Origin of the sequence: Halomonas sp. 141 (genome assembly GCF_002810305.1) — a bacterium.
GTDB classification, from domain to species: Bacteria; Pseudomonadota; Gammaproteobacteria; order Pseudomonadales; family Halomonadaceae; genus Vreelandella; species Vreelandella stevensii.
This window is the reverse complement of the sequence record NZ_PINZ01000004.1, coordinates 57,672-145,187: the sequence shown is the minus strand read 5'-3', so window position 1 is coordinate 145,187 and position 87,516 is coordinate 57,672. Positions and strand designations below refer to the sequence as shown.

Below are 87,516 nucleotides of genomic sequence, written 5' to 3'. Positions count from 1 at the left end.
CAGGGTCGTCCTGACGGACGACGCGCTATCCCTCCCCGCACTAGAAGTGCGGGGTTTCTCGCGCAAAGACTGATGAAGCCATACATCAGGTAAGGCAGCATGACGTACTTGACCCGCTGGAGCAGAAAGCCCGGCGGGACCTGCTTGTCGTAACGCACGGCGAAAACGAATATCGAGATGAACAGGAACACGGGGGTCCCTAATACCAGGGGAATCCGCATGAGGTCGGTGGCCAGGTTATCTACCCGCTGGTTCAAATGGTCCAGCCAATGAAACAAAAAAACGGCAATGCAGCCGTAAGCACGCAGCCAGTAGATTTCCTCGATTTTCTGCATCCAGCCTCTCGGTTTTCCCCCAGCGCACCGCCTAGCCACTATCCTGTTAACAGCGGCCGGGAGTGAACACCCGCAAGCAGCCTGTTGTCCGACCTTGTAAATGCCCGTAAATTCCGGAGGCCCCGTGATCAAAAGAGCTGCCCTGCAACGCATTGCCCTGCTGGTTGGACGCTTGACCGGACTCTTTGGCTGGCTATTGCTGAGCAACGTAGCACTGGCAGGCGAGGTGGTGCGCGAGCAGTTCTACTCCCCCACGCTGGGCCATAATTCCCCTTACACGCTGTATTTACCCGATGGCTATGACAGCCAAGCGACAACGCCCTACCCCGTGATCTACCTGCTGCACGGTTCTTTCGGTAACGAGCTGGATTGGGCCACTCGGGGCAACCTGCCACAGGTGGCAGATCGGCTGATTCAGGCAGGACATATTCCCCCCGCCGTGTTCGTCATGCCAGGTAGCCGCAGCTGGTGGGTAGATGGCCATAACGAACCCGCCCGCAGCGCTTTTTTCAATGACCTGATGCCTCACATCGAAGCCCACTACCACGTGGGCACCACTCGTGAGCAGCGAGGAGTGGCCGGGCTTTCGGCAGGCGGCTACGGCGCGCTGAACTTCGCGCTGGAACGCCCCGAAATGTTTGCCGCCGCCGCCGCGCTGAGCCCCGCCAGCTACGTGCCCACGCCGCCCAGCAACTCCTCGGCGCACCGCCACCCCGCCTTTCTGGATGAGCGGGGCCAGTTCGACCAGGCACAATGGGAGCGTCTCAACTACACCGCTCATCTGGAGCACTATCGTCTGCAGGTCACGCCGCGCCCTACTGCCGAACAGAGTGACACCCCGCCGGTGCCGCTTTACATCAGCGCCGGACGCAGCGACGTGTACGACGCCGAATACCACGCGCGCCAGCTACGCCAGACCATGGAACGCATTCAGCCAGGACTGGTGCGGCTGGACCTGTACCCCGGTGGGCACACCTGGCGTGTATGGCGAGCCAGCCTACCCGCCGCGCTCAACTTCCTGTTCCAGTACGTGGGTCACGAAGCACCTGGCGAAACGGGCGCATAGAGCACCGCCTGGTTACGCCCCTGCGCCTTTGCCTGATACATCGCCTGGTCGGCGCAATGGATCAGTGTGGACTCTTCAGCAGCGTGCAGGGGCAGCAGGGCCTCTTCGGCACCCACGGGCCCGCCCAACATGGCCACGAACTCATCGCCCCCAATGCGCCCCACACGGTCGCCCCCGTGCAGCCGTTGCCGAAGACGCTGAGCCACGGCCTGCAGTAACTGGTCACCGACACCATGGCCAAAACGGTCATTGACCGGCTTGAAATCATCCAGAGCGATGAACAGCAGCACCAGCGGTGTATCGCATCATTTGGACTGGGCGATGGCGCCGCTCAAGTGGCTGAAGAACAGTGACCGATTGGGCAAGTCGGTCAAGGTGTCGTGCTGGACCAGATGCAGCCTTTTCTGCTCCATCTCCTGGCGTGGCGTCACATCATGGGAAATCCCCAGAAAGCTCATCACCGGCCCCTGCTCGACCAGCTGGGAAAACGTTGCTCGCTGGAGCGCAGCGCGGCCTCCAGCGCCTTACGCTGGGTAATGTCGGTGGCGTAGCCTGTCCATAGCAGGCTGCCATCGGGCTGGCGGCGAGGACAATCGTGGGTCTCGACCCACAGCATCTCGCCATCGCGAAGAAACATGCGAAACCCACTTCGCCAGGGCGTCAAGGAGCGCGTAGGATGAAAGCGCTCCAGGACGGCTTCTGACCCCATGGCTTGCCAACCGACCGTACGCCGAAAAGCAGCATTGCCCTGAACGCACGCCTGGCCATCGCACATCATCACAAACAGCGGGGTCGCCGACTGCTCGAACAGCGCATGGTATAAGTGCATGGGCGCTCCGCTCTCTGGTTCGTAAACGATTAAGTTAAGCGGCCCAGCCCACGGTGTCCACGAACATTGGTTGACTTCTACCAACGCAAACTACACTGAAAAGGAACCCTTTTTTAGACCCACGAAAGGAAGCCTTCCTATGCATAAACACATTGAGTGGGACGACCCCGGCAGCGCGAGCGTGGTGGAGTACTTCAAGAACGACCCTGACCACACCTCCCCCTACCCCGGCGCTATCCTTTCCGCCCGCTACCAGGGCCGCATCGTACGCGTCAAAGTAGAAGCCTACCGTGACGACGACGCCGTCAGCATCGGCAGCGTCGCCGCCATCCTCGACGAACACGGCCACCGCTTCAAATCACACCAGAAAATCGACATCGGCGACATCGTCCGCCTACCCGACGACAAACGCGCCATGGAGCACTGGGAAGAGGAAGAAGAGAACGAAAAAGAGTAACCACGGCCCCCGCTCGGGCGACATGTTGGGGTGGGGGGTTAAGCACACTAGGCTAGTGCATTTGATCTTTAGAAAAGGTGTCAGCTTACATCGGTCAGCCAGCCATGCACTTCGATGGAAAGCTGCACCTTTCCAAGAAGTAGGCGTAATGCGAGGTTGGCTCGCCATCCCCAAATGCCTCATCTGTTTTCACAGGGCACACCAGGCGAATATTGGTCTCTCGCATTACCTGAAGAAGTGTAAGCAAAATATCGGCTAGGCTCCATGTAATAACGACAGGTAAAAAAGCTGATTCTCACTGCAAAGCTTCGCACACATGAACTATATCCTAAGCGGAGATCGGTCATAGATGCCCACGCCCTCCATGCTGGTGCCCGGTTCATCCCCGCTCGTGCGGGGATCGGGATGAGGCGTGGTTCGCGGCGCCCATCGACAGCGGTTCATCCCCGCTCGTGCGGGGATCGGCACGCGCATGGCCACCTGGTCCTGATCGTACACGGTTCATCCCCGCTCGTGCGGGGATCGGGAGCTTGACCTGCTTGCGGATCTCTTTGCTGGCGGTTCATCCCCGCTCGTGCGGGGATCGGATGTGGGGACTGGTATCTGGTAGCGGCATGGCCGGTTCATCCCCGCTCGTGCGGGGATCGGCCTGGAATGCGATAAACCACTTGCCCTTCGCGCGGTTCATCCCCGCTCGTGCGGGGATCGGGCGGCAAGTGCAGGTAAACCCATTGACCCACCCGGTTCATCCCCGCTCGTGCGGGGATCGGATGCTACGGGTAGTGCGCTCGAGCTTCGCTAACGGTTCATCCCCGCTCGTGCGGGGATCGGGACCGGGCACCCGCCCACCACCGGCCAGCGCCGCGGTTCATCCCCGCTCGTGCGGGGATCGGACTCTCCAGCGTTACCCCGGCCTCAATGGCAACGGTTCATCCCCGCTCGTGCGGGGATCGGGTCCTGACTGCATGGTGGGAACAGCAAGGGCGGGGTTCATCCCCGCTCGTGCGGGGATCGGTGGTTATCCAGGCGCGCACGGTGGCCAAGGGCCGGTTCATCCCCGCTCGTGCGGGGATCGGTACTCGCAATGTGACAGCAGCGGTACTGCTGACGGTTCATCCCCGCTCGTGCGGGGATCGGAACTGCTGCAGTTGGCGGTTCAGCTCGATGGCCGGTTCATCCCCGCTCGTGCGGGGATCGGCCCGAAGGCGTAACCCAGGGCTTCCACGTCAGCGGTTCATCCCCGCTCATGCGGGGATCGGTGTACCAGGTCACGAAGGACGAGTGCCTGGACCGGTTCATCCCCGCTCGTGCGGGGATCGGTGTACCAGGTCACGAAGGACGAGTGCCTGGACCGGTTCATCCCCGCTCGTGCGGGGATCGGACTGAGTCAGTTGGCCGAAGCGCTCGATAATGCGGTTCATCCCCGCTCGTGCGGGGATCGGCGAAGCGTCAATGCACAGCACGACAGGCCTGGCGGTTCATCCCCGCTCGTGCGGGGATCGGATGCTGACACTGGCTCTCATCCTGTTTTGCTACGGTTCATCCCCGCTCGTGCGGGGATCGGTACCGGGAACGCCTCAGCCAATTTGACAGCCACGGTTCATCCCCGCTCGTGCGGGGATCGGCGCCTGGTCTTTCTTCGTCGCGGCCGCGTAGACGGTTCATCCCCGCTCGTGCGGGGATCGGTAAGTTATATTTCAAATCACTTAATTTTACATCGGTTCATCCCCGCTCGTGCGGGGATCGGTGCCCGCTGTACGCGTCGTTGATCTCTTTGATCGGTTCATCCCCGCTCGTGCGGGGATCGGCTTGGTCTAGCTCGCTTTCGCGGATGCTGTCGCGGTTCATCCCCGCTCGTGCGGGGATCGGCTTCGCGAGCCAGGACGCGGCGTTCTTTTGGGCGGTTCATCCCCGCTCGTGCGGGGATCGGAAAAACGAGATAACAGTTCAGGATCAGCTAAACGGTTCATCCCCGCTCGTGCGGGGATCGGCCACTCGGTGATCTGCTGAGGGGTGTTATGGGCGGTTCATCCCCGCTCGTGCGGGGATCGGCGTTTGAGCCAGTCCGCGTAGTCCTGCCGGAGCGGTTCATCCCCGCTCGTGCGGGGATCGGGTTTGCCGCGCTGTGCCAACCGAAGCCCGAAGACGGTTCATCCCCGCTCGTGCGGGGATCGGCTGGTGCTGGGCGGCGATGATTTCGCTAAAGCCGGTTCATCCCCGCTCGTGCGGGGATCGGACGCGCATCTCGTACTGAGGGTGCGGATCTGCCGGTTCATCCCCGCTCGTGCGGGGATCGGTCTCTTACACATGGCTGGTTGATGGAAAGGGCCGGTTCATCCCCGCTCGTGCGGGGATCGGGGTGTAGCTGCTGTCGGTGAGGCTGTGGGTTACGGTTCATCCCCGCTCGTGCGGGGATCGGATGGGCGCCTGACCGAGGAAGATCTAATGCTGCGGTTCATCCCCGCTCGTGCGGGGATCGGACCCACGACGACCATGATTGGATGCTGGCCAGCGGTTCATCCCCGCTCGTGCGGGGATCGGGAGAATTTCGGCCTCGATCTGCACCGCCTCATCGGTTCATCCCCGCTCGTGCGGGGATCGGGGCATTCACGTTTGGCGATCCCGAGCCTGTTACGGTTCATCCCCGCTCGTGCGGGGATCGGACATGCGGGCTTTTTTGAACCATCAAGTAATCCGGTTCATCCCCGCTCGTGCGGGGATCGGCGGCAATTTGCGATGCAAAGCTGTCAACCGCGCGGTTCATCCCCGCTCGTGCGGGGATCGGGCCGCCGAGTTCGCCAAGCTGGTGACGGACGGCGGTTCATCCCCGCTCGTGCGGGGATCGGTGGAATATTTAGCCTGTGGAGGCCCCGAATCACGGTTCATCCCCGCTCGTGCGGGGATCGGGCCGCTGGTTAAGCTCACCCAGGCACTGGTCGCGGTTCATCCCCGCTCGTGCGGGGATCGGATTGGCCCCGGGGTGGGGGAAGGGTTAGGCTGCGGTTCATCCCCGCTCGTGCGGGGATCGGGCTGGCATCGCGGGCGATGGCCTGTAGCTCGTCGGTTCATCCCCGCTCGTGCGGGGATCGGTCCTCGAATAGCACAGGCGTCAGCGGCGTGTACGGTTCATCCCCGCTCGTGCGGGGATCGGCGTCAAGTTGCTCTGAATATTGAAGTGTACAGCGGTTCATCCCCGCTCGTGCGGGGATCGGCGTTGTGTGACTGTGTTCGCTAGTACAAACGACGGTTCATCCCCGCTCGTGCGGGGATCGGGATAGTCATAGCCGAAGCGGGCAATCCAGTGACGGTTCATCCCCGCTCGTGCGGGGATCGGCTGCTTTCAAAGCGTGGTCGCGAGTTCCGGCGCGGTTCATCCCCGCTCGTGCGGGGATCGGGCGGATCAGCGTGGTATCGGCAACCGGGTTATCGGTTCATCCCCGCTCGTGCGGGGATCGGACCACCTATCACCGCCCAGCTAGCACCCGCCACGGTTCATCCCCGCTCGTGCGGGGATCGGGGAGAAATACTATGTGGTTCAAAAACATTCAGCGGTTCATCCCCGCTCGTGCGGGGATCGGATGCTTCGCAGCTATGACTAGGGTCGCCGTATCGGTTCATCCCCGCTCGTGCGGGGATCGGAGTCTGGAGCGTATCTGTGGCCTCAGCTAGCGCGGTTCATCCCCGCTCGTGCGGGGATCGGCGTGGATGCCCTTAAGGGCACTGTAGCGACCCCGGTTCATCCCCGCTCGTGCGGGGATCGGCCGTACTGCACTCAAGCCGACCTGGTCGAGCGCGGTTCATCCCCGCTCGTGCGGGGATCGGAAGAGGAACGGCCCGAATGAACAACCTCATCGCGGTTCATCCCCGCTCGTGCGGGGATCGGCTCAACGACACGCAAGTGTTCATGTCCGATAACGGTTCATCCCCGCTCGTGCGGGGATCGGATCCAGAAGCAAGCCGCCGACCAGCAGGGGCGCGGTTCATCCCCGCTCGTGCGGGGATCGGGTAGTAGATGGTGCCGCCTGCGTAGGCCACGTCGGTTCATCCCCGCTCGTGCGGGGATCGGGCGGCGCTGGCTAAATTACTCATCATCGTCGCCGGTTCATCCCCGCTCGTGCGGGGATCGGGCCACCCAGTGTGTCGAACATGCTGGCCGCGGCGGTTCATCCCCGCTCGTGCGGGGATCGGTCCCCACCTATCGGAAGGCGGTTACCCACAGCCGGTTCATCCCCGCTCGTGCGGGGATCGGATGCCAGAGCCGGCGGTGGCGCGTTCTACGCGCGGTTCATCCCCGCTCGTGCGGGGATCGGCTAGGCCTGATCGTGTTTGGGGGGCACCGTCGCGGTTCATCCCCGCTCGTGCGGGGATCGGGCCGTACTGGCCAGGTGGCTGGTCGGGTAGCACGGTTCATCCCCGCTCGTGCGGGGATCGGCGCTGATAGATCCCCCTGCAGGCTCTGGTAGCCGGTTCATCCCCGCTCGTGCGGGGATCGGGGCAACGTCATTGCGGGCGAAGTGCCCGCGCGCGGTTCATCCCCGCTCGTGCGGGGATCGGTGCCGCCCGCTTCATTGGCCGCCAGAATCGCCCGGTTCATCCCCGCTCGTGCGGGGATCGGGCTGAGTGACACGCGCCCAATATCGGCCAGCGCGGTTCATCCCCGCTCGTGCGGGGATCGGGTCGTGCCACTGGCGTGCCTGTTCGGGCATGTCGGTTCATCCCCGCTCGTGCGGGGATCGGTTCCACTTGGGAGGTTGACATGGAACCTTTTACGGTTCATCCCCGCTCGTGCGGGGATCGGGCGGCGTCGGCTGGGCGCTGGTAGCCGGTTATCGGTTCATCCCCGCTCGTGCGGGGATCGGTAGCCGCCCTGAATAAACGATTTGAACAACCCCGGTTCATCCCCGCTCGTGCGGGGATCGGTGCCCGCCGTCGCCGAACGCCATGTAGGCGATCGGTTCATCCCCGCTCGTGCGGGGATCGGATCCACCACGCGGGCCAGGCCAGCGTCGCGGGCGGTTCATCCCCGCTCGTGCGGGGATCGGGCGAAAATTGGCCGCTACGGAGGGCGGTTTTCCGGTTCATCCCCGCTCGTGCGGGGATCGGACTTGTTGTAGATATTTGATCTACAAGAAGAAAATAGCAGATAAAAATTCTACCAGCTATTTTGCTGACTTTTTAACCACTTTAAATTATTAAAGATCAAATAAAATCAACTAGTTAACTTGCGGCGGTAAAAAGCGCACCAAGCGTAATCCGTCATGATCAACCGGCTCTCGGCGGTTTTCACCGTAGGTTTGAAATTCAAACCCCGATTCATGGTTGCTTGCCCAGGCCATGGCGACGTTGCCATCTTCAGCTAGCGCTTCGACCTGCTCCCAGATCATTTCGCGAATGCGCCTGCTTACATCACCCACATAAACACCGGCTCTAATCTCTAAAAGCCACACTGCTAACCTGCCACGTAGGCGTGGCGGCACGGCTTCTGTAACCACTACGAGCATCGCCATTTATCCGCTCCTGTGCCCGGCATCACCGACCGACGGTGGTTCTGGAATTGCAGGTGGCACAGCATCAGGTGCTGGAGGTGGGGGCTGAATCTCGCCTGCGGCCAGCACATCTTCGATCATGGGAATCAAGCGCTGGAGAATGCGAGACTGCTTGAATGCATCGCGGCAAGCGATACGAACTTCTCTTTCCGGCAGAGGCGGATTACGCGAAGCGACTCTAAAAGCTGCGGGCACTACCGTTTCGAACTTCACAATGTCGGCAATATCGTACACAAAGCTCAGCGGCTTACCGGTGTGCAGATACCCAATCGCTGGGGCATAGCCTGCGGCCAAAATAGCGGCTTCGGTAATCCCATATAAACAGGCCGTTGCTGAGGATAGGCATTGGTTAGCGACATCCGATGCATCCCACTGTTTTGGATCGTAACGGCGTCCGTTCCATTTAACGCCGTACTGTTTGGCTAATAGTTGGTAGGTTTTGCGCACCCTTGCGCCCTCCATACCACGCAGTTGCTCGATGCTGCGACGAGAAGGTGGCTCTTCACCAAAACGCAGCTCAAACATCTTGCGTACCACTTTAAGACGCAGCTTTTCATCCAACGCCAGCTGCGCTTGGTAAAGCAATTTGTCTGACCGTGCGCCGCCGGGTTGCCCAGCACTATAGAGGCGTACGCCAGCATCGCCTACCCAAATCAGTAGCGTACCTACCGTAGCCGCAAGCTTAATGGCGGCATGCGAAACCCGGGTGCCCGGCTCCAGCAACAGACAAGCCACTGAGCCAACCGGGATATGCATTCGCTCGCCGTTCACCTCGTCAATGACGACGAAAGCACCGTCACGCACGTCTATCTGTCCCATCCCGATAAAGATCATCGACATACGGTCTTTTTCGGGAATGGGCTTTAGTGGAATAAAGCCCATGTTGCCTCCTAAGGTCGGCGCAGTAGTAGCAAACCTCCACCGAATGCCTTGGCCCGCCCAATGCCGTGAGCCATGGTTTCGATCAGCTTTCCTGGATGGGTCACTTCCAGCAGACCTTCGTAATCCACCGTGGAGAATTGAACTGGCTTGCCGCTGCCTTTGTTCAATACATGTTGACGGTAGGCACCTAACTCTGGCGTCACCGGTAGGCGAAAGCCCCACGTTTCAGCACGGCTTTCGAGCCACTCACGGGCCTTACTATTCATCGCCTCAACGCAAGCTTGGCTAGTACGCTGCCCCGGCGCGAATGGCTTTTTGGCGACCATTAACACATCGGCACGTTGGCCACGTTGCCCCGGCACATGCACTGCCATCGTGGGGTTAGCACGCAGGCGGAATGCCAACATATCTCCCGCTTTTAGCTCAGGTGCATAAGATTTACTCTCTGCAGTAAGCAAGCCTGCCACTGATACAGGTTCACGGTCTGAAAGAACATAAAAGAGCGGCAACCCTTTTATGGCTTTACCCTCTTCGGCTTCTTCTATTTCCTGCCGGAAAAGAAACGGGCGAGGGCCTTCATGCTCGGGAAATAGCTGCCACAAAAGCTGATGCGCGGTGTAGGCTTCTGCATTCATCACATCAAATAGCTTGTCACGAGACAGCCCGTTCAGGTCGACACGTACACGGGAGAGATACATTAGCGTGCCTCCTCTGCTGCTACTGAGCGGCGAAACTCTAACCGAGGGCCAAACTGCCAACGGCGGCGATTTAGCGGCAAATCCCATACATCGTTGTACTCTGCCACTTGGCTGCCATCTAAACCACTCGCCTCGCCTTCCCATGCGTATAATGCTTCATCGGGAAAACGCAGTGCCTTTCTGTCTTCTTGGCAGTTAACCGCCAGCTTAGGAAACACCACATCCAGGGCTTCTTTAAGCGTGGGGCACTGCCGTAATTGAGGAGCAAGGGGCGCAGAGGGCGGGCAGGATTTGCGCCCTAAATAAAGCGGGTAATGGGGCGTTTTTAGCGCTTGCTCCAGTTCAGAAAGCGTCAACGTTGCTTCTGGCGTTAGCCAGACGGCTACTGTCCATAGACCGTCGCAGCGATAATCCCGGCTAGAGAGGATTGTTTTCAACGCATCGCGCGGGCCGCTTAGTTCTTCTTTGCGAGTTTGGTAGCTCACTTTTGACTGTGCGGCAGGCATCTGAACCGTGTGGTAGTCGCGCATTAACATACCGGAGGTGTACTGTTTTACGCCCATGGCAATGCTGTCACGCAGCTCCATTTGGCCTGCATCGTCATCACGACGAATACCTAGAGCGGCCCCCAGCAGTCCCAAAACAGCCCCTTTGCCCGGATAAGTCGCCGTAGGGCGCGTTTCACCAACGGCGGCCTCGCCCCAACTGGCAAGCGGCGCATAGAGCCGAAAAATAAGATAGTCGGTCATGCCGCCTCCTTACTGGTCGGCTTTTAAGAAAGCGATCAGCTCTGTAAGGCTGCCTTTTTGAACATTGCCTTTTAGCTGCGGTTCTTCATAGCCGGTCTCGGCGCTGGTGACAAAGCGACTGTCAGCACCTGCGTCATAAGCGCCATCAAACGCGTTAGCCTGCTCTTCAATACGCTTAATAGCATCGAGTGCTTGATCTTGCCCCGCGACCGGACGCAGATAAGCAGTGGAGAGTGAACGCGGCTGCTGGTTGCCTTTTTCAGCCAGCACGTAGCTCGCATGGGCGCGGGAACCAAAGCTGTTTTGCTTGCCTTTGGGTGACGTTTTAGCCGCAGCTTCCACCAACGCAGCAATCGCCTGATCGGCTAGCTCACTGTTGCCCTGCAAGTTCTCAACCAACTGCTGCCGGTCAATGCAGATATAGAGATAGAACAGCCCGGCACCAAAACCCGATTCGCCAATATGCGCCGCACCCCGGTCTTGATCGCCGGTGTTTAAGTCATCAACAGCGGTAAAGTAATCATCTTCCACTTCGGCAGCATGCACAGTGATCGCATGGGCCACTTGGCAGGCGGCATCGACGTTATATTCAGGTACCGCTGCTAACATACGGCCAAACAGAGCGACATCGGCGGCGGCAGGTTTGTGGCGCAATAGCTTTAATTCATCATCGTGTGGCTCGCGCTTCTCTGCCGCCAGCGTTTCAACCAATGCGCTGATCGCTTGGCGCTCCTCCAAGCCAACGTGCACTAGCTGCTCAATCTCAAACTCTTTAGCTTCGCCTTTTTCTACTTTACGCAGCTTGCCAAACACACCGGCTATTTTTTCTGCGCTCGCTGCTGCAGTTTTTTCATCCAGCCCTTTTTCTTTCAGTTCTTTATAGGCTTCAGAGCCTAGACGCTTGGTGCGTGTACCCACATGCCCCGCCAGTGCTTCTTCAAAGAGAGCAGAGGTACGCCAGGTACGCTTGAGGCTTTGCGACGAAACACGTAGGCGCTTGGCACCACCCATCAAGGCAGTTTTGGGACGGCCTAAATCATCGCGGTTGAGGTTGGCGGGCGGATAAGAAGTCAGCAGGTGCAGTTGAATAAAGTGGCTCATGAATAACTCCATTCGTGATGTCTATGTGAAGCCAGGAGGGTTGATCGTCAGTCGTAAAAATCAGTCGCTGCCATGGCTATAGCGAGATGTTGCAGCGAAATAGTCATTTGCCAGTACAAACCCAAGACGGTGAGTGGGCTTGGCAGATAAACGCCCACGATGCTCACGCCACCAGAGCGCGATAACACTCGCCAGCAGCACGACACTGATATCTTTCTTGTCTGCAAGCGCCAGCGCCCGGCGTAAGCGCTGAATGAACTCTTCCGGCGTACGGCAGGAAAGAAGTTGCTGAAAACGCAGCTCACTCATCAGCGGTTTTTTGGTTTGCTCTTTTTGCTGGCCAAGGCGCAAGGCTAACGATGCGCCCTTCTTTTCTTCGCGCAACTCCGCAGCTATTAACGCAATGCATGCCCACACTTGTAGCTTTTCATCGCGATAATCCGTTTGTTTCGTCGCTTCTGGCAGCATCGCCCATAGCTCACGAAAACCTTGGGTTAACATGGCGGCCTCGGCAGTATCACAACGTCGCAGTACTGCTCTCACACCACGGGGCAGTGGTGGCTGAGGGGTGAATGCTTTCAAGGCCTGTGGGGTTAACGTCAACCGCTGCCACCAGCGGCGCAGGGCGACAGCTTCATCCAACTTCAAAGCGACGAGCGCTTTTTTCTCCGCCTCGGACAAAATATCTTCTTTTTCGATTGTTTCCGGCGTCTCCACATCACTCATCAGGCGTCTCCTGTCGTTGTTGCAGCAGAGGCCGCATTACGCTTGGCCTTCGCGGAGGGGTCAAAATCACCCTGTTGGATAAAGTCACTTACCACTTTGCTACCTTTGCTCTTGCCGCCAAGAAAGCTTTGCAGCTGCCGATGGGCAGCCGTAGCACGTTCAAGATCCATGCTTTCCTGGGAACCGCTTAGGGCTAGGTCTTCGAATACACGCATGGCTTCACGCTTGAGGGCGAAGTACCAACGCTCAGCAATGTCAGGAGGGATATGCGGTGGCGGCGCGTCTTGTTGCAGCACCTGCTGCAGGGCTAACAACGCTTTAAAAAATTCAGGCTCAGTGGCATCGTAAAACTGGTTATCAATGGCGCTCATATCGCCCTTGGCATCCGATGGCCGTGAGAACCAGGCGTTTTTAACCTGAGTACGCACCATCCAGGCGATATTGCGCGACAGCTCGGTCAGTTGGTGAACCCAGGCACGCAGCTTTTCCTGCTGGCCTTGTGGTATTTCCACCAAAGGCATTTCGACGCTATACCAGCCCCGCGGCTTCATGTTGTCCATGTCGTAGCCGAACACCCATAAACGTGCCTCTCTCAGCAGCGCCTGAATGTCTTCTCCACGACTTCGCTCTTGTGTCACTAGCTTTTGTTTGTTGAGGTAACTTTTCAGCACTGCAGCCGCGATTGCGCCGCTGCTTTCTTCATCGTTAAGCACAAAGCCTGACCAGTGCCGATAGCCAAGCCCACCCGGCTGGCCTTTGCTGGAAAGCGGCAGTTCATTAGGCTTTTTTGGATCACGTCGGTAGGGGGTTAGCGGGTGTAACCAAGGGCCGTCGTAGTTGGCTCCCTGTTTCTTGGCGCGTAATTCGCGCACCACACGATTGGTTTTTCGGCCACAAATATCACACAGGCATTCATCGGCTTCTTCAAATAGCAGCCGAAAGCGGCGCGGCATTGACCAGTAAGCGTGCAGGGGGTGGGTATCTTCAGGCAGCACCTCGGTGCCTTTTTTATCGCTTACCCGCGTATTGGTCATCCAGAAAAATAGCGAAGGTTCTTTTGGATGCGGCGCAGTCCACTGCTGGCCTTTTTGGGTGGCCTCTTTCTGTGTGATGACGTTTAGCCACAGACGCTCCCACAGGCTGGCATCTGATGACTCAGGCATCACTAACGTTGTCAGTGGGCCACCACCACGCAAGCCCACACGGATACCAGCACCGCCCGCAGGGGCGTTAATCTGCATGGTATACAGTGCTATGGCCGCGCAGGCGTCACACATCACCTCAACACGGCCGCGCTTGACGAAAAAGTCGGTATTATTTTTGATACCGTTGGCACCAGGAGCATCGATCAATAAACCACTGACGGTCGCGTTTTTAACATCGTCCAGCGGGTCAAGGTCCTGCATAAAGCGGGGGCCATCGCCGTCCAGCTCAAAAGCGCTACTGAAAGGCGCGAATGCTTTATCCAACGCTGCAACACTGGGTGGCTCCATTAACACATCAAGCCAGTCATCATGGGTTTTCGGCGGCAGCGCCGTTTGTAGCAGGCCGATCAGAAACTGGTAGGCCGCTCCCTGAAAGTCTGCTCGCGGCAAGGCGAGGTTGATTACATCAGGATCAGCTAGCGCAGAAGGGGGGAGATACTCTACCTTTCCATTTCTCAATAGAAAGGGTAGCCAGGAGTCTTCAAGTAAATTCATGTACACCTCGATAGTGTCGTCTGGTGTCGGCGCTTCGTTTACACTGAAAAATATTAGGATTATTCATAAGGCGGAGAGGATCAGGACAATGGCAATTCATTACGAGCAGGATGCCTATGCCTGGGCGCTTGAACAGGCCGGGCTCCTTCGCGCTGGAAAAGTGGACAAGCTGGATCTTGAGCATCTTGCCGAGGAGATTGAGAGCATGGGGAAAAGCGAGCGACGCGCCTTGATTAGCCAACTGGCCCGCTTGCTGATGCACCTGCTGAAATGGGAACACCAACCCGAGCGGCGTTCGCGTAGCTGGCGGTTGACGATTCAAGATGCTCAAACCAAGGTGAATCGCCTGCTGAAAGATAACCCTAGCCTCAAGGCATCGCTGCCTGAACTGATGAGCGAGGCTTACGACGATGCTCGCCGTGCCGCTGCGATTGAGACTGACCGAGAGCCGCAGGAATTTCCGGAGCAGTGTTTGTACAGCTTCGAAGAAGCCATGAGTTTTCAACCTAGCGAACATTGATTGCCTCATGGCGCTGGCTCCTTACTGCCTAGCCTAACTCCCCACTGGGTGTCGTAGTCACAATTAGGATCATCGCTAGGCAGCCAGGGCTGGACATACTTCAGCGCTTTATGGCGCTCTTGCAGGGTAAGCCATTGGCTTTCGTAGCGATACGGTAGGGATGCGAGCTTTGACGCCTGGCTTTGGCGTAACTTTACCTGGCTGAGCATATCGGCATGGCGGCGCTCTCCCGCCCACAGCGACAGCTCGTTATCGTCGGTGAGTAACAGCAACAAAACATTGATCGTAGGCTCATCCATCAGCCTTGTGCCTATCTCTTGCTCTTCCTGCCACTGATCGCTTTTTATATAGCCCTCTTCCAGGTTGAGCGCATTGAAATTCGCCATAGAGCCTGCCGTTCTCTGCATTCCTTTTTGCTCGTAACGCGCTCCCTGCAGAGCATCAGGAATATCGTCAGGTACTGAGCCATATACACCTTCAATAAGATCTCTTGCCTCTTCGGGCATACGTATCGCTTCCAGGCGACGTAATACTCCTTGGGTTAACCAGCTTAACGAGGTATCGCGGTAAACCGCCTGGGTACCTGGCAGCGTGCGCTTGAGCCAATGCTCATCGGGATCATCCGCCCAAGGAGGTGCTAGCACCAGCAGGCGCGGCTGGCAGCGCTCACCACGCTGGTGGCGTTGTAACCGCCCTGCCCGTTGGATCAATAGATCGATGGGGGCAATGTCGCTGATCATCACATCCACATCGCAGTCGAGAGACTCCTGAAATACCTGGGTACTGATCAACACTTGACCCTGACGTATTTCAGGCGTTGAGCCTTTGCCTAAGCGCTCGATGACCTGGGACTCAATGCGCTGCCTATCCACCATGGCAAAGCGGCTGTGGAACAGCAGACAGCGTTCAGGATCAGGGTGCAGGGCAGCGATGGCTTCGAATGCACGAATAGCGTCATCTACCGTATTGCGCACCCAGGCGATGCACTCACCGGCCTCTACTGCTGCCAGCACCGCCTCTATCGCCTGTTCTTCTTCGGTTAGCCAAGCGACTTCAACACTCCTGGACACCTCTTTGCGCGAGCCCAGCGGCAGCTCTAACGGTTGCCCTTCGCTCACATGGGTCAGTAACGGAAAGTCCTCTTTTTGTGGTTTCGTTGGTGACAGCCCAAGCCCTGTTTGCCAAGCAGCCATCAAGGTACTGCGCATGGCACGCGGAAGCGTGGCGGTCAGCAGAATCGCGCTACCGCCCTGTCGAGCGTGATAGCTCAGCAGTTGGCTCAGCAGGGTCTGCATGTAATTGTCGTAGGCGTGAACCTCATCAATGACGAGCACCTTTCGCGCTAGCCCGTATAAACGCAGCGATTGGTGGCGAAACGGCAAAATGGCCATCAATGCTTGGTCGATGGTGCCGACACCGACCTCTGCAAGCAGTGCTTTTTTACGCGAATCCGCTAGCCATTGATTGCAGCGACTAGTGGCCGACAGCTCGCTAGCGGTGTAATCCAAATCAGTAGGCTGAGGTGCGGAAACGGCGGCGATAAAATCGTCGTTTAACTCTCGCGCGCCGTGAGCAAGAACAAAAGAGGGGATAGATTCAGCGGTGTAAAAGCGGCGGTGCAAATTGCCCAGCCGCGAATACATGGCGTTCGAGGTGGCCATGGTGGGCAGTGCAAAATAGAGCCCATCGCCGTGGCCTGCCGCCAATAGACGTTGCGTCAGAATACAGGCGGCCTCGGTTTTGCCTGACCCGGTGACATCTTCCAGGATAAACAACTGCGGCACATCCGTTAGTGCCACTGTCTCGGCGGCATGCTGTAAAGGCGTTGGCGTGAAGGATTGTTTGCCAAACCAGTCGGTCATGCTCGCGTAAGGTAATGGTTCGGAAACCTTGTTAAACCCTGTTTCTTCCAATGCTTTCTCAGCATTGTGTAACGCAATTTGCCAATAATCGGCGAGAGGTAGCTGCTCTTGAAGGTAGGGGAAGTGATCCTGGTTCGAACCCAACCAGTCGCTTAAGGTTGCCCAGCCTGCGATTGACCAGCTTAGCGTCTGCAGGGCATAAACCCACTCTTCTGAAAACAGCTGCTCGATTGGCCACTCTGGCGGAACGACGTTGGCCCAATCGGCAATAAACTGCCGCGTTGCCTCTGCATCATCAGCGTGTTCATCACGACAAAAAAACCTTTCTATGCCGATATTGCCTGCGCTTACTGGCTGGCCGTGATGACCAAAAAAGGGGGGTGAGAGAACAGAAAAAGCTGCGCGAAGTGCTTTGCGCTCAGCGCGCGTCAAGCTTGTTGTCCACTTCAACGTGCCATCTTCCAACCAGTCCAGATATTTTGTCTCCCAAATCACGTCGCCTAACCGGTCATGGCGCTCGGTATAAACGTATTGCGCAACACGAGGGACTAGTTTCACGTTCGAGGTCGGTTGGAAAAGTCCTTGAAAAGCGCGTGAGAACTTACCGATATCGTGCAAACCTAACCAAAAAACCAATAGGTTGCGCAGCGACTCAGGTTCCAGACTTAGCTGTGATGCCAAGCGCCGTGTTAGCGGCCTATCCGGCGAAAGCAATAGCCAACCCACCGCAGCCACATCCAGGCTGTGATACGGCAATAAATGGCACTCGACACTTTTCCCCTTGGCGTGTGCCTTTCCCCAGTAGTGGTAGTAAGTCACTGCTGCCTCCTTGCCTGATTAGACACACCCTATCTAAGCACTCTTCGCCCTGAAACACCATTGATCCTCATCACGCTTTGCCTACCCACTTTCCACGCTCATGGCACCTTTCCGCCGTGCTACGCTTAGCACTATCGTTTCGGTGACTCAGGTGTTTGGCCATGCAATTACGGCAACGTGTACAGAAGATGTTGGCGGCGGGGGCGTTGCTGATGCTGACACTGCCCTCCCAGGCGCAAACTGGAAATGAGTGGGCCACGTACGACCGCGTGTTCGAGAACGGAGCGCGTCAGGCGCAGTGGTGGGAGGCGGGCTGGAGCGGCATTTACGCGGCCAGCCTGGTGGTCGATGCCTACCAGTCCAGCGAGGCCAGCAGCCGCGATGACCGTTTCGATGCGCGCATTGGCGTGGTGAAGTCGGCGCTGGCGCTGGCGGGGACGCTCACCGATCGCCAGCCACATCGGGCGGCGCTGGCAGAGTATGAGCGGCTGAAGGCCCAAGGCGAGCTGAGCGGGGTGCAGGCGTTGGGCCTGCAGTTGGCCCAGGCAGAACGCGAACGCCGCGGCTGGGAAGCGCGGGTCAGCTCCCTGGTGGTGAACAGCGTGGCCGGCGCGGTGATTGCAGCCGATGGCCGGGAGCGGGATGGCGCGGTCAATTTTGCCACCGGCATGCTGATCAATGAATTACAGATCTGGACCCAGCCCCATCAGGCGTCCCGCGCGATCAACCACTTTCAACCGGCCCGTGTGTCGCTGGGCCCGGTCACGCTGGAAGGCGAATATGCCCTGCTGGTTACCCCTCAACAGCTGAGCGCGACCTGGCGGTTCTGAAGGTGGGCCAGGCTGCTTTCCGTGCTCGGCTTTCCGGGCACTTTTTATAGGTACGCTTGTCGTTGTCAGGGCCGCATGAGCGCGTAAAATATGCGGCTCTTTTTTTGTTTCTCTATTCGTTATGTTATAACTTATTTATTCGTGAGTGAGGTTGCTCGATGAGTGAGCACATGCATCGCCATAACAAGGAAGGTCCTTGTCATTTTTCGCTGATGTCGTTGTCGGCCACCAAACGGCTGGGGTTGGTCGCCCTTCCCCTGCTGGCGTTGTGGGGGCTGGTGGTGTGGGCAGGCGGGTGGCCGCTATGAGTGAGCGTTCCTCTTCGCGCCTGCAACTGCACGACCTGCACCTGGCACAGGGTGGTCGCACCGTGCTGGAGCATGTGGACGGCGACATCAAGCGCGGCGCGATCACCGCGCTGATTGGTGCCAACGGCGCAGGTAAAAGCACCCTGATTCAGGCCATCATGGGCGAACTCAGGCCCATCAGCGGCAAAGTGGTGTGCACGGTAGACAAGGCGCGTCGTGCCTGGTTGCCGCAGCAGCTGGCTCTGGACCTGACCTTCCCCATGAGCGTGGAAGAGCTGGTGATGACCGGCAGCTGGCCAAGCCATGGGGCCATGAAAGGTTACTGCGCGGCGCACTACCGCAAGGGTCGCGAGATCATGGCGCGGCTGGGCATCTCCCATTTGGCACATCGGCCACTGGGCGAGCTGTCCGGCGGCCAGCGCCAGCGGGCGCTGATTGGCCGCACGCTGATGCAGGAAGCCGAGCTGCTGCTGCTGGATGAGCCGTTCGCCAACGTAGACAGCGACACAGTGGATATCTTGATCCGTATCCTGCGCCAGATGGCCGATGAAGGCGTGACGATCATCATCGTGCTGCACGACATGGACCACTTGCGCCGCCTGGCCGATGAGGTGCTAATGCTGAGCGGCGGCCATGGCCGCTGGGTGGCACCGAGTGCCTTGCACACGCATCACGCCCCCGCCCAGGTGGTGCCCTTCTCGTTGGGAGGTCGTCATGCTGGCACTGCTTGACGCGTGGTTTATCGCGCCGTTCGACTATGGCTTCATGCGCCGCGCCGTGGTGGGTGGGCTGGCACTTTCCTTGGCCGCGCCGCCGCTGGGCGTGTTTTTGGTGCTGCGCGGCATGAGCCTGATTGGCGATGCCATGGCCCATGCCATTTTGCCGGGGGTGGCGCTGGGCTTCTTGCTGGCGGGGTTTTCGCTGCCGGTGATGAGTGTGGGCGGCGTGCTGTTCGGGCTGATGGTGGCGCTACTGGCCGGGGCCGTTTCCAAAATGGGCGGCCAGCGGGAAGACGCAGCCATGGCGAGCTTTTTCATCATTTCGTTGGCGGCGGGCGTCATGTTGATTTCCATGGGCGGCAGCAGCGTGGATTTAACCCACGTGCTGTTTGGCTCCATTCTGGCCATCAACTCGACCGCCCTGCTGCTGATTGCCGGTATCAGCACGCTCATCGTGGTCACGCTGGCGGTCATTTTCCGCTCGCTGGTGGTGGAGTGCCTGGACCCGCTGTTCTTGCGCGGCCAAAGCCGCCGCAGTGGCTGGGTGCATAGCGTGTTTCTGGGGCTGCTGGTGCTGAACCTGACGGCGGGCTTCCAAACCCTGGGCACGCTGATGGCCGTGGGGCTAATGATGCTGCCCGCCACGGCAGCCCGGTTCTGGAGCAAGCGGCTGGAAGGTTTGATCGGCATCGCGGTGGTGCTGGCCATGGTGTCGAGCACTGGCGGGCTGCTGCTGTCGTTCCATTTTGATACCCCTTCGGGGCCAAGCATTATCCTGCTCGCAGGGGTGGCTTACTTGTTGTCAGCGCTGTTTGGCCGCTATCACAGCTTAGCGGCCAAGCTGCGACGCAAGACCACGCCACTCGCCCTGGAGCAGACATCCTGATCATTCACTAAAGGAGTTTGTCATGTCCCTTTCCCATACGTCCCGCTGGCTGGTAGGCGTTTCCGCCATGCTGGCCCTGCCTGCCGCCATCGCCAATGAGCGTGTGCAGGTGGTCACCAGCTTCTCGATTCTGGCCGATATGGTCGAGAACGTGGGCGGTGAGCATGTCGAGGTCACTTCCCTGGTCGGCCCTGACGGCGATGCACACGTCTACTCGCCGCGCCCAGGTGATGCCCGTGCGCTGGCCGAGGCCGACCTGGTGGTCTTCAACGGCCTGCTGTTCGAAGGCTGGATGGAGCGACTGATCGACTCCAGCGATTATCAAGGCCCGGTGGTCACCGCAACGGATGGCATCAACGCCCTGGCCTACGCGGGCCATGACGATCATGGGCATGACGATCACGACCATGGACACGATCACGGGCATGATCATGGACATAGCCACGATCATGGGCACGATGCTCATGAACATGGCCATGATGACCATGAGCACGGCGACGATGATCCCCATGCCTGGCAGGACATGACCCAGGCGCGGGTCTACGTCGAGAACATCCGCGACGGCTTGATGGAAGTCGATGCGGACAACGCCGAGCAGTATCAGGCCAATGCCGATCGCTACCTGGCTGAAATGGCGGAGCTGGATGCCGAAATTCGTGCGCTGATCAGTGAGATCCCGGCTTCCGCCAGCGTCATCACCGGCCACGACTCCTTCGGTTACTTCTCCCGTGCCTATGGGGTCAACTTCCTGTCGCCGGTGGGGCTCTCTACCGAAGCAGATCCCAGCGGCGCCAGCATGGCAGCGCTGGTGGACGTGATCGAGCAGGAGAATGTTCAGGCGCTGTTCCACGAGAACATGACCAACCAGTCCATTATCGTGCAACTGGCCGAAGAAACCGGCCTGCCCATTGCAGGCACGCTTTACGCGGATGCGCTGGCCAGTGAGGGCGATGCCAGCACTTACCTGGGCATGATGCGCCACAACGCCACGGTACTCCACGCCGCCCTGGCCGAACCGGGCCATGATGATCATGGTCATGGCGACCACGACCACGACCACGACCACGACCACGACCACGACCACGACCACGACCACGACCACGACCACGACCACGACCACGGTGATCATGGTCATCGTCACTGATCATTGAGGTCAACGGCTGCTTACCGCTCAGTCTCACGCAGGTTGATCGTGGTGAGCAGCCACTGCCTGAAAGACGCCATGGCATGGGTTTCTGCCCGCGCTTGCAGGCGTGTCAGCCAGTACCCCCCTAGACTGACAGTGGTGTCGAAAGGCTGCACCAGCGCACCACTGCTCAGCTGCCGAGAAAACATCAACGGTGGCGCCAATGCCACGCCCACCCCTTGAAGCGCGGCTTCCACCATGGCAATGGAAGAGTCGAAGACGATGCTCTGGGTCGTGGGAAGGCTACGAGGCAATCCGGCGGCCAACAACCACTCGGCCCACTCATCGGCACGATACGAACGCAGCCAGGTTTCATGCAACACATCGGCTGGCGTGTCGAGCCGTGCAGCAATATCCGGAGCACACAGCACCGAAAGCGATGCAGGCAGTAGTGGCTGAGCCGCCGTGCCATGCCAGGCGCCCGTGCCAAAGCGAATCGCAAAATCGAGACCTTCAGCGGCTAGATCGGCACGATTGTTGTGGGTGGAGAGCCGTAAATTGACGAACGGATACGCGTCATGAAAGTCTGCCAGCCGTGGCAGCAGCCAACCCACGGCAAACGTACCCACCACACCCACGTTCAAGACCTCACGATGACGGCTTTCGCCTAACCGCTCCAACGTATGCGACATCTGATCGAACGCATTCTTCAGCACAGGCAACAGCAGCTCGCCTTCCTGAGTCAGCATTAGCCCTCGGGGCAAACGTGTGAATAGCGGCACCTTCAATAGCCCTTCCAGGCGCTTGACCTGATGGCTCACGGCCGCCTGTGTCACGTGCAGCTCTTCTGCTGCACGCGTGAAGCTCAAATGTCTGGCCGATGCCTCAAAGGCCCGCAGAGCCTTCAACGGCAAATAGGAACGCACTGCGCCACCCCCAAATTTTTCTAATAGCTCATGCAAAATCTTGCCATTTGTGGAGACCCATCGCGCTCTTTATTTTAGTCACCCGTGGCTTCTGTATCGACCAGAGCTGCCTTCCACCGACATGACTCATCGCAACAGGAGTTTTGCATGCGCACGCCGTTTTCAGCACGCCGCTGTCTTCTCATGGCCTCCTCCTTACTTTTCAGCGGGGCAGCCTGGGCGCTCGAAGAGCCTCACGAGGCCGATCTTCAAGCGTTGCTGGACAGCACGATCACCCCGCTGATGGAACAGTATCGTATCCCCGGCATGGCCGTCGCGCTAAGCATTCAGGGGCAGCCGTATTACTTTAATTATGGGCTTGCAAACCTGGAGACGGAGGAGCCGGTCACGGATGAGACGCTTTTCGAGCTAGGCTCCATCAGCAAGGTTTTCACGGCGGCCTTGACAGGCTACGCGCAGTCTAGCGGTGCCCTTTCCCTCTCTGACCCCGCCAGCGGCTACTGGCCAGCCCTTGAAGGCAGTGCCTTCGATGAGATCACCTTGCTGGAACTGGGCACCTACACGGCAGGCGAGCTTCCGCTGCAGTTTCCGGACTCGGTGCCATCAGAAGAGCAAATGATCGATTACTACCGCCAATGGCAACCCGAATCTGCTCCAGGGGCACAACGTCTGTATTCCAATCCGAGCATCGGTTTGCTGGGCCATCTCACCGCGCAACGTTTGGGCAGACCTTTCGAGACGCTGATGGAAGAAACGCTGTTCATACCGCTCGGGCTCGAACACACTCATTTTCAAGTGCCCGACGCGCAACGGGCACATTATGCCTACGGCTACTCGAAGGAGGATGAGCCCATTCGGGTGAACCCAGGCGTGCTGGATGCCCAGGCCTACGGGCTGAAAGCCAATGCCGCCGACGTGCTGACCTTTCTGGAGGCGAACATGCGAGACCCGGCCAATGCCAGCGGCACGACGGAACGGCTGGATGACGCCTTGGCAACGACACGCACAGGCTACTTCGACGTTGGCCCCATGACCCAGGGCCTGGGCTGGGAGCACTATCACTACCCGGTGACCCTGGAGACACTGCTGGAAGGCAATTCGCTCGAGATGATTTTGGCGCCCAACCCGGCACATCGCCTCACGCCACCGCAAGCCCCTCGGCAAGCGGCCTACTACAACAAGACGGGCTCAACCAATGGCTTCGGCGGCTATGTGGTCTTCGTGCCCAGCGAGCAGATCGCCATGGTGCTGCTGGCAAACCGCAACTACCCCATTCAGGCGCGTATCGAGACGGCTCACCATATTCTCAGTGCGCTGACCGACACCCCGTAATGAAAAACCGCCGCTTTCGAGCGGCGGTTTGTTTGCAAATGACGAGGTCAAGCATGAGGGAAGATTGCGTTTTGCAGCGCTGATAAAGGAGACTAGCCCCTCTCCCTGCTCATCTCACTCATTGCAAAGAGCCAAGCCCATGCGCCTGAACGCCGATTTTAGCCACTTTGCCTGTATGACGCCGGAGCAGTATCACTGGGTCGCGTCGCCCAGTGCAGGCGTGGAACGTATGATGCTGGACCGGATTGGCGAGGAAGTCGCCCGCGCCACCAGCCTGGTACGTTACGCGCCGCACAGCCAGTTCAGCCACCATACCCATGGCGGCGGTGAAGAGATTCTGGTGCTGGAGGGCGTGTTTGCCGACGAACATGGCCGCTACCCTGCGGGCAGCTACCTGCGCAATCCCATTGGCACTGGCCATACGCCCCATATTGGCGAAGAAGGTGCGCTGATTCTGGTGAAACTGCATCAGTTCGATGACAACGACCTGCTGCAGCTGGCCATTCCTGCCCACCGCCTGCCCTGGCAGCCCGACCGGCGGCCAGGCATCGGCTACAAAATGCTGCACACCTACGCACAGGAGAAGGTCAGTCTGGAACGCTGGGAGCACGATGTGGCCATCGATTACCCTGCGCTACCGGGCGGGCTGGAACTGCTGGTACTGGAAGGCTCGCTCTACGAGGCGGGCAACGAATACCCGCAGGGCAGCTGGTGCCGCTTCCCACCTGGGGCTACTCCATCGCTGCGCGCCGGTGAACATGGCGTCATGATGTACATGAAGCGCGGGCACCTGACGGATGCGGTGTGCCAGGCTAACGCGCCAGCCCAATGAACGGCAGCAGGGTCAGCAGTGCGATCAGGATGACAGCGACCATCACCAGCGCGATCTGAATCGGCTGTTCCCGTAACCGCTTCCCCCAAGTCGGTGCTTCGTTGCGGGCCACCGCCTCCTGGTGGGCCTTTCGCGCGCTGGCCTGGCGTTCGACCTGGTACTGCGCCAGCAGCGCCTCGGCGTCATCTCGCTGGGCCGGGTTGCGCAGCCAGATGGCATCGACCCCCAGGCGGAAGAACCCCGCCTGGGTTTCATACACGTCGAAGCCGTGTTCATCCAGCAGTTGGCGCACTTCCATGGCCTCTTCATCGGTCACGTGGCGCAACCGGAACAGCAAATGTGCCATATTAGCCGCCCAATGCGGCCATGCGATCCGCCTGAATCACTTCGATCCAGTAGCCGTCCGCGTCCTTGACGAAAATGACGTCTTTCATCTTGCCCTGGTCGGCACGCTTCACGAAGGTGACATCCTGCTCGTCGAACCAGGCCTGGGCGGCCTCCAGGTCCGGCACGCTGAAGCAGATGTGGCCAAACCCCTGGGGCTCGGCATTGCCGTCGTGGTAGGCAAAGTCCTGCTCGGTTTCGGTGCCCCAGTTGTGGGTCAGTTCCAGCAGGCCCTTCTGGCTGAAAGTCCAGGCGGTGCGAGCGTTCTGCTCCTCCGGCACCTGGTCGTCGGCTTCCACGTTAGCCAGAAAATAGAGCGAGAACTGCATCTCTTCGAAATCCAGCCGCCGCAGCACCTGCATGCCAAATACGCGGGAATAGAACGCCAGCGCGCGCTCTGGGTCCTTGACCCTCAGCATGGTGTGATTCAACCGAAACCCTTGGGTCTGGGGAGCCGCAGGGGCAACACCGGGATACTGTTCACCTGAAAACGACATGACTTTCTCCTGTTGCTGTGTGATGTATCTGGCCATTGGTACCCAAGTAAGCACTTTGGTACGTAAATACTTTGACGAAGCCCATACCATGTACAAGGCTTTAGGCTGCTGTTAACGCGAACCCCATCGAATCCGCCGTTACCGCCCCTTGGACCATGTATGAGGGCGGCGCTGCGATAATTCTAGTCCCTGCCTGAGGAGGCCGCATGTCACGTGATCTCAATGTACTGGGTGAGCCGCTCACCCCCTGCTGTCACTCGCCCAAGACGGGGGGTTTATCGTGGACGCTCGATGAAATGCTGACCTACGGCACACCCAGCGCGTTTCGCTGATCTTTCCGCGCCATTGGCTTTACACTTCCCGCCTGGCCGAGGATAGTACGCCTACGACAGGGGCGCCGCGATGCGGCTGAGAAGCACCCTTTGAACCTGAACCGGATAGCACCGGCGTAGGGAGTCGTGGTGCTTTCATTCACCACCTCCCTGCCGGGAGGAAGTCATGACCCTACCCAGCCCACGCGAGACGCTGCTCGCGCTGCGTGACCAGACCCCGCTGGTACACTGCATCACCAACTACGTTGCCATGAACAGTACCGCCAACCTGCTGTTGGCCGCCGGGGCCTCCCCCGCTATGCTGCATGCCCAGGAAGAAGTGGCGGAATTTACCGCCATCGCGGGAGCGCTCTCGATCAACATCGGTACGCTCTCTGCCCCTTGGGCCGAGGCCATGCAGCTGGCCGCCCACTCTGCCCAAACCCACGCGGTGCCCTGGGTGCTGGACCCGGTCGCCGTGGGTGCCACGCGGCTGCGCCAGCAAACCTGCCTGTCCCTGCTGGCTTACCAGCCCAGCGTGATTCGTGCCAATGCTTCGGAAATCATGGCGCTGAGCGGCCTTGCCCACCAGGGCCGGGGCGTGGATGCCACGGTCAGCACCGACGATGCCACCCAGGCGGCCATCACCCTGGCGCGTCGGTATCAGTGTGTCGTCGCCATGACCGGGGCCACCGATATCGTCACCGATGGCCAGTCGCTGTATCGTTTGACTGGCGGCCACCCGCTGATGCCACGGGTAACCACCCTGGGCTGCGGGCTCAGCGCGCTGGTCGCCGGTTTCGTGGCGGCCAACCGTCACGCCCCGCTGGCCGCCACGCTCGGCGCCCTGACCTACTTCAATCTGGCAGGCAGTCACGCCGGGCAGCAGGCCGAAGGGCCAGGCAGTTTCTATGTGACGCTGCTGGATACCCTGTACTCGCTCACGGCAGATGACCTGCCTGCACTACCTCACTCGGAGACCCTACATGTCGGTTGATCTTACGCTCTATCTGGTCACGGATGCTCAGCTATGCGCCTCCACGGGCCTGGAACGTACCGTGGAAGCCGCCGTGGCAGGAGGCGTCACGCTGGTCCAGCTACGCGACAAGCAGGCCAGCGACGAAGCCATGATTGCCCAGGCCAAGCGTCTCAAGGAAGTGCTGGCAGGTAGCGGAGTGCCGCTGATCATCAATGACCGGCTGAACGTGGCGCACGCCAGCGGTGCCGACGGCTTGCACGTTGGCCAGAGCGATACGGACGTGATGCAGGCCCGCCAGGTACTGGGCAAGCAGGCGATCATCGGGCTCTCCATCAATACCCTGGAGCAGTTGCAGCGTGCCCCCGTGGCGCTGCTGGATTACGTGGGGCTGGGGCCCGTGTTTGCCACCGGGAGCAAGCAGGACCACGCGCAGCCCATCGGTTTTACCGGGCTGGCCCAACTGGCCAGTGCCTGCCCGCTGCCCAGCGTGGCCATCGGCGGCTTGAAAGCCGAGCACGCCGCCCAGGTGAAAGCCGCCGGTGCCCACGGGCTCGCGGTGATCTCGGCCATTTGCGGCCATCCTGACCCCCGTCAGGCGGCCCAGGCGTTCTTCAGGTCATGACCCAGTTCGACCAACTGGCAGCCTTCGTCAAGGTGGCCGAGCTGGGCAGTTACACGCGGGCGGCGGAGGCCCTGGACCTCTCGCGCACCTTGCTATCGCGCCGGGTCATGGCGCTCGAGGAATCGCTGGGCGCGCGGCTGATACAGCGCACCACCCGGCGGCTGCACCTGACGGAAGCAGGAGAGAACACCATGACGACGACACTGACAACCCAAGCATCACACCTGCATGCCACTGCCCTGCTGCGCATCAGCCTGGGCATCATGACCCTGGCCCACGGGCTGTTGAAAGTATTCGTGTTCACCCTGCCTGGAACGGTCGGCTATTTTGAGTCGCTGGGCCTGCCAGGCTTTCTGGCCTACCTGACCATTGCGGCGGAAGTCGGCGGAGGCTTGGCCTTGCTGCTGGGTATCTATACCCGCTGGGTCAGCCTTGCCCTGGTACCGGTTTTGCTGGGAGCCGCCTGGGTACATATCGGTAACGGCTGGCTCTTCTCCAACCCGGGCGGCGGCTGGGAATTCCCGGTATTCTGGGCCATTGCACTGGTCGTGCAAGCCGGCCTTGGCAGCGGCAGCCTGGTCGTTGCACGCCGCTTCGCGTGAGCCACTGGCCTGCTGGCGCGCCTACGCTGGCAGGCCGCACATCGAGGTGCCTTATGTTACCTAGCCTGTTTATCTCTCACGGCTCGCCCATGCTGGCGCTGACCCCCACGCCCGCTCACCAGTTCCTGCGTGAGCTGGGCCAGACGCTTCGCCCCAAGGCCATCGTCGTGGTCTCTGCCCATTGGGAAACGCCGGAGCTGCTCATCAGTCAGAGCGCTCACCCCGAGACCCTCCACGATTTTGGCGGTTTTCCGGCAGCGTTGTTCGCCGTGCAGTACCCGGCACCGGGGGACCCAGCCCTGGCCGCAACGCTGGGCAAAACGCTCGGTGCCAGACTCGTGGAGCGCGGCATGGACCACGGCGCTTGGGTGCCACTTTCCCTGATGTACCCCGAGGCCAGGCTACCGGTCGTGTCGTTGTCGCTTCCCAGCCGCTGGAGCAACGCGGCGCTGATGGAGTTGGGCCAGCGGCTTGCCCACCTGCGCAGCGAAGGTATTCTGGTCGTGGGCTCCGGCAGCCTGACCCATAACCTGCATGCGCTACTGCCCCAGGGCAGCCAGGCACCAGGCTGGGTGGATGCCTTTGCCGATTGGGCACACACCCAACTGGAAAAAGACGCGCGGGAGGCGCTGCTGACATGGCAAACGGCTCCCCATGCCCAGCGCAACCATCCCACGCCGGAGCACTTCCAACCGTTACTGGTCGCCATGGGAGCCGGGGGTCAGGGCCAGCGGCTGCACCATAGCGTCGAGCACGGCGTGCTGGCGATGGATGTCTACGCGTTCAACTGACGGCCACGCCCAGATGGCTGGCCTGGGCGGAGGTGCGGGAGGGAGCGGTAGAAAGATCCCGCATCAACAGTGCAAACTCCCACTGCTCCGGGCCGATGGGCGCGCCAGGTAGCGCTATGCGGACACGATGCCCTGAGCCGGGTGCGGCAGTCTGATACTCGCCGCGCCCGTTCTCCATCTGCTTCAGCACGAAACGACGATTGCCAGAGGGCAGCATCAGCTCCATGGAATCGCCCACTTCGAAGCGATTCTTGACCTCGACGTCCAGCAGGCTGCCCGTGGCATCGACGCCGATGATGTCGCCCACGAACTGCTGGTGCACGCCAACGGAGTGGCCGCGCTCGTAGTTCTGAAACTCATCGTGCACATGGCGGCGGTAAAAGCCCTCGGTATAGCCTCGGTTGGCCAGGTTTTCCAACTGATCCATCAAGCCCATGTCGAAGGGGCGGCCTGCCACGGCATCGTCAATGGCCTGACGATACACCTGCGCAGTACGCGCCACGTAGTAGTGGGACTTGGTACGTCCTTCGATCTTCAGTGACGCCACACCCATACGCGCCAAGCGTGCCACGTGCTGCACGGCGCGCAGGTCTTTGGAGTTGAACAGGTAAGTGCCGTGCTCGTCTTCGTAGATGGGCATCCGCTTGCCCGGCTGGGAGACGTCTTCGATCAACGCGGCCCGCTCGGTGTCTGCCGCCACGGGTATCAGGTCGCCGGTGGCATCCCGGGTGGCATCCAGCGTCTTGTATTGCCAGCGGCAGGCGTTGGTGCAGGTGCCCTGGTTCGGGTCACGGCGATTGACGTACCCCGAGAGCAGGCAGCGCCCTGAATATGCGATGCACAGCGCGCCGTGAACGAACGTCTCGATCTCGATATCCGGGCATTCGGTGCGGATCTCGGCCACCTCTTCCAGCGACAGCTCCCGAGAAAGAATGATGCGCTGGATCCCCTGCCGCTGCCAGAACTTGACCGCGGCCCAGTTCACCACGTTGGCCTGCACCGACAGGTGGATGACTTGTTCCGGCCAGCGCTCACGGATCATCATGATCAGCCCGGGGTCGGACATGATCAGAGCGTCCGGCCCAGCCTCGATCACCGGCTCCATATCCCGCAGATAGGTCGTGAGCTTGCTGTTGTGCGCAGCGATGTTGGAGGCCACGTAGAACTGCTTGCCTCTGGCATGGGCATACTCGATGCCCCGGTGCAGCGTCGCCACCTTGAAGTCGTTATTGCGCACCCGTAGCGAGTAGCGCGGCTGCCCGGCGTAGACCGCATCGGCCCCGTAGGCAAACGCGTAGCGCATGTTGTGAAACGTGCCCGCAGGCGAGAGAAGTTCGGGAGCTTGCATAACCGTCACCGTTGTTTGAACGGGCGGCATTATAGTCAGCGCACCTCGCCGGTTGCGGCCCGTCGGCCGGTTTGCTGACCTGGGTCAATTCCCGGTGCATGTCAGGCCGTGGGGCGACGTTTCAGGGTGGTGCGACGGTCGTGATAGGCAATGGCCAGACCGCTGCACATGATCAGCGCGCTGCCTACCCAGACCCAGACGTCCGGCAGTTCTCCCCAGAACCACCACCCCAGCAGCACGGCCCACAGCATGGCGGTGTAATCGAAGGGCGCCGCAATGGCGGCGGGCGCATGGCGAAAGGCCAGGGTGATGAACGCCGTGGCCCCCACCCCTAGCACCCCGGAGGCGGCAAAGCCCAGCCAGTGCCAGGGATGGGGCGTTTGCCATACCCAGGGCAGGCTGAGGCCCGTCAGTACCAGCGGCACGGCCGTCATGTAGAACACCATGGCCCACAGGTGCTCGTTGGCGCCATAGCGCCGCGCGGTGACCATCATCAGCGCGTAGAACACCGCCGCGCCCAGCACCACCATGGCCCCCAGTTGAAAGGCATCACCGCCTGGCCGCACCACGATCAGCACCCCGACAAAGCCAAGCAGCGAAGCGGCCAGCACTGGCGGGTCGATACGCTCACCCAGTAACGGCACCGACAGCAGCGTCACGAACAGCGGGGCCACAAAGGCAATCGCCGTGGCTTCCGCCAGCGGCAGCAGGGTCAACCCCCAGACGAAGCACACCATGGTGGCGGTATAAATGAGCCCGCGCAGCAGGTGCACGCCCGGGCGACGCGTACGCAATTTGCGCAGCCCACCACCAAAATGGGCCAGCAGGGCGATCAGCGGTAGCGACACCAGCGTTCTGAAAAAAATGATTTGCAGCGGCGAGTGTACCTCACCCAACCATTTCGATACCGCGTCTCCCAAGGCCAGAAACAGTACGCCTGCACACATGCAGAGAATGCCTTTCAGGGAAGATGTCATGGCGTTCCTCCTGTGGTCGCATAAAACAAAACGCCCCGCCAATGCTGCACTGGCGGGGCGTTGGCGTGCCGGGTGGCGTCAAAGGCTGGCGTTCACCACCATGCAGTCCATGCCCTGGGCCTGCAGTGACTGACAGGCCTGACGGGCACGCATTTCGTCCAGCGCCACGACGCGTGCTCGGAACACCGTCGAGCGCCCCTCCAGCGTATCGATGGCGACCTGCCCCCCCACCTCACTGGGCAGCCGCTGGGCAGCCTGTTGGGCCAGCTGTTCCGCCTGATGGGCCTGACTGAAGGCACCCACCTGGATGCCCCAGTTACCGCCTCCGGAGGCCGGTGCCGATCCCATCGAGGCAAAGCCACGCTCCTGCTCGATCAAGGCCAGCAGCGGGTCACCCTGCGGAGAAGGTGTAGGCGCCATGGTTTGTGACCACTGGGCCTCCACGGCCGCCGCCGTGACCGGGGCGCTGGTGTCGATATGCGCCATCATCGGCCGCGATGGGGGCTCGGGAGGAGGCGAGATCGCCTGCTGTGAGCCCCCAAAGCCCATGTACTCCTGCGAGAAGCTGGTGTTGGCAATCCAGGTCTGGTGGTCGCGTAGCGCTGCGCGCTCGAAACTGCGATCCAGCAGGCTGGCCATGTGCGTATCCCTGGAGGCGGCGGTGAAACCGCCCATCACCACCGCCACCATGCGTCGGCCGTTATGTACGGCAGTGGTCGCGACATTGAACCCGGAGGCACGGATGAAACCGGTCTTCAGGCCGTCGGCGCCGGGATAGTCACGTACCAGGCGGTTGTGGCTAGTGTGGCGAGTGCCACGATGGGTGAACTCCTGCAGCCCAAAGTAGTGGTAGTACTGGGGAAAGTCCTGTATCACACGCACCGACAGGGTCAGCATATCCCGCGCTGTGGTGACCTGCTGGTCATCCGGCAACCCCGAGGCATTGCGGAAAGTCGTCCTGCTCATGCCCAGCTCACGGGCTCTTTCCGTCATCAGGTGGGCAAAGCGCTGCTCACTGCCCCCCAGAGCCTCGGCCACCACTACGGCCACGTCGTTGGCAGAGCGTACCGCCAGGGCGCGCATGGCGGTGTCCACGCTGATGGTGCTGCCGGCTGACAACCACAGCTTGCTGGCGGGCATGGCCGCCGCCTGAGCCGACACCGGCAGCGCCTGATCGAGCCGCAAGTCCCCTCTCTCCAGCGCTTCGAAGGTGAGGTACATGGTCATCATCTTGGTCAGTGAGGCGGGGTAGCGCGCTTCGTCGGCGTTCTCAGAATAGAGGACTTCACCATGTTCCAGATCGACGACGATGCCCGCATAGCGTGGGTTGGCCTGCGCTTTGGTGATACTGCCGATCACCAGTAGACCGAGCATCAACAGCCATACCGTTGCCGCTGTCCGTGAATACCTTGCCTCTGCTGACATACCTGCCCCTTGATGAATGTACATCACTGCTAAACGTCACTCGCGCCTGCTACCCTGGCACACACTTACTGATGACCTAGCACCGCCCTTGAATGGCCATGCTCAGCCGAATAAGACTAGCATGGCCTGCCGACAAATGGATGTGCCCGAGGGCTTATATATAGATTAATCCCGGCCCGACAGGCAATCTGTTCATATCCCGTAGACATAAAAACATGGACACAAAAAAACCGCCCGGTGAGGGGCGGTTTTCATTGTGCCTTGGAAGGGGCGCTACGCTTACTCTGCAGCGGCTTCTTCCTGGGCTACCGGGCGGTCTACCAGTTCAACGTAGGCCATGGGGGCGTTGTCGCCGGTGCGGAAACCGCACTTGAGAATACGGATGTAACCACCCGGACGCTCGGCGTAACGCGGACCCAGCTCGTTGAACAGTTTGCCGACGGCTTCTTTGGAGCGCGTACGAGCAAACGCCAGACGGCGGTTTGCAACGCTATCCTGCTTTGCCAGGGTGATCAGCGGCTCGATAACGCGACGCAGTTCCTTGGCCTTGGGCAGGGTTGTCTTGATGACTTCATGTTCGACCAGCGAGACAGACATGTTCTTGAACATGGCCTGACGGTGCGAGCTGGTACGATTCAGATGACGACCACTCTTACGATGACGCATGGTTGTGATTCCTTACCAAACTGGGACTCAAGTCGACGCTTACGCGGAGGCCTTGTCGTCCTTCAGGCTAGCGGGTGGCCAATTTTCCAGCCGCATACCGAGGGACAAGCCGCGCGCTGCCAATACATCCTTGATTTCATTCAAGGACTTCTTACCGAGGTTCGGGGTCTTCAACAGCTCCACTTCCGTGCGCTGGATCAGATCACCGATGTAGTAGATATTCTCGGCTTTCAGACAGTTGGCGCTGCGAACGGTCAACTCGAGATCGTCTACGGGGCGCAATAGGATCGGATCAACGTGATCCTCTTCCTCTTCGACTTCCTGCTCTTTGTCAGCTTCCAGGTCGACGAAGGCGGCCAGCTGCTCTTGCAGAATGGTCGCACTGCGACGGATAGCCTCTTCCGGATCCAGTGTACCGTCGGTTTCCAGGTCGATAATCAGCTTATCGAGGTCGGTACGCTGCTCGACACGAGCGGCTTCGACCGAGTAGGAAACACGGCGAACAGGGCTGAAGGTGGCATCCAGCTGCAGGCGGCCAATAGCACGGGTCTCTTCATCAGAGCCACGAGCGTCAGCCGGTTCGTAACCACGACCCAGCGCTACCTTAAGCTGAATTTTCAGCTCGGCACCTTCATTGACGTGTGCAATGACGTGGTCCGGGTTGACGATTTCGACGCTATGATCAAGCGCAATGTCGCCAGCGGTGACGACGGCTGGGCCCTGCTTGTTCAGCGAGAGCACCGCCTCATCGCGGCTGTGCATCTTGATCGCAACATCTTTCAAGTTCAGGAGGATTTCGATGACATCTTCCTGCACCCCTTCGAGCGCACTGTATTCGTGCTCTACACCGGCGATTTCAGCCTCTACCACGGCAGCGCCGGGCATGGATGAAAGCAGAATGCGACGAAGTGCATTCCCCAGGGTGTGACCAAAGCCGCGCTCGAACGGTTCGAGAACGATTTTGGCATGATGTGCGCTGATCTCTTCGACCTTGATGTCGCGGGGGCGAAGAAACTCTGTCACTGAACGCTGCATATGAACACCTTTCAGGCTGCCAAACGGATACTGAGTACTCTAAAGCACAATACTCAAGAGCATCTGGGCGGTTAGCTTTGCTATCCCGCCCAGGCCTCAAGAAGCAGAAGTAACAAACAGACTGCTTACTTGGAGTACAGCTCGACGATCAGGTTTTCGTTGATGTCGGCAGTCAGGTCACCGCGTTCAGGCAGAGCCTTGAAAGTGCCTTCCATCTTCTTGGCGTCGATTTCGATCCAGGTGATATCGCCACGGTTGGCAGCAATGCTCAACGCGCTTTGGATACGAGCCTGGTTCTTCGCCTTTTCACGAACAGCTACCACGTCACCCGGCTTCACTTGGTAGGAAGCAACGTTAACGGTGCGGCCGTTGACGGAAATCGCCTTGTGGCTGACCAGCTGACGCGCTTCAGAGCGAGTCGAGCCGAAGCCCATGCGGTAGACGACGTTATCCAGTCGGGATTCAAGCAGTTGCAACAGTACTTCACCGGTCGCACCTTTCAGGCGAGCGGCTTCTTTATAGTAGTTGCGGAACTGCTTTTCGAGTACGCCGTACATACGGCGTACTTTCTGCTTCTCGCGAAGCTGCAAGCCGTAGTCGGAAAGACGCTGACGACGCTGGCCGTGTACGCCCGGGATCTGCTCGGATTTACACTTTTTCTCGAAGGGAGTCACGCCACTCTTCAGGAAGAGATCGGTGCCTTCACGACGAGACAGTTTGCACTTCGGTCCAATATAACGAGCCATGAATCTGTCTCCTTAAACGCGGCGTTTCTTCGGCGGACGGCAGCCATTATGGGGGATGGGCGTCGCGTCTACGATGCTTTGCACGCGGAAGCCGGCGGCGTTCAGTGCGCGCACGGCGGATTCACGGCCGGGACCGGGGCCCTTGACCAGCACGTCTACGTTTTTCACACCATACTCGGCTGCAGCAGTTGCTGCACGTTCGCTTGCAACTTGCGCAGCGAACGGGGTGCTCTTGCGAGAACCACGAAAACCCGAACCACCGGCTGTTGCCCAAGAAAGAGCATTGCCCTGGCGGTCTGTGATCGTCACGATCGTGTTGTTAAAAGAGGCATGGATGTGCGCGACGGCGTCCACTACCTGCTTTTTAACCTTTTTACGGTTACTACGCGGGTTAGCCATGTTGATGTCTATTCCTGTCTTAACGTCAGCTCTCGATTAAAGAGCCTGCGTGTTATTTGCGGATCGGCTTACGCGGGCCCTTACGGGTACGCGCGTTAGTCTTGGTCCGCTGACCACGCAGCGGAAGACTACGACGATGACGCAGACCACGGTAGCAGCCTAAGTCCATGAGACGCTTGATGTTAAGCGTGACATCACGACGAAGGTCGCCTTCTACGGTGTACTTACCAACTTCAGAACGCAGGGTATCCAGCTCGTCGCCAGACAGGTCTACGATCTTGGTAGTCGGCGCGATACCGGCAGCAACACAGATGTGTTGAGCGCGAGTACGGCCAATCCCGAAGATATAGGTCAGCGAGATCGCCGCATGCTTGTTGTCCGGGATATTGACGCCTGCAATACGGGCCATCAGCTTACTCCGAAATTTGAGCGGCTTGCTCGTTTATTCATCTACAAAAGGCGCAACAGCATACCCCTTTAGGAGCCCGAAGGCAAGGGGTATGCCTGCACCCGCTTAAAACAGCCCAGGTTTAGCCCTGACGCTGTTTGTGCCGCGGCTCGACACAGATGACGCGTACAGCGCCATTGCGACGAATGATCTTGCAGTTACGGCACATCTTCTTTACGGAAGCTCGAACTTTCATCGTTCTTTCTCCAAAAACGGCTCGCGGCGCGCCAATTCGTTAGGGGCGCCTCAGCGCATGATGCCGCCGCTACCGTAGCCTTTCAGGTTGGACTTCTTCATCACTGAGTCATATTGATGCGACATGAGATGCGACTGCACCTGGGCCATGAAGTCCATGATGACCACTACCACGATCAGCAGCGACGTACCGCCAAAGAAGAACGGAACGTTCCATGCTACGATCAGGAACTGGGGCATCAGGGAAACCGCAGTGATATACAAGGCACCGAACAGAGTGAGACGAGTCATCACTTTGTCGATATAGCGAGCGGTCTGCTCGCCGGGGCGAATGCCCGGCAGGAAAGCGCCTGACTTTTTGAGATTGTCAGCCACATCCTTGGGGTTGAAGACCAGCGCTGTGTAAAAGAAGCAGAAGAATACCACTGCCGCAGCGAAAAGCAAGATGTAAAGCGGTTGGCCAGGGCCTAACGCCTGCGAGGCACGCTGCAACCACTCCATGCCTTCGCCAGCGCCTACCCACTGACCGATAGAGGCCGGGAAGAGTAGAATACTGGAGGCAAAGATCGCGGGAATGACGCCCGCCATGTTCACCTTCAACGGCAAGTAGCTGCTTTGACCTGCATACATCTTGTTGCCCACTTGGCGACGTGGGTAGTTCACCTTGAGGCGGCGTTGGCCACGCTCGATGAACACCACGAATGCCACGGTGGCAATACCTAGCACGGACAGCGCTAACAGCGGAAGAACATTCCAGGCCCCTTCGTTACGAGCAAGCTCGAAGGCTTGCCCCACGGCACTGGGCAGCCCAGCGACGATCCCCGCGAAGATCAGCAGCGAAATACCGTTGCCGATGCCCTTCTCGGTGATCTGCTCACCTAGCCACATCATAAACACCGCACCCGACACAAACGTGATGATGGCGGTGAAATAGAAGCTGAAGTCAGCGCTGTAAGCGATGCCTTGGCTAGCCAGACCCACGGACATGCCGGTAGCCTGGACAAAAGCCAGTAGCACCGTGCCGTAGCGGGTGTACTGGCTAATCTTGCGGCGGCCAGCCTCGCCCTCTTTCTTGAGCTGTTCAAGATGAGGGGAGACTGCAGTCATCAGCTGCATGATAATCGACGCCGAAATATAGGGCATGATGCCCAGGGCGAGGACGCTCATGCGCTCCAGGGCGCCACCCGAGAACATGTTGAACATGCCCAGGATGGTGCCCTGTTGCTCCCTGAACAAGGCAGCAAGCTGGTCAGGATTGATACCGGGAACGGGAATGTGGGCACCGATACGGTACACCACGATGGCGAGGAGCACGAAGCGCAAACGCGCCCACAGTTCACTCAGACCGCTGCCCATCGCCGGCATGTTTCCTGACTTGGCCATTTAGTCCTCTACCTTGCCGCCAGCGGCTACGATCGCTTCACGGGCACCTTTGGTGACCTTGATTCCACGAACGGTAACCGCTTTGTTCAGTTCGCCAGAAAGGATGATCTTCGCATGCAGCGTCGCATCCTTCAGCACGTTGGCTTGCTTCAGGGTTTCCATGGTGACTTCGTCACCGGCAACCTTGGCAAGTTCCGCCAGGCGTACTTCTTCAGATACCAGCGACTTGGCAGACGTGAAGCCAAACTTCGGCAAACGACGCTGCAGCGGCATCTGACCGCCTTCGAAACCAGGCTTGACGCTACCGCCACTGCGTGATTTCTGACCTTTGTGGCCACGGCCACCGGTCTTGCCCAGACCGGAACCGATACCACGACCAACGCGCTTTTCAGCGTGTTTGGAGCCCGGTGCCGGGCTCAGGGTATTGAGTTTCATGGATTACTCTCCCTCAACGCGCACAAGGTAGTTAACCTTGTGGATCATGCCGCGTACGGCAGGGGTGTCTTCCAGCTCAACCGTATGACCGATGCGACGCAGGCCCAGGCCTTTCATAGTAGCCTTGTGCTTGGGCAAAACGCCGATGGTGCTGCGGATCTGGGTAACCTTGATCGTTGCTGCCATGGTGCCTTACCCCGTGATCGCTTCGACAGACAGACCGCGCTTGGCGGCGATGTCTTCCGGTGCTTGCATGGCAGAGAGACCTTTGACAGTCGCCCGTACCACGTTAACCGGGTTGGTGGAACCGTAGCACTTGGCCAGTACATCGTGAACGCCTGCCAGTTCCAGTACGGAACGCATGGCGCCACCAGCGATGATACCAGTACCTTCGGAGGCCGGCTGCATGTACACCTTGGAAGCACCGTGACGGGCTTTTACCGGGTACTGCAGTGTGTGACCTGCAAGGTTGACCTTGACCATGTTGCGACGAGCCTGGTCCATCGCTTTCTGGATTGCGACCGGCACTTCACGCGCCTTGCCACGACCGAAACCGACACGACCTTTACCATCACCTACGACGGTCAGTGCGGTGAAGCCGAAAATACGACCACCCTTGACCACCTTGGCGACGCGGTTGACCTGCACTAACTTCTCCTGCAGATCACCGTTTTGCTGTTCGTTCTTCGCCATCGTAAAACCCTTTAGAATTCCAGGCCGCCTTCACGTGCGGCGTCGGCCAGAGCCTTGACGCGACCGTGATACTTAAAGCCAGCACGGTCGAAGGCCACCTGGGTGATGCCTGCTTCTTTAGCGCGTTCGGCAATCAGAGCGCCGACCTTGGAGGCCGCGTCTGAGTTACCGGTCGCACCCTCGCGCAGTGCTTTGTCCAGCGTAGAAGCGCTGGCCAGCACCTTGCCACCATCCGGCGAGATAATCTGCGCATAGATGTGACGCGGGGTACGGTTGACGCACAGGCGATACACGCCCAGCTCGCGGATCTTGGCGCGAGCGCGGCGGGCACGACGGAGACGAGATTCTTTCTTCGCGTTCATAACCCTGCCTTACTTCTTCTTGGCTTCTTTGCGACGCACCTGCTCGTCGGCGTAACGTACACCCTTGCCTTTGTACGGCTCAGGCGGACGGAAGGCGCGGATTTCCGCGGCGCACTGACCGAGCATCTGCTTGTCCGCGCTTTTCAGCACGATCACGGTGTTCTTCGGCGTTTCCGCTGTAACACCTTTAGGCAGTTCGTAGTCGACCGGGTGCGAGAAGCCCAGTGAAAGATTGAGCGTCTGGCCCTTAGCTTGGGCACGATAACCGACGCCAACAATTTCGAGAGTTTTTGTGAAACCCTCGGATACGCCCGTAACCAGGTTCTGAACCAAGGCGCGGGTAGTACCGGCCATTGCCCAGCTCTTGGCAGACTCACTCGGGGCGAAGGTCAGCTGGCCGTCTTCTTGACCAATCACCACGTCCTGGTGAATGGGCATAGACAGCGTGCCCTGGCCGCCTTTGGCGGTCAGCTGGCCAGCATCGATTTTGACATCAACGCCAGCAGGCACTTTAACCGGATATTTCGCTATGCGGGACATTCCAGCCTCCTAGAATACGGTGCAGATGACTTCGCCACCGACGCCAGCCTGGCGCGCGGCACGATCGGTCATGACACCATTAGAGGTGGTGACAATCGCGATACCCAGGCCATCGGCTACCTTGGGCAGGTTGTCCTTGCCCTTGTACTGACGCAGAGACGGCTTGGAAACCCGCTGAATGTGCTCGATAACCGGCTTACCCTCAAAGTACTTGAGAGTAACGGTCAGCTCGGGTTTGACGCCTTCAGCCACCGTAAAGTCGGTAATGTAGCCTTCTTCCTTTAGCACTCGGGCCACTTCGACTTTCAGTTTGGAGGACGGCATGGTAGCCGTCTCCTTGGTGGCCATCTGCGCATTGCGGATACGGGTAAACATATCCGCCAGAGTGTCTTGCATGCTCATTTAATGTGCGCTCCTGATGATTCTACGTGGCGTTACCAGCTGGACTTTTTGAGGCCAGGGACGTCGCCACGCATGGCGGCTTCACGCAGCTTGTTACGGCCGAGGCCGAACTTGTTGTAAAAGCCGTGCGGACGGCCAGTCACGCGGCAGCGGTTACGCTGACGCACCGGGCTGGAGTCGCGCGGCAGTTGCTGCAGCTTCAGCGTCGCCTCGAAACGATCTTCTTCAGAAGCGTTCACGTCCGAGATGATTTTCTTGAGCTCTGCGCGCTTAGCCGCATACTTCTCGACCAGCTGAGTACGCTTGAGCTCACGCTCTATCATACTTTTCTTAGCCATGATCCAACCCTTATTTCTTAAACGGGAAGTTCAGTGCTGCAAGCAGCGCACGACCTTCCTCGTCGGTGTTGGCGGTAGTAGTGATAGTGACGTCCAGCCCCCGTACGCGATCGACTTTATCATATTCGATCTCCGGGAAGATGATCTGCTCACGCACACCCATGGAGTAGTTGCCGCGACCGTCGAAGGACTTCGGGTTGAGACCACGGAAGTCACGCACGCGTGGGATGGCAATGTTCACCAGACGGTCCAGGAAGTCCCACATACGCTCGGAGCGCAGTGTCACTTTGATACCGATCGGCCAACCTTCGCGCACCTTGAAGCCCGCGATGGACTTGCGTGCCTTGGTCACCAGCGGCTTCTGACCGGAAAGCTTCTCCAGGTCGCCGATGGCATTGTCGATCAGCTTTTTGTCGCTGACCGCTTCGCCGATACCCATGTTCAGAGTCACTTTCGTGATCCGGGGTACCTGCATTACGTTGGCGTAGCTGAACTGCTCTTTGAGTTGAGCTACCACCTCGTTTTGATAACGTTCTTTCAAGTTCGCCATTATGCTACCCGACTCGCGTTAGGCGTCGATCTGCGTCTGCGTCGACTTGTAGATACGTACCTTGGTACCGTCTTCCTTCACCTGGAAGCCGACGCGATCCGCCTTACCGGTCTCCGAATTGAAGATGGCTACGTTGGACGCGTGAATCGGAGCCTCACGCTCGACGATACCGCCCTGATTTCCCGCCATGGGATTAGGCTTGGTGTGACGCTTGATCATATTCACACCGGACACCACGAAACGGTTTTCAAGTACCCGCTTCACCGTGCCGCGCTTGCCCTTATCCTTCCCGGCGATGACGATGACTTCATCGTCACGTTTGATCTTTTGCATATCCGCCTCGCTCCTTACAGCACTTCAGGCGCTAGGGAAATGATCTTCATGAACTTCTCATTACGAAGTTCACGAGTTACCGGCCCGAAGATACGCGTGCCGATCGGCTGTTCGTTGGTGTTATTCAACAAAACTGCCGCATTTCCATCGAAACGGATCAGCGAACCGTCACTACGACGGACGCCACTACGGGTACGAACGACTACTGCCTTGAGGACCTGGCCTTTTTTGACCTTGCCACGAGGAATAGCTTCTTTGACCGTTACTTTAATGACGTCACCAACGCGGGCGTAGCGACGGTGTGAACCGCCCAGCACCTTGATGCATTGCACCCGGCGCGCTCCGCTGTTGTCGGCGACATCCAGCATTGTCTGAGTCTGAATCATCGGTTTTCTCCAAACCTAATCTGACTGCACTGGTTGAACAGACGCAGGGGATTAACCCTTGGCCTGCTCGACCACCTCGACCAGCGTCCAGGCTTTCTTCTTGGAAAGCGGACGGCACTCCTGAATGGAAACCGTATCGCCTGCCTTTGCCTGGTTCGCCTCATCATGGGCGTGCAGCTTGGTGGAGCGCTTGACGTATTTTCCGTAGATCGGGTGACGCTCACGACGCTCGATCATGACGACGATGGACTTGTCCATCTTGTCGCTGACCACCTTGCCGGTCAGCGTACGTGTTTTTTTCTCTTCGGCCATCTCAATCACCTGCCTTCTCGTTGAGCACAGTCTTAACGCGGGCGATATCCCGACGGACCTGCTTGAGCAGATGAGTCTGGCTCAGTTGGCCAGTGGCCTTCTGCATGCGCAGGTTAAACTGCTCGCGGAGGAGCTCGAGGAGCTGCTCTTGGAGCTCTCCTACGGACTTTTCACGAATTTCCTGGGCTTTCATCACATCACCGTCCGTTTCGCAAAGGTGGTGGACAGGGGCATCTTCTGGGCGGCCAGTTCAAATGCTTCACGGGCCAGCTCTTCGGATACACCTTCAATTTCATACAGGACCCGACCCGGCTGGATCTGGGCTACCCAGTACTCAACGGAACCTTTACCCTTACCCATACGAACTTCGAGCGGCTTCTTGGAAATCGGCTTGTCAGGGAAAACGCGGATCCAGATTTTACCGCCACGCTTGACGTGACGTGTGATCGCACGACGGCCAGCTTCGATCTGACGCGCAGTGATGCGGCCACGACCGGTTGCCTTGAGGCCGTACTCCCCGAAGCTGATCTTGCTTCCGCGATGCGCCAGGCCACGGTTGCGGCCTTTCATCATCTTGCGGAATTTCATACGCTTGGGCTGTAACATCGACTCGCTCTCCCCTTACCTGGAACCTTTCTTCTTGGGCGCGTTGCCGGCAGGCTGTTGCTGTTGCTTGGCCTTGGCACGTACTTCCTCGATACCGCCGAGGATTTCACCCTTGAAGATCCACACTTTGACGCCGATGACGCCGTAGGTGGTGTGAGCTTCGTAAGTGGCGTAGTCGATGTCCGCACGCAGAGTATGCAGCGGAACGCGACCTTCGCGGTACCATTCGGTACGTGCGATTTCGGCGCCACCCAGACGACCTGACAGCTGAATCTTGATGCCGCCAGCGCCAAGACGCATTGCGTTCTGTACCGCGCGCTTCATGGCACGACGGAACATGACGCGACGCTCAAGCTGACCTGCCACGTTGGCAGCAACCAGCTTGGCATCCAGCTCGGGCTTGCGAACTTCTTCGATGTTCACATGCACCGGAACGCCCATCATCTCGGTCAGATCACGACGCAGACGGTCGACATCTTCACCTTTCTTGCCAATCACGATACCCGGACGGGCAGTGTGAATGGTGATGCGGGCATTGTTCGCCGGACGCTCGATGTGAATGCGGCTTACGGAGGCGCTTTTCAGACGCTCGTCCAGGAAGCTGCGCACTTCGAGATCGTTGTTGAGCTTATCGGCATAGGCGCCGCGCTCGGCATACCAGACAGAAGCATGGTCTTTGACGATGCCCAGTCGAATGCCTGTTGGATTGACTTTCTGACCCATCTGGTCGACTCCTACTTCTCGGCTACCTTGACGGTGATGTGGCAGGTGCGCTTCAAGATACGATCCGCGCGGCCTTTGGCACGCGGCTTGATACGCTTGAGCGTCATGCCCTCATCGACGCAGATGGTCGAGACACGCAGCTCGTCGATATCCATGCCGTTATTTTCTTCCGCGTTTGCAATGGCGGACTGCAGCACTTTCTTGACTAGCTTGGCAGCCTTCTTCGGTGAGAAGGTCAGCAGGTCGAGTGCTTCGGCGACCGGTTTACCGCGCACCTGGTCAGCCACCAAACGGGCCTTCTGGGCGGATAAACGAGCGCCACGCAGCTTAGCTGTGACTTCCATCTCTCAATCCTCTCTGGCTTACCGTTTGGCTTTCTTGTCCGCCGCATGCCCGCGATAAGTGCGAGTGGCAGCGAATTCGCCCAGCTTGTGACCAACCATTTCCTCGGAGACGTGCACCGGGACGTGTTGGCGACCGTTATGGACAGCGATTGTGAGGCCTACCATGTTTGGCAGGATCATCGAACGACGCGACCAGGTCTTGATCGGTTTACGGTCGTTCTTCTCCACTGCAGCCTCTACCTTCTTCAAAAGATGAAGGTCAATGAAGGGACCTTTCTTTAGTGAACGTGGCACAGCCGTTACCTCTTAATGTCTTGGCAATTTAGATCAACGCGTCTTGTTACGACGACGTACGATCAGCTTGTCGGTGCGCTTGTTCTTACGCGTCTTGTGACCCTTGGTCGGCACGCCCCACGGAGTAACGGGGTGACGGCCACCGCTGGTGCGGCCTTCGCCACCACCGTGCGGGTGATCCACAGGGTTCATCGCGACGCCGCGAACTGTCGGACGCACGCCTCTCCAGCGCTTCGCACCGGCCTTGCCAAGTTGACGCAGGCTGTGCTCGGAGTTGCTCACTTCGCCCAGGGTCGCGCGGCACTCGGCCAGGACCTTGCGCATTTCGCCAGAGCGAAGACGCAGGGTGGCGTAGTTACCTTCACGAGCAACCAGCTGAGCGCTAGTACCGGCACTGCGAGCAATCTGCGCGCCTTTACCCGGCTTCAGTTCGATACCGTGAACGGTAGAACCGAGCGGGATGTTACGCAGCGGCAAGGCATTGCCTTTCTTGATGGGCGCGTTGACACCAGATTCCAGCACGTCACCGGCGCTGACGCCTTTCGGTGCAATGATGTAACGACGCTCGCCATCGGCATATTTCAGCAGTGCAATGTGCGCACTGCGGTTCGGGTCGTGTTCCAGACGCTCAACGGTGGCCGGAATGCCATCCTTGGTGCGCTTGAAGTCGATCAACCGATAGTGATGACGGTGACCACCGCCCACGTGGCGGGTGGTGATGCGACCGTAGTTGTTACGGCCACCGGACTTGGACTGTTTTTCCAAAAGCGGTGCATAAGCACGGCCCTTGTACAGTTCCTCACCAACGATCTTGACGACGTGGCGACGACCGGCGGATGTGGGTTTGGTCTTGACGATTGCCATTATCCGTACTCCTGCCCTTATTCGGCGCCAGAGAAGTCTTCGAGCGTTTCACCCGCAGCCAGGGTCACATACGCCTTGCGGTAACCCTTACGCAGGCCAACGCCGTGAGCAGTACGCTTGGTTTTACCCTTGACGTTCAGCACTTGAACGCCACCGACCTTCTTGCCGAACAGTGCTTCAACGGCTTTCTTGATCTCGGGCTTGGTAGCATCGGGTGCCACCTTGAAAACGTACTGGTTGCGCTCGGCTGCCATCGCGGCCTTTTCGGTCACGTGCGGTCCAAGCAGAACCTTGAATACGCGTTCCTGGTTCATGCCAGCTTCTCCTCGAATTTACGCAGGGCGGAGACGGTGACCAGGACCTTGTCAAAGGCAACCAGGCTCACCGGATCAGCTGCAGCGACATCCACCACGTCAACGTGGGGAAGGTTGCGTGCGGCCAGATAGAGCGTTTCGTCGACTTCTTCAGTGACGATCAACACTTTCTCAAGGTTGAGCTCTTTCAGCTTGGCAGCTACCTGCTTGGTCTTCGGCGCTTCTACGCTGAACTCTTCAATCGCGACCAGGCGCTCTTGACGGACCAGCTCAGACAGGATGGAGCGCATCGCCGCGCGGTACATCTTGCGGTTTACTTTCTGGGTGTAGTCCTGAGGACGCGCCGCGAAAGTAACACCACCGCTGCGCCACAGCGGAGAGCGGATAGTACCAGCGCGTGCACGACCGGTACCCTTCTGACGCCACGGCTTCTTACCACCGCCACGCACGTCGGAACGGCTCTTTTGAGCGCGTGTACCCTGACGACCAGCTGCCAGATAGGCAGTGACGACCTGGTGCACCAGCGCTTCGTTGAATTCTTTGCCAAAAGTGGCGTCGGCTACTTCAACGGTACCCGTGCCTGCAGCAAGATTCAGATTCATTGGTAATTATCCCCTTCAGCCAGCTTTCACGGCGCTGCGAACGATAACGTTGCTACCGGTCGCTCCCGGTACAGCGCCCTTGATCAGCAGCAGGTTACGCTCGGCGTCGACACGGACGATCTCAAGGCTCTGTACGGTGCAACGGGTGTTACCCATTTGACCGGCCATTTTCTTGCCCTTGAATACGCGACCAGGTGTCTGACACATGCCGATAGAACCCGGCGCACGATGCGACAGGGAGTTACCATGGCTGTTGTCTTGGGTACGGAAGTTCCAGCGCTTAACAGCACCCTGGAAGCCTTTACCCTTAGAGGTGCCGGTCACGTCGATCTTTTGACCAGCTTCGAAGAGGGATACGGTGAGTTCGCCACCCACTTCAGGAGCTTCTTCGCCTTCTGCAAGGCGGAATTCCATCAGCGAACGACCAGCCTCGACACCCGCCTTGGCAAACTGACCCGCTTGCGCTTTGGTGAGGTGCTTGGCTTTACGAGAACCAGTAGTGACCTGAACCGCTGCGTAGCCGTCAGACTCAAGCGTCTTGACGCGCGTTACACGGTTAGGATCAACTTCAATAACGGTCACGGGCACGGATGCGCCGTCTTCGGTAAAGACGCGGGTCATCCCGGCCTTGATACCGACTAAACCGATAGTCATGCTCAGTCTCCTATAGTGTACGGGGCTATCACCCGCTATGGCTGCCCTTTCCAGAGCATTCCACTAGCACATTGTGTGGCGCCTCACGGCGCGGCGGCTGCTGCTCTCGACAGATGACGATGAGCGCTGGGCCGCAAAGTGTCTAGTGTATTAGTCGAGCTTGATTTGCACGTCTACGCCAGCGGCGAGGTCGAGCTTCATCAGCGCATCAACGGTTTTCTCGGTCGGCTCAACGATGTCGAGCACACGCTTGTGAGTGCGAATCTCATACTGATCGCGCGCGTCCTTGTTGACGTGCGGAGAAATCAGGATGGTATAGCGCTCGCGGTTGGTCGGCAGCGGGATCGGACCACGAACCTGAGCACCAGTACGCTTAGCGGTTTCAACGATTTCCGCAGTGGACTGATCGATCAGGCGATGGTCGAACGCTTTCAACCGAATGCGAATCTTTTGGTTCTGCATTTGCCCTAAACTCCAATGGATGTCGACGGCGCGAGCCGTCTACCCACGCATTCAAAGGATGCGCATTATAGGCACGCCAATCGGCCATGTCAAACATTTGCGATTGGTGCGCAGAAAAGGGGGCTCTTGCGAGCCCCCTTGCATCATCAAGTCAACAGCTTACTTGACGATCTTGGCTACGACGCCAGCACCTACGGTACGGCCACCTTCGCGGATAGCGAAGCGCAGACCTTCGTCCATGGCGATCGGAGCGATCAGGGTGATAACCATTTTGATGTTATCGCCCGGCATTACCATTTCAACGCCTTCCGGCAGTTCACAAGTACCGGTTACGTCGGTGGTACGGAAGTAGAACTGCGGACGGTAGCCCTTGAAGAAAGGCGTGTGACGACCGCCTTCTTCCTTGGACAGTACGTATACTTCGGCTTCGAACGTGGTGTGCGGGTTGATGGTGCCCGGCTTGGCCAGAACCTGGCCACGCTCGACGTCATCACGCTTGGTACCACGCAGCAGGGCGCCAACGTTCTCACCTGCACGACCTTCGTCGAGCAGCTTACGGAACATTTCAACGCCAGTTACGGTGGTTTTGGTGGTGTCGCGGATACCCACGATTTCCACTTCTTCACCGGCTTTCACGATGCCGCGCTCTACACGACCGGTAACAACAGTACCACGGCCAGAGATAGAGAATACGTCTTCGATCGGCATCAGGAACGGCTGGTCGATGGCACGCTCCGGCTCAGGGATGTACTCATCCAGAGCCTTGATCAGGTTGGTCACGGCAGTAGTACCCATGCCGTTCTCGTCTTCACCGTTCAGAGCCATCAGCGCAGAACCAGTGATGATCGGCGTGTCGTCACCCGGGAAGTCGTACTCGTTCAGAAGTTCACGAACTTCCATTTCGACCAGCTCGAGCAGCTCTTCGTCATCGACCATGTCCGCCTTGTTCAGGAACACAACGATGAACGGAACACCAACCTGACGAGACAGCAGGATGTGCTCGCGAGTCTGCGGCATGGGGCCGTCAGCGGCAGAACATACCAGGATAGCGCCGTCCATCTGAGCAGCACCAGTGATCATGTTCTTGACGTAGTCAGCGTGTCCCGGGCAGTCAACGTGCGCGTAGTGACGCTGCTCGGACTGGTACTCAACGTGAGAAGTCGCGATGGTGATACCACGCTCACGCTCTTCCGGTGCGTTATCGATAGTATCGAATGCACGCCAGTCGCCGCCGAAAACCTCAGCAGACACGCGGGTCAGGGCCGCTGTCAGAGTCGTTTTACCGTGGTCGACGTGACCGATGGTGCCGACGTTGACGTGCGGTTTGGAACGTTCAAATTTTTCCTTAGCCACTGCTATAACCTCTTTACGTTAGCTAACGGTTAACCGTTTTGGTTGATGACGGCTTCAACGACGCTGGAGGGCGCCTCCTCGTACTTCGCGAACTCCATAGAGTAGCTCGCACGGCCCTGGGTCTGTGAGCGCAGATCGGTTGCGTAACCGAACATCTCACCCAGTGGCACCGTTGCACGAATGACTTTACCAGAGGAAGAGTCATCCATGCCCTGCACCAGGCCGCGACGACGGTTCAGGTCGCCCATGACGTCACCCATAAAATCTTCGGGGGTCACGACTTCGACCTTCATCACCGGCTCCAGCAGCACGGCCTTGGCCTTCCGGGCACCTTCTTTCACTGCCATGGAAGAAGCAATCTTGAACGCAGTCTCGTTCGAGTCCACGTCATGGTAGGAACCATCAAACAGCGTGACTTTGACGTCGATCATCGGGTAACCCGCGATGACACCGTTTTTCAGCTGCTCGAAAGCACCCTTCTCAACCGCAGGGACGTATTCCTTGGGAACCACACCACCCACGATTTCAGAGTTGAACTTGAAGAAGATCTCTTCTTCGCCTTCACCCTTCTCTTCTGCAGTCAGCGGCTCGATGCGCAGCCAGACGTGACCGAACTGACCACGACCACCAGACTGACGAACGAACTTGCCTTCCTGCTCGACGCTGCCGCGAATGGTTTCGCGGTAGGCGACCTGCGGCTTACCGATATTGGCTTCTACCTTGAACTCGCGACGCATGCGGTCGACGATGATGTCCAGGTGCAGCTCACCCATACCGGAGATAATGGTCTGACCGGTCTCTTCGTCGGTCTTGACCTGGAACGAAGGATCTTCCTGGGCCAGCTTGCCAAGCGCAACGCCCATTTTCTCTTGATCAGCTTTAGATTTCGGCTCAACAGCAACCGAGATCACCGGATCCGGGAACTCCATACGCTCGAGAACGATCCTGTCATCGATATCACACAGGGTGTCACCCGTGGTGACATCTTTAAGGCCGATACAGGCCGCGATGTCGCCCGCCAGTACTTCCTTGATCTCTTCGCGTGTATTGGCGTGCATCTGCACGATACGACCAACGCGCTCTTTCTTCTGCTTGACGGAGTTATAGACGCCGTCACCAGACTTCAGAACGCCCGAGTAGACGCGAATGAAGGTCAGGGTACCTACGAAGGGGTCGGTAGCAATCTTGAACGCCAGTGCAGCAAACGGAGCATTGTCGTCAGCTTCACGAGTGGCGACAGTACCATTCTTGTCGTCCAGCTCACCTTCGATGGCCTTGACTTCCGTTGGTGACGGCAGATACTCAACTACTGCGTCCAGAACCGCCTGAACACCCTTGTTCTTGAAGGCAGAACCACAGGTGACCAGAACGACTTCGCTGGCCAATGTACGGGCACGCAGGCCTGCCTTGATCTCAGCGACGCTCAGCTCGCCTTCTTCAAGGTACTTGTCCATCAGCTCTTCAGAGGCCTCGGCAGCGGCTTCGACCATCTGCTCGCGGTACTCTTCAGCGGTTTCGACCAACTCTGCAGGGATGTCTACAAGCTCATAGCTCGTTCCAAGGTCTTCCTCGTTCCAGAGGATTGCCTTCATCTCGATCAGGTCGATAACGCCCTTGAAGTCTTCTTCCGTGCCCCAGTTAATCTGGATCGGTACGGCGTTGGCACCCAAGCGCTCTTTCAGCTGGTCGACAACCATGAAAAAATCAGCGCCGGTACGGTCCATCTTGTTGACGAAGACCATGCGCGGAACTTCGTACTTGTTGGCCTGACGCCATACGGTTTCGGTCTGCGGCTGAACGCCGGAGGAACCGCACAGTACAACGACCGCACCATCGAGAACACGCAGAGAACGCTCAACTTCGATAGTGAAGTCAACGTGCCCGGGGGTGTCGATGATGTTGATACGGTGCTCATCAAACTGATGATTCATCCCCTTCCAAAAGGTGGTTACAGCAGCAGAGGTGATAGTGATACCACGCTCCTGCTCCTGCTCCATCCAGTCGGTCGTAGACGCACCCTCATGCGTTTCGCCCAGCTTGTGGTTTACGCCAGTGTAAAACAGTACACGCTCAGTGGTGGTAGTTTTACCTGCGTCGACGTGAGCCACAATCCCCAGGTTACGGTAGCGATTAAGCGGTGTTTTGCGTGCCACGGTGAAACTCCCGTTAGTTGGCGATGCTCGTTGATCCAGCGGTGCCATTTCTGCTTATGCCACCGCCGCCATCGACAACGATAGCGGCGGCGTGTTGCAACATGACGATAAAGACTTTTAACGCACTGCAACCGACAGAAAAAGACACGAGCCCAGAAACGTCGAGCTTAGAAACGATAGTGAGAGAAGGCCTTGTTGGCTTCTGCCATACGGTGCACGTCTTCACGCTTCTTGACAGCAGAGCCTTTGCCCTCAGCGGCATCCAGCATTTCACCTGCCAGGCGCTGAACCATCGTTTTCTCACCGCGACGACGCGCAGCGTCTACCAGCCAGCGCATTGCCAGCGCTTGGCGGCGTGACGGACGAACTTCAACCGGCACCTGATAAGTAGCACCACCCACGCGGCGCGACTTTACTTCGACCATCGGCTGGATGGTTTCCAGCGCCTTGTCGAAGATTTCCAGCGGCTCTTCTTTACTACGCTCGGCAACCTTGTCCAACGCACCATAGACGATGCGCTCAGCTACGGACTTCTTGCCGCTGACCATCAGGTGGTTCATGAACTTCGCCAGACGCTCACTTCCGAACTTGGGATCCGGCAGGATTTCGCGTTTAGCTACAACTCTTCTTCTAGGCATGATAAGCCCTCAATTAAGGATCCTTCAGGTAAACCCGGAACCTGCTTGCGCCTTTGGCGCCGCCCGACCTTACTCTTATCAGACCATCATATTCGGTTAAAAGGTAACACCGCAGCGCTCCATGAGGCTGCGTTCAGCGCCTTAGGACTTCGGACGCTTGGTACCGTACTTGGAACGACCCTGCTTACGGTTCTGTACGCCAGAGGTGTCAAGGGCGCCACGAACGGTGTGATAACGCACACCTGGCAAATCCTTTACACGACCGCCGCGAATCAGAACAACAGAGTGCTCCTGGAGGTTGTGACCTTCACCACCGATGTAAGAAGAGACTTCGAAACCGTTGGTCAGGCGCACACGGCAAACCTTACGCAGGGCCGAGTTCGGCTTCTTGGGGGTGGTGGTGTAAACGCGCGTACAAACGCCGCGCTTTTGCGGGCATGCCTGAAGCGCAGGCACGTCACTCTTGGTGACGGGGCGCTTGCGCGGCTTGCGCACTAGCTGATTAATCGTTGCCATGGTGTTTAGCTGACTCCAATGGTTGCCTTGGCCTATTAACAAATGCAAGCAGCGGATGCGGGCGCACCCACCCCACTGTTAAAGGCTGCGCATTCTAAAGGCTGACCCTGCCTGGCGTCAAGCCCTGGCGGTGGTTTACCGCCAGGTTCCTGCCATTCAGGGCCAGCCGCTCTTGGCTGCTCGTGGCCTGTCCTGGGTTACAGATCGTCGTCTGAATCCAGGGCGGTCAACTGAGCACCCAGCTCCTGCTCAACCTCGGTAGCCGAGGGGTTGAACAGACGCTCTACGTCTTCGCGCTTGCGACGACGCTCTGCGTGGTGAGTCAGACCGGTACCTGCCGGAATCAGACGTCCAACTACCACGTTTTCTTTCAGGCCACGCAGGTAATCGCGCTTGCCGGTTACCGCCGCTTCGGTCAATACGCGGGTCGTTTCCTGGAACGACGCCGCCGAAATGAACGATTCGGTGGCCAAGCTGGCCTTGGTGATACCCAGCAGCAAGCGTTGGTACTTGGCCGGGAACTTGCCTTCTTTCTCCAGACGCTCGTTCTGCTCCAGCACGCGCACCAGTTCTGCCTGGTCGCCGGTGATGAAGTCAGAGTCGCCGGAATCGGTGATCTCTACCTTGCGCAGCATCTGACGCACGATGACTTCGATGTGCTTGTCGTTGATGCCTACGCCTTGCAGACGGTATACGTCCTGTACTTCGGCAGTGATGTACTTGGCCAGCTCCGCCACACCCAGCAGGCGCAGGATGTCGTGCGGGTTGCTCGGGCCATCGGAAATCACTTCGCCCTTCTCGACGGCTTCGCCTTCGAAGACGGCGATTTGACGCCATTTCGGAATCAGCGCTTCGAACGGATCGCCAGATTCCGGGGTGATCGTCAGACGACGCTTGCCCTTGGTCTCTTTACCGAAGCTCACCACACCGCTGATTTCCGCCAGAATGGCCGACTCTTTCGGCTTACGCGCTTCGAACAGGTCGGCTACCCGCGGCAGACCACCGGTGATGTCCTTGTTACCCGAGGCTTCTACCGGGATACGGGCAACGACTTCACCCACACCGATGGTCGAGCCGTCGTCCACGGAGATGATCGAGTTGCCGGGCAGCAGGTACTGTACCGGCGTGTTGGAACCGGACACGGACACGTACTCGCCTGCGGCGTCCTGCAGCATCACCATCGGGCGCTTGTCGCGGCCAGCCATCGGGCGGGCGGCCGACTCGATGACCTCGATGGAGGAGAGACCGGTCATTTCATCGACGCTGCGGTGCATGGTGACACCTTCGTCGAGATCGATGAACTGGGCCTTACCTTCCACTTCCGCAATGATCGGATGGGTGTGCGGGTCCCACTTGGCCACGACCGTGCCAGCGTCGACGACGTCACCGTCGCGAACCGACAGCTCGGCACCGTAAGGCAGCTTGTAGTACTCACGCTCACGACCGTGATCGTCGGCGACGGCCAGGGCGCTTGAACGAGACACCACCACCAGCTTGCCGTCGGCACGCTCAACGTGCTTGATGTTGTGCAGGCGTACTTTACCGCCGTGCTTCACCTGTACGCTGTCGACCGCCGAGGAACGCGATGCCGCACCACCGATGTGGAACGTACGCATGGTCAGCTGGGTACCCGGCTCACCGATGGACTGGGCAGCGATGACACCCACCGACTCACCGATGTTGACCTGATGGCCACGCGCCAGGTCCCGACCGTAGCAGGACGAACAAACGCCGTGCGCGGTGTCACAGGTGATGGTGGAGCGCACGATGATCTCGTCCACCCCCATGGTGTCCAGCGACGCACACCACTTCTCGTCGAGCAGCGTGTTGCGCGGGATCAGCACTTCTTCGGTGCTCGGATCGATGACGTCCTGCGCCACCACCCGGCCCAGTACACGCTGTGACAGCGGTACGATGATGTCGCCACCCTCGATGATCGGGTGCAGCGTCAGACCGTTCTCGGTACCACAGTCGGTTTCGGTGATCACCAGATCCTGGGCCACGTCGACCAGACGGCGAGTCAGGTAACCGGAGTTGGCCGTTTTCAGGGCCGTATCCGCCAGACCTTTACGCGCACCGTGGGTCGAGATGAAGTACTGGAGTACGTTCAGACCTTCACGGAAGTTGGCCACGATGGGGGTTTCGATGATCGAGCCATCCGGCTTGGCCATCAGACCACGCATACCCGCCAGCTGACGGATCTGGGCGGCGCTACCACGGGCACCGGAGTCGGCCATGATGAAGACGCTGTTGAAGGAGTCCTGCTCCACTTCATTGCCTTCACGGTCGACGACGGTCTCCTTGGAGATACCCACCATCATCGCCTTGGCCACCTTGTCGTTGGCCTTGGACCAGATGTCGATAACCTTGTTGTACTTCTCGCCTGCGGTCACCAGACCGGACGAGAACTGGTCTTCGATCTCTTTGACTTCGGCTTCGGCCGCGTCGACGATCTCGGTCTTGGCGTCGGGAATGACGAAGTCGTTGACACCGATCGAGGCGCCGGACCAGGTCGCCAGACGGAAGCCGGTGTACATCAGCTGGTCAGCGAAGATGACCGTGGGCTTGAGGCCCGCACGGCGATACACTTCGTTGATCAGGCTGGAGATCGCCTTCTTCTTCATCGGCTGATCGATCAGCGCGAACGGTACCCCTTCCGGCAGAATGCGGAACAGCAGGGCACGGCCCACCGTGGTGTCGTACAGGCGACGATGCTCGGAGCGCTCGCCGGTCTCTTCGTCGACGTCCACTTCATCCAGGCGCACTTTGACGCGAGCATGCAGCGAGACGGACTGAGTACCGAAGGCACGCTCTACCTCGTTGAGGTCAGAGAACACCATGCCTTCGCCCTTGGCGTTGATCTTTTCGCGGGTCATGTAGTACAGACCCAGAACAACGTCCTGCGACGGTACGATGATCGGCTCGCCGTTGGCTGGCGACAGCACGTTGTTGGTGGCCATCATCAGCGCACGCGCTTCGAGCTGGGCTTCCAGGGTCAGCGGTACGTGGACCGCCATCTGGTCACCGTCGAAGTCGGCGTTGTAAGCCGCACACACCAGCGGGTGCAGCTGGATCGCCTTGCCTTCGATCAGCAGCGGTTCGAACGCCTGGATACCCAGACGGTGCAGGGTCGGTGCACGGTTGAGCAGTACCGGGTGTTCGCGGATGACGTCGGCCAGAATATCCCAAACTTCCGGCAGTTCGCGCTCGACCATCTTCTTCGCGGCCTTGATCGTGGACGCATGACCCAGCGACTGCAGCTTGGAGTAGATGAACGGCTTGAACAGCTCGAGGGCCATCTTCTTCGGCAGACCACACTGGTGCAGACGCAGGGTCGGGCCCACGGTGATGACCGAACGGCCGGAGTAGTCGACACGCTTACCCAGAAGGTTCTGACGGAAACGGCCCTGCTTACCCTTGATCATGTCGGCAAGGGATTTCAGCGGACGCTTGTTGGAGCCAGTGATGGCACGGCCGCGACGGCCGTTGTCCAGCAGCGCATCCACCGCTTCCTGCAGCATACGCTTCTCGTTGCGCACGATGATGTCCGGCGCATTGAGGTCCAGTAGACGCTTCAGGCGGTTGTTACGGTTGATCACACGACGGTAGAGGTCGTTGAGATCGGAGGTCGCGAAGCGGCCACCGTCCAGCGGCACCAGCGGACGCAAATCCGGCGGCAGCACGGGCAGCACTTCCATGACCATCCACGCCGGCGCATTGCCGGAGTGGTAGAACGCTTCGAGCAGCTTCAGGCGCTTGGAGAGCTTCTTGATCTTGGTTTCAGAGTTGGTCTGCGGAATCTCTTCGCGCAGCGTGTTGATCTCTTCTTCCAGATCGATGTCCTTGAGCAGCTCCTGAACGGCTTCGGCACCCATGCGGGCGTCGAAGTCATCGCCGAACTCTTCCAGGGCTTCGAAGTACTGCTCGTCGTTGAGCAGCTGACCACGCTCCAGCGTGGTCATGCCCGGGTCGATGACCACGAAGCTTTCGAAGTACAGCACGCGCTCGATATCACGCAGGGTCATATCGAGGAACATGCCGATACGCGACGGCAGTGATTTCAAAAACCAGATGTGAGCGACCGGCGAGGCCAGCTCGATGTGGCCCATGCGCTCACGGCGCACGGCAGCCTTGGTGACTTCGACGCCACACTTCTCACAAATGATGCCACGGTGCTTCATGCGCTTGTACTTGCCGCACAGACACTCGTAGTCCTTGACCGGGCCAAAGATCTTGGCGCAGAACAGACCATCCCGCTCCGGCTTGAAGGTACGGTAGTTGATGGTCTCGGGCTTCTTCACCTCGCCAAACGACCAGGAGCGAATCATGTCCGGCGACGCGAGGGTAATCTTGATCGCGTCGAACTCTTCGGACTGAGACTGCGATTTGAGTACTTTCACCAAATCTTTCATATGACGGCTCCTAGCTCTCTAACTCGATATCGATGCCCAGCGAGCGGATTTCCTTCACGAGTACGTTGAAGGATTCCGGCATGCCTGCCTGCATGGTGTGGTCGCCATCCACGATGTTCTTGTACATCTTGGTGCGGCCTTCGACGTCGTCCGACTTGACGGTGAGCATCTCTTGTAGCGTGTACGCAGCGCCGTAGGCTTCCAACGCCCACACTTCCATCTCACCGAAGCGCTGACCACCGAACTGTGCCTTACCACCCAGGGGCTGCTGAGTCACCAGCGAGTAAGAACCGGTAGAACGCGCGTGCATCTTGTCGTCTACCAGGTGGTTAAGCTTCAGCATGTACATGTAGCCAACGGTGACCGGGCGGTCGAAGGCATCGCCGGTACGACCATCGTACAGCGCCATCTGACCGGATTCCGGAATGTCTGCCAGCTTCAGCAGGTGCTTGATCTCGTGCTCTTTGGCACCGTCAAACACCGGCGTGGCCATGGGCACACCGCCTTTGAGGTTTTTCGCCAGCGCGATGATTTCCTCATCGGTCAGCGAATCGATGTCCTCCATGCGGGTGCCAGGCGTGTTGTAGACCTGCCCCAGGAAGTCACGAATTTCCGCAACCTGCTGGCCACGCGCATCGCGCAGCATGGCCTCGATCTTGACGCCCAGGCCGCGTGCCGCCATGCCTAGGTGGGTTTCCAGGATCTGACCGACGTTCATGCGCGACGGTACACCCAGCGGGTTCAGCACCACGTCCACCGGCTCGCCCTTCTCGTCGAACGGCATGTCCTCGATGGGCATGATCGCGGAGATAACACCCTTGTTACCGTGACGACCGGCCATCTTGTCGCCTGGCTGAATGCGACGCTTCACCGCCATGTAGACCTTGACGATTTTCAGCACGCCCGGCGCGAGGTCGTCGCCCTGGGTCAGCTTGCGTTTCTTGTCTTCGAAACGCTCGTCCATCTCTTTACGGCGGTTTTCGAGCTGCTCATCGGCCTGGGCCAGCAGTTCGTTGTAGGCTTCGTCCTGCATGCGCAGCTTGAACCACTGCTGACGGGGCAGTTCGTCCAGGTACGTCTCGCTCAGCACGTCGCCTTTTTTCAGGTTCGGGCCACCGTTGACGGCCTGACCTTCCAGGGTGCGCTTCAGACGCTCGAACGTCGCGTCTTCGGCAATCCGGTAGGTCTCCTGCAGGTCCTTGCGTACTTCGTCCAGCTGCATCTGCTCGATGGACAGGGCACGGGAGTCCTTCTCGACGCCGTCACGGGTGAAGACCTGAACGTCGATGACCGTACCCTTCATGCCGGTGGGGGCGCGCAGGGAGGTGTCTTTCACGTCAGAGGCTTTCTCACCGAAGATGGCGCGCAGCAGCTTCTCTTCCGGCGTCAGCTGGGTTTCACCTTTCGGCGTTACCTTACCCACCAGAATGTCGCCGGGGCCGACTTCAGCGCCGATGTACACAACGCCCGCTTCGTCCAGCTTGCCCAGCGCCGATTCACCGACGTTGGGGATATCGGAGGTGATCTCTTCCGGCCCCAGCTTGGTGTCACGAGACACACAGGTCAGTTCCTGAATGTGAATCGTGGTGAAGCGATCTTCCTGAACGACACGCTCGGAGAGCAGGATGGAGTCTTCGAAGTTGTAACCGTTCCAGGGCATGAACGCGATGCGCATGTTCTGGCCCAGGGCCAGATCACCCATGTCGACAGACGGGCCGTCGGCCAGAATATCGCCGCGTGCCACGCTGTCGCCAGGCCGCACGATGGGGCGCTGGTTCATACAGGTGTTCTGGTTGGAGCGGGTGTACTTGGTCAGGTTGTAGATGTCGACGCCGGCTTCACCGCCGATGATTTCATCTTCGTTGACCCGCACCACCACACGACGCGCATCCACGGAGTCGATGACGCCGCCACGGCGCGCCACGGCACATACGCCGGAGTCGCGGGCCACGAAGCGCTCCATGCCGGTACCGACCAGCGGCTTGTCTGCACGCAGGGTCGGAACGGCCTGACGCTGCATGTTCGCACCCATCAAGGCGCGGTTGGCGTCATCGTGCTCCAGGAACGGGATCAGGGCCGCTGCGACCGAGACCACCTGACGCGGAGACACGTCCATCAGCGTCACTTGCTCAGGACGCATGAAGGTGGTTTCGCCGCGGTGGCGTACCTGCACCAGGTCATCGATCAGCTTGCCGGACTCGTCTACCGCCGCCGACGCCTGGGCGATAACGAAGTCGCCCTCCTCGATCGCCGACAGGTGAACGATGTCGTCAGTGACCTGACAGGCATTCACTTTGCGGTACGGCGTTTCCAGGAAACCATAGCTGTTGGTATGGCTGTAGGTGGCCAGCGAGTTGATCAGACCGATGTTCGGGCCTTCCGGCGTTTCGATCGGGCACAGACGACCATAGTGCGTGGCGTGTACGTCACGTACTTCGAAGCCTGCGCGCTCACGGGTCAGACCGCCCGGGCCGAGTGCCGATACACGACGCTTGTGGGTCACCTCGGACAGCGGGTTGTTCTGGTCCATGAACTGGGACAGCTGGCTGGAACCGAAGAACTCTTTCACCGCCGCCGCCACGGGCTTGGCATTGATCAGGTCCTGGGGCATCAAGCCTTCGCTCTCCGCCATGGAGAGACGCTCTTTTACCGCACGCTCGACGCGCACCAGACCTACACGGAACTGGTTCTCGGCCATTTCGCCAACGCAGCGGATACGGCGGTTGCCCAGGTGGTCGATATCGTCGACGTCACCAAAGCCGTTACGGATGTTGATCAGCTCGCGCAGCACATCGAGGATGTCCTTGCGGTCCAATACACCGGAGCCCACGTCGGAGTCACGACGCAGACGACGGTTGAACTTCATCCGGCCCACGCCCGACAGGTCGTAACGGTCTTCGGTGAAGAACAGGTTGTGGAACAGCGTTTCGGCGGCTTCCTTGGTGGGCGGCTCGCCAGGACGCATCATGCGGTAGATTTCGACCAGCGCTTCCAGCTGCGAGCTGGTGGTGTCCAGCTTCAGCGTGTCGGAAACGAAGGAACCGCAGTCCAGGTCATTGGTGTAGAGCGTTTCGATCAGGGTAATGCCGCCCTGAGCCATGCGCTCCAGCACTTCTGGGGTAATTTCGGTGTTGCACGGGCAGATCAGCTCGCCCGTTTTAGTGTCGATCTGGTCTTTGGCCAGCGTCTTGCCGAACAGGTACTCCATCGGCACTTCCAGACGCTCCAGACCCGCTTTTTCCAACTGGCGGATGTGCTTCTGAGTGATCCGACGACCTTCTTCGACGATCAGTTCACCATCGGCACCCTTGATGTCGAAGGTGGCGGTTTCACCGCGCAGACGCGAAGGCACCAGCTCCACGGAAAAGCCAGACTTTTCGATATGGAAAGTACTGGTTTCGAAGAACTCGTCGAGGATCTCTTCGGTGCTCATGCCCAGCGCGCGCATCAGCACGGAAGCCGGCAGCTTGCGACGACGGTCGATACGCACGAAGACGTTGTCTTTCGGGTCGAACTCGAAGTCGAGCCAGGAGCCACGGTAAGGAATCACGCGAGCAGAGTAGAGCAGCTTGCCGGAAGAGTGGCTCTTGCCCTTGTCATGATCGAAGAACACACCGGGTGAGCGGTGGAGCTGGGAAACGATTACCCGCTCGGTACCGTTGATGACGAAGGTACCGTTCTCGGTCATCAGGGGGATTTCCCCCATGTAGACTTCCTGCTCTTTGATATCCTTGATAGCCTTGTTCGAAGAGTCGCGATCATAGATGATCAAGCGAACCTTGACGCGCAGCGGGGCGGAGTAGGTCACGCCACGCAGCTGACACTCCTTCACATCGAACGCCGGCGTACCGAAGCGATAGCTGACATACTCCAGCGCAGCGTTACCCGAGAAGCTCTCGATCGGGAACACGGACTTGAATGCCGCGTGCAGACCCACTTCGTGCCGCTCATCAGGCGAACGATCCTGCTGGAGAAAGTCGTAGTAGGAATCAAGCTGGATGGCCAGCAAGTAAGGCACATCCATCACTTGGGGCAGTTTGCCGAAATCCTTGCGGATGCGTTTTTTCTCAGTATATGAGTAAGCCATCTGTATTCCCCAGCTTGTTCACCATGGGTGACCGATGCGTGGTCATCTGCCCGCGGGCGTTTCAGACGCAGACAGCAAGCTCCTCAATCGGTAGCTCGCCGTCAAAAATCTTGATAGATAACAGTGTTACGGTAGTGCTGTCCGCGCTTCGTTGTTGCCTGCCGACACGCTCACGCTTTACAACTGACGCATTACAACAACGTACGCTTCACAACAACGGTCCTGCTATTGTGCTGCTTTTTACCGCAGCGGCTCTGTCGTTTCGCTGCACGGCAGCATATTACAACAGAAAAAGGCCGGCAGCGGGATAGCCCGCCGCCAGCCGTGGAAGCTTACGCAGCGCGTAAAGCCATCAGCACAAGGATTACTTGAGCTCGACGGTTGCGCCCGCTTCTTCCAGCTTCTTCTTGGCAGCTTCAGCGTCGTCCTTGGACATCGCTTCTTTGATGGTCGCCGGAGCGCCGTCAACAGCGCCTTTGGCTTCTTTCAGGCCAAGACCGGTGATTTCACGAACGGCTTTGATGACGTTGACTTTCTTGTCACCAGCAGACGCCAGTACCAGGTCGAATTCGGTCTGCTCTTCAGCAGCTTCGCCAGCAGCCGCCGGACCAGCCATAACGGCTGCGGCAGCAGAAACGCCGAATTTCTCTTCCATCGCTTCGATCAGCTCGACAACTTCCATTACGGACATGTCGGCTACAGCATTGATGATATCGTCTTTGGTCAGTGCCATTGTTCCATTCCTAACTTTGCGGGAGTCTCGGACAACCGAGAACTCGGGATTTATTGCAGGTTCAGGCTGCGTGTCGATAACGCGGCCCGCAAGAAACGCTGCTTAGGCAGCTTCGGCTTCTTGCTTCTGGTCGCGCAGGGCGGCCAGGGTACGAACCAGCTTGCCAGCGGAGGCTTCTTTCATGACCGACATCAACTTGGCAATTGCCTCGTCGTAAGTCGGCAGGGTTGCCAGACGATCGATGTCAGCAGCCGGAATCAGCTCACCTTCGTAGGCCAACGCTTTCACTTCGAAGTTCTGCTCAGTCTTGGCAAACTCCTTGAACAGACGAGCGGCAGCGCCCGGATGCTCAGTGGAGAAAGCCAGCAGAGTAGGACCAACGAAGCTCTCGTTCAGACACTCCCACTGGGTGCCTTCGAGTGCGCGGCGAGCCAGCGTGTTACGAACAACACGCAGCTCTACACCATTCTCACGCGCCTGCTTGCGCAGATCGGTCATTTTACCGACCGTGACGCCGCGAGAATCGGCAACTACGACGGAGAGTGCGCCCTTGGCCGCTTCACTGACCTCGGCAACAATCGCTTTCTTGCCTTCAAGTGCTAGTGGCACAGTGATCACTCCTTCGTGCCGAAACCCGTCAAGGTTTCGGAGGTTACCATCTCTTCCAGGCCCAACAGCGGCACAGGAAGCCTTAGGGGATGGTGCTCACCAGAAAGCGGTTGCTAAAAGCGTTAACCAACTGGCGGCCACACCATCTGCGCAGGCGCTTTAGGGCGATTAAGCCGCCACTTCAGAAAAGCGGCGGCACCTGCGGTCTTTGACGGTGCCTCATCTGGCATAAAGCTCAGCGAGGGACCGCAAAGTTCTTGCTCGGTTCCAGCCACCGGCAACACGAGATTTCGCCCGTGCCGCCAGCAGGACTATCCTCGACTCGCTTATACCAGCGAGGAGTGGTCGATAGTCAAACCCGGGCCCATGGTAGTGGACAGGGTGAATTTCTTGAAGTAGATGCCTTTGGAAGAGCTCGGCTTGAGCTTCTTCAGGTCAGCTACCAGTGCTTCCAGGTTACCCTGAACGGCGGTCGCGTCAAAATCGACCTTGCCCAGCGTGGTGTGGATGATGCCGTTCTTGTCGGTACGGAAACGCACCTGACCCGCTTTGGCATTCTTGACCGCAGTGGCCACGTCAGGCGTCACGGTGCCGACCTTCGGGTTCGGCATCAGGCCGCGCGGACCGAGGATCTGGCCCAGCTGACCGACAACGCGCATGGCATCCGGAGAAGCGATGACGACGTCGAAATCCATCACGCCTTTCTTGACCTGCTCGGCCAGCTCTTCCATGCCCACGATGTCAGCGCCGGCTTCTTTGGCCGCATCGGCGTTGGCACCCTGAGTGAACACAGCCACGCGAACGTCTTTACCGGTGCCGTTAGGCATGACGGTAGCGCCACGAACGACCTGGTCGGATTTACGCGGATCAACACCCAGGTTGATCGCAACGTCCAGAGACTCTTTGAACTTCACGGTTGACAGCTCAGAAAGCAGGGCAACGGCTTCTTCCAGAGAGTAAGCCTTGTTGCTGTCTACTTTCTCGCGAATCATCTTGGCGCGCTTGGACAGTTTAGCCATGATTAGAGACCCTCCACGTTTAAGCCCATGCTGCGAGCGCTACCAGCGATGGTGCGCACTGCGGCTTCAAGATCAGCAGCCGTCATGTCAGGCTCTTTGGTCTTGGCGATCTCTTCCAGCTGCGCACGTGTCACGGTGCCAACCTTCTTCTTGTTCGGCTCACCAGAACCGGACTTGATGCCCGCTGCTTTTTTCAGCAGTACGGCAGCAGGCGGTGTCTTGGTGACGAACGTGAAGCTACGGTCTGAGTAGACGGTAATTACGACAGGCGTCGGCAGGCCCGGCTCAACTTCTTGAGTCGCGGCGTTGAACGCCTTACAGAATTCCATGATGTTCACGCCGTGCTGACCCAGCGCGGGGCCTACGGGCGGACTCGGGTTGGCTTTACCTGCAGCAACCTGCAGTTTGATGTAAGCCTGTACTTTCTTGGCCATGATAATTACTCCAATTGGGTGATAACGCCTGACGGCTCCCCGGTACGCGTAAAGCAGCGCGGGGCTGCTTTACATGAATCCAGGACGGCACCCACGGCGCCATCCTGCAACAATTTGAAATTACTCTTTTTCTACCTGAGAGAACTCAAGCTCTACAGGCGTCGCACGGCCGAAGATCAGCACGCTGACCTGCAGACGGCTCTTGTCGTAGTTCACCTCTTCAACGACACCGTTGAAATCGGCAAATGGACCATCGATGACACGCACGGACTGACCCGGCTCGAACATGGTCTTGGGACGCGGCTTGTCGGTGCCGTCCTTCACACGACGAAGAATGGCTTCGGCTTCGCGACTGGTGATGGGCGCCGGCTTCTCTTTGGTGCCACCGATGAACCCCATGACACGCGGCGTTTCGTTCACCAGATGCCAGGTTTCGTCGACCATCTCCATCTCGACCAGCACATAGCCAGGATAAAACTTGCGCTCACTCTTGCGGCGCTTGCCGTCGCGCATCTCGACCACTTCTTCCGTCGGCACCAGGATTTCGCCAAAGCGATCTTCCATGCCATACATTTTCACACGCTCGATCAGCGAGCGCATGACATGCTTCTCAAAGCCGGAATAAGCGTGGACGACGTACCAACGTTTGGACATGAAAACTCCTAACCAATAACGCCGGACATCGCCCAGCCAAGAAGAGTGTCAATCAACCACAGCATCAACCCCACCACCAGCACCGCTACCAGTACGATGGCAGTCGTTTGAATGGTTTCAGGACGGGTTGGCCATACAACGCGCTGAATCTCTTTCCTGGCGCTGACAGCAAGCTCGATCAGGTCGCGACCCTTGGCGGTAGTGAGTGCAATCAATCCTGCCAATGCACACAGCACAACGACACCAAGGACACGATAGAGCAGGCCAATATCGGCGAAATAGGTATTACCAACGATTGCAACAACAAGCAGCGCTACAGTCGCCGCCCACTTGAGCCCGTCATGGCGCGTCTGTTGCACCTCATCGCCATGTTTTACGGAACTAGGCTTCATAAAAACGAGACTCCTAAGGGTGCAGCGAGCGACAAAGGAATTCTAGAAAGACATGCCAACCTGGGGAAGATTGGCAGGCCAGGAGGGAATCGAACCCCCAACCTGCGGTTTTGGAGACCGCTGCTCTGCCAATTGAGCTACTGGCCTGTATCGTCAAATGCGCAATTTACCACCTGCGCAAGAGCGGGCGCCATGATAGCGGAAACTTTTCCGCCTGACAACCCTTACATCACACCCACTACCGCGGGCGAAGACAAAAAAAGCGAGCATCGCTCGCTTTTTTCGCAATATGGAGCTCATGGACGGAATTGAACCGTCGACCTCACCCTTACCAAGGGTGTGCTCTACCCCTGAGCTACATGAGCCAAACACATCAAACTGGAGCGGGCGGCGGGAATCGAACCCGCACCATCAGCTTGGAAGGCTGAGGTTCTACCATTGAACTACGCCCGCCGAACTTGCCTAAAGAATGACAATCCGCTGCATGAGAAACAGTAGCTAATGCCCGCTTGCCGGCTTTTCATTCACAAGCACTGACAAATCAGCGCCCATACAATCTGGTGGAGAGGGAAGGATTCGAACCTTCGAAGCTTTCGCGGCAGATTTACAGTCTGCTCCCTTTGGCCACTCGGGAACCTCTCCAGCTGTGGCGGCACATTATGCCAGCCCTCAAAACAGTGTCAAGCCAAAATCTCTTTATTTTCGAGACTTTTACTGCCTACTGATTTAACCAATCAGCGTTGCGACTCGACCACATCTGCTTTGGAACGCGCTGCATTCTGTCAAAGCAGCATGGAGAATGCAAGCCCTGCGCGAATTTTTTCCAACGAAACCGGCTCCGGCACCTGCGGCGCACCCGACATCTTGCCTGCGCGCTCGGCGAAGGTCAGCGGAAATGTGGCTTCGAGGCCGCCATACACCATGTCGGGCCAGACGGCATGGGGCACCTGGACCCCGCGCGACACCACCCGCGCATCCCCGCCCGTCAACAGCATGGGCAGCGCCACTCCTTGCTGGTCACATACCTCACTGTAAATGCGATTGATGGCACTGACCGCCGCCATGTAGATGCCATGGTTGACGGCATCCACCGTGCGCCTGCCAGGCTCCAGCAGCGCATCGGCCTCGCTATCGGGGTCGATGGCCACATTACGGGTGCCCAGCTTGAGACTCTCCTTCATCAACCGTAACCCCGGGATGATGAAGCCCCCCAGATGCACCCCGCCCGGCAACACGAAATCAATGGTGATGGCACTGCCGCAGTCCACCGCACAGCAGCCGCCGGCCAGCTGGTAACCCGCCAAGGCCCCCATCCAACGGTCTACGCCCAGGCGGCCGGGCTCCTCATAGCCGTTGACGACGCCCAGCGCCTCGGGTGTCGAGCGCGCCACATGGACCTGACGCACCTGGCGGCGGAGCAGGGCGACAGTTTCGTCCAGCACGGCGGCCCTGGCCACGCTGGAAATGCGCACCGCTTCTACTACGCCCAGGTCCGGAATATCCGCCCCTGGACGCCACTCCTCCCGGGTCCATACGGCCCCGCGTGAGCGGATCTCGCTGCTCTCGGCATCCTTGAGCCGCCACTTCGACAGCGTGTTGCCGATATCCAAATCCAGAATCATAGACGCCTACGTACGCTAATCTCACCGCCCGACAGGCGTCGCGAGTGACCGTTTTCAGTAACCCACAGGTTACCACTTTCATCGACATCGCCTGCAACGGCATCGCTGGTGCGCTCCCCCTGGATGACCCGAATGGGCAACCCTGAGTAGGCATGGCGCTGGTTCCAGGCGTCGAGCCAGGGCGCGAACCCACCGTTCTCGAACCCCGCCAACATGCTCAGCAACCCCGATGCCATGTCTGCCGCCAGCTGATTACGCGAGATACCGGGCCGCGCATCGAACAACGCGGCCACCGGCTGGTCGATGGCCGCCCGCAGGCTATCCGGCAGCATCAAGTTCATGCCGATGCCGATCACCACTTCACAAGGGCCAGCGGCATCGCCGGTCACTTCGATCAAAATGCCCGCCAGCTTGCCCAGCTCGCCCTCGTTTTCGGCCAACAGCACGTCGTTGGGCCACTTCAACTTGGGTGCCACGCCATACTGCTCGAGCACCTGAGAGACCACGACGCCCACCGCGAGACTTAGCCCCTCCAGAGCATTGACGCCGGATTCGAAGCGCCAGCCCATGGACACCATCAGACTCTGCCCCCAAGGCGTCGACCAGACACGGCCGCGCCGTCCGCGCCCTGCCGTCTGCAGCTCGACGAAACACACTTCGCCGTGGCCTGCACCCTGTGAAAACCGCTCACGCAGGTACTCGTTACTGGAGGGCAGCTGGTCTTCGACGAACAGACGCGCCAGCAGGTGGCGGGCATCCGCAGGTAGCCGTTCGACGATGCGAGCGCCATCCAACGGCTCGAGCGGGTAAGCGAGGCGATAGCCTCGCCCTTTGACGGCGACCAGCTCGACGCCCAGCGCTTCGAGTTTCTTCAGCTGCTTCCACACGGCGGCTCGGGAAACGCCTAGCGCCTCCCCCAACTGTTCACCGGAATGAACCTCGCCATCGCTCAACAAACGCATCAGATTACCGATGGTCATGTGCCCGCCCTGCAAAAAAGAGTTGATATTACCGGATATGCAAAACCGCCGGAAAGTAGCGACATCCTGGTTTTATTTTTAGCGTCGATGTCAACCTCTATTTGAGGGGTCGCCTTTAAGGGAATTTTACCTACTATAACCGTTAGCCAACCCAAGGTGCCCAGGTGTCCAGGCCCTTGGCTGTAGCTCCCCCTTTGCCTTGCATCGATTAAACGAGAGGAACGCAGAATGCTGAACAAAAAAATGTTTGCGACTGCCGCCATGGCGATGACCATGAGCCTGACGGCACAGGCTGACGATCAATTTCCATCAGGGCCGCTGACGCTGGTCGTTGGCTTTGCTGCTGGTGGCAGCACGGACATTCAAGCCCGCGTGCTGGCCAATGTCCTGTCTGACAATCTTGGGCAGCCCGTGAATGTCGTCAACCAGCCAGGCGCTGGCGGCGCCGTTTCGCTCACCCGTTTGATGCATAATCGCGACGAGGGGCACACCTTCGTTTATGCAGGCACCAACGGTACGTTAACCTTTGCGCCCCATGCGCACGACACTGATTTCACATTGGATGATTTCCGCTACGTTGCCAGTATCACGACCGTACAGCACGCGCTCGTCACCGGCAAAGACCGCCCCTTTGGCGACAGCTGGGAAAGCCTGGTGGAGTACGCCCGGGAAAACCCGGGCACCAGCTATGCCACCCAGCACGCGCTGGATAGGCTGGTCATCGAATACATCATGGAACAAGAAGGCCTGGACCTGCGCATCGTGCCCACAGCAGGTGGTGGTGGCATGGCACCACTGATTCTCTCGGGGGACGTCGACTTTGCTTATAGTGGCGGCACCCACTCTGGCTACGCAGAGAGCGGAGAAATGCCCGTCCTCTTGAGCATGGACAGTGATCGCCTGTTCGCCTTCCCTGATGCCCCTTCGGTGATGGAAGCTGGCTACGACATCGACACCTCGGATTTTCGCGTCATCGTAGTGCCGAAAAACACGCCTGACAGCCATGTCGAGCGTCTCTCTGAAGCCCTGGAAGCAGCCACCCAGGACGAGCGCTTTATCGAGATCACCGAAGAGCGAATTTTGATGCCCGTGCACTTCCGGGGCGAAGAGGAGGCCACCGAGATGCTTTACGCGCAGTCGGAAAACTATCGTCAACTGCTTGAGCGCATGGGCGGCGTCCCTGCCGACGACTGATCGCCAGCACCGAAGGCCGTTACGTTAGGCTTGGCGCCCTTGAGCTACATTAAATAGAAGGGCGCCACCGCTGCGGCCTGTCATACCGCTGCCATTTTCCGCACATTGCCATTCTGCTCAATGGGTTAGCAAGATGCCGACAAACCAGCGAGGCGCTTTCACATCAGTCCCGGCATCGCGAAATCGCTAACTACGTTTCGAACACGCAAAGAAACTATCCCGCCAGCAGCTTAGTAGGTACAATGCTCGCCCTTTTTCCCTAACCGCGCCTAGGGACCTTTCACGATTGTATCCATAGGTGCCAATCTAATCGATAGAGCTATCCTATGAGCACCACCCCGTCAATTGATAATCTTCGCAACATTGCCATCATTGCCCACGTTGACCACGGCAAAACGACCCTGGTAGACAAGCTGCTTAGCCAGTCCGGAACGCTCGACCGCAAGGCCGAAGGTCAGGAGCGCATCATGGACTCCAATGACCAGGAGAAAGAGCGCGGCATCACCATCCTGGCCAAGAATACGGCTATTCAGTGGCAGGATGGCAATGGCAAGGATTACCACATCAACATCGTGGACACCCCCGGGCACGCCGACTTCGGCGGTGAAGTAGAGCGCGTCATGTCCATGGTGGACTCTGTGCTGCTGCTGGTCGACGCCGTGGACGGCCCGATGCCACAGACCCGCTTCGTGACCCAGAAAGCGTTCTCGCAGGGCCTCAAGCCTATCGTGGTGGTCAACAAGATCGACCGCCCCGGCGCGCGTCCCGACTGGGTCATCGACCAGATCTTCGATCTGTTCGACAACCTGGGCGCCACCGACGACCAGCTCGACTTCCCGATCATCTACTGCTCGGCCCTGAACGGCATTGCGGGCATGGACCCGGAAGAGCTGGCCGAGAACATGGACCCGATGTTCCAGGCTATCGTCGATATCGTCGAGCCGCCGAAAGTCGAAGTCGATGGCCCCTTCCAGATGCAGATTTCTGCCCTGGACTACAACAGCTACGTCGGCGTCATCGGCCTGGGCCGCATCAAGCGCGGTTCTGTGAAGCCCAACCAGCAGATCTCGGTGATCGGCGTAGATGGCAAGGTGCGCAAGGGCAAGATCGGCCAGGTCATGACCCACATGGGCCTTGAGCGCGTACAAACTACCGAAGCCACCGCTGGCGATATCGTCTGCATCACCGGTATCGAAGAGCTGTCCATTTCGGACACCCTGTGTGACCCGAGCGCCGTCGAAGCCCTGCCGCCGCTGTCCGTAGACGAGCCCACCGTCTCGATGACCTTCCAGGTCAACGACTCGCCGTTCGCAGGCAAGGATGGCAAGTTCGTCACCAGCCGCAACATCAAGGATCGCCTGGACCAGGAGCTGATCCACAACGTGGCGCTGCGCGTCGAGCAGGGCGAAACGCCCGAGAAGTTCAAGGTCTCTGGCCGTGGCGAACTGCACCTGTCGGTACTGATCGAAACCATGCGTCGTGAAGGCTTCGAGCTGGCCGTTGGTCGCCCCGAGGTCATCATCAAGGAGATCGACGGCGTCAAGCAGGAGCCCTACGAAGAAGTCATCATCGACTGTGAAGAGCAGCATCAGGGCTCGATCATGGAAGAGCTGGGCTACCGCAAGGGCGAGCTGACCAACATGAACCCGGATGGCAAGGGCCGTGTGCGCCTCGACTTCATCATCCCGGCACGTGGTCTGATCGGCTTCCGTGGCCAGTTCCTGACGCTGACGTCGGGCACCGGCATTCTGACCAGCCGTTTCGACCATTACGGCCCGCTGAAGCCCGATGCCGCCATTGAGCGTCGCAACGGCGTCATGGTCTCCATGGTGGATGGCAAGGCGCTGGCCTACGCTCTGTATACACTGCAAGAGCGCGGCAAGCTGATCATCGACCACGGTACCGAAGTGTACGAAGGCATGCTGGTCGGTATCCACAGCCGCGCCAACGACCTGGTGGTCAACCCCACCAAGGGCAAGAAGCTGGATAACATGCGCGCGTCGGGCAACGATGAAAACATCGTGCTGACCCCGCCGGTGAAGTTCACGCTGGAACAGGCCATCGAGTTCCTCGACTCCGATGAGCTGGTCGAAGTGACGCCGAGCTTCATCCGTCTGCGTAAGAAGCTGCTGAAAGAGAACGAGCGCAAGCGCTCCAGCAAGAAGTAAGCTGACCGCTGACACCGAAAGCCCGCCATCGTGCGGGCTTTTTGCTATCTCGACCCATGGTCGACTGGGCTGAGCGGTCCACAAATATCATCATTAACGCAACCTAAACGCTAGCGTGCTGGAAAGCGTCGCCATTCTATCGCACAGTAACGCAATCGTTGACGCCCTCGGGGGGCTGTCACGCTACAATTCATACAAGTGTTTGGATACCTCCCCCCATCCGACACCACTACCAGGGACACTCCTGCACATGAGCGGTCATAACGTCTGGACGCACAAGGGCACCTTCTTGTTGGCAGCGGTGGGCTCTGCCGTTGGCCTGGGAAACCTGTGGCGCTTCCCCTACCTCACCGGTGAAAACGGCGGCGGCGCCTTCGATTTCATCGAGCGGTTGACCAACATCTTCATGCCGCTGGGCGCGCTGATTATCGTCGGAGCCTTTGCCGCCAGCCAGCGGCTGCGCCAGGCCAAAGGCTAGACACCGACCAACGCAACACCTTGGGTTTCAACAATAACATGCGATGGCAGGCGGTCCTGGCCGCTTGCCTGCCGAGGACACCATGCACCCCCTTATCGAAGTACAACATGTCAACAAGGCATTCGGTGGGTTACACGTCATCAACGACTGCTCCATACGCGTGGAGAAAGGCTCGATTACCGGCATGATTGGCCCCAACGGGGCAGGCAAGTCGACCCTGTTCAACCTGATCGCCGGGGCGCTCACCCCGGACAGTGGCCGTATCCTGCTGGAGGGTGAAGACATTACCTCCCTCAGCGCCGATCAGCGCTTTCAGAAGGGGTTGCTGCGCACCTTTCAGATCGCCCACGAATTCAGCCAGATGAGCGCGCTGGAAAATCTCATGATGGTGCCCCCCCATCAAGCAGGGGAAAGCCTGTTCAACACCTGGTTCAAACCGGGCCTGGTGCGCCAGCAGGAGGCCGAGGTGCGCCAGCGAGCGCTGGAAGTCATCGACTTCGTGGGCCTGCACCACGTGCGCAATGAGCTGGCGGGCAACCTCTCTGGCGGCCAGAAGAAACTGCTGGAACTGGGCCGCACCATGATGACCGATGCCAAGGTAGTGCTGCTCGACGAGATTGCCGCCGGCGTCAACCGCACCCTGCTGGGCGACCTGATGGGCAACATCGAGCGCCTCAACCGTGAGATGGGCTATACCTTTCTGGTGATCGAGCATGATATGGACATGATCTCTCGCCTGTGTGACCCAGTCATCGTCCTGGCGCAAGGCAGCGTCATGGTCGAGGGTCATATCAAGGACATACAGAACAACCCTGCCGTGATCGAGGCTTATTTCGGCACCGATGCCGCGTAGCGCACGGCACCCCACTACCGCCATGTCACTGCCTGGCAGCCCATGGAGATAACAACATGATCGTGACAGAAACACTGCGCGACGTTTGCTGAGACACCTTATGTCCTCTACCCCCGCAACTCCCCAGCCGCTGCTCGAAGCGCGCCATGTGCACGGCGGCTATGGCAGCATGAATATCCTCAACGGGGTCGACATGACCCTGTACGCCGATGAGGTCGGCGTCATCGTCGGCCCCAACGGCGCAGGCAAATCGACCATGCTCAAGGCGGTGTTTGGCCTGCTCAACGTCAATCAGGGCGACATACTGCTCAACGGTGAGCCGATCCACAACCTGCCCCCGAATCAGCGGGTGGAGCGTGGCATGGGCTTCGTGCCTCAGGAGAAGAACGTATTCCCCAGCCTGACGGTGAAGGAAAACCTGGAGATGGGGGCCTACCTGAAGCCCAACAACGTCAAGCGCATGCTGGAGCAGGTATACGACTTCTTCCCGCCGCTGGTGGAGAAACGCCATCAGCCGGCGGGGGAGCTGTCGGGCGGCCAGCGTCAGATGGTGGCCATGGGCCGTGCCCTGATGGCCGAGCCCAGCCTGCTGCTGCTGGACGAACCCACGGCAGGGTTGTCGCCGCTCTACATGAACGAAATCTTTGACCGCGTGAAAAAGATCAACGCCGCAGGCGTTGGCATCTTGATGGTCGAACAGAACGCCAAGCAGGCGCTGGCCATTGCCGACAAGGGCTTCGTGCTGGCCGCCGGGCAGAACCGCTTCACGGACACAGGGGCTGCGCTGCTGGCCGACCCGGATGTCGCAAAAAGCTTTTTGGGCGGCTAGCCCGGGGGAGAAACCTGTGAACGAACTGGTCTTTTTTATCAATAACGTGGTGATCGCGGGCAGCGTGACAGGCTCGATCTATGCCATCGGGGCCATTGGCGTCACGCTGATCTTCAGCATCATGCGCTTTGCACACTTTGCCCACGCCGACATGATGACCTTCGGCGCCTTCATGGTGCTGCTGCTGACCACCGCTTTCCCGGCGGTCGGCCCCAGCATAGGCGTGCCGACCGCGCTGATCATGCTGCCCCTGGCCATGCTCTTGACCGCGCTGCTGGCGGTGGGGATCGACAAGGCGTTCTACAAGCCGCTGCGGGCCCACGGCGTCAAGCCCATCGTCATGGTGATTGGCTCCCTGGGGGTGACCCTGATGCTGCAGGGGCTGATCCGCCTGTTTGCCGGTACCAGTAGCCAAAGCCTTTACGTGGATGATCGCAAGGAGATCTTTCGCATTGCCCTGCCCTTCGAAGGGGTGCGTGCCCCCATCGTGATCACCGAGCCACAGATTTACCTGTTCGTGATCACGCTGGTGGCCGTCATCGCGCTGCATGTCTTCCTGAACCGCTCACGGCTGGGCAAGGCCATGCGCGCCATGTCGGACAACCCGGAGCTGGCCCAGGCGTCGGGCATCAATACCAACACCATCGTGGCGGTGACCTGGGTGATTGCCGGGGGCCTGGCGGCCATCGCCGGTACGCTGCTGTCGCTGGATGTCACCTTCAAGCCGGACCTGAGCTTCTTCCTGCTGCTGCCGATCTTTGCAGCGGCCATCGTGGGCGGCGTGGGGCACCCTTACGGCGCCATTGCCGGTGGGTTCGTGGTGGGCTTTGCCGAGACCCTGGCCGTCTTCAACTGGAACGTACTGTTACGGCCCTTCCGCGACAGCTTGCCCGCGTGGTTGGAGCTGCCGTCGAACCTGGCGTTCGTCAGCACGGAGTACAAGATCGTGGTGCCCTTCTTTATCCTCGTGGCCATTCTCGTATGGCGTCCCACCGGTCTGTTTAAAGGCAAGGTGATCCAATGAACCCTTCATCGAAGCTGCGCAACCCCGACTATACGCCGCAGGATGCCACGCCCAAACGCCGGTTCCCGATGCGTGAGCTGGTGCTGTTCGGCGCGCTGTTTGCAGCCATTCTGGCGGTCTATGCCATCATGGGAGCCGCTTACAGCACCCGCATGCTGGTCGAAGCCGCCTGCTATGCCATCCTGGCGCTGGGCCTGACCATTCAGTGGGGGTACGCGGGCCAGTTCAATGCAGGCGTCATGGGCTTCGTGGCGCTGGGTGGCTTCTGCGCCATGCTGTTCAGTGTGCCGGTCAACGATGCTTTCTGGGGCAGCGAGCTGCCCGGCGAACTCGGCCGCGTGCTGCTCTACGGCCTGGCAGCTTTCGTGGTGGTGCTGGGTGCCACGCGTCTCGACCGCCTGGGCGTGCCGAAAAAACTGCGTACCGTGGTGGCCGTGGTGCTGGCCGTGGTGCTCTACCTGGTGGTGATCAGCCTGCTGCGCGATGTCACCAGCCAGATTCAGTCCCAGGCAGGTTTCGTCGGTGGTTTCGGCCTACCGGCCTGGGTCGGCTGGATCGTCGGCGGCGCCCTGGCGGGTGGTGTGGGCTATCTGATCGGCCATGTCTGCCTGGGCCTGCGCAGCGACTATCTTGCCATTGCCACGCTGGGCATTGCGGAAATCATCAAGGCGTTTCTGAAGAACTCCGACTGGCTCACCCGGGGCACGGCCACGGTGTCTCCGCTCCCCTGGCCAACCCCTGGCCCCGCCGAGCTGGGCTTTACGCTGGCACGCGCGGTGTATCTATCGCTCACGGCGGTGGTCATCGCGGTCATCTTCTTCCTGCTCCATCGCGCCTACCACGCGCCCTGGGGGCGCATGATTCGCGCCATCCGTGACAACGAAGTCTCGTCATCGGCCATGGGCAAGGACATCAACAAGCGTCGCCTGGAGATTTTCGTGCTGGGCTGCATCCTGATGGGCTTGGGGGGCGGCATGCTGGGCACCTTCAACAGCCTGTTCGACCCGCAAGGCTACCTGCCCCTCAACCACACCTTCCTGGTACTGGTGATGGTGATCCTGGGAGGCCCCGGCAATAACCTGGGCACGATCTTTGGTGCCGTGGCGGTCTATATCATCTGGATCATGTCGGAACCGCTGGCGCTGTTCTTGATGCAGCTGTTCGTCTCGCTGGGCGAAAGCGCCTTTGGCTGGGAGGCACCGGGCAACATGGACAGCCGGGCCCTCCAGGCCAGAGTGCTGGTGATTGGCATGCTGATCACCCTGGTACTGCGCTTTGCCCCCAAGGGACTGCTGCCCGAGAAGATCAAGACCCACGGATAACACGCCCCGTAACGCTTACCCCAATAACGCTCACCACAATGCAAAATGCCCGGCCAATCATGGCCGGGCATTCGTTTGTGGGCGGTCAGTTGACCAGTACTGTGTCCAGGGTTATGGCTCTACCAACCCCTTGGTGGTGAAGGTGCCGTTCTCGACCACCATTTCGACCACCACGCCGGGCACATCGCCGTTCTCGTCGAACTCATGGGAGCCGGAAGCGCCTTCGTAGTTGATCTCGGTGCCTTCGGCAATCAGCGCCACCGCTTTTTCCCATTCGCCCGGCAGAATCACTTCACCCGGCGCGCTGGAAACGCTGCGCAGCGCTTCCGACAACCCTTCACGCTCGGCGCTGCCGTTCTGCTCGATGGCCAGGGCAATCAGGAAAGCCGCATCGTATGCCTGGGCGGCAAACACCGCACTGGGGTCGATGCCTGCTGCTTCGGCGGCGCTATTGAACAGCTCCGTGCCGGGCAGTTCGGGGCTGCCGGGGCGCGTGGCGATCATGCCGTCGAGGACATCGGCACCAATCGCCTGCACCAGGCTGTCGCCTACCATGCCATCGGCCCCCACGTACTGGGTGAACATGCCGCTCTCATAAGCCTGACGCAGCACGGTCTGGCCAGAGGTGTCGGCATAGGCCAACACGACCAGGGTGTCGGCGCCACTGGCTGACAGGGAGCCCAGCTCGGAGCGGTAGTCGGCACGGTTGTCTTCGTGGGCCAGGTTTTCGGCCACTTCGCCACCGCCCGCTGTGAAGGCCTCGCTGAAGGCGTCAGAGAGGCCACGGCCATAGTCGTTGTTGACGAACGTGACGGCTACATAGTCGATGCCCTTGTCCAGCAGCAGCTTGGCCAGCATTTCGCCCTGGAAAGCGTCGGACGGCACGGTACGGAACACCAGGTCGTTATCGTTCAGCTCGGACACCGCAGGCGCGGTGGAGGCCGGAGACACCATCAGCACGCCGCCGGGAATGGCCGCGTTATTGGCCGCGGCAATCGTGGCCCCGGTGCACAGCGCCCCCACGATGGCGGTGACGTTTTCAGTATTGACCATCCGGTCGGCGGCGTTGGACGCGGCCGATGCATCCGAGCAGGTCGTATCCCCTGACGGCATGACCAGCGTTTGCCCACCCAGCACGCCCCCCTGCTCGTTGATCTGGGCAACGGCGAGCTTGGCACCCTCGAAAATAGGCGGTGTCAGGCTTTCGATTCCCCCGGTAAAGCCGCCCAGGAAGCCCACCTTGACTTCCGCCTGGGCCATCCCCGCCAGGGCCATGGTAGAGGCCGCCATGGCGGTGGCTAATGCGCGCTTATTGATCATGTTATTGGTCGCTCCCAGTGTGTTGAGTGCCCCGACTCTACGACGCGAGGCTCCCCTTAATCTGGAACCGGAATGCCAAAAACACAAGCAACGCTTTCCAACGCTTCATGATGATGTGCTTATAACCACTTCTCCAGGCGCAGCACACGACTGACCCAAGCGTTGAAGTGTCGCCACCAGCCTCCGGGCTCTTCACTCAGCACCGCCAGTTGCCCTTCCTGCTGCCACTGCCAGACCAGCTGCCCTTGCGCATCCAGCCGCACCTGATAGCTGATCGCCGGGTCCTGACCCACGCTCACCAAAGCGTCGAAGGCCTCCACCAGCGACGCACTGCGCATCAGTACGCCGACTTCGGTATTCCACAGCACCGAACGCGGGTCCACGTTGAACGAGCCGACGAACAGCTGATCATCAAACAGGATGGCCTTGATATGCAGCGCCGAGGCAGAGGCCCCGGGCACGCGCATCTCCTCGCGCTCCGCGCCTGCACCGCCCTCCTGTTCAGGCCGCAGCTCATAGAGGCTGACGCCGCTCTCCAGCAGGGTCGTCCGCCATGGCGCATAGGGGCCATGCACCACGGCCGCATCGGTAGATTCCAGAGAGTTGGTGATGATATCGACCTCGACTCCCTGTTCCGACAGCTCGACCAGGCGCCTCACCCCTCGCTCGGTGGGCACGAAATAGGCCGAGATCAGCACCAGTCGCTCATCGAGACGAGTGGCTTGGGTCAGATCTCCCAACAGGGTGTCCTGCCAGTCCGGCGCGCCGGACTGGGCCAGCTTGCCAGGGGCATCCCATAGCGCCAGCCCTTCCCCCCAGTGCAGGGTTTCCCAAGGCGGCGTCTGGCGAGGCTGCTGACGCAAACCGGTGAAGTAGGCCGAATCGGCGTGCTCCTCCAGCCAGGTGTCCAGCGACACTTTCAGCGCTTGCCAGGCAGACGTTTCAGCCTGGTGATAGCGCTCGATGGGCTGGGACAGGCCATGGTTCCAGTAAAGATCGAAGCTTTCCGACAGCGCAGGCACCACCTCACCTATCGTCACCACATCCAGGTCGGCAAAGTTGCGCCCGTCGTTGGCATCGAAGTACTCATCGCCCAGGTTACGCCCGCCGACGATGGCCACGCTGTTATCGGCAATCCACAGCTTGTTGTGCATGCGCCGATGCTGCTGGCCGGGATTGACCGCCGAGGCCAGTACGCGGGTGACCAGATGGCCACGCCCCACCGGCAGCGGGTTGTATACCCGCACATGGATATTGGGATGGCTGGCCAGCGCCGCCAGGCGGTCGCCTTGCCCCACCGCCCCGATATCATCGACCAGCAGCCGCACGCGCACGCCCTGTTCGGCGGCGTCCATCAGGCGCGACAGCACCAGCCGCGTGGTTTGCCCATCGCCCAGCAGGTAGGTCTGAATATTCAATTCTCGTTGCGCTTGGCTGATCAGACCTGCCCGCACGGCGAAGGCCTCCTGGCCGTTGGCCAGCAGCGCAAAACCGTCTGGTGCCGTCTGCTCCGCCATGGCCTGCGCCACCTGGAGGCCCAGCCAGGTCTCACGGGCGTCGCTGAGCGAAAGCGCGCGATGTTGGTCGCGCACTACGGCGTGGGTACACCCCACCAGCAGGCTGCAGAGCAGTAATAGCCAGGCTACGCGCATGCCCCACAGGGCGTTAACCATCGTGGCGGTCACGCGCAGCTTCCGCTTGCTGCTTCTGGCGGCGCTTGGCGCGGTACCAGCGCAGCGTGGCAATGGACAGCGCCACGCCCACCATGGCCGCCAGCACGCCCCCCTGCCAGGGCCGGGCGGCGTCGCCCATCACGGTTTCCAGGGTGATAATGAGCGTTAGCCCCAACGCCTGTGAGCCAATCGCCAGGGCGCGCAGGCGGTCAAAGGAAGTTTGCGACATCGACCTCTCCGTGATGTGTTGCATGCATGATATGGTGAATCAGTGTACCTGCTTACGGACAAACTGATGAATGCCATTGCACTTGGCCCGCTGCTGATCTCGACGCCACGCCTCTACGCCCTGGGTGTAGCGCTCATTTTGCTGGTGAGCAGCCGTTATCTGCTGGGGCTGAGTACCCAGCAGCACACGCGCTGGTTCAACGGCTTGCTGCTGGTATGGCTGGTCGGCGCCCGTGCCGTGTTCGTCATTCTACACTGGGAGAGCTACAGTCAGGCGCCACTGGATATCCTCAAGCTGTGGCAGCCGGGTTTCAATGCCCTTGGCGGCCTGGTAGCGGGCCTGATATGGACCGCCTGGGTACTGCGTGAACGGCTGCTGGCCATGCTTGGCGGCCTGGCCATGACCGTGGGCGCGGCCAGCCTGTGGCTGGTCCTGGTCACTCTGGCACCGCTGGGGCCCACCTTTGCGGTGGCCTCCGTGCCGGACATCACCCTGGAAGACCTGGACGGCAACCCGGTGAATCTGGCCTCCCTCGATACGCAAGGTGACCTGCTGATGGTCAACCTGTGGGCCACCTGGTGCCCACCCTGCCTCCGCGAAATGCCGCTGCTGGAAGCCGCGGACCAGCGGGAGGGTGTCAGCGTGGTGGTGGTCAACCAGGGCGAAGACCTGCTGCCCATCGTGCGCTACCTGGATGAACAGCAGCTGGTGTTTCGTCATACACTGCGCGACCCTCGGCAGCTGCTGATGGCCGAATTCGCAGCCCCCGGCCTGCCCACGACCGTATTGTTCGACGCCCAAGGGCAAACACTGGACGTGCATGTCGGTGAACTCACCCGCGCTCACCTGGAGCGCTGGCTGAACGATTGACCATGATAGCCCTTAATCCCCTCGCTGCTTTGCGTTAGAATCCCCCGCCCTGTCTGCCACCGAGGCCCATTCCCGGTGGCGAGCGACCCGATTTTGACGACTTCCTCGAGGCATCATGAGCGATTTTTCTCCCGGCCAGCGCTGGATTAGCGACGGTGAGGCCGAGCTTGGGCTTGGCACCGTGCTTAACTGCGACGCCCGTAGCGTTACCATCTTGTTCAGTGCCAGCCAGGAAACCCGCACCTACAACACCCGCCAGGCGCCCCTCACCCGAGTCATGTTCGGCAGCGGTGACCGGGTCCTGTCAGCCGACGGCTGGCAGATGATCGTGGACGACAGCAAAGAGAGCCGTGGTCTGATCACCTACATCGGTGAAGACAGCGACGGCAACCTGCGCGAACTGCCAGAAGCACGCCTGGCCGACACCATGCAGTTCGACCAGGCCCGTGACCGCTTGCTGACCGGCCAGGTGGACCGCAACGACTGGTTCGACCTGCGTTTTCGTACCCTGCATCACTTTCAGCGTATCGAACAGCACAGCGCCTTGGGGTTTGCCGGGCCGCGCATCGACCTGATTCCCCACCAACTCTATATTGCCGACGAAGTCGCACGCCGCCACGCCCCCAGGGTGCTGCTGGCCGATGAAGTGGGGCTTGGCAAGACCATTGAAGCAGGCTTGATCCTCCACCGGCTGCTGCTGGCAGGCCGCGTAGAGCGCGCGCTGATTCTGGTGCCCGACAGCCTGACCCACCAGTGGCTGGTGGAGCTGTTGCGACGCTTCTCGCTGACCGTCACGCTGCTCGACGAGCACCAGAGCCAGGCCCACGGCAGCGCCAATCCGTTCGAGAGCGCCCAGCTGGTGCTGGCCAGCCAGGGCTGGCTGTTTGCCAATCGTCACCGTCAGGAGCAGGCCCTGGCCAGCCGCTTCGACCTGCTGATCGTCGACGAAGCGCATCACCTGGATTGGCATCCGGAGACCAGCGGCCCCGGCTACCTGTGCGTGGAGCAGCTGGCCGCCGAGATCCCCGGCCTGCTGCTGCTCACCGCCACCCCCGAGCAGATGGGCCAGGAGAGCCACTTTGCGCGGCTACGCCTGCTGGACCCGGAGCGCTACCACGACATCGAGCGCTTCAAGGACGAAGAGCAGCACTACGTCGCCGTGGCCAGCGCCATCGATGCGCTGGAGGAACTGCCCCAGACACCCAGCGCCCGCGAGCGCGTGGCCACCATCGCCGACGACCGCGACAGCCAGGCCCTGCTGGCGACGCTGTGCAACGCCGAGGCCAGCTCTGAACAACAGGACGCGGCCCGTGCCCAACTGCGCGATGCGCTGCTCGACCGTCACGGCACCGGGCGCGTCATGTTCCGCAACAGCCGACGCCACGTGGGCGGCTTCCCGGAGCGGCGGCTGCACCTGACCAAGCTGGAGCTGCCTTCCGCCTATCGCCGAGTGCTGCGCCGCCTGGAGCGCGACGAGGACTATCTGGACGAGCTGCTCATCGAAACCGGCATGGACCACCCGGACGTACTGATCTATCCGGATGCCATGTACCGCGAGCTGAGCAATGATCCGCTGAACGGTGAACCCTGGTGGCATATCGACCCCCGGGTCAACTGGCTGCTGGAAAAGCTCAGTGACGACAGCGAAGACGGTTTTGCCAACGACAAGGTGCTGGTCATTGCCCACCACCGCGAGACCGCCGAAGGACTGGCCGAAGGCCTGCGTGTGTTGGGCGGCTACCAGGCACCGGTCTTCCACGAAGGGCTGTCGCTGGTGGAGCGCGACCGCGCCGCCGCCGCCTTCGCCGACGAGGAAGATGGCTGCCAGGTGCTGGTGTGCTCCGAGATCGGCTCCGAAGGCCGCAACTTCCAGTTCTGTCGTCATCTGGTGATGTTCGACATGCCCCAGCACCCGGACCAGCTGGAGCAGCGGATTGGCCGCCTCGACCGGATTGGCCAACGCCACGCCATCGAGCTGCACGTCCCCAGCTTCATCGGCAGCCCGGGGGAGCGACTACAGCGCTGGTACGACGAAGGCATGGCCGCTTTCAGCGCGCCCCACGGCATTGGCAGCGACCTGTTCGACGCCTTTGGCGACGCGCTGGCCGATGCGCTGCTCGACGATGAGGCGCTCACCGAGATCATCGACGAAACCCACGCAATGTTCACCGCCAAACTGGCCGAGCGCGACGCGGGCCGCAACCGGTTGCTGGAGCTGAACGCCTGCCGCCCGGCCCAGGCGCAACAGGTCATTGATGCGGTACGTGAGCTGGATGAAGATCCGGCACTGCCCCGCTACGTGGAGCGTGCGCTGGATATATTCGGGGTCGATAGTCAGGAAATTGGCAATGGCCTGCTGCACCTACAGCCCAGCCAGCACATGCTGGACGGACTGCCGGGGCTGGTCAAAGGGGAAGAGGGCTTCTCTGCCACCTACAGCCGTGGCCAGGCCCTGGCGCGGGATGACGTGCAACGCCTCTCCTGGGAGCACCCGCTGCTGCGCGAGATGATGGGCCGCATTCTGGATGGCACCATGGGCAATACCGCCCTGGCGCTGCTGCGCCATCCGGCCATTCCCAGCGGTCGACTGATGGCCGAGCTGATCTTCCGTACCCACTGCCCTGCGCCTAAAGCGCTGCACCTGAACCGCTTTTTGCCCCCTACGGCCGTTCGGGTGCTGCTGGATGAGTCCGGGGCCAATCTGACCAGCAAGATCTCCTTTACCGGGCTGGGCAAAAACCTGCAGAAGGTCAACAAGTCGCTGGCCCGTGATCTGATCAAGAGCCGTCATGACCAGCTGCGCGACCTGCTGACCCAAGGAGAGAGCGAGGCCGAGCGGGAGCTGCCCAGCATCGTGGAAGCCGCCGAGACGCGCATGCGTGCTCAACTGGATGCCGAGCTGGCCCGCCTGACGGCGCTGGCAGAGCACAACCCGGCGGTGCGCAGCGAGGAGCTGGAAGCCCTCAAGCAGGAGCGCCAAGCGCTCAGCGATGCCATCGAAAACACTCGCCTGCGGCTCGACTCGGTGCGGGTCATCATCACCGTTGACCCGAACGCCTAGCCCAGCGGCTTGCTGGCGGCTAGAAAATGGCCGCCAGCGCTTTCGGTAGCGTCGGGTATTGAAAGCTGAATCCCTCCTCGAGCAGTCGTGCCGGTCGCATGTCCGCGCCGGTCAACAGCAGCTGTGACATCTCGCCAAAGCCTGCCTTCAACACGAAGGCAGGTACCGGGAGAATGGCGGGACGATGCAGCTGCCTGGCCAGCGTCTGGGTGAACTCGGCATTGGTCACCGGGTGCGGTGCGCTGCCGTTGAAAACGCCCGACAGACCAGAGCCGTTGATCAAGAAGATAATGGCAGCCACCAGATCGTCTCGATGGACCCAAGGCATGAACTGCTGACCATCGCCGAACCGCCCACCCAGCCCTAGCTTGAAAGGCGGCACCATTTTTTGCAGGGTGCCGCCGCCTGCCTCCAGCACCAGGCCTATGCGCAGAATGGCCAACCGAACCCCCAAAGCTTCCACCGGCCTGGCAGCGGCTTCCCACTGGGCACACAGCCGATGGGCAAACTCATCGTGGGGCGGGGTAGCCTCATCTACGACCTTGCTGCCCTGATCGCCGTAATACCCCATGGCCGAGCCACTGACCAGGACCGCAGGCAACGGCTGGCCGTTGGCCGCCAACTGCTCGCACAGCGCCACCAGCTGCTGGGTGCTGTCGACCCGCGAGCGAATCAGCCGCTCCTTTTGCGCGGCGCTCCAACGTTTGGCGGCTATCGACTCCCCTGCCAGGTTCACCAGCGCATCGGGGGGCGTATCGATAAATGCCTGCGCGCTGTCGCGAATATCACACTCGGGTGGCAGCTTTCCGCGCACCTTGTGGGGCGTGCGCGACACCACCTGCACGTCGTGCCCTTGGGCAATCAGCTGTGGACATAACCGCTGCCCCACGAATCCGCTGCCGCCGGTAATCAGTACTCGCATGGTATTACCTCCTGAAGCTGAATAGCCCCTGTATTCCGTCACCTATCCATCACTTATGGCAAAACGCCGTCGCTGGGTTCAGCGGGCGAGTCAACCATCCGTATTGCAACTTTTTAAATTGTACGATATCTATACATAACTGCTACAATAGAATCACTCTTCAACATGATGTCCACTTCGCGAGCTGCCATGCCCCAACACCTTGCTGCCCCCCCTGCGCTGACTCCACACGACGCCGTGGCCATCATCGGCGCAGGCATGTCAGGACTGGCCTGCGCCCACCTGCTGGCACAGCAAGGCGTGACGGTCAGCCTATTCGACAAGGCACGAGGGCCGGGTGGGCGCATGTCCAGCAAGGGCCGCCCCGCGGCGACGCTTGATCTGGGCGCTCAGGCATTTACCGTGCGCAATGCCGATTTCGCCCAACAGCTCGCCCAGTGGCAAGACGCAGGCTGCGTGGCCCCTTGGCCAACGTGCACTTATCAGGCTAGTGCATCCGGTTGGCAAACACACGATGACGGCAAGTGGCGTTATACCGGGGCTCCGCGCATGAGTGCGCTGACTCGGTATCTGATAGATGCCATCGCTCTTCATGCACACACGGCCCTCCTTTCGGAACCGCGTATCGTCGCGCTCGAAGCGGGTGGCGGATGGCGCATGGCATTTGAAAGACGCTGCAGGAAACCATCATGGGGCCTTCAGCCGCGTCGTCATCATCGCTGGCGATACGCCCAACCCGCCAAGCCAAACGGACAGGGATACCTATACAGCCAGCAAGGTATCGCACTATGCGGTGACAGCTGGAAAGGCAGCCGCGTCGAGGCTGCCTGGTTATCCGGCAATGGGCTGGGCAGGGCCTTAATAGGCCGGTCGGTCTAATGAATACCACGACAGGAGTACAGGAGCATGGAAGCCACAGAGGTTGTACCTAGCCGCCACAAGTTGTACAAAGGTGCCTATAATAGCGTGACGCTATCTCAGCGATTATCGGCTCATCGACGTAGCGACACGGCAATTACAGACAGACCCCTGCAATACCTGTTGCAGGCAACCAAGAGGCAATGGCGCCCATGAGCAACAAGGCGACCCACCCACCCGATACTCCGCTCTATCCGATTCGGGAAGTTTCCCGTCTGACGGGTGTGAACTCGGTCACCCTGCGCGCTTGGGAGCGACGCTACGGTTTGATTCGCCCGCAACGCACGCCAAAAGGCCATCGGCTTTATGCGCAGGACGACATCAGTCGCATCGAGCGTATCCTGCAGTGGCTCAACCGTGGCGTACCGGTCAGTCAGGTCGCCGACCTGCTGGACCAGCCGGAAACCGTGGAAGCCCCTGCACCGGATGCCGGTGACTGGGCCAGCCAGCGGCAGCAGCTGCAAGCCATCATCGAAGCGGTCGACCTGCCCAAACTCGAGGCGCTGTATCACCAAAGCCTGGCGCTCTACCCGCTCAGCGTGGCCATCAACGAACTTTGGCAGCCGGTCATTTTGAGCCTGGAAGCCAAATGGGCCGCTCAGCCGGACGACCTGGTGCGCCGCACCTTCGAATCCTTCCTGCGTAGCCAGGTGGGCATTCGCCTGCACTATGCCAACCAGGCTACCCGCGGCCCGCTGCTGCTGCTGACCGCCATGCCTGATGACCCGGGCCCGCTCTGGGTGCTGATGTGTGCGCTGATGGCCAGCGAACAGGGCTACCGTGTACAGCTGCTCGACCATTCGCTGGCACTGGAAGATCTGCCCCAGGCAGTATCGCGCCTGCACTCTTCCATGGTGTTGCTCTCCAGCGGTCAGCGCGAAAACGACCACTACATTCGGGTCGACCTGCCCAAGGCGGCCGAGCGTTTGGGCGTACCGATCGGCGTGTGCGGCGAAGTCGCCCGGCTGCGTGAAACAGAGCTGCGCGACGGCCCGGTACACATGCTGGGCGATGACCTGCCTCAGGCCGTGGCGCGTTTGCGCCCGCTGCTACGCGAGTCAGGTATTCTTTAGCACTCAACAGGACACGCCACGGGAGTGCGCATGGATCTGCAGTTGGTTTGGCTACGCAGTGACCTGCGTATTCACGATAACTCTGCCTTGGCGGCGGCTGCCGCCAAAGGCCCGGTGGTGGCCGTCTTTTTACGCAGCGTAAAGCAGTGGCGCGCCCATGGTCACGGCGCTAACAAGCTCGATTTCTGGGCACGCGGTGTGCATTCCCTCAAGGAGTCCTTGAGCGGTCTCAACATCCCGCTATTGCATCGCGATATCGATAGCTTCGATAAAGCCCCCGATGTGCTGCTCGCGCTAGCTCAAGAGCACGGCGTAAAGCAACTGCACTTCAATTACGAATATCCGCTGAACGAACAGCGCCGTGACCAGGCCGTCCTGAAAGCCTTCAAACACGCGGGTATTACGGCACAGGGCCACCACGATGCCATTGCCTTTGCGCCAGGCAGCCTGCTGACCGGCAAGGGCGATTACTATGGCGTCTTCACCCCCTTCGCCAAGGCGTGGCACAAGCAGATAACTCAGGAGCAGCTGGCACTACGCGATACGCCTCAGGCGCAGTCGCCTCTGGACCTGCCCAGTGATCCACTGCCCGCCCTCCCCGAGCTCGAGGACTCCCCCGTGGATGGCCGCCAATGGCCTGCGGGTGAAAACGCGGCCAGCGATCACCTGGAGCGCTTTCTACGCTTTCGTGGGCGGCACTACCAACGACAGCGCGACTTCCCCAACGTACGTGGTACCAGTGAGCTTTCGCCTTACCTGGCGCTGGGCATGATCTCGTATCGCCAATGTTTACAAGCCGTGATGAGCGAAAACGAGGGGCATCTGGCGGACGGGGACGCCGGACTCACCACTTGGGTCAGCGAGCTGATCTGGCGAGAGTTTTACCAGCATGTGGCCGTGGGCTTTCCTCAGGTGTGCCGACACCAACCCTTTCAGGAGCATACCCGCGATCTGGCCTGGCGTGACGACGATGAGGGGTTTGCAGCCTGGTGCGAAGGGCGCACTGGCTACCCCATCGTGGATGCGGCCATGCGCCAATTGGTGACGACCGGCTGGATGCACAACCGACTGCGTATGGTCACCGCCATGTTCTTGAGCAAGCATTTATTGATCGACTGGCGGCGTGGGGAAGCCTTTTTCATGCGCCATCTGGTCGATGGTGAATTTTGCGCCAACAACGGTGGCTGGCAGTGGGCGGCCTCCACGGGCACGGACGCTGCGCCCTACTTCCGTATCTTCAACCCCACCACCCAGTCAACGCGTTTCGACCCTGAAGGGGCCTTCATCGCCCACTGGCTACCAGAGCTGGCTTCCTTGCCCGCCAAGGCGCGTCATGCGCCACCACAGGACATGCTGAACCCGGTGGACTACCCGGCTCCCATCGTCGATCACAAGGCCGCCCGTCAACGTGCCCTGGACGCCTTCAAGGCCTTGTCGAAGTAGGCCAGATAAGCACTGCCCCCTGTCGGCGGCCCTCGCCGCCGATATCGCTGTTCCCCCCACGTGGCACCGTTACTCAACAAGGAATTCGTTATGAACAACGAACAGGCCTTGGCGCACTTTTGCGCCTTCTTCAATAAACTAGACAATACCTGTACAGAAAAACTATACGAGGTATATACTGAAGGAGTTGTTTTCAACGATCCGCTCCATCACATTGAGGGTAGGCAAGCACTGGAACGCTATTTCGCCACCATGTACGAGAACGTCACGCATTGCCAGTTCACTTATCACACCCAGCAAATTCAAGGTGATCAGGCGTTTGTCACATGGACCATGGCGTTCGTTCATCCTCGCCTTGCTGGCGGCCGACCCATTCAGGTCGACGGGTGCAGCGCCCTGACCTTCGACAATCGTGGAAAAGTGTTACGCCACCGTGACTACTTCGATGCCGGTGCCATGCTGTACGAACACCTGCCGCTCATGGGGCGCGTCATCCGCTGGCTGAAGAAGCGTCTGGAGCAGAATTGAAACAGGATTGCCACGCCGCACGCACATGGCGTGCTCACAGGGCCAAAGGAGTCACAGGATGAGCACATGGAAAACGCCCCAACGTATCTGGCTGACCGGCGCCACGTCCGGCATTGGCGAAGCGCTGGCCAAACGCTTGATCAGCGAAGGTCATCATGTGGTCGTCAGCGCCCGTAACCAGCAGGCGCTGGAAGCGCTCTGCCAAGGCGCGCCTCATGCCTACCCCTTGCCACTGGATATCAGCGACCAGCAGGCCGTACTCGCGGCAGGCAAGCAGATAGGCGAATGGCTGGGCGCGCTGGATCTCGCCCTGTTCAATGCCGGTACCTGTGAATATGTGGACGCTCGCCACTTCGACATGGCGTTGATCGAGCGGGTGTTCAAACCCAACCTGTTCGGCACGCTGTATGGCATCGAAGCGGCCTTGCCACTGCTGCGCGCGGCTCGACATGAGGGCAAGCCCGCCAGGCTGGCCGCTACCTCGAGCGCATCGGCCTACCTGCCGCTGCCCCGCGCCGAGGCTTACGGAGCTTCCAAGGCGGCGGTCAGCTATTTTCTGGAATCGCTGCGCCTGGATCTGCACCAGGAGGGTATCGATGTCAGCATCATCCACCCAGGCTTCGTGAAAACGCCTCTCACGGATCGCAACGACTTCCCCATGCCCATGCAGGTCAGCGCGGAAGAGGCGGCCAGCGCCATCATTGCCGGGCTGGTCAAGGGGCGGCTGGACATCCACTTCCCTCGCCGCTTTACCTACCTGGTGAAACTGCTGGGCATTCTGCCACCGGCACTACGACGAACGATTGGCCTGCGCATGACGCGGCAAACCGAGGAGCAATCATGAGCGGTATGGCATCACAGCGCATTGCCGTGATCGGCAGCGGCATCAGTGGCATGGCCGCGGGCTGGTATCTTTCGGCCCAGCACGAGGTGACGCTCTTCGAAGCCGATAGCCGTCTGGGAGGCCACACGGCCACCATGGATGTCGACGTCGAGGGCACGCCCTACGCCATCGACACAGGGTTCATCGTGTTCAACGATTGGACCTACCCGCATTTTCAACGCTTGCTGGAAACCCTCGGCGTCGCCAGCCAGGCCACCGAGATGAGCTTTTCGGTGCATGAGACAGCGGTAGATTTCGAATACAACGGGCACACGCTGGCTTCCCTGTTTGCCCAGCGACGCAACCTGCTCAACCCCTCGTTTTATCGCCTGCTGCGCGATATTCTGCGCTTCAACAAACAGGCTACCGCCGACCTGGAAAGCAAACGCTTGCCTGCCGACATGACGCTGGGAGAGTATCTGGACAGTCATGGTTACGGCAGTGCCTTTCAACGCCGCTACCTGCTGCCGATGGGAGCAGCCATCTGGTCCGCCAGCATTGGCGACCTGCGCGCGTTTCCGCTGACCTTCTTCGTGCGTTTCTTCCGCAACCATGGCTTGCTGTCGGTGAATCATCGTCCCCAGTGGTACACGCTGGTGGGCGGCTCTCGGCAGTACATTCCGCGGCTGACCGCCCCTTACGCATCGCGTATTCGCCTCAACACGCCGGTACAGCAGATCACCCGCAGCGCCGCAGGCGTCACCTTGACCACGGCCGCTGGTGAGGAGCATTTCGACCAGGTGGTGATTGCCTGTCACGCCGACCAGGCACTGGCCATGCTGGCCGATCCGTCCCCGGAAGAGCGCGACATCCTCTCCGCCATGCCGTACCAGGACAACGAGGTGGTGCTGCATA

93 protein-coding genes, 4 tRNA genes, 2 pseudogenes, 1 CRISPR repeat array and 1 riboswitch (1 of these 101 cut by a window edge) are annotated in these 87,516 nt (G+C 59.6%); of the genes and pseudogenes, 31 read left to right on the top strand and 68 right to left on the bottom strand.

Going from position 1 to position 87,516, the window contains the following annotated elements; genetic code table 11:
- A partial coding sequence (locus CWI66_RS03720) for an acyltransferase family protein (protein WP_232710733.1) occupies positions 1-335 on the bottom strand: 335 nt, incomplete at its 3' end.
- Positions 336-459: 124 nt separating this feature from the next.
- Here CWI66_RS03720 and CWI66_RS03715 point away from each other — a divergent pair.
- Complete coding sequence (locus CWI66_RS03715) at positions 460-1,401, top strand: alpha/beta hydrolase (protein WP_446718676.1); 942 nt, start codon at positions 460-462, stop codon at positions 1,399-1,401.
- On the opposite strand, the gene CWI66_RS03710 is transcribed toward CWI66_RS03715, so the two are convergent.
- The 3 genes from CWI66_RS03710 to CWI66_RS03705 are packed head-to-tail and all read right to left on the bottom strand — an operon-like array spanning position 1,371 to position 2,230.
- The gene (locus CWI66_RS03710; RefSeq protein ID WP_157808947.1) at positions 1,371-1,691 is read right to left on the bottom strand and encodes a diguanylate cyclase; all 321 of its coding nucleotides are present in this window, start codon (positions 1,689-1,691) and stop codon (positions 1,371-1,373) included. The genes CWI66_RS03715 and CWI66_RS03710 overlap by 31 nt on opposite strands.
- Before the next feature lie 15 nt (positions 1,692-1,706).
- Positions 1,707-1,859, bottom strand: coding sequence for a hypothetical protein (locus CWI66_RS17945; RefSeq protein ID WP_157808946.1), 153 nt, complete (start codon positions 1,857-1,859; stop codon positions 1,707-1,709).
- A complete protein-coding gene (locus tag CWI66_RS03705; protein ID WP_100730949.1) occupies positions 1,859-2,230 on the bottom strand; it encodes a PAS domain S-box protein in 372 nt (123 codons plus the stop codon). The genes CWI66_RS17945 and CWI66_RS03705 overlap by 1 nt, the downstream gene beginning before the upstream one ends.
- A gap of 139 nt (positions 2,231-2,369) precedes the next feature.
- On the opposite strand from CWI66_RS03705, the gene CWI66_RS03700 reads away from it, so the two are divergent.
- Positions 2,370-2,687, top strand: coding sequence for a hypothetical protein (locus tag CWI66_RS03700; protein ID WP_081137944.1), 318 nt, complete (start codon positions 2,370-2,372; stop codon positions 2,685-2,687).
- Between the two features lie 375 nt (positions 2,688-3,062).
- Positions 3,063-7,790: a CRISPR direct-repeat array (repeat unit 29 nt; unit sequence CGGTTCATCCCCGCTCGTGCGGGGATCGG).
- A 110-nt stretch (positions 7,791-7,900) separates the two neighbouring features.
- Here the strand turns inward: CWI66_RS03700 and cas2e are convergent.
- Genes cas2e through casA form a run of 7 tightly spaced genes read right to left on the bottom strand, consistent with a single transcriptional unit; the run spans position 7,901 to position 14,089 of the window.
- Positions 7,901-8,194 carry a type I-E CRISPR-associated endoribonuclease Cas2e gene (gene cas2e / locus CWI66_RS03695; protein ID WP_100730948.1) on the bottom strand — a complete coding sequence of 98 codons (294 nt, stop codon included), beginning with the start codon at positions 8,192-8,194 and terminating at the stop codon, positions 7,901-7,903.
- A complete protein-coding gene (cas1e, locus tag CWI66_RS03690; RefSeq protein ID WP_100730947.1) occupies positions 8,195-9,115 on the bottom strand; it encodes a type I-E CRISPR-associated endonuclease Cas1e in 921 nt (306 codons plus the stop codon). It abuts the gene before it with no gap.
- An 8-nt stretch (positions 9,116-9,123) separates the two neighbouring features.
- Positions 9,124-9,813, bottom strand: a complete 690-nt coding sequence (cas6e, locus tag CWI66_RS03685) for a type I-E CRISPR-associated protein Cas6/Cse3/CasE (protein WP_016915818.1) — start codon at positions 9,811-9,813, stop codon at positions 9,124-9,126.
- Entirely contained in the window at positions 9,813-10,562 is a 750-nt protein-coding gene (cas5e, locus tag CWI66_RS03680; protein ID WP_100730946.1) for a type I-E CRISPR-associated protein Cas5/CasD, read from the bottom strand. The genes cas6e and cas5e overlap by 1 nt, the downstream gene beginning before the upstream one ends.
- Before the next feature lie 9 nt (positions 10,563-10,571).
- Positions 10,572-11,663 (bottom strand): type I-E CRISPR-associated protein Cas7/Cse4/CasC, encoded by a 1,092-nt coding sequence (cas7e, locus tag CWI66_RS03675; protein ID WP_100730945.1) that lies wholly within the window; start codon positions 11,661-11,663, stop codon positions 10,572-10,574.
- Positions 11,664-11,723: 60 nt separating this feature from the next.
- Positions 11,724-12,389, bottom strand: coding sequence for a type I-E CRISPR-associated protein Cse2/CasB (gene casB / locus CWI66_RS03670; protein WP_100730944.1), 666 nt, complete (start codon positions 12,387-12,389; stop codon positions 11,724-11,726).
- Complete coding sequence (gene casA, locus CWI66_RS03665; RefSeq protein WP_100730943.1) at positions 12,389-14,089, bottom strand: type I-E CRISPR-associated protein Cse1/CasA; 1,701 nt, start codon at positions 14,087-14,089, stop codon at positions 12,389-12,391. Before casA ends, casB begins: the two co-directional genes overlap by 1 nt.
- On the opposite strand from casA, the gene CWI66_RS03660 reads away from it, so the two are divergent.
- Positions 14,088-14,609, top strand: a complete 522-nt coding sequence (locus CWI66_RS03660; protein ID WP_232710731.1) for a DUF29 domain-containing protein — start codon at positions 14,088-14,090, stop codon at positions 14,607-14,609. The two genes, casA and CWI66_RS03660, sit on opposite strands and share 2 nt — an antisense overlap.
- A gap of 5 nt (positions 14,610-14,614) precedes the next feature.
- Here the strand turns inward: CWI66_RS03660 and CWI66_RS03655 are convergent, their stop codons facing one another.
- Positions 14,615-17,290 carry a CRISPR-associated helicase/endonuclease Cas3 gene (locus CWI66_RS03655; RefSeq protein ID WP_100730941.1) on the bottom strand — a complete coding sequence of 892 codons (2,676 nt, stop codon included), beginning with the start codon at positions 17,288-17,290 and terminating at the stop codon, positions 14,615-14,617.
- 212 nt (positions 17,291-17,502) lie between these two features.
- Here CWI66_RS03655 and CWI66_RS03650 point away from each other — a divergent pair, with 212 nt between their 5' ends.
- The 5 genes from CWI66_RS03650 (at position 17,503) to CWI66_RS03635 (ending at position 21,177) form a co-directional block, all read left to right on the top strand.
- Entirely contained in the window at positions 17,503-18,120 is a 618-nt protein-coding gene (locus CWI66_RS03650) for a hypothetical protein (RefSeq protein WP_081192181.1), read from the top strand.
- Positions 18,121-18,278: 158 nt separating this feature from the next.
- Positions 18,279-18,428 carry a hypothetical protein gene (locus tag CWI66_RS18170; protein WP_186299161.1) on the top strand — a complete coding sequence of 50 codons (150 nt, stop codon included), beginning with the start codon at positions 18,279-18,281 and terminating at the stop codon, positions 18,426-18,428.
- Complete coding sequence (locus tag CWI66_RS03645) at positions 18,425-19,159, top strand: metal ABC transporter ATP-binding protein (protein WP_016915809.1); 735 nt, start codon at positions 18,425-18,427, stop codon at positions 19,157-19,159. The genes CWI66_RS18170 and CWI66_RS03645 overlap by 4 nt, the downstream gene beginning before the upstream one ends.
- Positions 19,143-20,033, top strand: coding sequence for a metal ABC transporter permease (locus tag CWI66_RS03640; protein ID WP_100730940.1), 891 nt, complete (start codon positions 19,143-19,145; stop codon positions 20,031-20,033). Before CWI66_RS03645 ends, CWI66_RS03640 begins: the two co-directional genes overlap by 17 nt.
- A gap of 22 nt (positions 20,034-20,055) precedes the next feature.
- On the top strand, positions 20,056-21,177 hold the full coding sequence (locus CWI66_RS03635) for a metal ABC transporter solute-binding protein, Zn/Mn family (RefSeq protein WP_100730939.1): 1,122 nt from the start codon (positions 20,056-20,058) through the stop codon (positions 21,175-21,177).
- A 20-nt stretch (positions 21,178-21,197) separates the two neighbouring features.
- On the opposite strand, the gene CWI66_RS03630 is transcribed toward CWI66_RS03635, so the two are convergent.
- Positions 21,198-22,085, bottom strand: a complete 888-nt coding sequence (locus tag CWI66_RS03630; RefSeq protein WP_198517435.1) for a LysR family transcriptional regulator — start codon at positions 22,083-22,085, stop codon at positions 21,198-21,200.
- Between the two features lie 147 nt (positions 22,086-22,232).
- On the opposite strand from CWI66_RS03630, the gene ampC reads away from it, so the two are divergent.
- Both ampC and CWI66_RS03620 read left to right on the top strand, forming a co-directional pair.
- Positions 22,233-23,417 (top strand): class C beta-lactamase, encoded by a 1,185-nt coding sequence (gene ampC / locus CWI66_RS03625; RefSeq protein ID WP_100730938.1) that lies wholly within the window; start codon positions 22,233-22,235, stop codon positions 23,415-23,417.
- 139 nt (positions 23,418-23,556) lie between these two features.
- Positions 23,557-24,249 carry a cupin domain-containing protein gene (locus CWI66_RS03620; protein ID WP_016915804.1) on the top strand — a complete coding sequence of 231 codons (693 nt, stop codon included), beginning with the start codon at positions 23,557-23,559 and terminating at the stop codon, positions 24,247-24,249.
- Here CWI66_RS03620 and CWI66_RS03615 read toward each other — a convergent pair.
- A complete protein-coding gene (locus CWI66_RS03615) occupies positions 24,230-24,595 on the bottom strand; it encodes a DUF6164 family protein (protein ID WP_016915803.1) in 366 nt (121 codons plus the stop codon). The two genes, CWI66_RS03620 and CWI66_RS03615, sit on opposite strands and share 20 nt — an antisense overlap.
- 1 nt (position 24,596) lies before the next feature.
- Positions 24,597-25,130, bottom strand: a complete 534-nt coding sequence (gene gloA / locus CWI66_RS03610) for a lactoylglutathione lyase (RefSeq protein ID WP_081139256.1) — start codon at positions 25,128-25,130, stop codon at positions 24,597-24,599.
- Positions 25,131-25,336: 206 nt separating this feature from the next.
- Between gloA and CWI66_RS18295 the strand changes: the two genes are divergently transcribed.
- The 6 genes and pseudogenes from CWI66_RS18295 to CWI66_RS03585 all read left to right on the top strand — a co-directional run bounded on the left by CWI66_RS18295 (position 25,337) and on the right by CWI66_RS03585 (position 28,435).
- A complete protein-coding gene (locus CWI66_RS18295) occupies positions 25,337-25,462 on the top strand; it encodes a DUF2237 domain-containing protein (RefSeq protein ID WP_232710727.1) in 126 nt (41 codons plus the stop codon).
- A 48-nt stretch (positions 25,463-25,510) separates the two neighbouring features.
- Positions 25,511-25,602, top strand: a riboswitch (TPP riboswitch).
- A 26-nt stretch (positions 25,603-25,628) separates the two neighbouring features.
- Positions 25,629-26,438: a hydroxyethylthiazole kinase gene (gene thiM / locus CWI66_RS03600; RefSeq protein ID WP_100730937.1), complete on the top strand. Its 810-nt coding sequence runs from the start codon at positions 25,629-25,631 to the stop codon at positions 26,436-26,438.
- Entirely contained in the window at positions 26,428-27,042 is a 615-nt protein-coding gene (gene thiE, locus CWI66_RS03595; protein ID WP_081192061.1) for a thiamine phosphate synthase, read from the top strand. The genes thiM and thiE overlap by 11 nt, the downstream gene beginning before the upstream one ends.
- A pseudogene (locus CWI66_RS18165) lies at positions 27,039-27,227 on the top strand (helix-turn-helix domain-containing protein); the annotation flags it as partial. The gene thiE and the pseudogene CWI66_RS18165, both read left to right, overlap by 4 nt.
- Before the next feature lie 6 nt (positions 27,228-27,233).
- A complete protein-coding gene (locus CWI66_RS03590) occupies positions 27,234-27,644 on the top strand; it encodes a DoxX family protein (RefSeq protein ID WP_016915796.1) in 411 nt (136 codons plus the stop codon).
- 53 nt (positions 27,645-27,697) lie between these two features.
- Complete coding sequence (locus CWI66_RS03585; protein ID WP_016915795.1) at positions 27,698-28,435, top strand: DODA-type extradiol aromatic ring-opening family dioxygenase; 738 nt, start codon at positions 27,698-27,700, stop codon at positions 28,433-28,435.
- Here CWI66_RS03585 and trhP read toward each other — a convergent pair.
- The 49 genes from trhP to CWI66_RS03340 all read right to left on the bottom strand — a co-directional run bounded on the left by trhP (position 28,428) and on the right by CWI66_RS03340 (position 65,873).
- Entirely contained in the window at positions 28,428-29,783 is a 1,356-nt protein-coding gene (gene trhP / locus CWI66_RS03580) for a prephenate-dependent tRNA uridine(34) hydroxylase TrhP (protein WP_100730935.1), read from the bottom strand. The genes CWI66_RS03585 and trhP overlap by 8 nt on opposite strands.
- Positions 29,784-29,884: 101 nt before the next feature.
- Positions 29,885-30,760, bottom strand: coding sequence for a DMT family transporter (locus CWI66_RS03575; protein ID WP_016915793.1), 876 nt, complete (start codon positions 30,758-30,760; stop codon positions 29,885-29,887).
- Positions 30,761-30,838: 78 nt separating this feature from the next.
- Positions 30,839-32,134 (bottom strand): D-alanyl-D-alanine carboxypeptidase family protein, encoded by a 1,296-nt coding sequence (locus CWI66_RS03570; RefSeq protein WP_016915792.1) that lies wholly within the window; start codon positions 32,132-32,134, stop codon positions 30,839-30,841.
- Between the two features lie 330 nt (positions 32,135-32,464).
- Entirely contained in the window at positions 32,465-32,851 is a 387-nt protein-coding gene (gene rplQ / locus CWI66_RS03565) for a 50S ribosomal protein L17 (protein ID WP_016915791.1), read from the bottom strand.
- 39 nt (positions 32,852-32,890) lie between these two features.
- Positions 32,891-33,886 (bottom strand): DNA-directed RNA polymerase subunit alpha, encoded by a 996-nt coding sequence (locus CWI66_RS03560; protein WP_016915790.1) that lies wholly within the window; start codon positions 33,884-33,886, stop codon positions 32,891-32,893.
- A 125-nt stretch (positions 33,887-34,011) separates the two neighbouring features.
- Positions 34,012-34,632, bottom strand: coding sequence for a 30S ribosomal protein S4 (rpsD, locus tag CWI66_RS03555; RefSeq protein WP_016915789.1), 621 nt, complete (start codon positions 34,630-34,632; stop codon positions 34,012-34,014).
- 12 nt (positions 34,633-34,644) lie between these two features.
- Positions 34,645-35,031, bottom strand: coding sequence for a 30S ribosomal protein S11 (gene rpsK, locus CWI66_RS03550; RefSeq protein ID WP_009099028.1), 387 nt, complete (start codon positions 35,029-35,031; stop codon positions 34,645-34,647).
- A 52-nt stretch (positions 35,032-35,083) separates the two neighbouring features.
- Positions 35,084-35,440, bottom strand: coding sequence for a 30S ribosomal protein S13 (rpsM, locus tag CWI66_RS03545; RefSeq protein WP_039180640.1), 357 nt, complete (start codon positions 35,438-35,440; stop codon positions 35,084-35,086).
- A 121-nt stretch (positions 35,441-35,561) separates the two neighbouring features.
- Positions 35,562-35,675 carry a 50S ribosomal protein L36 gene (gene rpmJ / locus CWI66_RS03540; RefSeq protein WP_081139244.1) on the bottom strand — a complete coding sequence of 38 codons (114 nt, stop codon included), beginning with the start codon at positions 35,673-35,675 and terminating at the stop codon, positions 35,562-35,564.
- Positions 35,676-35,725: 50 nt separating this feature from the next.
- Complete coding sequence (secY, locus tag CWI66_RS03535) at positions 35,726-37,057, bottom strand: preprotein translocase subunit SecY (protein WP_016915787.1); 1,332 nt, start codon at positions 37,055-37,057, stop codon at positions 35,726-35,728.
- Positions 37,058-37,492, bottom strand: a complete 435-nt coding sequence (gene rplO, locus CWI66_RS03530) for a 50S ribosomal protein L15 (protein ID WP_016915786.1) — start codon at positions 37,490-37,492, stop codon at positions 37,058-37,060.
- A gap of 3 nt (positions 37,493-37,495) precedes the next feature.
- Positions 37,496-37,678, bottom strand: coding sequence for a 50S ribosomal protein L30 (rpmD, locus tag CWI66_RS03525; RefSeq protein ID WP_009723888.1), 183 nt, complete (start codon positions 37,676-37,678; stop codon positions 37,496-37,498).
- 6 nt (positions 37,679-37,684) lie between these two features.
- The gene (gene rpsE, locus CWI66_RS03520; RefSeq protein WP_016915785.1) at positions 37,685-38,185 is read right to left on the bottom strand and encodes a 30S ribosomal protein S5; all 501 of its coding nucleotides are present in this window, start codon (positions 38,183-38,185) and stop codon (positions 37,685-37,687) included.
- An 11-nt stretch (positions 38,186-38,196) separates the two neighbouring features.
- Positions 38,197-38,547 (bottom strand): 50S ribosomal protein L18, encoded by a 351-nt coding sequence (rplR, locus tag CWI66_RS03515; RefSeq protein ID WP_008959159.1) that lies wholly within the window; start codon positions 38,545-38,547, stop codon positions 38,197-38,199.
- 9 nt (positions 38,548-38,556) lie between these two features.
- The gene (gene rplF / locus CWI66_RS03510) at positions 38,557-39,087 is read right to left on the bottom strand and encodes a 50S ribosomal protein L6 (RefSeq protein WP_016915784.1); all 531 of its coding nucleotides are present in this window, start codon (positions 39,085-39,087) and stop codon (positions 38,557-38,559) included.
- 9 nt (positions 39,088-39,096) lie between these two features.
- Entirely contained in the window at positions 39,097-39,489 is a 393-nt protein-coding gene (gene rpsH / locus CWI66_RS03505; protein WP_009723892.1) for a 30S ribosomal protein S8, read from the bottom strand.
- 32 nt (positions 39,490-39,521) lie between these two features.
- Positions 39,522-39,827, bottom strand: a complete 306-nt coding sequence (rpsN, locus tag CWI66_RS03500; protein ID WP_009099007.1) for a 30S ribosomal protein S14 — start codon at positions 39,825-39,827, stop codon at positions 39,522-39,524.
- Between the two features lie 10 nt (positions 39,828-39,837).
- Positions 39,838-40,377, bottom strand: coding sequence for a 50S ribosomal protein L5 (gene rplE, locus CWI66_RS03495; RefSeq protein ID WP_016915781.1), 540 nt, complete (start codon positions 40,375-40,377; stop codon positions 39,838-39,840).
- Positions 40,378-40,395: 18 nt separating this feature from the next.
- The gene (gene rplX / locus CWI66_RS03490; RefSeq protein ID WP_009723895.1) at positions 40,396-40,710 is read right to left on the bottom strand and encodes a 50S ribosomal protein L24; all 315 of its coding nucleotides are present in this window, start codon (positions 40,708-40,710) and stop codon (positions 40,396-40,398) included.
- Positions 40,711-40,724: 14 nt separating this feature from the next.
- Positions 40,725-41,096, bottom strand: a complete 372-nt coding sequence (rplN, locus tag CWI66_RS03485) for a 50S ribosomal protein L14 (protein ID WP_009723896.1) — start codon at positions 41,094-41,096, stop codon at positions 40,725-40,727.
- A gap of 51 nt (positions 41,097-41,147) precedes the next feature.
- The gene (gene rpsQ / locus CWI66_RS03480) at positions 41,148-41,408 is read right to left on the bottom strand and encodes a 30S ribosomal protein S17 (RefSeq protein ID WP_009723897.1); all 261 of its coding nucleotides are present in this window, start codon (positions 41,406-41,408) and stop codon (positions 41,148-41,150) included.
- A gap of 1 nt (position 41,409) precedes the next feature.
- Complete coding sequence (rpmC, locus tag CWI66_RS03475) at positions 41,410-41,601, bottom strand: 50S ribosomal protein L29 (RefSeq protein ID WP_016915779.1); 192 nt, start codon at positions 41,599-41,601, stop codon at positions 41,410-41,412.
- Entirely contained in the window at positions 41,601-42,014 is a 414-nt protein-coding gene (gene rplP, locus CWI66_RS03470) for a 50S ribosomal protein L16 (protein ID WP_007112000.1), read from the bottom strand. Before rplP ends, rpmC begins: the two co-directional genes overlap by 1 nt.
- 15 nt (positions 42,015-42,029) lie before the next feature.
- Entirely contained in the window at positions 42,030-42,737 is a 708-nt protein-coding gene (rpsC, locus tag CWI66_RS03465) for a 30S ribosomal protein S3 (protein WP_016915778.1), read from the bottom strand.
- A gap of 11 nt (positions 42,738-42,748) precedes the next feature.
- Positions 42,749-43,081 carry a 50S ribosomal protein L22 gene (rplV, locus tag CWI66_RS03460; RefSeq protein WP_010626471.1) on the bottom strand — a complete coding sequence of 111 codons (333 nt, stop codon included), beginning with the start codon at positions 43,079-43,081 and terminating at the stop codon, positions 42,749-42,751.
- 18 nt (positions 43,082-43,099) lie between these two features.
- Positions 43,100-43,375 (bottom strand): 30S ribosomal protein S19, encoded by a 276-nt coding sequence (rpsS, locus tag CWI66_RS03455; protein ID WP_009098993.1) that lies wholly within the window; start codon positions 43,373-43,375, stop codon positions 43,100-43,102.
- Between the two features lie 33 nt (positions 43,376-43,408).
- Positions 43,409-44,239: a 50S ribosomal protein L2 gene (gene rplB, locus CWI66_RS03450; RefSeq protein ID WP_016915777.1), complete on the bottom strand. Its 831-nt coding sequence runs from the start codon at positions 44,237-44,239 to the stop codon at positions 43,409-43,411.
- Between the two features lie 17 nt (positions 44,240-44,256).
- On the bottom strand, positions 44,257-44,553 hold the full coding sequence (gene rplW / locus CWI66_RS03445; RefSeq protein ID WP_016915776.1) for a 50S ribosomal protein L23: 297 nt from the start codon (positions 44,551-44,553) through the stop codon (positions 44,257-44,259).
- Entirely contained in the window at positions 44,550-45,155 is a 606-nt protein-coding gene (gene rplD / locus CWI66_RS03440) for a 50S ribosomal protein L4 (RefSeq protein WP_096921646.1), read from the bottom strand. Before rplD ends, rplW begins: the two co-directional genes overlap by 4 nt.
- 15 nt (positions 45,156-45,170) lie before the next feature.
- Positions 45,171-45,809 (bottom strand): 50S ribosomal protein L3, encoded by a 639-nt coding sequence (gene rplC, locus CWI66_RS03435; RefSeq protein WP_016915774.1) that lies wholly within the window; start codon positions 45,807-45,809, stop codon positions 45,171-45,173.
- Between the two features lie 150 nt (positions 45,810-45,959).
- Positions 45,960-46,271 carry a 30S ribosomal protein S10 gene (gene rpsJ / locus CWI66_RS03430; protein ID WP_009098983.1) on the bottom strand — a complete coding sequence of 104 codons (312 nt, stop codon included), beginning with the start codon at positions 46,269-46,271 and terminating at the stop codon, positions 45,960-45,962.
- 159 nt (positions 46,272-46,430) lie between these two features.
- Positions 46,431-47,624, bottom strand: coding sequence for an elongation factor Tu (gene tuf, locus CWI66_RS03425; protein ID WP_100730934.1), 1,194 nt, complete (start codon positions 47,622-47,624; stop codon positions 46,431-46,433).
- 29 nt (positions 47,625-47,653) lie between these two features.
- Positions 47,654-49,777, bottom strand: a complete 2,124-nt coding sequence (fusA, locus tag CWI66_RS03420; RefSeq protein WP_100730933.1) for an elongation factor G — start codon at positions 49,775-49,777, stop codon at positions 47,654-47,656.
- A gap of 167 nt (positions 49,778-49,944) precedes the next feature.
- Complete coding sequence (rpsG, locus tag CWI66_RS03415; RefSeq protein ID WP_016915771.1) at positions 49,945-50,415, bottom strand: 30S ribosomal protein S7; 471 nt, start codon at positions 50,413-50,415, stop codon at positions 49,945-49,947.
- Between the two features lie 141 nt (positions 50,416-50,556).
- Positions 50,557-50,931 carry a 30S ribosomal protein S12 gene (gene rpsL / locus CWI66_RS03410; protein ID WP_009098973.1) on the bottom strand — a complete coding sequence of 125 codons (375 nt, stop codon included), beginning with the start codon at positions 50,929-50,931 and terminating at the stop codon, positions 50,557-50,559.
- 197 nt (positions 50,932-51,128) lie between these two features.
- Entirely contained in the window at positions 51,129-55,343 is a 4,215-nt protein-coding gene (gene rpoC, locus CWI66_RS03405; RefSeq protein ID WP_100730932.1) for a DNA-directed RNA polymerase subunit beta', read from the bottom strand.
- 10 nt (positions 55,344-55,353) lie between these two features.
- Entirely contained in the window at positions 55,354-59,430 is a 4,077-nt protein-coding gene (gene rpoB, locus CWI66_RS03400; protein ID WP_100730931.1) for a DNA-directed RNA polymerase subunit beta, read from the bottom strand.
- 364 nt (positions 59,431-59,794) lie between these two features.
- Entirely contained in the window at positions 59,795-60,163 is a 369-nt protein-coding gene (gene rplL, locus CWI66_RS03395; RefSeq protein WP_016915768.1) for a 50S ribosomal protein L7/L12, read from the bottom strand.
- Positions 60,164-60,265: 102 nt separating this feature from the next.
- Entirely contained in the window at positions 60,266-60,772 is a 507-nt protein-coding gene (gene rplJ / locus CWI66_RS03390) for a 50S ribosomal protein L10 (protein ID WP_016915767.1), read from the bottom strand.
- Positions 60,773-61,098: 326 nt separating this feature from the next.
- Positions 61,099-61,791, bottom strand: a complete 693-nt coding sequence (gene rplA / locus CWI66_RS03385) for a 50S ribosomal protein L1 (RefSeq protein WP_096921649.1) — start codon at positions 61,789-61,791, stop codon at positions 61,099-61,101.
- A gap of 2 nt (positions 61,792-61,793) precedes the next feature.
- Positions 61,794-62,225 carry a 50S ribosomal protein L11 gene (gene rplK / locus CWI66_RS03380; RefSeq protein WP_081139235.1) on the bottom strand — a complete coding sequence of 144 codons (432 nt, stop codon included), beginning with the start codon at positions 62,223-62,225 and terminating at the stop codon, positions 61,794-61,796.
- Between the two features lie 120 nt (positions 62,226-62,345).
- The gene (gene nusG / locus CWI66_RS03375) at positions 62,346-62,879 is read right to left on the bottom strand and encodes a transcription termination/antitermination protein NusG (RefSeq protein WP_016915764.1); all 534 of its coding nucleotides are present in this window, start codon (positions 62,877-62,879) and stop codon (positions 62,346-62,348) included.
- 8 nt (positions 62,880-62,887) lie between these two features.
- Complete coding sequence (gene secE / locus CWI66_RS03370; protein WP_016915763.1) at positions 62,888-63,271, bottom strand: preprotein translocase subunit SecE; 384 nt, start codon at positions 63,269-63,271, stop codon at positions 62,888-62,890.
- A gap of 71 nt (positions 63,272-63,342) precedes the next feature.
- A tRNA-Trp gene (locus tag CWI66_RS03365) sits at positions 63,343-63,418 on the bottom strand.
- Between the two features lie 143 nt (positions 63,419-63,561).
- Positions 63,562-63,636: transfer RNA gene (locus CWI66_RS03360), tRNA-Thr, on the bottom strand.
- Positions 63,637-63,650: 14 nt separating this feature from the next.
- Positions 63,651-63,724: transfer RNA gene (locus CWI66_RS03355), tRNA-Gly, on the bottom strand.
- Positions 63,725-63,829: 105 nt separating this feature from the next.
- Positions 63,830-63,913: transfer RNA gene (locus CWI66_RS03350), tRNA-Tyr, on the bottom strand.
- A 140-nt stretch (positions 63,914-64,053) separates the two neighbouring features.
- Positions 64,054-64,893, bottom strand: coding sequence for a type III pantothenate kinase (locus tag CWI66_RS03345; RefSeq protein WP_100730930.1), 840 nt, complete (start codon positions 64,891-64,893; stop codon positions 64,054-64,056).
- Positions 64,890-65,873: a biotin--[acetyl-CoA-carboxylase] ligase gene (locus tag CWI66_RS03340; RefSeq protein WP_100730929.1), complete on the bottom strand. Its 984-nt coding sequence runs from the start codon at positions 65,871-65,873 to the stop codon at positions 64,890-64,892. The genes CWI66_RS03345 and CWI66_RS03340 overlap by 4 nt, the downstream gene beginning before the upstream one ends.
- 228 nt (positions 65,874-66,101) lie before the next feature.
- On the opposite strand from CWI66_RS03340, the gene CWI66_RS03335 reads away from it, so the two are divergent.
- The 7 genes and pseudogenes from CWI66_RS03335 (at position 66,102) to CWI66_RS03305 (ending at position 73,741) form a co-directional block, all read left to right on the top strand.
- Entirely contained in the window at positions 66,102-67,067 is a 966-nt protein-coding gene (locus CWI66_RS03335) for a Bug family tripartite tricarboxylate transporter substrate binding protein (protein ID WP_100730928.1), read from the top strand.
- A gap of 326 nt (positions 67,068-67,393) precedes the next feature.
- Entirely contained in the window at positions 67,394-69,235 is a 1,842-nt protein-coding gene (gene typA / locus CWI66_RS03330) for a translational GTPase TypA (RefSeq protein ID WP_096921652.1), read from the top strand.
- A gap of 250 nt (positions 69,236-69,485) precedes the next feature.
- A pseudogene (locus tag CWI66_RS18550) lies at positions 69,486-69,615 on the top strand (hypothetical protein); the annotation flags it as partial.
- 180 nt (positions 69,616-69,795) lie between these two features.
- Complete coding sequence (locus tag CWI66_RS03320) at positions 69,796-70,566, top strand: ABC transporter ATP-binding protein (RefSeq protein WP_100730957.1); 771 nt, start codon at positions 69,796-69,798, stop codon at positions 70,564-70,566.
- 100 nt (positions 70,567-70,666) lie between these two features.
- On the top strand, positions 70,667-71,395 hold the full coding sequence (locus CWI66_RS03315; protein WP_100730927.1) for an ABC transporter ATP-binding protein: 729 nt from the start codon (positions 70,667-70,669) through the stop codon (positions 71,393-71,395).
- Positions 71,396-71,411: 16 nt separating this feature from the next.
- The gene (locus CWI66_RS03310; RefSeq protein ID WP_096921655.1) at positions 71,412-72,419 is read left to right on the top strand and encodes a branched-chain amino acid ABC transporter permease; all 1,008 of its coding nucleotides are present in this window, start codon (positions 71,412-71,414) and stop codon (positions 72,417-72,419) included.
- Positions 72,416-73,741, top strand: coding sequence for a branched-chain amino acid ABC transporter permease (locus tag CWI66_RS03305; RefSeq protein WP_100730926.1), 1,326 nt, complete (start codon positions 72,416-72,418; stop codon positions 73,739-73,741). Before CWI66_RS03310 ends, CWI66_RS03305 begins: the two co-directional genes overlap by 4 nt.
- 111 nt (positions 73,742-73,852) lie before the next feature.
- Here CWI66_RS03305 and CWI66_RS03300 read toward each other — a convergent pair whose 3' ends face one another.
- The 3 genes from CWI66_RS03300 to CWI66_RS03290 all read right to left on the bottom strand — a co-directional run bounded on the left by CWI66_RS03300 (position 73,853) and on the right by CWI66_RS03290 (position 76,963).
- Complete coding sequence (locus tag CWI66_RS03300; RefSeq protein ID WP_100730925.1) at positions 73,853-75,061, bottom strand: ABC transporter substrate-binding protein; 1,209 nt, start codon at positions 75,059-75,061, stop codon at positions 73,853-73,855.
- Between the two features lie 119 nt (positions 75,062-75,180).
- Positions 75,181-76,746 (bottom strand): phospholipase D family protein, encoded by a 1,566-nt coding sequence (locus CWI66_RS03295; protein WP_232710725.1) that lies wholly within the window; start codon positions 76,744-76,746, stop codon positions 75,181-75,183.
- Positions 76,727-76,963 carry a hypothetical protein gene (locus CWI66_RS03290; protein ID WP_100730924.1) on the bottom strand — a complete coding sequence of 79 codons (237 nt, stop codon included), beginning with the start codon at positions 76,961-76,963 and terminating at the stop codon, positions 76,727-76,729. Before CWI66_RS03290 ends, CWI66_RS03295 begins: the two co-directional genes overlap by 20 nt.
- 66 nt (positions 76,964-77,029) lie before the next feature.
- Between CWI66_RS03290 and CWI66_RS03285 the strand changes: the two genes are divergently transcribed.
- Both CWI66_RS03285 and rapA read left to right on the top strand, forming a co-directional pair.
- A complete protein-coding gene (locus CWI66_RS03285) occupies positions 77,030-77,833 on the top strand; it encodes a TlpA disulfide reductase family protein (protein WP_081139268.1) in 804 nt (267 codons plus the stop codon).
- Positions 77,834-77,948: 115 nt separating this feature from the next.
- On the top strand, positions 77,949-80,894 hold the full coding sequence (gene rapA, locus CWI66_RS03280) for an RNA polymerase-associated protein RapA (RefSeq protein ID WP_100730923.1): 2,946 nt from the start codon (positions 77,949-77,951) through the stop codon (positions 80,892-80,894).
- Between the two features lie 19 nt (positions 80,895-80,913).
- On the opposite strand, the gene CWI66_RS03275 is transcribed toward rapA, so the two are convergent.
- Positions 80,914-81,816 (bottom strand): TIGR01777 family oxidoreductase, encoded by a 903-nt coding sequence (locus CWI66_RS03275; protein WP_016915754.1) that lies wholly within the window; start codon positions 81,814-81,816, stop codon positions 80,914-80,916.
- A 189-nt stretch (positions 81,817-82,005) separates the two neighbouring features.
- Here CWI66_RS03275 and CWI66_RS03270 point away from each other — a divergent pair, with 189 nt between their 5' ends.
- The 6 genes from CWI66_RS03270 to CWI66_RS03245 form a co-directional block, all read left to right on the top strand.
- Positions 82,006-82,695 (top strand): FAD-dependent oxidoreductase, encoded by a 690-nt coding sequence (locus CWI66_RS03270; RefSeq protein WP_100730955.1) that lies wholly within the window; start codon positions 82,006-82,008, stop codon positions 82,693-82,695.
- A 191-nt stretch (positions 82,696-82,886) separates the two neighbouring features.
- Positions 82,887-83,807 carry a MerR family transcriptional regulator gene (locus CWI66_RS03265; protein WP_198517433.1) on the top strand — a complete coding sequence of 307 codons (921 nt, stop codon included), beginning with the start codon at positions 82,887-82,889 and terminating at the stop codon, positions 83,805-83,807.
- 30 nt (positions 83,808-83,837) lie between these two features.
- Positions 83,838-85,250: a deoxyribodipyrimidine photo-lyase gene (gene phrB, locus CWI66_RS03260; protein ID WP_100730921.1), complete on the top strand. Its 1,413-nt coding sequence runs from the start codon at positions 83,838-83,840 to the stop codon at positions 85,248-85,250.
- Positions 85,251-85,340: 90 nt separating this feature from the next.
- The gene (locus CWI66_RS03255) at positions 85,341-85,778 is read left to right on the top strand and encodes a nuclear transport factor 2 family protein (RefSeq protein WP_100730920.1); all 438 of its coding nucleotides are present in this window, start codon (positions 85,341-85,343) and stop codon (positions 85,776-85,778) included.
- A gap of 58 nt (positions 85,779-85,836) precedes the next feature.
- Entirely contained in the window at positions 85,837-86,622 is a 786-nt protein-coding gene (locus tag CWI66_RS03250) for an SDR family NAD(P)-dependent oxidoreductase (protein ID WP_100730919.1), read from the top strand.
- Positions 86,619-87,516, top strand: partial view of an NAD(P)/FAD-dependent oxidoreductase gene (locus CWI66_RS03245; RefSeq protein ID WP_100730918.1) — the 5' portion only. It continues 452 nt past the right edge of the window; only the first 898 of its 1,350 coding nucleotides appear in the window; its start codon is at positions 86,619-86,621; its stop codon lies beyond the right edge, outside the window. The genes CWI66_RS03250 and CWI66_RS03245 overlap by 4 nt, the downstream gene beginning before the upstream one ends.

What these genes read in the sequence shown, in the direction of transcription:
- CWI66_RS17945 (WP_157808946.1), bottom strand. Translation starts at nt 1,859, where the DNA reads ATGAGCTTTCTGGGGATTTCCCATGATGTGACGCCACGCCAGGAGATG.
- CWI66_RS03705 (WP_100730949.1), bottom strand. Translation starts at nt 2,230, where the DNA reads ATGCACTTATACCATGCGCTGTTCGAGCAGTCGGCGACCCCGCTGTTT.
- CWI66_RS03700 (WP_081137944.1), top strand. Translation starts at nt 2,370, where the DNA reads ATGCATAAACACATTGAGTGGGACGACCCCGGCAGCGCGAGCGTGGTG.
- cas2e (WP_100730948.1), bottom strand. Translation starts at nt 8,194, where the DNA reads ATGGCGATGCTCGTAGTGGTTACAGAAGCCGTGCCGCCACGCCTACGT.
- cas1e (WP_100730947.1), bottom strand. Translation starts at nt 9,115, where the DNA reads ATGGGCTTTATTCCACTAAAGCCCATTCCCGAAAAAGACCGTATGTCG.
- cas6e (WP_016915818.1), bottom strand. Translation starts at nt 9,813, where the DNA reads ATGTATCTCTCCCGTGTACGTGTCGACCTGAACGGGCTGTCTCGTGAC.
- cas5e (WP_100730946.1), bottom strand. Translation starts at nt 10,562, where the DNA reads ATGACCGACTATCTTATTTTTCGGCTCTATGCGCCGCTTGCCAGTTGG.
- cas7e (WP_100730945.1), bottom strand. Translation starts at nt 11,663, where the DNA reads ATGAGCCACTTTATTCAACTGCACCTGCTGACTTCTTATCCGCCCGCC.
- casB (WP_100730944.1), bottom strand. Translation starts at nt 12,389, where the DNA reads ATGAGTGATGTGGAGACGCCGGAAACAATCGAAAAAGAAGATATTTTG.
- CWI66_RS03660 (WP_232710731.1), top strand. Translation starts at nt 14,088, where the DNA reads ATGTACACCTCGATAGTGTCGTCTGGTGTCGGCGCTTCGTTTACACTG.
- casA (WP_100730943.1), bottom strand. Translation starts at nt 14,089, where the DNA reads ATGAATTTACTTGAAGACTCCTGGCTACCCTTTCTATTGAGAAATGGA.
- CWI66_RS03650 (WP_081192181.1), top strand. Translation starts at nt 17,503, where the DNA reads ATGCTGACACTGCCCTCCCAGGCGCAAACTGGAAATGAGTGGGCCACG.
- CWI66_RS18170 (WP_186299161.1), top strand. Translation starts at nt 18,279, where the DNA reads ATGAGTGAGCACATGCATCGCCATAACAAGGAAGGTCCTTGTCATTTT.
- CWI66_RS03645 (WP_016915809.1), top strand. Translation starts at nt 18,425, where the DNA reads ATGAGTGAGCGTTCCTCTTCGCGCCTGCAACTGCACGACCTGCACCTG.
- CWI66_RS03640 (WP_100730940.1), top strand. Translation starts at nt 19,143, where the DNA reads ATGCTGGCACTGCTTGACGCGTGGTTTATCGCGCCGTTCGACTATGGC.
- CWI66_RS03635 (WP_100730939.1), top strand. Translation starts at nt 20,056, where the DNA reads ATGTCCCTTTCCCATACGTCCCGCTGGCTGGTAGGCGTTTCCGCCATG.
- ampC (WP_100730938.1), top strand. Translation starts at nt 22,233, where the DNA reads ATGCGCACGCCGTTTTCAGCACGCCGCTGTCTTCTCATGGCCTCCTCC.
- CWI66_RS03620 (WP_016915804.1), top strand. Translation starts at nt 23,557, where the DNA reads ATGCGCCTGAACGCCGATTTTAGCCACTTTGCCTGTATGACGCCGGAG.
- CWI66_RS03615 (WP_016915803.1), bottom strand. Translation starts at nt 24,595, where the DNA reads ATGGCACATTTGCTGTTCCGGTTGCGCCACGTGACCGATGAAGAGGCC.
- gloA (WP_081139256.1), bottom strand. Translation starts at nt 25,130, where the DNA reads ATGTCGTTTTCAGGTGAACAGTATCCCGGTGTTGCCCCTGCGGCTCCC.
- CWI66_RS18295 (WP_232710727.1), top strand. Translation starts at nt 25,337, where the DNA reads ATGTCACGTGATCTCAATGTACTGGGTGAGCCGCTCACCCCCTGCTGT.
- thiM (WP_100730937.1), top strand. Translation starts at nt 25,629, where the DNA reads ATGACCCTACCCAGCCCACGCGAGACGCTGCTCGCGCTGCGTGACCAG.
- thiE (WP_081192061.1), top strand. Translation starts at nt 26,428, where the DNA reads ATGTCGGTTGATCTTACGCTCTATCTGGTCACGGATGCTCAGCTATGC.
- CWI66_RS03590 (WP_016915796.1), top strand. Translation starts at nt 27,234, where the DNA reads ATGACGACGACACTGACAACCCAAGCATCACACCTGCATGCCACTGCC.
- CWI66_RS03585 (WP_016915795.1), top strand. Translation starts at nt 27,698, where the DNA reads ATGTTACCTAGCCTGTTTATCTCTCACGGCTCGCCCATGCTGGCGCTG.
- trhP (WP_100730935.1), bottom strand. Translation starts at nt 29,783, where the DNA reads ATGCAAGCTCCCGAACTTCTCTCGCCTGCGGGCACGTTTCACAACATG.
- CWI66_RS03575 (WP_016915793.1), bottom strand. Translation starts at nt 30,760, where the DNA reads ATGACATCTTCCCTGAAAGGCATTCTCTGCATGTGTGCAGGCGTACTG.
- CWI66_RS03570 (WP_016915792.1), bottom strand. Translation starts at nt 32,134, where the DNA reads ATGCTCGGTCTACTGGTGATCGGCAGTATCACCAAAGCGCAGGCCAAC.
- rplQ (WP_016915791.1), bottom strand. Translation starts at nt 32,851, where the DNA reads ATGCGTCATCGTAAGAGTGGTCGTCATCTGAATCGTACCAGCTCGCAC.
- CWI66_RS03560 (WP_016915790.1), bottom strand. Translation starts at nt 33,886, where the DNA reads ATGCAGCGTTCAGTGACAGAGTTTCTTCGCCCCCGCGACATCAAGGTC.
- rpsD (WP_016915789.1), bottom strand. Translation starts at nt 34,632, where the DNA reads ATGGCTCGTTATATTGGACCGAAGTGCAAACTGTCTCGTCGTGAAGGC.
- rpsK (WP_009099028.1), bottom strand. Translation starts at nt 35,031, where the DNA reads ATGGCTAACCCGCGTAGTAACCGTAAAAAGGTTAAAAAGCAGGTAGTG.
- rpsM (WP_039180640.1), bottom strand. Translation starts at nt 35,440, where the DNA reads ATGGCCCGTATTGCAGGCGTCAATATCCCGGACAACAAGCATGCGGCG.
- rpmJ (WP_081139244.1), bottom strand. Translation starts at nt 35,675, where the DNA reads ATGAAAGTTCGAGCTTCCGTAAAGAAGATGTGCCGTAACTGCAAGATC.
- secY (WP_016915787.1), bottom strand. Translation starts at nt 37,057, where the DNA reads ATGGCCAAGTCAGGAAACATGCCGGCGATGGGCAGCGGTCTGAGTGAA.
- rplO (WP_016915786.1), bottom strand. Translation starts at nt 37,492, where the DNA reads ATGAAACTCAATACCCTGAGCCCGGCACCGGGCTCCAAACACGCTGAA.
- rpmD (WP_009723888.1), bottom strand. Translation starts at nt 37,678, where the DNA reads ATGGCAGCAACGATCAAGGTTACCCAGATCCGCAGCACCATCGGCGTT.
- rpsE (WP_016915785.1), bottom strand. Translation starts at nt 38,185, where the DNA reads ATGGCGAAGAACGAACAGCAAAACGGTGATCTGCAGGAGAAGTTAGTG.
- rplR (WP_008959159.1), bottom strand. Translation starts at nt 38,547, where the DNA reads ATGAACGCGAAGAAAGAATCTCGTCTCCGTCGTGCCCGCCGCGCTCGC.
- rplF (WP_016915784.1), bottom strand. Translation starts at nt 39,087, where the DNA reads ATGTCCCGCATAGCGAAATATCCGGTTAAAGTGCCTGCTGGCGTTGAT.
- rpsH (WP_009723892.1), bottom strand. Translation starts at nt 39,489, where the DNA reads ATGAGCATGCAAGACACTCTGGCGGATATGTTTACCCGTATCCGCAAT.
- rpsN (WP_009099007.1), bottom strand. Translation starts at nt 39,827, where the DNA reads ATGGCTAAGAAAAGTATGATAGAGCGTGAGCTCAAGCGTACTCAGCTG.
- rplE (WP_016915781.1), bottom strand. Translation starts at nt 40,377, where the DNA reads ATGGCGAACTTGAAAGAACGTTATCAAAACGAGGTGGTAGCTCAACTC.
- rplX (WP_009723895.1), bottom strand. Translation starts at nt 40,710, where the DNA reads ATGCAAAAGATCAAACGTGACGATGAAGTCATCGTCATCGCCGGGAAG.
- rplN (WP_009723896.1), bottom strand. Translation starts at nt 41,096, where the DNA reads ATGATTCAGACTCAGACAATGCTGGATGTCGCCGACAACAGCGGAGCG.
- rpsQ (WP_009723897.1), bottom strand. Translation starts at nt 41,408, where the DNA reads ATGGCCGAAGAGAAAAAAACACGTACGCTGACCGGCAAGGTGGTCAGC.
- rpmC (WP_016915779.1), bottom strand. Translation starts at nt 41,601, where the DNA reads ATGAAAGCCCAGGAAATTCGTGAAAAGTCCGTAGGAGAGCTCCAAGAG.
- rplP (WP_007112000.1), bottom strand. Translation starts at nt 42,014, where the DNA reads ATGTTACAGCCCAAGCGTATGAAATTCCGCAAGATGATGAAAGGCCGC.
- rpsC (WP_016915778.1), bottom strand. Translation starts at nt 42,737, where the DNA reads ATGGGTCAGAAAGTCAATCCAACAGGCATTCGACTGGGCATCGTCAAA.
- rplV (WP_010626471.1), bottom strand. Translation starts at nt 43,081, where the DNA reads ATGGAAGTCACAGCTAAGCTGCGTGGCGCTCGTTTATCCGCCCAGAAG.
- rplB (WP_016915777.1), bottom strand. Translation starts at nt 44,239, where the DNA reads ATGGCAATCGTCAAGACCAAACCCACATCCGCCGGTCGTCGCCACGTC.
- rplW (WP_016915776.1), bottom strand. Translation starts at nt 44,553, where the DNA reads ATGAACCAGGAACGCGTATTCAAGGTTCTGCTTGGACCGCACGTGACC.
- rplD (WP_096921646.1), bottom strand. Translation starts at nt 45,155, where the DNA reads ATGAATCTGAATCTTGCTGCAGGCACGGGTACCGTTGAAGTAGCCGAC.
- rplC (WP_016915774.1), bottom strand. Translation starts at nt 45,809, where the DNA reads ATGACTATCGGTTTAGTCGGTATCAAGGCCGGGATGACCCGCGTCTTT.
- rpsJ (WP_009098983.1), bottom strand. Translation starts at nt 46,271, where the DNA reads ATGCAGAACCAAAAGATTCGCATTCGGTTGAAAGCGTTCGACCATCGC.
- rpsG (WP_016915771.1), bottom strand. Translation starts at nt 50,415, where the DNA reads ATGCCTAGAAGAAGAGTTGTAGCTAAACGCGAAATCCTGCCGGATCCC.
- rpsL (WP_009098973.1), bottom strand. Translation starts at nt 50,931, where the DNA reads ATGGCAACGATTAATCAGCTAGTGCGCAAGCCGCGCAAGCGCCCCGTC.
- rpoC (WP_100730932.1), bottom strand. Translation starts at nt 55,343, where the DNA reads ATGAAAGATTTGGTGAAAGTACTCAAATCGCAGTCTCAGTCCGAAGAG.
- rpoB (WP_100730931.1), bottom strand. Translation starts at nt 59,430, where the DNA reads ATGGCTTACTCATATACTGAGAAAAAACGCATCCGCAAGGATTTCGGC.
- rplL (WP_016915768.1), bottom strand. Translation starts at nt 60,163, where the DNA reads ATGGCACTGACCAAAGACGATATCATCAATGCTGTAGCCGACATGTCC.
- rplA (WP_096921649.1), bottom strand. Translation starts at nt 61,791, where the DNA reads ATGGCTAAACTGTCCAAGCGCGCCAAGATGATTCGCGAGAAAGTAGAC.
- rplK (WP_081139235.1), bottom strand. Translation starts at nt 62,225, where the DNA reads ATGGCCAAGAAAGTACAGGCTTACATCAAACTGCAGGTTGCTGCAGGT.
- nusG (WP_016915764.1), bottom strand. Translation starts at nt 62,879, where the DNA reads ATGTCCAAACGTTGGTACGTCGTCCACGCTTATTCCGGCTTTGAGAAG.
- secE (WP_016915763.1), bottom strand. Translation starts at nt 63,271, where the DNA reads ATGAAGCCTAGTTCCGTAAAACATGGCGATGAGGTGCAACAGACGCGC.
- CWI66_RS03345 (WP_100730930.1), bottom strand. Translation starts at nt 64,893, where the DNA reads ATGATTCTGGATTTGGATATCGGCAACACGCTGTCGAAGTGGCGGCTC.
- CWI66_RS03340 (WP_100730929.1), bottom strand. Translation starts at nt 65,873, where the DNA reads ATGACCATCGGTAATCTGATGCGTTTGTTGAGCGATGGCGAGGTTCAT.
- CWI66_RS03335 (WP_100730928.1), top strand. Translation starts at nt 66,102, where the DNA reads ATGCTGAACAAAAAAATGTTTGCGACTGCCGCCATGGCGATGACCATG.
- typA (WP_096921652.1), top strand. Translation starts at nt 67,394, where the DNA reads ATGAGCACCACCCCGTCAATTGATAATCTTCGCAACATTGCCATCATT.
- CWI66_RS03320 (WP_100730957.1), top strand. Translation starts at nt 69,796, where the DNA reads ATGCACCCCCTTATCGAAGTACAACATGTCAACAAGGCATTCGGTGGG.
- CWI66_RS03315 (WP_100730927.1), top strand. Translation starts at nt 70,667, where the DNA reads ATGTCCTCTACCCCCGCAACTCCCCAGCCGCTGCTCGAAGCGCGCCAT.
- CWI66_RS03305 (WP_100730926.1), top strand. Translation starts at nt 72,416, where the DNA reads ATGAACCCTTCATCGAAGCTGCGCAACCCCGACTATACGCCGCAGGAT.
- CWI66_RS03300 (WP_100730925.1), bottom strand. Translation starts at nt 75,061, where the DNA reads ATGATCAATAAGCGCGCATTAGCCACCGCCATGGCGGCCTCTACCATG.
- CWI66_RS03290 (WP_100730924.1), bottom strand. Translation starts at nt 76,963, where the DNA reads ATGTCGCAAACTTCCTTTGACCGCCTGCGCGCCCTGGCGATTGGCTCA.
- CWI66_RS03285 (WP_081139268.1), top strand. Translation starts at nt 77,030, where the DNA reads ATGAATGCCATTGCACTTGGCCCGCTGCTGATCTCGACGCCACGCCTC.
- rapA (WP_100730923.1), top strand. Translation starts at nt 77,949, where the DNA reads ATGAGCGATTTTTCTCCCGGCCAGCGCTGGATTAGCGACGGTGAGGCC.
- CWI66_RS03275 (WP_016915754.1), bottom strand. Translation starts at nt 81,816, where the DNA reads ATGCGAGTACTGATTACCGGCGGCAGCGGATTCGTGGGGCAGCGGTTA.
- CWI66_RS03270 (WP_100730955.1), top strand. Translation starts at nt 82,006, where the DNA reads ATGCCCCAACACCTTGCTGCCCCCCCTGCGCTGACTCCACACGACGCC.
- CWI66_RS03265 (WP_198517433.1), top strand. Translation starts at nt 82,887, where the DNA reads ATGAGCAACAAGGCGACCCACCCACCCGATACTCCGCTCTATCCGATT.
- phrB (WP_100730921.1), top strand. Translation starts at nt 83,838, where the DNA reads ATGGATCTGCAGTTGGTTTGGCTACGCAGTGACCTGCGTATTCACGAT.
- CWI66_RS03255 (WP_100730920.1), top strand. Translation starts at nt 85,341, where the DNA reads ATGAACAACGAACAGGCCTTGGCGCACTTTTGCGCCTTCTTCAATAAA.
- CWI66_RS03250 (WP_100730919.1), top strand. Translation starts at nt 85,837, where the DNA reads ATGAGCACATGGAAAACGCCCCAACGTATCTGGCTGACCGGCGCCACG.